General features: G+C 35.2%; 91 protein-coding genes (1 of these 91 running past the window's edge). 54 read left to right on the top strand and 37 right to left on the bottom strand.

Annotation, left to right across the window (positions count from 1 at the left end; all coding sequences use genetic code 11):
- Window positions 1-2,058, bottom strand: partial view of a M4 family metallopeptidase gene (locus ACFOWM_RS12980; RefSeq protein WP_379710841.1) — the 5' portion only. Its footprint begins 273 nt before the window's first position; 2,058 of the gene's 2,331 nt are visible here — the first part of the coding sequence; the start codon lies at window positions 2,056-2,058; its stop codon lies beyond the left edge, outside the window.
- A 288-nt stretch (window positions 2,059-2,346) separates the two neighbouring features.
- Between ACFOWM_RS12980 and ACFOWM_RS12975 the strand changes: the two genes are divergently transcribed.
- From ACFOWM_RS12975 to ACFOWM_RS12925, 11 genes are all read left to right on the top strand, one after another.
- A complete protein-coding gene (locus tag ACFOWM_RS12975; RefSeq protein ID WP_379710839.1) occupies window positions 2,347-2,982 on the top strand; it encodes a heme exporter protein CcmB in 636 nt (211 codons plus the stop codon).
- Window positions 2,983-3,052: 70 nt separating this feature from the next.
- Window positions 3,053-3,766 (top strand): OmpA family protein, encoded by a 714-nt coding sequence (locus ACFOWM_RS12970; RefSeq protein WP_379710837.1) that lies wholly within the window; start codon window positions 3,053-3,055, stop codon window positions 3,764-3,766.
- A 184-nt stretch (window positions 3,767-3,950) separates the two neighbouring features.
- The gene (gene infA / locus ACFOWM_RS12965; RefSeq protein ID WP_379710835.1) at window positions 3,951-4,169 is read left to right on the top strand and encodes a translation initiation factor IF-1; all 219 of its coding nucleotides are present in this window, start codon (window positions 3,951-3,953) and stop codon (window positions 4,167-4,169) included.
- 51 nt (window positions 4,170-4,220) lie between these two features.
- Window positions 4,221-4,337, top strand: a complete 117-nt coding sequence (gene ykgO, locus ACFOWM_RS12960) for a type B 50S ribosomal protein L36 (RefSeq protein ID WP_255154769.1) — start codon at window positions 4,221-4,223, stop codon at window positions 4,335-4,337.
- A 37-nt stretch (window positions 4,338-4,374) separates the two neighbouring features.
- Window positions 4,375-4,755, top strand: coding sequence for a 30S ribosomal protein S13 (gene rpsM, locus ACFOWM_RS12955; RefSeq protein WP_379710832.1), 381 nt, complete (start codon window positions 4,375-4,377; stop codon window positions 4,753-4,755).
- A 195-nt stretch (window positions 4,756-4,950) separates the two neighbouring features.
- On the top strand, window positions 4,951-5,361 hold the full coding sequence (gene rpsK / locus ACFOWM_RS12950; RefSeq protein WP_379710830.1) for a 30S ribosomal protein S11: 411 nt from the start codon (window positions 4,951-4,953) through the stop codon (window positions 5,359-5,361).
- Window positions 5,362-5,477: 116 nt separating this feature from the next.
- Window positions 5,478-6,083: a 30S ribosomal protein S4 gene (rpsD, locus tag ACFOWM_RS12945; RefSeq protein ID WP_379710828.1), complete on the top strand. Its 606-nt coding sequence runs from the start codon at window positions 5,478-5,480 to the stop codon at window positions 6,081-6,083.
- Between the two features lie 114 nt (window positions 6,084-6,197).
- Window positions 6,198-7,193, top strand: a complete 996-nt coding sequence (locus ACFOWM_RS12940) for a DNA-directed RNA polymerase subunit alpha (RefSeq protein ID WP_379710826.1) — start codon at window positions 6,198-6,200, stop codon at window positions 7,191-7,193.
- Between the two features lie 99 nt (window positions 7,194-7,292).
- Window positions 7,293-7,817, top strand: a complete 525-nt coding sequence (gene rplQ, locus ACFOWM_RS12935) for a 50S ribosomal protein L17 (protein ID WP_379710824.1) — start codon at window positions 7,293-7,295, stop codon at window positions 7,815-7,817.
- Between the two features lie 90 nt (window positions 7,818-7,907).
- Window positions 7,908-9,005: a glutamine-hydrolyzing carbamoyl-phosphate synthase small subunit gene (gene carA, locus ACFOWM_RS12930; protein WP_379710822.1), complete on the top strand. Its 1,098-nt coding sequence runs from the start codon at window positions 7,908-7,910 to the stop codon at window positions 9,003-9,005.
- A gap of 68 nt (window positions 9,006-9,073) precedes the next feature.
- Window positions 9,074-9,505: a type II 3-dehydroquinate dehydratase gene (locus ACFOWM_RS12925; RefSeq protein WP_379710820.1), complete on the top strand. Its 432-nt coding sequence runs from the start codon at window positions 9,074-9,076 to the stop codon at window positions 9,503-9,505.
- Here the strand turns inward: ACFOWM_RS12925 and ACFOWM_RS12920 are convergent.
- The 3 genes from ACFOWM_RS12920 to mgtE all read right to left on the bottom strand — a co-directional run bounded on the left by ACFOWM_RS12920 (window position 9,502) and on the right by mgtE (window position 15,115).
- A complete protein-coding gene (locus ACFOWM_RS12920) occupies window positions 9,502-11,610 on the bottom strand; it encodes a DUF4954 family protein (RefSeq protein ID WP_379710818.1) in 2,109 nt (702 codons plus the stop codon). The two genes, ACFOWM_RS12925 and ACFOWM_RS12920, sit on opposite strands and share 4 nt — an antisense overlap.
- A gap of 124 nt (window positions 11,611-11,734) precedes the next feature.
- Window positions 11,735-13,576, bottom strand: a complete 1,842-nt coding sequence (gene glmS / locus ACFOWM_RS12915) for a glutamine--fructose-6-phosphate transaminase (isomerizing) (RefSeq protein WP_379710816.1) — start codon at window positions 13,574-13,576, stop codon at window positions 11,735-11,737.
- 147 nt (window positions 13,577-13,723) lie between these two features.
- Window positions 13,724-15,115 carry a magnesium transporter gene (gene mgtE, locus ACFOWM_RS12910; RefSeq protein ID WP_379710814.1) on the bottom strand — a complete coding sequence of 464 codons (1,392 nt, stop codon included), beginning with the start codon at window positions 15,113-15,115 and terminating at the stop codon, window positions 13,724-13,726.
- Window positions 15,116-15,205: 90 nt separating this feature from the next.
- On the opposite strand from mgtE, the gene ACFOWM_RS12905 reads away from it, so the two are divergent.
- Window positions 15,206-15,568, top strand: coding sequence for an SET domain-containing protein-lysine N-methyltransferase (locus tag ACFOWM_RS12905; protein WP_379710812.1), 363 nt, complete (start codon window positions 15,206-15,208; stop codon window positions 15,566-15,568).
- Window positions 15,569-15,570: 2 nt separating this feature from the next.
- Here the strand turns inward: ACFOWM_RS12905 and ACFOWM_RS12900 are convergent, their stop codons facing one another.
- Together ACFOWM_RS12900 and ACFOWM_RS12895 are read right to left on the bottom strand one after the other, a co-directional pair.
- The gene (locus ACFOWM_RS12900; protein ID WP_379710810.1) at window positions 15,571-17,445 is read right to left on the bottom strand and encodes a tetratricopeptide repeat-containing sensor histidine kinase; all 1,875 of its coding nucleotides are present in this window, start codon (window positions 17,443-17,445) and stop codon (window positions 15,571-15,573) included.
- 12 nt (window positions 17,446-17,457) lie between these two features.
- Window positions 17,458-18,189, bottom strand: coding sequence for a LytR/AlgR family response regulator transcription factor (locus tag ACFOWM_RS12895; protein WP_379710808.1), 732 nt, complete (start codon window positions 18,187-18,189; stop codon window positions 17,458-17,460).
- Between the two features lie 355 nt (window positions 18,190-18,544).
- Here ACFOWM_RS12895 and ACFOWM_RS12890 point away from each other — a divergent pair, with 355 nt between their 5' ends.
- From ACFOWM_RS12890 to ACFOWM_RS12860, 7 genes are all read left to right on the top strand, one after another.
- Entirely contained in the window at window positions 18,545-19,243 is a 699-nt protein-coding gene (locus tag ACFOWM_RS12890) for an ABC transporter permease (protein WP_379710805.1), read from the top strand.
- Window positions 19,236-19,469 carry a CcmD family protein gene (locus tag ACFOWM_RS12885; RefSeq protein ID WP_379710803.1) on the top strand — a complete coding sequence of 78 codons (234 nt, stop codon included), beginning with the start codon at window positions 19,236-19,238 and terminating at the stop codon, window positions 19,467-19,469. Before ACFOWM_RS12890 ends, ACFOWM_RS12885 begins: the two co-directional genes overlap by 8 nt.
- A 113-nt stretch (window positions 19,470-19,582) precedes the next feature.
- Complete coding sequence (locus ACFOWM_RS12880) at window positions 19,583-21,004, top strand: Glu/Leu/Phe/Val family dehydrogenase (protein WP_379710801.1); 1,422 nt, start codon at window positions 19,583-19,585, stop codon at window positions 21,002-21,004.
- Window positions 21,005-21,344: 340 nt separating this feature from the next.
- Entirely contained in the window at window positions 21,345-22,808 is a 1,464-nt protein-coding gene (locus ACFOWM_RS12875; protein WP_379710799.1) for a hypothetical protein, read from the top strand.
- Between the two features lie 111 nt (window positions 22,809-22,919).
- Window positions 22,920-24,236 (top strand): T9SS type B sorting domain-containing protein, encoded by a 1,317-nt coding sequence (locus ACFOWM_RS12870; RefSeq protein ID WP_379710797.1) that lies wholly within the window; start codon window positions 22,920-22,922, stop codon window positions 24,234-24,236.
- A gap of 312 nt (window positions 24,237-24,548) precedes the next feature.
- Window positions 24,549-25,853: a T9SS type B sorting domain-containing protein gene (locus tag ACFOWM_RS12865; protein WP_379710795.1), complete on the top strand. Its 1,305-nt coding sequence runs from the start codon at window positions 24,549-24,551 to the stop codon at window positions 25,851-25,853.
- A gap of 124 nt (window positions 25,854-25,977) precedes the next feature.
- Window positions 25,978-26,835 carry a methylated-DNA--[protein]-cysteine S-methyltransferase gene (locus ACFOWM_RS12860; protein WP_379710793.1) on the top strand — a complete coding sequence of 286 codons (858 nt, stop codon included), beginning with the start codon at window positions 25,978-25,980 and terminating at the stop codon, window positions 26,833-26,835.
- Here ACFOWM_RS12860 and ACFOWM_RS12855 read toward each other — a convergent pair.
- Window positions 26,825-27,265 (bottom strand): type I restriction enzyme HsdR N-terminal domain-containing protein, encoded by a 441-nt coding sequence (locus tag ACFOWM_RS12855; RefSeq protein WP_379710791.1) that lies wholly within the window; start codon window positions 27,263-27,265, stop codon window positions 26,825-26,827. The genes ACFOWM_RS12860 and ACFOWM_RS12855 overlap by 11 nt on opposite strands.
- Window positions 27,266-27,597: 332 nt before the next feature.
- Between ACFOWM_RS12855 and ACFOWM_RS12850 the strand changes: the two genes are divergently transcribed.
- The 4 genes from ACFOWM_RS12850 to ACFOWM_RS12835 all read left to right on the top strand — a co-directional run bounded on the left by ACFOWM_RS12850 (window position 27,598) and on the right by ACFOWM_RS12835 (window position 31,937).
- The gene (locus ACFOWM_RS12850) at window positions 27,598-28,368 is read left to right on the top strand and encodes an AMP nucleosidase (RefSeq protein ID WP_379710789.1); all 771 of its coding nucleotides are present in this window, start codon (window positions 27,598-27,600) and stop codon (window positions 28,366-28,368) included.
- Window positions 28,369-28,378: 10 nt separating this feature from the next.
- Window positions 28,379-30,067: a dipeptide ABC transporter ATP-binding protein gene (locus tag ACFOWM_RS12845; protein ID WP_379710787.1), complete on the top strand. Its 1,689-nt coding sequence runs from the start codon at window positions 28,379-28,381 to the stop codon at window positions 30,065-30,067.
- 138 nt (window positions 30,068-30,205) lie between these two features.
- Window positions 30,206-31,255 carry a tRNA preQ1(34) S-adenosylmethionine ribosyltransferase-isomerase QueA gene (queA, locus tag ACFOWM_RS12840; protein ID WP_379710785.1) on the top strand — a complete coding sequence of 350 codons (1,050 nt, stop codon included), beginning with the start codon at window positions 30,206-30,208 and terminating at the stop codon, window positions 31,253-31,255.
- 208 nt (window positions 31,256-31,463) lie between these two features.
- On the top strand, window positions 31,464-31,937 hold the full coding sequence (locus ACFOWM_RS12835; protein ID WP_379710783.1) for an Mpo1 family 2-hydroxy fatty acid dioxygenase: 474 nt from the start codon (window positions 31,464-31,466) through the stop codon (window positions 31,935-31,937).
- 170 nt (window positions 31,938-32,107) lie between these two features.
- Here ACFOWM_RS12835 and ACFOWM_RS12830 read toward each other — a convergent pair whose 3' ends face one another.
- Entirely contained in the window at window positions 32,108-33,184 is a 1,077-nt protein-coding gene (locus ACFOWM_RS12830; protein ID WP_379710781.1) for an Ldh family oxidoreductase, read from the bottom strand.
- Between the two features lie 117 nt (window positions 33,185-33,301).
- Here ACFOWM_RS12830 and ACFOWM_RS12825 point away from each other — a divergent pair, with 117 nt between their 5' ends.
- The 8 genes from ACFOWM_RS12825 (at window position 33,302) to ACFOWM_RS12790 (ending at window position 40,750) form a co-directional block, all read left to right on the top strand.
- The gene (locus ACFOWM_RS12825; protein ID WP_379710779.1) at window positions 33,302-34,117 is read left to right on the top strand and encodes a thymidylate synthase; all 816 of its coding nucleotides are present in this window, start codon (window positions 33,302-33,304) and stop codon (window positions 34,115-34,117) included.
- A gap of 30 nt (window positions 34,118-34,147) precedes the next feature.
- Window positions 34,148-34,651 (top strand): dihydrofolate reductase, encoded by a 504-nt coding sequence (locus tag ACFOWM_RS12820; protein ID WP_379710777.1) that lies wholly within the window; start codon window positions 34,148-34,150, stop codon window positions 34,649-34,651.
- Window positions 34,652-34,656: 5 nt separating this feature from the next.
- Complete coding sequence (locus ACFOWM_RS12815) at window positions 34,657-35,454, top strand: O-methyltransferase (RefSeq protein WP_379710775.1); 798 nt, start codon at window positions 34,657-34,659, stop codon at window positions 35,452-35,454.
- Between the two features lie 33 nt (window positions 35,455-35,487).
- Entirely contained in the window at window positions 35,488-36,612 is a 1,125-nt protein-coding gene (locus ACFOWM_RS12810; protein ID WP_379710773.1) for a Re/Si-specific NAD(P)(+) transhydrogenase subunit alpha, read from the top strand.
- A 24-nt stretch (window positions 36,613-36,636) separates the two neighbouring features.
- Entirely contained in the window at window positions 36,637-36,948 is a 312-nt protein-coding gene (locus ACFOWM_RS12805) for an NAD(P) transhydrogenase subunit alpha (protein ID WP_379710771.1), read from the top strand.
- Between the two features lie 37 nt (window positions 36,949-36,985).
- Window positions 36,986-38,383 (top strand): NAD(P)(+) transhydrogenase (Re/Si-specific) subunit beta, encoded by a 1,398-nt coding sequence (locus ACFOWM_RS12800; protein ID WP_379710769.1) that lies wholly within the window; start codon window positions 36,986-36,988, stop codon window positions 38,381-38,383.
- A gap of 58 nt (window positions 38,384-38,441) precedes the next feature.
- On the top strand, window positions 38,442-39,566 hold the full coding sequence (locus ACFOWM_RS12795; protein WP_379710767.1) for an OmpA family protein: 1,125 nt from the start codon (window positions 38,442-38,444) through the stop codon (window positions 39,564-39,566).
- 212 nt (window positions 39,567-39,778) lie between these two features.
- Complete coding sequence (locus tag ACFOWM_RS12790) at window positions 39,779-40,750, top strand: LysM peptidoglycan-binding domain-containing protein (protein ID WP_379710765.1); 972 nt, start codon at window positions 39,779-39,781, stop codon at window positions 40,748-40,750.
- 53 nt (window positions 40,751-40,803) lie between these two features.
- On the opposite strand, the gene fmt is transcribed toward ACFOWM_RS12790, so the two are convergent.
- Window positions 40,804-41,742: a methionyl-tRNA formyltransferase gene (fmt, locus tag ACFOWM_RS12785; protein WP_379710763.1), complete on the bottom strand. Its 939-nt coding sequence runs from the start codon at window positions 41,740-41,742 to the stop codon at window positions 40,804-40,806.
- Between the two features lie 14 nt (window positions 41,743-41,756).
- Complete coding sequence (locus ACFOWM_RS12780) at window positions 41,757-42,986, bottom strand: exo-beta-N-acetylmuramidase NamZ family protein (RefSeq protein ID WP_379710761.1); 1,230 nt, start codon at window positions 42,984-42,986, stop codon at window positions 41,757-41,759.
- A 174-nt stretch (window positions 42,987-43,160) separates the two neighbouring features.
- On the opposite strand from ACFOWM_RS12780, the gene ACFOWM_RS12775 reads away from it, so the two are divergent.
- The 5 genes from ACFOWM_RS12775 to ACFOWM_RS12755 all read left to right on the top strand — a co-directional run bounded on the left by ACFOWM_RS12775 (window position 43,161) and on the right by ACFOWM_RS12755 (window position 47,408).
- Window positions 43,161-43,592: an FKBP-type peptidyl-prolyl cis-trans isomerase gene (locus tag ACFOWM_RS12775; RefSeq protein WP_379710759.1), complete on the top strand. Its 432-nt coding sequence runs from the start codon at window positions 43,161-43,163 to the stop codon at window positions 43,590-43,592.
- Window positions 43,593-43,849: 257 nt separating this feature from the next.
- A complete protein-coding gene (gene pepT / locus ACFOWM_RS12770) occupies window positions 43,850-45,100 on the top strand; it encodes a peptidase T (protein ID WP_379710757.1) in 1,251 nt (416 codons plus the stop codon).
- An 84-nt stretch (window positions 45,101-45,184) separates the two neighbouring features.
- Window positions 45,185-46,114 (top strand): SPFH domain-containing protein, encoded by a 930-nt coding sequence (locus ACFOWM_RS12765; protein ID WP_379710755.1) that lies wholly within the window; start codon window positions 45,185-45,187, stop codon window positions 46,112-46,114.
- 154 nt (window positions 46,115-46,268) lie between these two features.
- The gene (locus ACFOWM_RS12760) at window positions 46,269-46,946 is read left to right on the top strand and encodes a MotA/TolQ/ExbB proton channel family protein (protein ID WP_379710753.1); all 678 of its coding nucleotides are present in this window, start codon (window positions 46,269-46,271) and stop codon (window positions 46,944-46,946) included.
- Window positions 46,947-47,000: 54 nt separating this feature from the next.
- The gene (locus tag ACFOWM_RS12755) at window positions 47,001-47,408 is read left to right on the top strand and encodes an ExbD/TolR family protein (protein WP_379710751.1); all 408 of its coding nucleotides are present in this window, start codon (window positions 47,001-47,003) and stop codon (window positions 47,406-47,408) included.
- Here the strand turns inward: ACFOWM_RS12755 and prmC are convergent.
- Window positions 47,392-48,243 carry a peptide chain release factor N(5)-glutamine methyltransferase gene (prmC, locus tag ACFOWM_RS12750; RefSeq protein WP_379710749.1) on the bottom strand — a complete coding sequence of 284 codons (852 nt, stop codon included), beginning with the start codon at window positions 48,241-48,243 and terminating at the stop codon, window positions 47,392-47,394. The two genes, ACFOWM_RS12755 and prmC, sit on opposite strands and share 17 nt — an antisense overlap.
- A 63-nt stretch (window positions 48,244-48,306) precedes the next feature.
- Between prmC and ribD the strand changes: the two genes are divergently transcribed.
- From ribD to ACFOWM_RS12720, 6 genes are all read left to right on the top strand, one after another.
- Window positions 48,307-49,341 carry a bifunctional diaminohydroxyphosphoribosylaminopyrimidine deaminase/5-amino-6-(5-phosphoribosylamino)uracil reductase RibD gene (gene ribD / locus ACFOWM_RS12745; RefSeq protein WP_379710747.1) on the top strand — a complete coding sequence of 345 codons (1,035 nt, stop codon included), beginning with the start codon at window positions 48,307-48,309 and terminating at the stop codon, window positions 49,339-49,341.
- On the top strand, window positions 49,328-49,921 hold the full coding sequence (locus tag ACFOWM_RS12740) for an IMPACT family protein (RefSeq protein ID WP_379710745.1): 594 nt from the start codon (window positions 49,328-49,330) through the stop codon (window positions 49,919-49,921). The genes ribD and ACFOWM_RS12740 overlap by 14 nt, the downstream gene beginning before the upstream one ends.
- A 330-nt stretch (window positions 49,922-50,251) precedes the next feature.
- Entirely contained in the window at window positions 50,252-51,151 is a 900-nt protein-coding gene (locus ACFOWM_RS12735) for a PorP/SprF family type IX secretion system membrane protein (RefSeq protein ID WP_379710743.1), read from the top strand.
- A 2-nt stretch (window positions 51,152-51,153) separates the two neighbouring features.
- On the top strand, window positions 51,154-51,504 hold the full coding sequence (locus tag ACFOWM_RS12730; RefSeq protein WP_379710741.1) for an Mpo1-like protein: 351 nt from the start codon (window positions 51,154-51,156) through the stop codon (window positions 51,502-51,504).
- 31 nt (window positions 51,505-51,535) lie between these two features.
- Window positions 51,536-57,283, top strand: a complete 5,748-nt coding sequence (locus ACFOWM_RS12725) for an Ig-like domain-containing protein (RefSeq protein WP_379710739.1) — start codon at window positions 51,536-51,538, stop codon at window positions 57,281-57,283.
- An 84-nt stretch (window positions 57,284-57,367) separates the two neighbouring features.
- On the top strand, window positions 57,368-57,709 hold the full coding sequence (locus tag ACFOWM_RS12720; RefSeq protein WP_379710737.1) for an MmcQ/YjbR family DNA-binding protein: 342 nt from the start codon (window positions 57,368-57,370) through the stop codon (window positions 57,707-57,709).
- 130 nt (window positions 57,710-57,839) lie between these two features.
- Here the strand turns inward: ACFOWM_RS12720 and ACFOWM_RS12715 are convergent, their stop codons facing one another.
- The 8 genes from ACFOWM_RS12715 to ACFOWM_RS12680 all read right to left on the bottom strand — a co-directional run bounded on the left by ACFOWM_RS12715 (window position 57,840) and on the right by ACFOWM_RS12680 (window position 66,773).
- Window positions 57,840-58,571: a response regulator gene (locus ACFOWM_RS12715; RefSeq protein WP_379710735.1), complete on the bottom strand. Its 732-nt coding sequence runs from the start codon at window positions 58,569-58,571 to the stop codon at window positions 57,840-57,842.
- Window positions 58,561-60,243: a sensor histidine kinase gene (locus ACFOWM_RS12710; protein WP_379710733.1), complete on the bottom strand. Its 1,683-nt coding sequence runs from the start codon at window positions 60,241-60,243 to the stop codon at window positions 58,561-58,563. Before ACFOWM_RS12710 ends, ACFOWM_RS12715 begins: the two co-directional genes overlap by 11 nt.
- A gap of 612 nt (window positions 60,244-60,855) precedes the next feature.
- On the bottom strand, window positions 60,856-61,590 hold the full coding sequence (locus tag ACFOWM_RS12705) for a hypothetical protein (RefSeq protein ID WP_379710731.1): 735 nt from the start codon (window positions 61,588-61,590) through the stop codon (window positions 60,856-60,858).
- A gap of 690 nt (window positions 61,591-62,280) precedes the next feature.
- A complete protein-coding gene (locus ACFOWM_RS13945; RefSeq protein WP_449267379.1) occupies window positions 62,281-62,706 on the bottom strand; it encodes a DUF7226 domain-containing protein in 426 nt (141 codons plus the stop codon).
- Between the two features lie 59 nt (window positions 62,707-62,765).
- Complete coding sequence (locus ACFOWM_RS12695; protein ID WP_379710727.1) at window positions 62,766-62,945, bottom strand: hypothetical protein; 180 nt, start codon at window positions 62,943-62,945, stop codon at window positions 62,766-62,768.
- A gap of 10 nt (window positions 62,946-62,955) precedes the next feature.
- Window positions 62,956-63,690, bottom strand: coding sequence for a hypothetical protein (locus ACFOWM_RS12690; protein ID WP_379710725.1), 735 nt, complete (start codon window positions 63,688-63,690; stop codon window positions 62,956-62,958).
- A gap of 3 nt (window positions 63,691-63,693) precedes the next feature.
- The gene (locus ACFOWM_RS12685) at window positions 63,694-64,527 is read right to left on the bottom strand and encodes a DNA adenine methylase (protein WP_379710723.1); all 834 of its coding nucleotides are present in this window, start codon (window positions 64,525-64,527) and stop codon (window positions 63,694-63,696) included.
- A gap of 731 nt (window positions 64,528-65,258) precedes the next feature.
- Entirely contained in the window at window positions 65,259-66,773 is a 1,515-nt protein-coding gene (locus ACFOWM_RS12680) for a T9SS type A sorting domain-containing protein (RefSeq protein WP_379710721.1), read from the bottom strand.
- 376 nt (window positions 66,774-67,149) lie between these two features.
- Between ACFOWM_RS12680 and ACFOWM_RS12675 the strand changes: the two genes are divergently transcribed.
- The 4 genes from ACFOWM_RS12675 (at window position 67,150) to ACFOWM_RS12660 (ending at window position 74,859) form a co-directional block, all read left to right on the top strand.
- A complete protein-coding gene (locus ACFOWM_RS12675) occupies window positions 67,150-68,502 on the top strand; it encodes a hypothetical protein (protein WP_379710719.1) in 1,353 nt (450 codons plus the stop codon).
- A gap of 220 nt (window positions 68,503-68,722) precedes the next feature.
- Entirely contained in the window at window positions 68,723-70,117 is a 1,395-nt protein-coding gene (locus ACFOWM_RS12670; protein ID WP_379710717.1) for a T9SS type A sorting domain-containing protein, read from the top strand.
- 289 nt (window positions 70,118-70,406) lie between these two features.
- Entirely contained in the window at window positions 70,407-73,250 is a 2,844-nt protein-coding gene (locus tag ACFOWM_RS12665; protein WP_379710715.1) for a T9SS type A sorting domain-containing protein, read from the top strand.
- A gap of 268 nt (window positions 73,251-73,518) precedes the next feature.
- On the top strand, window positions 73,519-74,859 hold the full coding sequence (locus ACFOWM_RS12660) for a T9SS type A sorting domain-containing protein (RefSeq protein ID WP_379710713.1): 1,341 nt from the start codon (window positions 73,519-73,521) through the stop codon (window positions 74,857-74,859).
- Window positions 74,860-74,959: 100 nt separating this feature from the next.
- Here the strand turns inward: ACFOWM_RS12660 and ACFOWM_RS12655 are convergent, their stop codons facing one another.
- From ACFOWM_RS12655 to ACFOWM_RS12645, 3 genes are read right to left on the bottom strand one after another with little or no spacing between them, the layout of a single operon-like run.
- Window positions 74,960-75,526, bottom strand: a complete 567-nt coding sequence (locus ACFOWM_RS12655; protein WP_379710711.1) for a DUF1543 domain-containing protein — start codon at window positions 75,524-75,526, stop codon at window positions 74,960-74,962.
- A 51-nt stretch (window positions 75,527-75,577) separates the two neighbouring features.
- Window positions 75,578-76,501: a 3-hydroxyacyl-CoA dehydrogenase family protein gene (locus ACFOWM_RS12650; RefSeq protein WP_379710709.1), complete on the bottom strand. Its 924-nt coding sequence runs from the start codon at window positions 76,499-76,501 to the stop codon at window positions 75,578-75,580.
- 25 nt (window positions 76,502-76,526) lie between these two features.
- A complete protein-coding gene (locus tag ACFOWM_RS12645) occupies window positions 76,527-77,714 on the bottom strand; it encodes an acyl-CoA dehydrogenase family protein (protein WP_379710707.1) in 1,188 nt (395 codons plus the stop codon).
- Window positions 77,715-78,212: 498 nt separating this feature from the next.
- Between ACFOWM_RS12645 and ACFOWM_RS12640 the strand changes: the two genes are divergently transcribed.
- Window positions 78,213-79,307, top strand: a complete 1,095-nt coding sequence (locus ACFOWM_RS12640) for a serine hydrolase domain-containing protein (RefSeq protein WP_379710705.1) — start codon at window positions 78,213-78,215, stop codon at window positions 79,305-79,307.
- A gap of 19 nt (window positions 79,308-79,326) precedes the next feature.
- Here ACFOWM_RS12640 and ACFOWM_RS12635 read toward each other — a convergent pair whose 3' ends face one another.
- From ACFOWM_RS12635 to ACFOWM_RS12610, 6 genes are all read right to left on the bottom strand, one after another.
- Window positions 79,327-79,983 carry a response regulator transcription factor gene (locus ACFOWM_RS12635; protein ID WP_379710703.1) on the bottom strand — a complete coding sequence of 219 codons (657 nt, stop codon included), beginning with the start codon at window positions 79,981-79,983 and terminating at the stop codon, window positions 79,327-79,329.
- A 30-nt stretch (window positions 79,984-80,013) separates the two neighbouring features.
- On the bottom strand, window positions 80,014-81,903 hold the full coding sequence (locus ACFOWM_RS12630; RefSeq protein ID WP_379710701.1) for a tetratricopeptide repeat-containing sensor histidine kinase: 1,890 nt from the start codon (window positions 81,901-81,903) through the stop codon (window positions 80,014-80,016).
- 49 nt (window positions 81,904-81,952) lie between these two features.
- Entirely contained in the window at window positions 81,953-82,690 is a 738-nt protein-coding gene (dapB, locus tag ACFOWM_RS12625; RefSeq protein ID WP_379710699.1) for a 4-hydroxy-tetrahydrodipicolinate reductase, read from the bottom strand.
- 81 nt (window positions 82,691-82,771) lie between these two features.
- A complete protein-coding gene (locus tag ACFOWM_RS12620) occupies window positions 82,772-83,362 on the bottom strand; it encodes a DUF5683 domain-containing protein (RefSeq protein ID WP_379710697.1) in 591 nt (196 codons plus the stop codon).
- A 23-nt stretch (window positions 83,363-83,385) separates the two neighbouring features.
- A complete protein-coding gene (locus ACFOWM_RS12615) occupies window positions 83,386-84,303 on the bottom strand; it encodes a ParB/RepB/Spo0J family partition protein (RefSeq protein WP_379710695.1) in 918 nt (305 codons plus the stop codon).
- Window positions 84,304-84,314: 11 nt separating this feature from the next.
- Window positions 84,315-85,115 (bottom strand): ParA family protein, encoded by an 801-nt coding sequence (locus ACFOWM_RS12610; RefSeq protein WP_379710693.1) that lies wholly within the window; start codon window positions 85,113-85,115, stop codon window positions 84,315-84,317.
- A 377-nt stretch (window positions 85,116-85,492) separates the two neighbouring features.
- Here ACFOWM_RS12610 and ACFOWM_RS12605 point away from each other — a divergent pair, with 377 nt between their 5' ends.
- Both ACFOWM_RS12605 and ACFOWM_RS12600 read left to right on the top strand, forming a co-directional pair.
- Window positions 85,493-85,993, top strand: a complete 501-nt coding sequence (locus ACFOWM_RS12605) for an NADPH-dependent FMN reductase (protein ID WP_379710691.1) — start codon at window positions 85,493-85,495, stop codon at window positions 85,991-85,993.
- Between the two features lie 13 nt (window positions 85,994-86,006).
- Window positions 86,007-87,257 carry a metallophosphoesterase gene (locus ACFOWM_RS12600; RefSeq protein ID WP_379710689.1) on the top strand — a complete coding sequence of 417 codons (1,251 nt, stop codon included), beginning with the start codon at window positions 86,007-86,009 and terminating at the stop codon, window positions 87,255-87,257.
- Window positions 87,258-87,297: 40 nt separating this feature from the next.
- On the opposite strand, the gene ACFOWM_RS12595 is transcribed toward ACFOWM_RS12600, so the two are convergent.
- The 4 genes from ACFOWM_RS12595 to ACFOWM_RS12580 all read right to left on the bottom strand — a co-directional run bounded on the left by ACFOWM_RS12595 (window position 87,298) and on the right by ACFOWM_RS12580 (window position 94,446).
- A complete protein-coding gene (locus tag ACFOWM_RS12595; RefSeq protein ID WP_379710687.1) occupies window positions 87,298-87,918 on the bottom strand; it encodes a response regulator in 621 nt (206 codons plus the stop codon).
- Complete coding sequence (locus ACFOWM_RS12590; RefSeq protein ID WP_379710685.1) at window positions 87,918-89,945, bottom strand: ATP-binding protein; 2,028 nt, start codon at window positions 89,943-89,945, stop codon at window positions 87,918-87,920. The genes ACFOWM_RS12595 and ACFOWM_RS12590 overlap by 1 nt, the downstream gene beginning before the upstream one ends.
- A gap of 160 nt (window positions 89,946-90,105) precedes the next feature.
- Window positions 90,106-91,014, bottom strand: coding sequence for a PorP/SprF family type IX secretion system membrane protein (locus ACFOWM_RS12585; protein WP_379710683.1), 909 nt, complete (start codon window positions 91,012-91,014; stop codon window positions 90,106-90,108).
- 18 nt (window positions 91,015-91,032) lie between these two features.
- Window positions 91,033-94,446 (bottom strand): YCF48-related protein, encoded by a 3,414-nt coding sequence (locus tag ACFOWM_RS12580; protein WP_379710681.1) that lies wholly within the window; start codon window positions 94,444-94,446, stop codon window positions 91,033-91,035.
- A 284-nt stretch (window positions 94,447-94,730) separates the two neighbouring features.
- Between ACFOWM_RS12580 and ACFOWM_RS12575 the strand changes: the two genes are divergently transcribed.
- Window positions 94,731-98,306 (top strand): gliding motility-associated C-terminal domain-containing protein, encoded by a 3,576-nt coding sequence (locus tag ACFOWM_RS12575; RefSeq protein WP_379710679.1) that lies wholly within the window; start codon window positions 94,731-94,733, stop codon window positions 98,304-98,306.
- Between the two features lie 69 nt (window positions 98,307-98,375).
- Here ACFOWM_RS12575 and ACFOWM_RS12570 read toward each other — a convergent pair whose 3' ends face one another.
- The 3 genes from ACFOWM_RS12570 to ACFOWM_RS12560 form a co-directional block, all read right to left on the bottom strand.
- Window positions 98,376-100,127 carry a DEAD/DEAH box helicase gene (locus tag ACFOWM_RS12570; RefSeq protein ID WP_379710677.1) on the bottom strand — a complete coding sequence of 584 codons (1,752 nt, stop codon included), beginning with the start codon at window positions 100,125-100,127 and terminating at the stop codon, window positions 98,376-98,378.
- A 330-nt stretch (window positions 100,128-100,457) separates the two neighbouring features.
- A complete protein-coding gene (locus tag ACFOWM_RS12565; RefSeq protein WP_379710675.1) occupies window positions 100,458-101,024 on the bottom strand; it encodes an L-threonylcarbamoyladenylate synthase in 567 nt (188 codons plus the stop codon).
- Window positions 101,021-102,010, bottom strand: coding sequence for a glycosyltransferase family 9 protein (locus ACFOWM_RS12560; RefSeq protein ID WP_379710673.1), 990 nt, complete (start codon window positions 102,008-102,010; stop codon window positions 101,021-101,023). Before ACFOWM_RS12560 ends, ACFOWM_RS12565 begins: the two co-directional genes overlap by 4 nt.
- Window positions 102,011-102,172: 162 nt before the next feature.
- Here ACFOWM_RS12560 and ACFOWM_RS12555 point away from each other — a divergent pair, with 162 nt between their 5' ends.
- Complete coding sequence (locus tag ACFOWM_RS12555) at window positions 102,173-102,979, top strand: 2,3,4,5-tetrahydropyridine-2,6-dicarboxylate N-succinyltransferase (RefSeq protein WP_379710671.1); 807 nt, start codon at window positions 102,173-102,175, stop codon at window positions 102,977-102,979.
- A 52-nt stretch (window positions 102,980-103,031) separates the two neighbouring features.
- Here ACFOWM_RS12555 and ACFOWM_RS12550 read toward each other — a convergent pair whose 3' ends face one another.
- On the bottom strand, window positions 103,032-105,518 hold the full coding sequence (locus ACFOWM_RS12550; protein WP_379710669.1) for a ligase-associated DNA damage response DEXH box helicase: 2,487 nt from the start codon (window positions 105,516-105,518) through the stop codon (window positions 103,032-103,034).
- 131 nt (window positions 105,519-105,649) lie between these two features.
- Between ACFOWM_RS12550 and ACFOWM_RS12545 the strand changes: the two genes are divergently transcribed.
- Window positions 105,650-109,663, top strand: a complete 4,014-nt coding sequence (locus ACFOWM_RS12545) for a reprolysin-like metallopeptidase (protein ID WP_379710667.1) — start codon at window positions 105,650-105,652, stop codon at window positions 109,661-109,663.
- Window positions 109,664-110,467: 804 nt separating this feature from the next.
- Here the strand turns inward: ACFOWM_RS12545 and ACFOWM_RS12540 are convergent.
- Window positions 110,468-112,900, bottom strand: coding sequence for a M1 family metallopeptidase (locus ACFOWM_RS12540; RefSeq protein ID WP_379710665.1), 2,433 nt, complete (start codon window positions 112,898-112,900; stop codon window positions 110,468-110,470).
- Window positions 112,901-113,010: 110 nt separating this feature from the next.
- Between ACFOWM_RS12540 and ACFOWM_RS12535 the strand changes: the two genes are divergently transcribed.
- Complete coding sequence (locus ACFOWM_RS12535; protein ID WP_379710663.1) at window positions 113,011-114,156, top strand: DUF4476 domain-containing protein; 1,146 nt, start codon at window positions 113,011-113,013, stop codon at window positions 114,154-114,156.
- A gap of 6 nt (window positions 114,157-114,162) precedes the next feature.
- Window positions 114,163-114,918, top strand: coding sequence for a tRNA pseudouridine(38-40) synthase TruA (gene truA / locus ACFOWM_RS12530; RefSeq protein ID WP_379710661.1), 756 nt, complete (start codon window positions 114,163-114,165; stop codon window positions 114,916-114,918).
- Window positions 114,919-115,343: the final 425 nt, after the last annotated feature.

The raw sequence follows: 115,343 nt of genomic DNA, 5'->3' as shown, positions 1-115,343 counted from the left end.
GAAGCCGTTATTTGTTGGATCATCAATAAAGTTAACACCACTAGTTGAAGCCCTTAAAGTATAACAACTTGTACTATTTGCTCCATTGTAACCATATACTTGAACATAGTAAGTAGCTGCAGCTGTAGATGTATTGTACTTAACAGTTTCAGCCGTAGTACCACCATTTTGAGAAATACCCAACTGTGTGCCTGCGCTATTATATAAACGTACATCATAATCAGCAGGTAAATTACTTACTGTTACTTGTACTTTAGGTGCAGCTGCTGTAGTTGTAAATGTAAACCAGTCTTTATCGGTTGTACTGCTAATTTTTGCAGTAATATCCACATTTTTAGTGATGGCTTTTGCAGCTGTTCTGGTTTCATTTGTTTCATATGCATCAGTACAAGTAGGAGGCGTTACGGTACCGCCTACACCTACGGCAGTCCATGCATTAGCAGTTTGTACAGCCTCTACGCTACCCACTCCATATAAATCTTCAGCGGCTTTTATTCCAAAAGTTCTTGCATCAGCAAATTTTGAGGTAGATATTAAATAGAAGCTGTTGAGTCTGTAAGCAATAGCACCTGCTTTATCAATACCAATTGCTGTTACATTAAAAGCAGTGCCTTTATCATTAGTGCCGCTACCGCCTACTGATAATAAATAAAACCAATAATTTAAAACACCACTATTGGTATGTACACCACCATTATCAGCAGTGCCCGTATACCAATAGGTACCTTGGTAGGTATCTGGTTGGCTAAATTGATTAGGGTTACTCATGCTTCTAAATGCTGCGCCAATATCTTCACCAATTAACCAATTGGCTCTTGTTGAACGAGCATAAAATTCAATAGCAGTTCCAAAAATATCGCTGAAACCTTCGTTCATAGCACCTGACTCAGTTGAATAGGCCAAGTTTGATGAATATTGTGTAACGGCATGGGTAATTTCATGGCCTGCAATATCCAAAGCTGTTAAAGGTTTGTAAGTTGCGTTTCCATCACCGTAGCTCATTTTGCTACCATCCCAAAATGCATTAACATTATCAGGGTAACCTTGTGCTGTTAAGCTGGTGTGTACATAACTTTTTAATATTAACCCTGCATTGTCAACACTGTTACGGTTGTAGCGGCTAAAATAATAATCATATGTTTTTTCAGCACCCCAATGAGCATCGGTTGCATATTGGTCTAAATTAGTGTTAACGTTATTCCAATTATTATCAGCATCAGTAAAATCAACGGCTGCGGCATAGTTTGCGCCAGCTGTTTTCATATTAAAAGTTTGAATACCATTACCTCTGCCAACTTCTCTTAAGCGATAGGTAGTTCCGGTATAATCGCTGGTAATAGCTTGTGAGCCACTATATGCTGTTACAGCTGTACCGGGTGCATTCGTAGTATGTATTATTTCTCTTCTTCCAAGTATTGAACCATCGTTCGCATCAACAAATACAATATTTCTGCTGGCAGGGTAAGCAGCATAAATATCAAATTTATAAGCTAGGCGTAGTTGTGAAGGAATTACTTCTTCTTCACCACTATAAAAAACCAATTCGCCTTTTGGTAAGTAAGTAGCGTTTACATCATTTTTTTCTTGTTTTATGAAGGCTTCATCTGTAGGTACTTCCCATTTATACTGTTGAGCGCCAATTTCGCCTTTAGCAGCCGCTAATGCAATTTGTTGATTTAACATAGGGACTGCTTTTAATAACGAAGGAAAATCTTTTATCCATTTACCATTTTCTGATAAAATTTGATCATTTTTTACATGTGCAACATAGGTAGCATTTTCAACAGGTATATTTAAATAGGTTTGTTGGTACCTGTAATGAAAAATGCCCAATTCATCTTTATCAGACCTTATGAGTTGCACATTTGATGTAGTGTTGGTTTTTCCATTTTCGTCTGCAATAATGATCGCTCCTTTAGTAAAACTAACGGGTGCATTTTTAAAATCTACATACGAAGGATACATACCTGGTAACCCTTTTTGAACATCTTGAGCCATTGTTGCCATTGATAATAGTAGGCTACCAGCTAGAAAATTGAATTTTAAATTTCTTTTCATAAATAGTTGTTTTGGTGATAGTTAAAATCCTCCATTAAATTTAATAATAAAATTTTGTTAAAAAATCAAGTACAAATACGCTTTCTTTACTTTAGTATTTTAAATATTACTTGTAGTATGCTTACGATTTTAAATGAATGATATCAGCTTTTGGGTTTTCATAAACAATACATTTACTTGTGACTTTTCAGCAACCTTTATTGATTATGTATAGCATTATTATATTGCAATTTGAATGCAACATAAAAGTGTTTATTTTGCAATGTGGTTAAACGCATATTTGCTTTATTGAAAAAAGATTTGCTGCTTGAGTTACGAAAGCAACATACTTTTTATGGTATACTATTATATATAGCTGCTACCATTTTTGTATTGTATTTATCGCTGCCTGATAGTCCGGATGCAGTAATTTGGAATAGTTTATTTTGGGTAATACAACTATTTGTTTGTGTAAATACGGTTGCTAAAAGTTTTTTGCAGGAGAGTAGCGGTTTAATGTTATACTACTATTCCATAGCTTCACCTACTGAGTTTATCATTGCAAAATTATTATTTAATGTAGTATTAATGTTACTGATGAGTAGCCTTAGTTTACTACTGTTTTTCATCTTCTTAAATAACCCAGTTGAACATGTAGGTGCATTTTATGCCATTGTTTTGTTGGGTGGCACAAGCATTAGCTTAACGTTTACATTAATGAGTGCTATTGCAGCGAAGGCGCAACAAAATGCAGCATTAATAGCCATTTTAGGTTTCCCAGTTATTTTACCTCAGTTATTGTTGTTAATGCGTTTAAGTAAAGCTGGTTTAGGTGAAGTATTTAGATCTGGTGCATTTTTGCAGCTGTCTGGCCTAATATTGGGGTTAGATGTATTGGTTTTTGTACTTGCAGTGATTTTGTTTCCATATTTATGGAAAGATTAATGTGTTGTAAAAGCCTTGGGCATCTTTTTTGTTTATTAGTGTATCTTTAAAATAAAAATTACTCTACAACATGAAACTTTTTTTATTCATTTTTACTTGGGCAATTTTACTTCAAACGGTTGTTTTTGGCCAAACCAATAGCCAACAACAAAACGCATCACAACCTAAAGATGCGCCTATAAACGTAACAATTACAGATTTTAAAAAAAATGTGTTGGTACATGAAATTGTAGTGTTTAGAAGCCAGCTTACGCAAAAAGAATATCAGGGAATGAGCCAAGATAACGGGCAATTTTCTTTGCGATTACCTGCAGGTGATAAATATGAAATTTTTATTCTAGGTTTTAAAGATTCTACCAGCTATAATGTGTTAGAAATACCTGCGTTACCTGCCAATGCATCTTACAAAAATCCATTTGTGGTTGATATACAATTTCAGCCTTCAAAAACTTTTGTTTTAGAAGATGTAAATTTTGAAACTGGTAAAGCTGATTTAAAGCCCGAGTCGTTTGCTGTTTTAGATGAGTTGGTGGCTTATTTAAATAGAAAAGATGATGAGCGTATAGAAATTGGTGGGCATACTGATAACGTTGGTAAACCAGCAGCTAATATTTTATTATCAATGGAAAGGGCCAAAACAGTTATGGCTTATTTAATAACAAAAGGCATAAGTGCAAATCGCTTAACTGCAAAAGGTTATGGTAGTACCGTGCCAGTAGCTTCAAATGCAACAGCAGCAGGTAAAGCTCAAAACAGGCGTACAGAGGTTAAAATTTTAGAATAACTGCCGAAAAAAACTGTACTTTTGCCACTCAAAATTGCTCAATTTATTAAAAAATAGCTCAAAATTCGATTGTTTTTTAATTGAAAATCATCATTTTAGCGAAAATTATTACTGATTTTTAGCTACAATGTATTTTTTTAGTATTTAATTAAAATAATACTCTTATCTTTGCGCTCCGAAATTTATGGCTAAACAGGCACTCATTAAACAAGACGGATCAATAGTAGAAGCGCTAAGCAATGCTATGTTCAAAGTAAAGCTGGAAAACGGCCACGAAATATTGGCTACCATTTCTGGAAAAATGAGGATGCACTACATCCGTATTTTACCAGGCGATAAAGTGGGGGTTGAAATGAGCCCTTATGATTTAACAAGGGGTAGAATCATTTTCCGCTATAAATAGTAAGGTTATACAGTTTGAATTATTATAAGTTAAAAGTAAAAACTAATCAAAATGAAGGTAAGAGCTTCAATTAAAAAACGCAGCGCTGATTGCAAAATTGTGAGAAGAAAAGGGCGTTTGTACGTTATCAACAAAAAGAATCCTCGTTTTAAGCAAAAGCAAGGATAATCAATCTTTATTTGAAAATTAAAATTTAAAATAGCATATGGCTCGTATTGCCGGTATTGATCTGCCAAAAAACAAAAGAGGTGAAATAGGGTTAACATACATTTATGGTATTGGTCCTAGCACAGCTACATACATACTTGAAAAAGCAGGTATCGACGTAAACAAGAAAGTAAATCAATGGAATGATGATGAACAAACGGCTATCCGTAATATCATCAACAATGAATTTAAAACTGAAGGTGCTTTACGTAGCGAAACACAAATGAATATTAAGCGTTTGTTAGATATCGCTTGTTACCGTGGTTTACGTCACCGTAAAGGTTTGCCAGTTCGTGGTCAACGTACTCGTACTAACAGCCGTACAAGAAAAGGTAAGCGTAAGACAGTTGCCGGCAAAAAGAAAGTTGCTAAGAAATAATCAATGATAATTTCGAATTACGAAGTATTGTTTGGTAATAGCTAATGGCTGTAACTAAAAATGCGTTCGTAATTCGTTGTTTATATATGGTCTTGTTTTTATTGATGTAACGCCAGATAGTAAGCGACCGACAGGAGGGTTACAGCAACCTCAACAATTGAGGAAATTTATTTAACGAATACCTACATTTAAAAAATGGCAAAAGCACAAGGCGGCAAGCAAGGCGGAAAAGCAGCTGCAAAAAAGAGAGTAGTAAAAGTTGAAAGTCATGGCGATGCACACATCGTAGCTAGTTTCAACAACATCATTATCAGTTTAACTAACAAGCAAGGTCAAGTAATTTCTTGGTCATCTGCAGGTAAAATGGGTTTTAGAGGTTCAAAAAAGAACACTCCATACGCTGCACAGATGGCTGCCGCTGATGCTGCAAAAACAGCATCTGATGCAGGTTTGAAAAAAGTAGATGTTTTTGTGAAAGGACCAGGTAGTGGTCGTGAAGGTGCTATCCGTTCATTATCACAAAATGGTATTGAAGTAGCTTCAATTAAGGATATTACGCCAATTCCTCACAACGGTTGTCGTCCTCCAAAAAAGAGAAGAGTATAATAATAGTATGTTGCTCATGCAGCTTACTTTTCACATATTTTATTAAAAGGGTGCATCATTCATTTTAAAAGGTCTTTATAATGATGCATCGTCACTAAAAGACCGCTACAACAATTATGGCACGTTACACTGGCCCCAAAACAAAGATTTCACGTAGATTCGGTGAATTGATTACTGGAAACGGTAAATGGTTAACTAAAAACAGCAACCCTCCGGGTATGCACGGCGGAAACAAAAAGCGTAAAACGCCGAGTGAATATGCTTTACAGTTATCTGAAAAGCAAAAAGCTAAGTACACTTACGGTTTGTTAGAAAAACAATTCCGTAAAACTTTCGAAGAAGCAGCTCGTAAAAAAGGTGTAACTGGTGAAAACTTAATTAAATTATTAGAAGCTCGTTTAGATAATACTGTTTACAGAATGGGTATTAGTGTTAGCCGTCAAGGTGCTCGCCAATTGGTAAGCCACAAGCACATTACTGTTAATGGTGAAGTTGTAAACATACCATCTTACAGTTGCCAACCTGGTGATGTAATTGGTTTGAAAAATAAAACTGCAGCTAACAAATCAATTACTGATAACTTAAGAGGTAAAAATCCTAAGTTTAACTGGGTTGAGTGGAACGAAGCTGAAATGAAAGGTACTTTTATCACTTATCCTGAAAGAGAAAGTGTTCCTGAAAATATTAAGGAACAACTTATTGTGGAATTGTACTCTAAATAATATTGATTGTGTAATACAAGTACTAGTTTGGTACTTGTATTACTACTTTCACACATTCCGGTACAGCGTTAGAAGCCGGTGCACAAATTTTTAAATTAAACTCAACAAATAAAAATGGCCATTTTTAATTTTGTTAAACCAGATAAAATTGTTTTACAAAAAGCAACAGATTTCGAAGCACAATTCGAGTTTCGTCCGCTTGAGCCAGGTTATGGCGTAACAATTGGTAACGCACTTCGCCGTGTATTGCTTAATTCATTAGAAGGTTATGCAATTACAGGTATCAACATCGCTGGCGCAGATCACGAATTTGCAACATTGAAAGGTGTTACAGAAGATGTTACAGAAATTATTTTAAACTTAAAGCAAGTTCGTTTTAAATTAATTGGCGATCAAGATATTACTTCAGATAAAGTAACCTTGTCTATCAAAAATAAAACTGAGTTTACTGCCGGAATGATTGGTGAAGTAACACCATTGTTCGAAGTAATGAACCCAGAATTATTAATTTGTACTTTAGATAACAGCGCAAAGTTTGATATCGAAATTACGATTGGTAGAGGTAGAGGTTATGTACCTGCTGAAGAGCATAAAGAAAAAAGTACACAATTTGGTTACATACCAGTTGACTCAATTTATACGCCTATTAAAAACGTAAAGTATTTAATAGAAAATACAAGGGTTGAACAACGTACTGATTTTGAAAAATTAGTAATGGATGTTGTAACTGATGGTACTATTCACCCAGAAGAAGCAGTTAAACAAGCTAGCCGTATTTTAATTCAACATTTGATGATCATTACTGATGAAAACATCACTTTTGATACCAAAGAAGATAAGAAAGAAGATATGGTTGATGAGCAAACTTTACAATTACGTAAAATGCTTAAAACACCGTTAGAAGATTTAGATCTTTCTGTACGTGCATTCAACTGTTTAAAAGCTGCAAAAATCAATTCATTAAGCGAATTAGTTCAGTACGAACAAGAAGATTTAATGAAGTTTAGAAACTTTGGTCAAAAATCATTAAGCGAAATTGATTCAGTTTTGCAAGATAGAGGTTTGAGTTTCGGAATGGATTTGAGTAAGTTAAAATTAGACGACGAATAAACTTTTAAAGTTTATTATTTCAAAATAAAATATACATTAACATCCGAAAGGATAGCCTGTAATTCCTGACCCGGTACAGGTATAAAAACAACAAACGTCATGCGTCACGGAAACAAAAACAACAATTTAAGTAGAACAGCTTCTCACAGAAAAGCATTGTTAATGAACTTAGGTTGCCAGTTAATTACTTACAAAAGAATTACTACTACTGTAGCAAAAGCAAAGGCTTTACGTACTTACATTGAGCCATTGATTACTAAAACAAAAGCTACTGAAAGTAAAGAAGCGATTATGCACAATCACCGTATTGTGTTTAGTTACTTAAACGATAAAGCAGCTGTTAAAGAATTATTTACTGTTGTTGCTCCTAAAGTAGTTGGCCGCCCAGGTGGTTATACTCGTATTATAAAATTAGGTGCAAGGGTAGGTGATAATGCTGAAATGGCGATGATTGAATTAGTAGATTTTAACGATGTGTACGGTAAAACAGTTGCAACAGCTGAAGAACCAGCTAAGAAAACTCGTCGTGCAGGTGGTGCTAAAAAGAAAGCAGCTACTACTGATGCAGTTGAAGCTACTGAAACAGCAACTGAAACATCTACTGACGAAAAACAAGATGCATAAGATGCAGTTCAATGAATTATATAAAAGCTCCGGTATTATTATCGGAGCTTTTTTATGACTTTTATTTTTATTAACCCATAATATTCAATAATGCAAGCGCAAACAAAAAAAGCTACCCTTTTATTGGCAGATGGTACCTTAGTTATTGGAAAAGCCTTTGGCAAAATAGGTACAGCTACAGGTGAAATTTGTTTTAATACTGGTATGACGGGTTACCAAGAAGTGTTTACAGACCCAAGTTATTACGGACAAGTATTAATAATGAACAGTGTACATACTGGTAATTATGGAGTGAACGAATTAGATGTTGAAAGCAATAGTGTAAAAGTAAAAGCAATTATTGGTAGAAATTTAGAAGAAAAGTTTAGTAGGTTTATGGCTACAGACTCACTTCAACAATACTTTGAGCAACAGCAAATTGTTGCTATTACAGATGTTGATACAAGAGCTTTGGTGGCACATGTACGCACTAAGGGTGCAATGAATTGCATTATATCATCAGAAACAGCCGATGTTACCATATTACAGCAACAATTAGCCGCAGTACCTTCTATGGATGGGTTGGAATTAGCATCTACCGTTAGTACGCAAGAAACGTATACATTAGGTGACGAAAACAGTGCTATAAGGGTAGCTGTACTTGATTTTGGTATCAAAAAAAATATTTTGCAATGCTTGGTTGATAGAGGTGCTTTTGTAAAAGTGTTCAACGCCAAAACAGGTTTTGAAACCTTGCATGCATTTAACCCAACAGGTTATTTTATTAGCAATGGCCCGGGTGACCCTGCTCCAATGGATTATGCAATTGCGACCGTACAACAAATAATGGCTACCAACAAACCTTTGTTTGGTATTTGCTTAGGCCATCAATTATTGGCATTAGCAAATGGTATTTCAACTTTCAAAATGCACCATGGTCACCGAGGTTTAAATCATCCTGTAAAGAATATTATAACAGGTAAAAGTGAAATCACTACACAAAATCATGGCTTTGGAATAGATGCTGATGCTGCAAAGAAAAACCCAAATATTGAGGTTACCCATGTTAATTTGAATGATAATAGTATTGAAGGCATACGTATTAAAGGTACCAAGGCATTTTCAGTGCAATACCATCCTGAAGCAACGCCAGGTCCGCATGATAGCAGGTATTTGTTTGATGATTTTATAGCATCAATGAAAAATTAAAAACATATTGAATGATAAAATGAAATAGCCATACTTATTATGGCTATTTTTATATTCAAATTTTTACAATGAAAATTGCCATTATAAATGGACCTAATTTAAATTTATTAGGCAACCGTGAAACCAATATTTATGGTACACAAAGTTTTGAAACCTATTTTGAAACCTTGCAAGCCATTTTTAAGGATGATGAATTAATTTATTTTCAAGATAATGTGGAGGGTAACTTGGTAACAGCTATTCAACAATTTGGTTTTAATGCAGATGCCATTGTGTTAAACCCTGCGGCTTATACACACACATCAGTAGCAATTGGTGATGCCGTTGCTGCAGTAACAGCAACGGTAGTGGAAGTACATATTTCAAATATTTTTGCAAGAGAATCGTTTAGACAAATCTCTCATGTATCAGCAAAATGTGCAGGCGTAATAAGTGGCCTAGGTCTTAAAGGGTACGAACTTGCTATACATTATATTAAATCGCAAGCAGTACCTGCTTAACAATAAGATTGTATTTTTTGTAAGTTGGTTGTAAATATTTCTAAGTTTTTAAATTGTGCTTGTATAAAACTATTATCATCAGGATTACCTAAAACCTTGTACATTTCAGCATTGGTTTCGTACACCATTTTTCTGTATGGGTTGGTATAATCTTTTGCTCTTGATTGTTGTATGCCTTTTACCATCCATGTTTTAGTAGCAATGGCTTGTGCTAATAAATTATTGAATAATACTGCTGTAAATTGACTACCCGTAATATCTAATATTTCCAGTAATGAACAATAGGCATGAGTGAGTTCATTACTTTGGTATGCAGCACCAACATCACGATAACGTTGGTGAACATCCGTCCAGTTATGAAACGTACCATTTACAACATCTTTTTTAAGTTGGTAAACTTCATCAACAGTCATTAATTGGCCTCCAATATTAAGCCATTCGGCTCTTTTGATAGTGGCTGATAAAGTAGCTTTGAACGATTCAAAATCTTCAAATTCATTATGTTCAAAATGTTTAGCCAAAGTACATACAGCATAAAATTGTATTAATTCGGTAAACATTTTTATTGATTGCGGTACTTTTATGATGGTAGTTTTTCTATTGGTATTTTCCCAACCGGTTGTGTGAGCAACTCCATCATTATTCACCTCTAATTGTTGCAGTTGATGTAGCGCATCAAAAATTTCGTTGATAGTATCAGGTGCTAAATAATCATATTCAATTAATTGAATTTTTTCGGTTCTACGATCCCTGTCTTTATACTTCCAAGCATTACGTTCTAGTGCATACATGTTGTACATAAACCAATAAGCAGGCATAACAACCAATTGATCGTTGGTAATATCATTACTGATTAAGCTAAACGGAATGGGTATGTTTAATTCTGCCGGAAAATCACCTTTTGCAATAATAGTAAATGAAGCAAATTTTGAATTATGTTTTAAGCTTACACATAAGCCAGGCCAAAAGCCTCGGCCAGCCTGAATTTCACCATCGGCACCCCTGCTATTGTGGTTACTACCAATTGTGGCACCTGCTGCAATATTACTTTGCCCCATTATTAAAGCAGCGCATAAAAAAGAGTTGTTGTGATGTTGCTCATGCGATGGAAAAATGAGTGAGTTTAATACTTCACAACATGAAATAGTTGAGTTGTTACCAAGGTAGGAGTTTATTAAACGTGCACCATATTTTAGCTGTGAGTGAGATGCAAGTACAAAACGAACTGCTTTTACACCATAAAAAATTCTGCAACCAAAGCCCACTATACCATTTACTAATTCGCAGCCTTCGCCAATTTGTGATTTTCGTTTTGCATCGCTATTGATGGTAACATTTTTGATTTTGTTTGCACCTTTTAAATAGGCATCACTACCAATCCATACATCTTTAATAATACCACAGTTTTTTATAACGGTACGTTCACCCACTTTACCGTAATAGCCTCTCTTGTTGTCTAACTCTTTTTGTGTAAAAATTTTAAATTGTTCCATCAGCGCATCATCTGCCCTGTATTTGCTCCACATATAAGCATCACCTGGTAACATACCGTTAAAAGGTAAAATACTGCGGCCTCCATTTTCGTTACAAACTTCTACCCAAGTTCTACTTCTTTCATCTTCACCTTCTTTGATGATGCCATTGCCAAACTTAGAATAATCAGTGGTTTCAAATTCGTTTACGTTGGCAATCATTACATCTTTTTCAATGATATAATGGCTCAAGTAACGAACATTATCTATACAAACATTATCGCCAATATCGCAGCTAATGATGGTACTATTATACAACCCTACAGGTAAGCGAAGGTTATGAAACTCACGATAGTTAGGTAACAATTCACCTATGCGTACCAAGCCATAAAAGCTACAGTTTTTAATGAGTGATGGGTTAAAGTTTTCACTTACTAAAACTTGTTCCCAATTGTCGGAGCTATTGCGATTTGCAATAAGTGCTTCAATTTGGGGTTGGGTAAGTGCTTTATATAACCTGCCATTATTTTGTATATCACGTATGTGGTATTCGTTTACACCTTCAGGTAAAAATTGAGGATCAATAAAATTATAACCTAACGTTTGTATTGGGTGTGTTTTTATTTCGTTCATGTAAGCAATAGTTTGGGTTTTTGAAATTGTTATATCTCAAAAACAATACCTCAAAAATTTGAAGCTAAAAAAAATGCATTAGATTAACTAATGCATGTAATAAAGTTATGAAAAATATGATGATTTATTCAACCGTTACACTCTTAGCTAGGTTACGGGGTTTGTCAACATCAACTCCTTTTGCAATACCTGTGTAGTATGATAATAACTGTAATGGAATTACACTAATAATGGGGGCTATTAATTCATCGGCTGTTGGTATCGCAATTACATCATCGCTCATTGTTGGCGATATTGTATCACCTTCAGTAATCACTGCAATAATTTTACCTTTACGGGCTTTAATTTCTTGCATGTTACTTACAATTTTTTCGTGGTACGAATCTTTCGTAGCAATAAATACCACTGGTAATTGATCATCAACCAGCGCAATTGGGCCATGTTTCATTTCAGCTGCAGGGTAACCTTCAGCATGTATGTATGAAATTTCTTTTAATTTTAAAGCGCCTTCTAAAGCAATGGGGAAGTTATAACCTCTACCAAGGAAAAGAAAATCTTTAGCATCTTTATACTTTAATGCAATAGCTTTTATAGCATCAGCATTTTTTAATATGGCGGCTACTTTTTCAGGCACATCAGCCAATTCGTTTAACAACTCTTGAAAACGTTCATTATTAATAGTACCTTTTTTCAACGCAATTTTGAGTGCTGCCATCATTAATACAGCTAGCTGTCCGGTAAAGGCTTTTGTAGAAGCTACACCAATTTCATGACCAGCATGTGTGTAGGCGCCAGCATGTGCAATACGTGCAATAGAAGAACCAACAGCATTTACAACGCCAAAAATAAAAGCACCATTTTCTTTAGCTTTTTCAAGGGCTACCAATGTATCAGCTGTTTCGCCACTTTGTGAAATGGCAATGATGATATCGCCTTTATTAACAATAGGGTTACGGTACCTAAACTCTGAGGCATACTCTACTTCAACTGGAATACGGCAAAGTTCTTCAATAATATACTCGGCAACCAAACCAGCATGCCAGCTTGTGCCACATGCAACAATCATTATTCTGTTGGCGTTAATGATTTGATCAATATGATCATCAATACCACTCATTGTAATGGTACCAGCACTTGCATTTAAACGACCTCTTAAACAATCTTGTATAGTACTGGGTTGTTCATAAATTTCTTTCAACATAAAATGGTCGTAACCGCCTTTTTCAATAGCAGCTAATTCCATATCAAGCTTGGTAATGTATGGCGTAATTTTTTCGTTACCCAAGTTTTTTAATATCAACTCATTAGGACGAACAATGGCTAACTCATAATCGTTTACATAAACCACCTCTTTGGTGTATTCAATAATAGGAGAGGCATCACTAGCTAAAAAATGTTCGCCTTTGCCAATACCAATTACTAGCGGACTTCCTTTACGTGCCGCAATAATGGTTTCAGGGTCTTGCTCATCTATCAACAAAATACAATACGCACCAGTTACACGTTTAAGGGCAATACGTACTGCTTCTTCAAGCGTACCATCACCATTGTTTTTTTGAATATCTTCTATAAAATTGAGCAATACTTCTGTATCAGTATCGCTGGTAAATTGGTAACCTTTTTTTACTAACTCTGCTTTTAATTGAGCGTAGTTTTCAATAATACCATTGTGTATCATTGCCAAACGACCACTAGCGGATGAGTGTGGATGGGCATTACGATCATTAGGTTCGCCATGAGTTGCCCAACGAGTATGACCAATACCTATGTTTGCATTTAGGTTGGCACCTACCAATGATTCTTCTAACTCAGCTACTTTACCTTTCTTTTTATAAACATTTAATTTATTATTATGTAAAAGTGCAACGCCACTACTATCGTAACCTCTATATTCTAATCTTTTTAATCCTTTTAATATGATGGGATATGCTTGTTTTGGTCCTGTGTATCCTACTATTCCGCACATAATTTTTGTAGTTGATTTAAGCTTTAATGTTGACTTGTAAAATTATCGAAATTAAATGTAATGTTCGGTAATTATTAAACGGTGAACGTTTAATTGGGTTGCAAAATAATGTATTAAAGCAGGTAAATTGGTTAATTGAATTTAAAATTATAATAATATACCTTTTAAAAAGAAATAAGCTACTGAAAAATATATAACAATACCCGTTACATCTACCAATGTTGCTACAAAAGGTGCAGATGATGCAGCCGGATCGAGTTTTAATTTTTTTAAGATGATGGGTAACATAGAGCCCATAAGACTGCCCCACAACACAATACCAATTAATGAGAAAAAGATGGTGGCCGCCACTAATTTCCAATAAATACCATAATCAAATATGTGTAGGTTTTGCCATAAAATGATTCTTAAAAAACCAATACTTCCTAAAATGACACCGAGTATAAAACCAGAAATAAGTTCACGTCGCATTACCCTCCACCAATCGGCTAGGGTTACTTCACCCAACGCCATTGCTTGTATAATGAGCGTACTTGCTTGCGAACCACTGTTACCACCACTACTCATTATCAAGGGAATAAATAAAGCCAATACAGTAGCCGCTTCAATTTCTTTTTGAAAATATTGCATAGCAGTAGCAGTGAGCATTTCACTTAAAAATAAAATGACCAGCCAGCCAGCTCTTTTTTTAATTAGTTTGGGTATGCTAATGTCTAAGTAAGGTTCATCAAGGGCTTCGGTACCACCAATTTTTTGAATATCTTCTGAATATTCTTCCTGTGCAACCCATAGTACATCATCAATGGTAACTATACCTAATAAAATATTTTTTTCGTCAGTTACAGGTAAAGCTGTACGGTTATTCATTTTGAATACTTCGCTGGCAATTTCCTGATCATCGTTAATTTTTAACGATATAAAACGTTCATCCATTAAATCGCTTACCTTAACATCTGGCGATGCCAAAATAAAATCACGAATCCTAATATCATCCAACAATTCGCCCCTGCCATTGATTACATATATTACATCAATGGTTTCGCTATTGGTGCCCCAGCGACGTATGGTTTCTAAAACTTCTTTTACGGTGTTGTATTCATAAACGTACACATAATCAGGCGTCATTAAACGGCCCACACTATTTTCTGGATAGCCTAATAACTCAAGGGTAATTTTTCTTTCGGCTGGTTCTAATGTTTTTATGAGTTCTCTTACGGTACTGTTGGGTAGTTCTTCAAAAAAATCAACCCTATCATCTGCTGGTAATTCATTTAATAGCTCAGCGCTTTTAAATGCTGGTAAATCTTTTATTATGCGTTTTTGAACAATACTATCAAGTATTTTAAAAACGCTGGCGGCACGGTGAATGGAGAGGTGTGAAATAATTTGCGTTTCAACATCATCATTATCATATATTAACTCAGCAACATCACTAATATTTTGATCATTCAAAAATTCTTTGATGCGTAGCTTATCTTCCGAAGCAATTACTTCGTTAAACTGTTGTTGTAATGATATGTTTTCTTGTTCAGCAAGCATCTCCTTCCAATAATTTTAAATCTTTTAAATTCGCTGCAAATTAAGTTATTTACTGGTCAAACGAACGTTATGATTTTACCATCATTATACATGAAAACGATTGCTCAAAAGGGCAGAGGCATGTTTGCAAGTGAAGCTATACCTGCGTTTACCGTAATAGAAATTGCACCAGTGATTGTGATGCCGTTATCGCAAAAAAAAGCGTTGGATAAAACGTTGTTGCACGACTATATTTTTATGTGGGGCCCCAATGAAGAACAATGTTGCATGGCTTTAGGTATGGTACCAATTTACAACCATGCTTACAGTAGCAATTGCGAATATGTAATGGATTATGAAAATAACACCATCATTATACAAACTATACTTCCAGTACAGCAAGATGATGAATTAACCATCAACTACAATGGCGCTGCCGATGATGATACACCTATTTGGTTTGATGCTCAATAAAATTATACAGTATTAAGTTGGATGGTAAATGTGCTACCTTTTTGTGTGTTGCTCTCAATAAGCAATTGTGCATCAATTTTTGCCAATAATTCTTTCGTTAAAAATAGCCCCAAGCCAGTGCCTTTTTCGCCACTAGTGCCTTTGGTAGTATCAATTTGATGGTTATTAAAATCAGCAATTTGTTGTGCGGTCATGCCTATGCCTTCATCAATAATTTGTAACCATATTTTGTTATGATGTTGTTGTGCGTTAATGATGATGATACCATTGTTATGGCTATATTTTATGGCGTTGGTTAATAAATTTCTGAATGCAATATTGATAATGTTTTCATCGCCTAATGCAGTATTAACCTGTAAATTTTGTTGAATAGTAATATTTTTTTGCATGGCTTGGGCTTGTACTAAACTTGTTACATCATCAATACAATTTTTTAAATGAATAGGAACAACATTCACTTGTGTGTTTTTTATTTGCATGTTGGCCCATGCTAATAAATTATCAAGCATATCACTAGTTTGTACCACTGCTTGCATGGTTTGTTTTTTAAATTGCTGTTTTTGATCGGCAGTTATTTGATTATTATCTGCTAGCATTAAGTAAGAGCGTAAAGTAATGAGTGGGTTACGTAAATCATGACTAATAATACTGAATAACCTATCTTTTACATTATTGAGTGTGGTGAGTTCTTCTTTTTGTTGGTTGATGATGATATTACTCTCATGCAATGTTTTATTTTTCTTTTTTATTCTGCCATAAAAAATTGATAAACCACCTAAAAATAATACTGCACTCAAAGCTATGATGATGAAAATATTTCGTTGGTTTTTTTGTTTTGTTATATCACCTTCTTTTTTTATGAGTTCAATATTTTTCTTTTCTATTTGATAATCTGCTTCTAATTCAACAAGTTTATTTTTACTATCAGTTGAGTAAATACTGTCTTTTAAACTATAATATTTTTTAAGGTAAATGGCTTGTTGTTTATAATCATTCATTGCAGCAAACAATTCAGCCATGTTTTCATAGTTGGTCATTTCAATATCTGGTGTGTTTGCTATTTTTGAGTACGACAAACTTTTTTCAAATGCTATTTTTGCTTTGGTATAGTCTTTTGCTGCTGCATACGTACCTCCATATGTATTATACAATGATGCTAAAAAATCGGGTGTAGCACCAATACGATTGTATATATTTAATACACTATCTAATGTGGCTAACGACTCCTTTAACTTACCTTGTTTTTTGTAATTGATTGCAATAGAGGATAGGCTATTAATAATGACCATATTACTTTTTAAGCCAACACCTATATCATAAGCATTTTTAAAAAATATGGTTGATGAGTCGAGGTTATTTTTTAAATCGTACAAAATACCTTTACTATAATATAAATGGCTGAGTTGAAAACTATCTTTTAATTGTAAAATAATGGCTTCTGCCTTATCAAGGTAAAGCGATGATTTTTTTAAATTTTTATTATCGCAATACACATCACCAATTGATATGAATATCTCTCCTAGTTTAGGTGCATTTTTTTCTGTTTCATAAATGGTGGCAGCCTTCAAATAATTGTCAAGCGATTTTTCAAAGTTCGCTTGGGTTCTGTAACAATAGCCTATGCGTAAATAACTATTCGCTTTATCAATAGGCCTGTTCAATTTTTCAGCTAAGGGTATTGTATTTTCAAAATAGGTTATGGCTTTTTTGCTATTATCAAACATATATAAACCACCAATAGTAAAGTTGAGTTTAAGGAGGTTACTGTCAACCGTTTCTTTACTGAGCACTTTTAACAAACTATCAATTTCTTTATTTTGTGCAGTTGCCATTAATTGAAGCATCAACAAAGCAATACTTACTACAAGTTTAATCATTAGTGTTAGTTTCTATAAATGTCTTTTAATTGTTTGATTACCCATAATGGTTTGCAAAACAGTTTCTTGGTAAGTTTTACCAATGCCTAATTTGATTTTATTCAGTTGAACATGTGTATGGTCGAGTGCAGAAATTTTATCTTTATGTACAATATGTGATCTTGATATTCTTATAAAAATATTGGCAGGTAATTGCTGCTCAACATTTTTTAAATTTACCAATGCAATTTTTTTATCGCCATTCAATAAATAAATACTAATAAAATCGCCTAACGATTCAATGTAGCATACTTCACTATAATTAATTCTTACGTAAGCATTTTTATCTTTAATAAAAAACGAATCAGCTCCTTCATTTTTAAATGCTTCAACTTGAGCAATTTGCTGTTTCATTTCGTAAAGATTACGGGCTTTATCAATAGCCCTCAACAAACGTTCAATGGGTACAGGTTTTACTAAATAATCAATGGCATCAATATCAAAAGCATCAGCAGCATAGTTGGGGTGCGATGATATAAATATTACCATTGGCAATTTTGGTAAGCTTTTAGCCAATTGTATGCCCGTTAAATCAGGCATTTCAATATCTAAAATTAAAATATCAGGTAAAGCTGTTTGCAATAACGCCCTTGCATCAACCGCATTGCCGCATTGAGCAACACAAGTTAGGTTGGGTATTAAAGCTAATTGCTGCATGGTTACAGCTAAATATATAGGATCATCATCTGCAATTAGGTAAGTCATTTTTTAGGTTAAGCTCGTTGAAATTACATAATATTCCTTATTCAGCCTATATTTCAACTGGTTTTAAATTTTATCTACTAAAAAGGCACTTTCGTCTATTTATTTACCCATTTCATCAACTAGTTTAGTAAGCAGTGCTATTGTAACACTATATTCGCTTCGGTTTTTCATAGGGATATTGGATTTTAAAGCGGGGCCGAATTTCTATTCAAGCCCCTTTTTTTATGCCTATACTTTTTTGCTTTACAAGCAGCTCATTTTATTGTACCATTTATGTAAAATTACCCGATTATTAAAAATCCAAAGCAGGCATTACCCTTATCTTTGCACTCTCAATTAATAATGATTTGTCATTATGAAGCAAAACTGGTGGAAAATATTAGCGTTACTGTTGCTTATTTATACAGTAGTGGGTGGTTTTTTAATGGATGTGCCCACTTTGCCTATTTTAAATGAAAGTATACGAAACATGTATTTTCATGTGTGCATGTGGTTTGCAATGATGATTTTGTTCACCATCAGTTTTATATACAGCATAAAATACTTAAGGGGCTTTCAATACAAGCATGATATTTATGCTCACAACTACGCAGCAATCGCATCTTTCTTGGGTATTTTAGGCTATAGTACTGGTTTTATTTGGGCCAATTATACTTGGATATCTGATCAAAACCAAAGCATAGCTGGCATTTTAAAAGAACCTAAATTAATTGGGGCCGCTATTGCACTTTTAATTTATGGAGCCTATTTTGTTTTGCGTGGCTCATTTACTGATATTGATAAAAAAGCAAGGGTAAGTGCAGTGTATAATATTTTTGCGTTTGCTATGTTATTTCCTTCTATTTGGATTATACCTCGTTTGGTAGGTAGCTTGCACCCTGGCGGACAAGGTGGTGCTGGCGGTAACCCAGCATTGAATTTTAAGGATATTGATAGTCGCATTCGTTTGGTATTTTACCCAGCCGTTATTGGTTGGACGTTATTAGCCGTATGGATTGCTACCCTCAAAATAAGATTACAACTTATAAAAGATAAAAGCTTATTAAATGAATAACACCTTCAACAAATTTTTACAAAAAATAACAGCAGTATTGTTGATGCTTTTGTTATGTGTGAGCAGTTTTGCACAAGCCAATAATGTTGAAATGGCTGATACCATGCGTAGTAACGGAAAAATTTATGTAGTAGTAACCGTTTGTGTTACAATATTATTAGGGCTTTTTCTTTACGTATTTTTAATTGATAGAAAAATTTCAAAAATAGAAAAGGAACAACATTAGCTAATTGGCTTTTTATAAATTAAAAACATTTGTAAAAAAGCCTATTCATTATTACCACTAAGCTAATTAAACCTACTTTTACAAAAACAAAAATTGACAATTAAACCAATTTTATGAGTTCAAACACCACGTACAGCTTCTTCCAAAGTGTTGAAAGAAGTTTTGACAAAGCTGCAAAATTTACCAAAGTAGATTCAGGTATTTTAGAGCAAATTAAAGCTTGTAACAGTGTATTACAAATGCGTTTTCCTATTAAGAGAGATGATGGAACCATTGAAGTAATTGAAGCATACCGTGTGCAACATAGCCATCACAAAACACCATGTAAAGGTGGTATTCGTTTTAGTGATGAAGTAAATCAAGATGAAGTAATGGCATTAGCCTCTTTAATGACCTACAAATGTGCCATTGTAAATGTGCCTTTTGGTGGCGGTAAAGGTGGTATTAAAATTAACCCACGTAATTACTCAGAATACGAATTAGAAAAAATTACCCGTCGTTACACTGCTGAGTTAGTGAAGAAGAATTTTATTGGTCCTGGTATTGATGTACCAGCACCTGATTACGGAACCGGCGCTAGAGAAATGAGTTGGATTGTTGATACCTACCAATCATTAAAACCAGGCGAAATTGATGCTGCTGGTTGTGTAACAGGCAAGCCCGTAACACAAGGTGGTGTACGTGGCCGTACAGAAGCTACTGGCTTAGGCGTATACTTTGGTATACGTGAAGTATGTAACATGCCAAAAGTGATGGAAAAGTTAGGCTTAACCGTTGGTATTAAAGATAAAAAAGTAGTTGTACAAGGTTTAGGTAACGTAGGCTACCACTCTGCAAAATTCTTTAGAGAAGGTGGTGCAAAAGTAGTAGCATTGGCTGAGTACGAAGGTGCTATTTACAACGAAGCAGGTTTAAATGAAGAAGAAGTTTTTCAACACCGCAAAAAAACAGGTTCAATTTTAAACTTCCCAGGTGCTACCAACTTAGCCAAAAATACTGATGCGTTAGAATTGGAATGCGATATTTTAATACCAGCTGCACTTGAAAATGTAATTAATGGTGAAAATGCACCAAGAGTGAAAGCTAAAATTATTGGTGAAGCAGCCAATGGCCCTTGTACACCTGAGGCTGATGAAGTGTTTCAACAAAAAGGTATTTTATGTGTACCAGATATGTATTTGAACGCAGGTGGTGTAACAGTAAGTTACTTTGAATGGTTGAAAAACTTGAGCCACGTTCGCTACGGTCGTATGGAAAAACGTTTTACAGAAAACTTAAACACACATATACTTACCCAAATGGAAACATTAAGTGGTAAAAAAGTAGATGATGCTGAAAGAGCCTTTATTTTACACGGCCCTGAAGAAGTTGATTTAGTACACAGTGGTTTAGAAGAATCAATGATTTCTGCAACAAGAGAAATTATGGAAATTTGGTTAAACAACCCTGAAATACCTGATATGCGTACTGCAGCTTATGTAAATGCTATTAATAAAGTTGCTACAAGCTATGGTGAATTAGGTATTTTCCCATAAGCAAAGAATATTATTATTAAAAAAGGCTGTTTCATTTTTTGGAACGGCCTTTTTTTTAAAATTATTTTATATTAAATTTTATTTTAATATAATAGTTATTGTTTATTAAGAATTAATAATTACTTAATAAATATTAAAGGTTTTAATTTTTTTTGTTGTGATTTATTTCATAATTTAATTTTTTAATCTAAACCGTTTATTATGTTATCAATCCTACCCCCCCCCCGCAAAAAATTGCGGCAGTCAAAAATGTAGCAATAACCAATACCTCAAACCGCCATTAAAAACGGCACTCGTATTATTGCTATTGTCTGTTACACTATGGAGCTGTAAAAAAACAATGGATGTTGAACCCAATGTTTTAAAAAATCAATCAGTATCAGCGTTTTTAGAGGCACCTCCTAATGCACCTGATGCGGTAAAAAAAGTTATAAAAAAATTGGCCGACATGGAAGCAACTCAACCTTTTTTACAAGATTACATCAATAAAAAAGGCATGGCCAATTGGCAAAAAGCATTGGTATCATCATTAAGTAGTAATAGCGCTTTTCAAAGTGCCACAAGTGGTGGTGATACTACTTATGTATTAGCACCTATTTTTTTAAGTGATTCAAATATTGTACGAAGCTTAATAAGTGCAAGGGTAACTGGCGAAGATGTGTTTATAAAGTTTCTTGAAGACTATCAATACAGAACATTGCCAACAAAAGCTACAGCACAACCTGGGCAATTATCGAAAGAAGATTATGCCTATTACTATTTTTATTTTACAAATTTGGTCTATGGTGAAAGTAGTTTCAATATTAAAGATACTTCGCTTTTTAAAGATGGTATAAGACATAACTTACAATCTAACCAAAGCATTGTAGACTCAGAACCTGTAGAAATTAATTTAAGGCAGTCTTTAAATGGTGATGCACATTGTTGGACAATACAAACAAATGCCATTATACAGTATGATTATGAGTTGTATTTCCCTGATTTAGACGAGTATTTATTATTAAATACAGTAACTTTTTTTTACTCAAATTCTACTAATGTTTGTTTCCCCACAATTGTACCATTTAATTTGCCTAATTTAACACAAATACCAAATCCTCAACCTACCCCAATGCCTCCAGGGCACACACCTGGTTGGGGTGTTAATAAAAAGTTTAATAAAAATCCCAATGCTTTAGATGAAAATGATGAAAATAATAATGGATTAGCCCCATATGACAATACAAATTATAGTCCATATTTAACAGGAAGTATACTACCGAATGTAAATAACGTTATTAGTAGTAATGACTTTATTGGTTGGTCTGCAGATGGAATTTCGACATATAGTATTGATTATGCTAAAGCACAAATAGCTGTAAATAATTACAAAATTTCAAATTATAACGACGCAACTGGTAATGCTCCTTATGGCCAAACATATCAAATTTATAATGAAAATACAGGTGTTAACACAACTGCTACCAATGCCGCTATTGGTTATATAAGTGGTGCATTACAAGCAGGTATACCTGTTGTAGTAGGTGTTGATTGTAGGCCAGGTGCTAGTGTACCAAGTAATGATGTTAGTACAGATCATTTTATTGTAATTGTTGGTATGGGATACGATGTAACTAATTTAAAAAATTATTTTCAATATTATGATTGCTCTACCTATAACAGATTTTTAGGAACGAGTAGTTTAAACAAATTATTCATTACAGCAAACGGAAAATTGGAAGGTGCTTCCGCTTCACCTTTTGCAAACACAAGTGGGTTTCATAATTATATTGTTACACAAGTACGAAGAAGTAAACCTTTATAATTAAAATTTGCAGTACCAATGGCTTGTATTAGCTATTGGTACTTTTGTATGAAATACTTAATAACCATACTAATATTTACTTGTTTCTGTTACAAATCAATTGCCCAAAATTTGGTTCCCAATCCAAGTTTTGAGTTCTACACAATTTGTCCAAATAGTACTTGTTGTAGTTTAAATAATAATGTTTTAGTAGATTGGTTCATACCATCAAATGATGTAAATACATCATTTGGTTATCTGAATGAATGCTCATATAGTTCAACAAATTCAGTTCCACAAAATCTTGCTGGTTATGAATATGCTGCTACTGGTAAAGGTTATATTTTGCTTAGTTTATATCTTGAACCTAATATTAGAACTTATTTATCAGTAAAATTGACATCAATTTTAAACCAAAATCAGTATTATTTAATTTCATTAAAATATTCATGTGCTGATAGCGCTAAAAAAGCAACCAAAAATTTCGGTATCTTATTTTCTGACACTGCAATTAGGTCTTTTACTTTTTTTTCGCCCTTACTTTTTACTCCTCAACTTCGTAATAATACAGGCTTTTTAAATAATACCAATGGGTGGGTAACCCTAAGTTTTTTGTACAAAGCCAGTGGAACCGAGCAATACCTCACCATGGGTAATTTTGATAGTGATACCAATACTGAAACACAAAATTTAAATGGAATAGGTGATGGATCTGCAGGCATTTATATCGACGATGTTTCTGTAACGCCCTACAATTGCTTTGTAAACCCAGTAAAAGATACGAGTTTGTGTACAGCCGATACTTTACGCATACAACTCAACAACCCAATGGCCAGCTATATGTGGCAAGATGGTAGTGCCGCTGCTCAATATAATATTACCCAACCTGGCACATATACCGTAACCACTACTGCACCCGGCTGCACCCGTACAGATACGATACGTGTAAGCCCTCAAACAGCCACTCCTTTTAGTTTGGGTAACAACACTACTATTTGTAATAACGAACCATTGGTTTTAAATGGCCCTGCAAATTATACCCAATACCTTTGGCAAGATGGTAGTACCAACCCACAATACACCGTAACACAACCTGGTTTGTATTGGCTGCAAGCCACTAAGGGTAATTGTGCTTTTAGAGATTCTATTAGCATTGCTGCTATAAATTGTGTTTGTACACCACTTATACCTACTGCTTTTACCCCCAATGGCGATGGTAATAACGATGGGTTTGCACCCACTATAAGGTGTGCAACTACACAATACCAACTCGTTATATTTAATCGGTATGGGCAAACCCTTTTCAGCAGCAATAACCCACTTCAAAAATGGAATGGTACTTACAAAGGTTTACCATGTAACAATGGTAGCTATGTGTACCAATTACAGTATGCCTTAGGCAATGGCATTTTACAAAAAACAACAGGGTCTATTTTGTTGGTGAGGTAAGCGTATTGTTATAATTTAGTAATTCATTAAATGATATGTTTCTATGTTTACATATCAATAAAAAATTATCAAAATATAGTACCTACTTTGGCTTTAATAATTACATATCAACCAAATTCATTTATTATCACAGCTTACTTTACAACACCTGGTTTTTACAATTATACCATTACACAAGTACGAAGAAGTAAACCTTTATAATTAAAATTTGCAGTACCAATGGCTTGTATTAGCTATTGGTACTTTTGTATGAAATACTTAATAACCATACTATTATCTACTTGTTTCTATTACAAATCAATTGCCCAAAATTTGGTTCCCAATTCAAGTTTTGAGCTGTATACAACGTGCCCTTTTGGCGGTTTATCAAATAATGTATTGCTGAATTGGTTTAATCCAAACAACGGTCTAATTGAACCCGGGAATTATTACAATGAATGTGCAATCAATTTTGGCAATTCAATACCATTAAATGCAGATGGATATGAGTATGCTGCTACCGGTAAAGGATATATTGAAATGATATTATATTCACAGCCTACTTTAAGACAGTATTACTCTGTAAAATTGAATAGTTCACTTAATATTAGCCAATTTTACCTGGTAAGTTTAAAATATTCATGTGCTGATAGTGCTAAAAAAGCAACGAAAAACTTTGGCATTTATTTTTCAGATACACCTACACTTACTTACCAGCCCTATTCTGTATTGCCATTTGCCCCACAAATCCGTAATAATACAGGCTTTTTAAATAATACCAACGGTTGGGTTACCCTTAGTTTTTTATACAAAGCCAATGGTACTGAGCAATACCTCACCATGGGTAATTTTGATAATGATGTTAATACTGAAACACAAACTATAGGCGGCTCAAAAGATTATGCTGGAATTTACATCGATGATGTTTCTGTAACGCCCTACAATTGCTTTGTAAACCCAGTAAAAGATACGAGTTTGTGTACAGCCGATACTTTACGCATACAACTCAACAACCCAATGGCCAGCTATATGTGGCAAGATGGTAGTACCGTTGCTCAATATAATATTACCCAACCTGGCACATATACCGTAACCACTACTGCACCTGGCTGCACCCGTACAGATACGATACGTGTAAGCCCTCAAACAGCCACTCCTTTTAGTTTGGGTAACAACACTACTATTTGTAATAACGAACCATTGGTTTTAAATGGCCCTGCAAATTATACCCAATACCTTTGGCAAGATGGTAGTACCAACCCACAATACACCGTAACACAACCTGGTTTGTATTGGCTGCAAGCCACTAAGGGTAATTGTGCTTTTAGAGATTCTATTAGCATTGCTGCTATAAATTGTGTTTGTACACCACTTATACCTACTGCGTTCACCCCTAATGGCGATGGTAATAACGATGGGTTTGCACCCACTATAAGGTGTGCAACTACACAATACCAACTCGTTATTTTTAACCGGTATGGGCAAACTATTTTCAATAGCAATAACCCACTTCAAAAATGGAATGGTACTTACAAAGGTTTACCATGTAACAATGGTAGCTATGTGTACCAATTACAGTATGCCTTAGGCAATGGCATTTTACAAAAAACAACAGGGTCAGTGTTATTAGTGAGGTAATGAATGTTTGGTATATTTTACATTTGTACAAACGAAAACTTGTTTTTTATTACGCCACAAAAACACCATTTTCGGGTTGCTAAAAGTGTTTACTTCGTTTACATTTGTTCACAAACAAAACATATTGAAACAGCCCTACCAATACCAACTTATTGAAAAAGCTATTGCACTATTGCAACAACAATACCTTCAGCAGCCTTCACTAAATGACATTGCTGTACAGTTGCATGTAAGCCCACAGCATTTCCAAAAAATGTTTGTGGAGTGGGCCGGTGTTACCCCTAAAAAATTTATACAATACCTCACTGTAGCGCATGCAAAAAAAATACTTGGCAATTATACTTCCAAAGCACCAAGTTTATTTGAAGTAGCCGCCGCCACTGGTTTATCGGGCACAGGTAGGTTACACGATTTATTTGTTACCATTGAGGGGATGACGCCAGGCGAATTTAAAAATACAGCTGCACCTTTATCAATATTCTACAGCTTTGCAACTTCGCCATTTGGTGATGTAATTATAGCTTCTACCCACAAAGGAATTTGTCATGTTGCATTTTTTGAAGAAGGTAAGCAAACTGCCGCCATTGCTCATTTACAACAATTGTATATTGGCGCATTATTGCAATATTTAGTACAACCAATGCATACAATTGTGGTAAGCATTTTAAACAATATTTTTACAACTACTGATAAAATTACTTTGCATGTAAAAGGTACCAGCTTTCAATTAAAAGTATGGGAGGCGTTGTTGAAAATACCTACGGCTGCCGCAACTACCTATGGTACACTTGCAAAAAATATTGCTCACCCTAAAGCATCACGGGCAGTGGGTACGGCTGTTGGTGCTAACCCAGTCGCATTTATTATTCCTTGCCATAGGGTTATACAAGCTAGTGGTATAATTGGCGAATACAGGTGGGGCACTTTACGTAAAAAAGCTATTATTGGTTGGGAAGCAGCGCAGGCAAATGCTAACGAGTAGCAGCAGTGGGTAATTCAAAAATTTCGTACATACCATTATCTGTTTTTAAAAATGCTTTACAGTAATTACCATTGGTAATAGCCAAATAAGGCGCATTAACAGTGGCATTGTAATGCAACACTTGTGTAAGGGTTTGTTCGGTTAAAGGCACATTCATTTCTTTACATTCTATAACTAAGTAGGGTACATCATTTTTGTATACCACAATATCAAATCGCCTTTTGATGGCACCAATAGTAATTTGTTTTTCAACAGCTATAAGCGATGCCGGGTATTGTAAAACATGAATGAGGTACAAAATAAAATTTTGCCGAACCCACTCCTCAGGCGTAATAACATACCAGCGTTTACGAATAGCACAAAAAATAAGTTCTTTACCTTGTAGGCTTTTTATAGCTGGTTTTTGAGTGGGGTAATTAATTTGTATCATGCCACACGAAAGTAAATAAAATCATGATGAACAAACAATACCTAAAAGTTGAAAAAAGATTCACTGCTGAAGGGCTGCAGGATATGTAGGGGCAGTAGTAGCGTAGCGTACTACCGTAGCCCGAAATAGCCTGAACCATTGCTGCTATGGTTTGTAGGTACAGCGCCCCAAAGTATAAATGATAAAAAGGTTAAGCTATTTGTTGAAAAATACATCAAAAATAAATTTCGTAATTTTAACCGCATCATAAAAAAGATGAATATTGATGGCTACTTAAAACAATCGTTGTTTTTTTGATAGCGGTTGATGCAACAAAAAATAAAAAATAATACATGAAATCAAGAGAAGAAATCGTAGACAACTGGCTCCCACGTTACACCGGACAGGCATTGGATCAATTTGGGAAATATATTTTATTAACCAACTTTAGCAATTATGTTACCATGTTTGCTGAGTGGAATGAAGTTGAAATTATAGGAAAAGATAGGCCCATGCAGTGTGCTACGGCCAATGATATTACCATTATTAATTTTGGTATGGGTAGCCCAGGTGCCGCCACCATTATGGATTTACTAACCGCAATTGAACCAAAAGCGGTATTGTTTTTAGGTAAATGTGGGGGCTTAAAAAAACGCAATAAACTAGGAGATTTAATTTTGCCTATTGCCGCTATAAGGGGTGAAGGTACTAGTAACGATTATTTTCCGCCAGAAGTGCCTGCACTACCTGCGTTTGCGTTGCAAAAAGCCATTTCAACTACTATTAGAGATTACGAAGAAGATTACTGGACGGGTGTTTGCTACACCACTAACCGCAGGGTTTGGGAGCATGATGAAGTATTTAAAGAGTACCTTCAAAAAGTAAGGGCCTACGCTATTGATATGGAAACTGCTACCATTTTTACGGTAGGTTTTTATAATAAAATACCAACAGGCGCTTTGTTGTTAGTGAGCGATAGCCCGATGGTGCCAGAAGGAGTTAAAACCGAAGCAAGTGATAAAAATGTAACGGCCAATTTTGTGGAGCGACATTTAAAAATTGGTATTGACTCATTAAAGCAATTAATTAACGATGGCTTAACGGTAAGGCATTTGAAGTTTTAATTCGTAAAAGATGAGTGTACCATTGGTTCAAGTAAACAATTTACACATTCAATTTTGTGATAATGAAGGCTTAGCAACAACCGTGGTCAACAATATATCATTTAATGTGCCTCGTGGGCAAATTACGGCACTTATAGGCGAAAGCGGTTCAGGTAAATCTGTAACCGCTTTGTCGTTTTTACAACTGCTACCTAAGCAAGCAACCATTAATGGTGAAATTTTATTAAGTGAAGATGATGTAACTACTACCAACTTATTAACGTTGCCAGCAAAGGCTATGCAACAATTAAGGGGTAATAAGGTAGCGATGATTTTTCAAGAACCCATGACGGCCCTTAACCCCGTTTATACCTGCGGTATCCAAGTGATGGAAGCGATTATACAGCATAAAAAACTGAGTAAAGCTGCCGCTAAAAAAGCAGTGATTGATTTATTTACATTGGTTGAATTACCCGAACCGGAGCAATTATTTAAAAAATACCCATACCAAATAAGTGGTGGACAAAAACAACGGGTAATGATAGCGATGGCCATGAGTTGTGGCCCTGCATTATTAATTGCTGATGAACCTACTACGGCTTTAGATGTGAGGGTACAAAAAAATATTTTGCTGCTCATAAAAAAGTTGCAGCATACTCACCAGCTTTCTGTGTTATTTATTACCCACGATTTAACGTTAGTAGCGGCTATTGCTGAAAATGTAGTGGTGCTATATAAAGGCAATGTGGTTGAGCAAGGTGCTACCAAAAATGTACTGCAACAACCACAACATGCCTATACCAAAGCATTATTGTTGTGTAAACCAAGCCCAGCTCAAAAAGGCTTTACTTTACCAACTGTAGCTCATTTAATGCACCAAACATTAGTACCAATACCTATTGCAACAGCCCCAGTTATAGAAAGTAACCCCATATTATCAATTAAAAATGTAACCATACAGTACCCTGTTAAAAAAAATATATTCGGCAAGCCCACACAGTTGTTTACAGCGGTAAATAAGGTAAGCTTTGATGTATACAAAAATGAAATTATAGGGATAGTAGGGGAAAGTGGCTGCGGTAAAACAACCTTGGGCAATGCTATATTAGGTTTACAGCCTCTAACTGAAGGTAGCATTACATTAAACCAACAAGTAATATCAAACGCTACGGCTGCACAAATGAAGCAAGTTCGTAGCCAAATGCAAATGGTTTTTCAAGATCCCTATGGATCATTAAACCCTCGTATTAGCATTGGCGATGCCATTATGGAGCCCATGGTGGTACATCAAAAATTTGGCAGTAAAAAGCAACAACAACAAGCTACTTTACAATTATTAGCACAGGTAAATATGCCTGCTAGTACCATCCATAAATTTCCACACCAATTAAGTGGTGGCCAACGCCAACGAATTTGTATTGCTCGTGCCTTAGCGGTGGAGCCTTCGTTTTTGGTGTTTGATGAAAGTGTGGCAGCTTTAGATGTTAGTGTACAAGCTCAAGTACTCAACTTAATTAATGAACTAAAAGCTTCCCACTCATTTACCGCTATTTTTATATCGCATGATTTGGCAGTGGTGCAATACCTCTGTAACCGAGTTATGGTAATGCAACAGGGCGTTATTGTTGAAACCGGAAAGGTGAATGATGTATTTTTTAACCCCCAACATGCTTACACAAAAGAACTGCTAGCTGCCTTACCTAACCATGAAAAATGGTGATAATATCCAAAAAATCACTATCTTTGCACACTTTTAAAATCATGCCGTAACATGATAAGTGCCTACACAATAAAAAAGGCTTTTTTCAGTAGTAATGTACTACACGGTATGTAATAAATCATAAAACAAGTTTATTGCATGAAATTATCTCAATTTACATTCGACTTACCCCTAAACCTCATTGCACAAAATCCTACCAAAAAAAGGGAAGATAGCCGCCTGATGGTCGTAAACCGTAAAACCGGTAACATTGAAAACAGGCTTTTCAACGATATTCAAGAGTATTTTGATGACAAAGACGTATTTGTAGTGAATAACACCAAAGTGTTTCCTGCTCGTATGTACGGTCGTAAAGAAAAAACAGGCGCAAAAATTGAAGTGTTCTTGTTAAGGGAATTAAATAAAGCCAACAAATTGTGGGATGTTATTGTTGACCCAGCACGTAAAATTAGGGTAGGTAATAAACTATATTTTGGTGAAAACGATGAATTGGTTGCTGAAGTTATTGATAACACAACCAGCCGTGGTAGAACCATTCGTTTTCTATGGGATGGTACTGAAGATGAATTTAGAGCCATGCTCGAATTTATGGGTGAAACGCCATTGCCAAAATACATTAAACGCAAGCCAGAAGAAGAAGATAAAGAAAGATACCAAACTGTATATGCAAAGCATGAAGGTGCAGTAGCTGCCCCAACTGCAGGTTTACACTTTAGTAGAGAGTTGATTAAAAAACTCGAAATTAAAGGTGTTCGTTTTGCAGAAGTTACTTTACACACCGGTTTAGGTACTTTCCGCCCTATTGAGGTAGAAGATTTGAGCAAACATAAAATGGATGCCGAATATTATAAAATTGATGAAACCGCTTGTAGTATTGTAAACAAAGCAAAAGCAGGCGGACATAGAATTTGCTCTATCGGCACCACTACCATGAGGGCTATGGAAACATCATACACTGCACAACAATTATTAAAACCATCTGAAGGTTGGACGAACAATTTTATTCACCCACCATACACTTTTAATATTGCTGATGCTTTGGTAACCAACTTCCACCTTCCTAAAACAAGTTTGTTAATTATGGGCTGTGCCTTTGCTGGGTACGATTTAATTATGGAAGCGTATAAAAAAGCAATAAAAGATAAATACCGTTTCTTTAGTTATGGTGATGCTATGTTAATCATCTAACATCTACCATTTATAAGTTTTAAAAACGCTCCATTTTGGGGCGTTTTTTCATTTAGGGATAAAAAAAGGGGCCGTGATAGAAATCTCAGCCCGTATTAATCCAATATCCTATGAAAAACCATATGTAAAACGACCACTTATGTCATTTTATTGTATAGATTTTAAAAATGTTTTAATTTTTATTAATTTGTTGTACAAAATTTGATTTATGCGTACAATCACTGATTGGCTAACTGAGTATGGTGAAAGCCATACTAACCAAACTAATAAATTAATTCATTGGGTATGTGTACCAGCCATCTTTTTTTCTGTAACAGCACTGTTATATAGTATTAAATTGCCGTTTGCAATTGGAGGTGTGGGAGGTGTGCCAGTAAACGTAGCATTTATAACCATTGCATTGGTAATAGCCTATTATGCTACCCTTTCTTTAACCTTAGCAATAGGTATGTTGTTATTTAGTAGTGCCTGTTTATTTTTATGTTATACCTTGGAGCAGGCTGCTTTTATGCCTTTATGGTTGGTAGGTGTTATTATTTTTGTAACAGCATGGGTAGGTCAGTTTTATGGCCATAAAATTGAAGGCAAAAAGCCTTCATTTTTAAAAGATATTCAATTTTTAATGATTGGTCCAGCTTGGCTCATGAGTTTTATTTACAAAAAAATAGGCATACAATTATAACGGTTTTTGGCGTGCCCCCGCCGCTAATATGCAGTATAATTTTTTCAAATAGGTTCAAGCGTCGGGGTCGGGCTTTTCATTGCAAGTCCTCGGCAATACCGTCGTACCTCCGCCATTGCCTGTGGGCTTTCCATTACAATCCCTCACGTACAAACGCAAGTAGCTACACTTTAAAAAATCACCCCTAAATTTTCACCCAATTGTTGTAAATCGGTTACTACGGCTGGTAATAAAGGTATACCGTTAATCATTCTATCATTTTCAAAAATAACTTCTGGTTCACCAGGTATAATTACAGGTTCATTAACATCAATCGGCGTAGCATTTTTAAAAGCCGCTATCCATTGGTCCATATCTTTTTTAAATGCATCAGCAGTTCTAAAAGCATCTATACGCATGGCCCCAAAAAAATGTCCAATGCCTTGTCCGGGCATATTTTCAGGCATTGGTATATAAGCCGGAAAAGGCGGTACCCATGGCCCAAAATTAGCACCACTTAAAACCCCTGAAAAAATATCAACAATACTGCCCAGCATATAACCTTTATGGCTGCTGCCCTCTCTATTACCACCTAATGGTAATAAAGCACCTCCTTCTTTTAATGCATGTGCATTATTACTAGCTGCACCGTCTTTATTTTGCACCCAACCTTGTGGTACAGGCTTATTTTTACGTTGCAAAATTTCTAATTTACCATTAGCAGCAGTGGTAGTAGCAAAATCAGCCACAAAAGGGGCTTGTTTGCCAGCTGGTATTGCAACAGCAATTGGGTTAGTGCCCAGCATTTTTTGTTTGGCAAAAGTAGGTGCTACCAATGCGGAAGCGTTGGTCATAGCAATCCCAATCATATCATGGGGTAGGGCCATCATGGCATGTTTACCTGCAATACCAAAATGGTTACTATGTTGCACACTTACCCAACCGGTACCTACATTTTTGGCTTTGTCAATTGCCACTTGCATGGCAAAAGGCGCTACTACCAAACCTAAACCAGCATCACCATCAACCACTGCGGTAGAAGGTGTTTCATGTATAATTTTTAAAGTTGGGTTAGCGTTTACTCGTTTGGCTTCCCATAAACGAACATAACCACTCAAACGAGCAACACCATGGCTATCAACCCCTCTTAAATCGGCACTGAGCAAGCTTTCTGCTGCAATTGTAGCATCATGTGCCGTGCAACCAATGGCTAAAAAAATACGTTCTGTAAAATTAAAAAGTTGTTGGTATGTAAAGCGTTGTTCCATATGGCAAAGTTAACACGAATGTTGATAAGGGTTGGTTTTTGTACAGTGTTTAAAACACCTTTATAAGTAAGTAACAGTTTAGTTGAGGTTAAATTGATAATTGATTAATTTGCAAGCATGCAACAATACCATCATTTATTACAACATATTTTAGATAACGGTACTGATAAAAGTGACCGAACAGGCACGGGTACACGTAGTATTTTTGGTTATCAAATGCGCTTTAATTTGGCCGAAGGCTTTCCATTGGTAACAACCAAAAAAGTGCATTTAAAAAGTATTATACATGAGCTATTATGGTTTTTAAAAGGCGATACCAATATTGGTTATTTAAAAGAGCATCAAGTAAAAATATGGGATGAGTGGGCTGATGAAAACGGCGATTTAGGTCCGGTGTACGGTAAACAATGGCGTAGTTGGGAAGGGGCTGATGGTCAGTTGTACGATCAAGTAAAAGATGTTATTCATCAACTACAACACAACCCCGATAGTCGTAGAATCATCATCAGTGCTTGGAACGTAGCTGATTTGCCAAAAATGAAATTAATGCCTTGCCATTGTTTGTTTCAATTTTACACCAGTGCGCCAGATGCAGTTACAGGAAAACGAAAATTGAGTTGTCAGCTCTACCAACGAAGTGCTGATGTGTTTTTGGGAGTACCTTTCAATATTGCTTCGTATGCATTACTAACCATGATGATTGCACAAGTGGTTGATATGGAGTTAGGCGATTTTGTGCATAGCTTTGGCGATGTACATTTGTATAGTAATCATTTTGAACAAGCTAAATTGCAGTTAACGAGAAGCCCTTTCCCTTTACCACAAATGCATATCAATAAAAATGTAAAAGATATTTTTAGTTTTACTTATGCTGATTTTGAGTTGGTAAATTATCAATCACATGAAGCCATTAAAGCACCTGTAGCTGTATAATTTTTTAAAAACATTACTAAAAATATTTCATTGAAAATATCCATCATTGTAGCAGCATCATCAAACAATGCTATTGGCCATCAAAATAAATTGTTGTGGCATTTGCCAGTTGATTTAAAGTTTTTTAAAAACACCACTTGGGGTATGCCCGTTATTATGGGTAGAAAAACATTTGAATCAGTAGGTAAGCCTTTGCCAGGTAGGCTTAATATTGTAGTTACAAGTAATGCTGAGTGGCAATCGCCTAATACCCTTACTGCTACTACATTACAAAGTGCTATTGATAAAGCTGCAACAAGTAATTGTAACGAAATTTTTATAACAGGTGGCGGCGAAATTTATCGACAATCAATGGCTATTGCTGATATTATTTATTTAACTAGGGTACATACGCAAATTGATGGCGATACTTTTTTCCCTGAAATAGATACCAATTTATGGGAACTTACAAAAAGTTATACTGTTACTAAAGATGAAAAAAATGCCTTTGATATGACATTTGAAACTTGGCAAAAAATTACTCCAACCAAATAAGTTTTGTGTATACTCGTTTTCAATTAGCTAAAAAATATATTCAATATTACCTTACTTCGGCAAACGGTAAGGGGCATGGTGTGCACTCTCCCTTTGTTTTTAATTTTATCAAGTTTGTATTAAACGATCGTAAAAAATATGCCGCTTATAACACTATTGAAAATAGCCGTAAGGAGTTATTACAAAATACACAAACTATTGAAGTGGCTGATTTTGGGGCAGGTTCAACCGTCATCAAAACAAAGCAACGTCGTATAAAAGATATAGCAGCATCATCACTAAAACCCAAAAAATATAGCGCCTTGCTCATGCGTATGATACAATATTATCAATACCAGCAAGTGGTTGAGTTAGGTACTTCATTAGGTGTTACAACTTGTTATATAGCGGCTGCACAAAACAAACCAAGTGTGGTTACAATGGAAGGAGCGCCACAAGTAGCAAAAATAGCACAGCATTATTTTAAACAACATCAATATACCAACATTAAATTAATTGAAGGTAATTTTGATATTACCCTTTCACAATACTTACAATTAAACCCTAAAATAGATTTAGTTTTTATTGATGGTAACCACCGTAAACAACCCACCATCAACTATTTTCATCAGTTATTAGCTGCAATGAATGAGGAAGGTTGTATGGTTTTTGATGATATACATTGGAGTGCAGAAATGGAAGCTGCATGGGCGTATATTAAAGCACATGAAAGTGTAACATTGAGTATTGATTTATTTTTTATTGGTATTGTATTTTTTAAAAAGGATTTTAAAGTAAAGCAACATTTCACCATTCGATTTTAATTTTTCTTATCTTACGTAGTATATAATTATATTATGACGATAGGTGTTTTAAAAGAACCCAATGGAGAAACAAGGGTTTCATTGTTACCCGAGCATATTGCAACTTTTACAAAGTGGCAAGTACATATTCAAGTTGAAAGTGGAGCAGGCGATAAAGCCTTTGCATCTGATGCTCATTATGAGGCTGCTGGTGCAAAAGTGGTGAATCGTTCCAGTATACTAGCTACTAGCGATGTAGTACTTTCAATTACAGCTTTGCAAGAGGCTGAAATAGCCCAATGCAAAGCCAAAGTTTTGTTTGGCTTTTACCAACCATTGTTTCAACCACAACAAATACAATCTTACGCTCAAAAAGGTTTTACCATTTTTAGTATTGATATGTTGCCTCGTACAACAAGGGCACAGAGTATGGATGTGTTGAGTAGTCAGGCCAACATTGCTGGGTACAAAGCGGTATTATTAGCCGCTACTACCTACCCAAAATACTTCCCCATGTTTATGACGGCAGCTGGTAGCATACCTCCAGCAAAAATGCTCATTTTAGGGGCAGGTGTGGCAGGTTTACAAGCAATTGCTACTGCCAAACGTTTAGGTGCTGTGGTAGAAGTTTTTGATACAAGACCAGCAGTAAAAGAAGAAGTAATGAGCCTCGGTGCAAAATTTGTAGAGGTAGAAGGTGCAGCAAGTGCAGCTAATGCTGGCGGTTATGCAGTAGAACAATCTGCTGAATTTATGGCAAAGCAACAGGCACGAATTGCCGAAAGTGTAGCTAAAAGTGATATCATTATTACCACCGCAGCCATACCTGGTAAAAAAGCACCAGTATTGGTTACAGAACAAATGGTACATAGTATGCGTAGTGGCTCTGTAATCATCGATTTAGCTGCATCTACCGGAGGTAATACTGCTTTCACAAAAAATAATGAAACGGTAATAGTAAATGGCGTAACCATTATCGGACAAAGCAACTTACCTGCTTCAATGCCAAGTGATGCTAGTAAATTATACGGAAAAAATATTTTAAACTTTTTGCAACTCATCATTAATAAAGAAGGACAGTTACACCTCAATTTTGAAGATGACCTGGTAAAAGGTACTTGCATTGCACATGATGGGCATATTACCAATGAGCGTATTGCTGCATTATTAACAGCATAAAATCAAACTTAATTTTTAAATAAAATGGAAACAATATTTAATTTTTTTGAAGCCAATCAAGAAATCATTTACATGGTTATTTTGATGATTTTTTTAGGTATAGAAGTAATTGGTCGTGTACCAAGCGTACTACACACGCCTTTAATGAGTGGTGCTAATGCCATACATGGGGTTGTAATTATTGGTGCTTTAATTGTTATGGGAGAGGCTGATCCTACTAACTACGTAGCATTAATACTTGGTTTTTTAGCCGTATTGTTGGGCACTTTAAATGTAGTAGGCGGTTTTGTAGTAACCGATAGAATGCTCGAAATGTTTAAGAAAAAACGTTCGTAAACAATACCCCTTCATTTTTAATTTTTTAACTGATTATATGTTCGCATCATTACTAACCATCATCTACCTTATTGCATCTGTAACATTTATTGTAGGGCTTAAAATGTTATCGCACCCTGAAACTGCTCGTCGTGGTAATTTAATTGCTGCAGGTGGTATGGGGATCGCTATTTTTGGTACTATTTTTTTATACAAAACAAGCACAGGTGAGCACTTGGGTAATTTGGTTTGGATGTTTGCTGCATTAATTATTGGGGCAGTGCTCGGTACTATTAGTTCTAAAAAAGTGAAAATGACTGCCATGCCAGAAATGGTGAGTTTGTTTAATGGTATGGGTGGTGCTTGTGCTATGTTAATTTCTTTGATTGAATTTAATCATGCAAAAAATACTACTATTGAATTAGGACATTTTTTAGCGATAGTGTTGGGCTTAATAATCGGTAGTATTTCTTTTGCTGGTAGCATTATTGCTTATTTAAAATTAAGCGGCAAACAAAAAGATATCAGCTTTAAAGGGCAACATATTTTTAATGCATTGTTGTTTTTAATTATTCTTGTAGGTGCTGTAATTACTTATAATGCTGATGTTACAATGGCGCCTACTTATTTTTATATCACATTTGCATTGGCTGTTATATATGGAGTATTTTTTGTATTGCCTATAGGTGGTGCAGATATGCCTGTGGTGATATCTTTACTAAATTCACTTACAGGGGTTGCTGCAGCCTGTGGTGGTTTTTTATACAACAACAAGGCAATGCTAACGGGTGGTATTTTAGTAGGTGCAGCTGGTACATTACTGACAGTGTTAATGTGCAAAGCTATGAACAGAAGTTTGCTCAATGTAATTATTGGTAATTGGGGAGGTAGTGTAGCTGCAAGCAGTAATACATCAGCTGGTGGCGATTTTAAAGAAGTTACTTTAAGCGATGCCGCTATGGTGATGAGTTATGCAAATAAAGTGGTAATTGTGCCTGGCTATGGTTTAGCAGTGGCACAGGCGCAACATACTTGTCATGAGTTAGAAAAAATACTCACCGACAAAGGCGTTGAAGTTACATATGCTATTCACCCTGTTGCTGGGCGTATGCCAGGTCATATGAACGTTTTATTAGCTGAGGCGGATGTTGCTTATGAAAAATTAGAAGAAATGGAAGAGGCCAATAATAATTTTAAAAATACCGATGTTGTACTTATTTTGGGTGCTAATGATGTGGTAAATCCGGCTGCAAAAAATGACCCTAGCTCACCTATTTATGGTATGCCTATTTTAGAAGTAGAGCAAGCAAAAACAGTTATTGTAAACAAACGTAGTATGAAGCCAGGCTATGCAGGTATTGAAAATGCATTGTTTTTTCAACCAAAAACATCAATGCTTTTTGGCGATGCTAAAAAAGTATTGCAAGATTTGTGTGCAGAAATAAAAGCTTCATAAAACCTATTTTAAGATTTTACTAACGCTACCCATTCGTACATTGAGTGTTTCAAATTGTATGAACAACAACTACTTTAATATAAAAAGTAAATTCATTTATTTATGGTTGCTCTATTGTTGTAGCTTTTTGAGCAACAATGTGCAATCGCAAAACTTATTTGCCAATGCTGATTTTGAAGCAATAAATAATTGTACTGAATATCATCAAGATTGTTCATCAGAAGCTTGGTTTTATTTAAAGCCTTCGCTTACGCCATTGATTGATGCAAGGGCTGTACCCAAACCATTTAGCGGAAAAGATTTACTGATTGTACCTGTTGAAAATGTTTTTAAACCTGTAAAAGCAAGAAGCTATGTGTATACCATGTTTTGCTGTCCATTGCAAAAAGGTAAAAACTATAAGTTATCGTTTTATATAAATACAGGCGGTAAATCATTTTATGGAATTGACTTTTATATGCGTAGCAAAGAATTTACTTCTGATAACTTTAGTGTTGATACCATAAAACCTAGTATTCATATTGATAAAGATGATATAATCAATGAATTTAATGGTTGGAATTATGTTGAAACAGTTTACAAAGCAACAGGCACAGAAAAATTTTGTTTAGTAGGAAATTTACAACCAACTGCATTTGAATTTTCAAGTTTCCAGCGAATGAATAAAGGCGGCGATGTTTTTTATTTTATAGATGATATTGCTTTTACAGCATTTATAAAAGAGCCACTTTGTAAAAACTTTCAACAAAACGTACAACTATTATTTGCTCAAAATTTACGACATACTGAAAAGGTGTTAGTAGAACCTTTACCCACTATTTTAAAAGATACCATTACTATATCAGCTGTTTTTTTTGAAATAGATAAAGCTATTTTAAAACCTTCTTTTAAATTAAAATTAGATAGTTTAGCAAAGCAATTAGAAGGTAGAAATATTCAGTTTATTGAAGTAGAAGGCCACACTGATGCTACGGGTAGTTTACAACGAAATACAATTTTATCGCAACAACGAGCAACGAGTGTACAACAATATTTGGTTGCAAAATTACCTTCATTTGTAAATAAAATATCGGCGCAAGGCTTTGCTGATACTGTGCCTGTGGCAGATAATACTTCTACTATTGGAAAAGCAAAAAACAGACGGGTACAAATTATAATAAGTTACCTATTGCCTTATAATTGATAAAATGATCTTATTGATTTGCTATATTGGATGCTAAAAAAATAATATTCTTAACAAGTTAAATAGTATTTTAATGGCTGTAATGATGCATCTTTGCGGCACTAATTTTTACTAAATTGGTAGCATTTTTAAATAAATAACCAATAAGTATTATTACAATAAAACTTTAGTAAAATTGTTTTAGGTAAATAATGCTTTTCAAAATAATAGTGATGAAAAAATTATTATGGCTTTTATGTGTATTGCCTATTGTTACAAAAGCACAAAAAAGTATGTTGATGATTGCTGGTAAAACGGGTGATTTTTATGTGGTACATACAGCTGCACCAAAAGAAAATTATTATAGTATAGGGCGTATGTATAACATTAGTCCAAAAGAAATTGCACCCTACAATGGTTTGGTTTTAGAAAAAGGTTTGAGCCTTAACCAAACAATAAAAGTGCCTTTAAAAGAAGTGAATTTTACCCAAGCAACCGCTGTTGCTGCTGATGAAGCTATGGTGCCATTATACCATACAGTTTCAGCCAAAGAATCACTGTATCAAATAAGTACAACCTTTAATAAAGTAGCATTAGCTAATTTAAGAGCATGGAATGGTTTGAAAGATGATAAAATAACACCAGGCAAAAATATAGTGGTTGGTTTTTTAAAAGTAAAACAAGCTAATTTGGTTTTTGATACAAAACTGGATAATGATGTAGCTGTTGTTGAAAAGCCAAATGCAATTGAAAAGCCTGTAAAAAAGCCGAAAGCAGAAGTGCCAGATGAAGAAGTACCAAAACCATCAACGCCAGTAGTTGTTACAAAACCAATTGAAAAACCAGTTGAAGTAAAAGCACCAGTACAAAATAATGCACAAGCAATATCTGGGGGCGATTTTAAAGGTGGTATATTTAAAGCAAATTATGCACCCAATGGTAATGAAGAAACTGGTTTAGTGGGTGTGTTTAAAAGCACCAGTGGTTGGGATGATGGCAAGTATTATTGTTTACATAATAATGCACCACAAGGTACTATTGTAAAAATTACTAATAAAGCTACAAATAAAGTAGTGTATGCAAAAGTGTTAGATGTAATGCCAGATTTAAAACAAAATAAAGATTATATCATTCGTTTAAGCAATGCTGCCGCAGAAGCTTTGGGTGCTAATAATAGTAGTTTTGAGTGTGTAGTTAATTATTAAAAAATATTATTTATAATAAAAAAAAGTCCACTGTATTTACAGTGGACTTTTTTTTATTTATTAAATCGATAGCCTCTTAAAAACTCTTTTACGTCCATCCGTTTTTTACCTTCCAATTGTAATTGTGTTACACTAATATAGCCTGTGGCTGTAGCAAAATATAAATAATTTTTTTCGTCGGTTTTATAATCGCCAATTGCAATTGTTGGCTTTTCATCTACTTTAATAGCTTCATTTATTTTTAATGTTTTACCATTTAAATGGGTAAACGCAGTGGGGTAGGGCGCTAATCCTCTTATTAAATTATAAACTTCATCATTGGTTTTGTTCCAATCAATTTGGCAGGTGCTGGTAAATATTTTGGGTGCATGTTGTAATGGCCCTTCAATACTACTTTGCGGTACTTCCACAATAGAATTGCTAGCTAAACCTTGCAATGTTTTTACTAATAATTGAGCTCCTATATGCATTAATTGATCATGAATGTTACCGGCTGTATCGTTTTCTTTGATGCTAATTTTTTCTGATAATAAAATATCGCCAGTATCAATTTCGTGTTGCAACTTAAAAGTGGTTACGCCTGTAAATGCTTCACCATTAATAACAGCCCAATTAATAGGGGCTGCACCCCTATATTGTGGTAATAGAGAGCCGTGTACATTAATGGTGCCCATTGGTGGCATGTTCCAAACAACTTCTGGTAACATTCTAAATGCCACTACAGCTTGCACATCTGCATTTAAATTTTTTAAGCTTTCAATAAATGCTTCATTTTTTAATTTCTCTGGTTGTAACACCAACAAATTATGAGCAACGGCATATTTTTTTACTGCACTTTGTTGCAATTGCATTCCCCTGCCTGCAGGTTTATCTGGGGCTGTTACAACGCCTACAATGTTACCACCAGCTTGTACCAAAGCATCTAATGATGCTACAGCAAAATCAGGTGTACCCATAAATACAATGCGTAGGTCTTTAAAATCTTTCAACATGTTTTGTTTTATCGTTATTCAAAATCTTGGTATAGTAAATATTTCTTTCTAATGGCTTTAAATTTCGCTAAATCTTTTTGCCATGTTTTTCTGATGGCGGCTTCAGGCATTCCTTTTTTTATTTGTTGCATAAGTACATCATTACCTGCTAATTTATTGAAGAAGTTATTGGGTAAAAAGAAACTGTCTTTTGCAGGAAATTGTTTGTATAAACTTATTAAATATTTTAATTGAATTTGATGATTAACCTGTTGTAATACCTCATTGGTTGTTCCTGTTATATTTACACCATAACACACTTGGTTGAAGCATTTACTATTTTTTGCACCTTCATTTGGCATAGGTGTAAATGCAAATAAATTTTTAGGTAAACTTGGGTGACCAATATATTGAAATGGGTGATCAGTTCCCCTACCTTCGCTCAACACAGTGCCTTCAAAAAAGCAAGTGCTAGGGTACCAATATATAGCCTGCATCTCTTTTAAATTAGGTGATGGATTTATTGGTAGCGTATACAATGTTTTGTGTGTGTAGTTTACACATTTTATAACTTGCATATGAAAGGGTGTATCGTTGGTGGGTCTTGTTTTGATGTTGTAACTGTTGATTTCATTGGCTTTTGCTGATAACCATTTTTCGCCAGTAAGCATTAAGGCATATTCACCTATCGTCATACCATATACAATTGGTACTTGCTGCATCCCTACAAAACTTTTAAATGCAGGTTTTAAAACGGGGCCATCTACATAAAAGCCATTGGGGTTAGGTCTATCTAAAATAAGGAGTGGTTTGTGATTTTCAATACAAGCTTCTACAACATACTCAAGCGATGAAATAAAGGTATAAAAACGCACACCTACATCCTGAATATCAAAAATTACAATGTCAACATCTTTCAAATCACTGGGTGTTGGTTTTTTATGATCGCCATACAAACTAATAACAGGTAGCCCCGTTTTAGTATCAATACCATCTTGTACATGTTCACCAGCATCAGCCTTGCCCCTAAAACCATGTTCTGGACCAAATATTTTTACAATTTTTACACCTCTTTTAATGAGTGAATCAACCAAATGCGTTTTACCAATTACACTGGTTTGGTTAGCAAAAACGGCTACTGCTTTGCCTTTTAAGTAGGGTAGCCATATGTCAATTCTATCAGCACCTGTGGCTATTTGTTGTTGAGCATTGGCCCTACAATGAAATATGACTGCTATGCAAGTAAATAGAAGTATTTTTTTCATATGATAATTTGTGGTGCATTAAAACACATTAAAAATTTGATTTCATTACAAAATAGCGGTATTTATGTGTTAAGGCAATATTAAACCTCAAATTTGAGCTATATTTTTAAAGGTGGCAAGTTCATATTAATTATATTGCAAGCCAATAAAAATTTAAAAATAAAAATTACAATTATGGCAGAGGTAAAAAGCGGTGATGTGGTTAAAGTACATTACACAGGTAAGCTTACAAATGGTGAGCAATTTGATTCATCAATTGGTCGTGAACCATTGGAGTTTACAGTAGGTGCTGGGCAAATGATTGCTGGCTTTGATGCCGCATTGCCGGGTATGAATGTTGGTGATAAAAAAACGATCAACATTGCAGCAAAAGATGCTTATGGCGAAACAGATGAAACAGCCATCATTGAATTTCCGAAAGAACATGTACCTGCTGAAATGAAATTAGAAGTAGGTCAACAATTAACGTTAAGTAACGAACAAGGTCAACCTTTCCCGGTTGTGGTAAAAGAGTTGAGAGAAGATGTAGTTATTTTAGATGCGAATCATTTTTTAGCCGGTAAAGAGTTAGTGTTTGATATTGAGTTGGTTTCTATTGGAGCTTAATCATATAATATAATAGAAAAAAAGCCTATCGTAACATACGGTAGGCTTTTTTATTGCACTTTGCACCATCCGTGAGGGATAGCAGCGGCTACCCCGGTGAAGCTATGTGGCAGGGCATTGTGCCGGAGTAATAGCGAATAGCCCGGCCCGCCAGTTACAACTATTAATAATTGATAAATGCTTGGTGGCGGGCACGGCATAACAATTATTTTTTTGCGATAGATATACGTAATTTCACTTTTCAAAATTTTGAATACATGATTGTAATTGATAAAGAGGCTTTGGTAGCACGTTTTATGCGGTATGTACAAGTTGATACGCAAAGCGACCCTGAAAGCAGCACCTTTCCCACAACTGAAAAGCAAAAAGATTTAAGTAAAATATTGGCTGAAGAGCTAAAAGCTATGGGCGCCCAGCAAGTGGAGCTTGATGCATTTGGTTATGTATACGCTACCATACCTGCAAACACCACAAAAAGTAATGTGCCAGCAATATGTTTTTGTAGCCATGTTGATACCGCACCAGATTGTAGCGGTACCAACGTACAACCAATATTGCATAAAAATTATGATGGCAACGATATCGTATTGCCGAAAGATACTACTCAGGTATTATCTATAAAAAAATCACCTTATTTACAGCAACATATTGGTGGCGATATTATTACAGCCAGTGGCGATACATTGTTAGGTGCTGATGATAAAAGTGGTGTTGCAATTATTATGCAAGCAGCCCAATATTTAATTAGTAACCCAACAATTTTACATGGAGATATAAAAATTGTGTTTACTCCAGATGAAGAAGTGGGTAAAGGAGTAGCCAAAATTGATATGGAAAAAGTAGGGGCACAGTTTGGTTATACGCTTGATGGTGGCGAAGCTGGCAGCTTGGAAGATGAATCGTTTAGTGCTGATGGGGCAAGCATCATTATCAATGGCGTTATTGCTCACCCAGGTTATGCAAAAGGTAAATTGGTAAATGCTTTAAAAATTGCTGGAGAAATTTTGGCGGCTTTGCCTACCGATGAATGGAGCCCAGAAACAACTGAAAAACGACAAGGTTTTGTGCACCCCGTTTCATTAAATGGTATTGCTGAAAAAACGACTATTGGCTTTATTGTAAGAGACTATACAAGAGAAGGTTTAGTAGCACACCATAACCGACTTAAAGCCATTGCCGAAGTGGTGGTAGGCAAATATAAAGGTGCAACAATGGAGTATGTGCAAACAGAGCAGTACCGTAATATGAAAGAAGTATTGGACCAATACCCAGCTGTTGTGGCCAATGCCGCAAAAGCTATTGAACGCAGTGGTTTACAAGTAATACAAGAAAACATAAGAGGCGGTACAGATGGTAGTAGGTTAAGTTACATGGGGCTGCCTTGTCCCAATATTTTTACTGGTATGCAAAACATACATGGTAAACAAGAGTGGATAGGTGTTAATGATATGTTGAAAGCAGCAGAAACCATTGTGCACTTATGTATGATTTGGGAAGAGAATGCCTAACATCAATTTTAAATTACCATTTGTAATATTACCAATACTAATATGTTTTTATTCACTAAATTGCTTTAAATAAACTATACTGCTATGGATTTTTTAATTTCTTATTGGTGGCTCATTTTATTGGCACTAGCCTTATTTGGGTGTTTTGTAACCATTAACCAAGGTACCATTGGTGTTATTACTATGTTTGGTAAATACCAACGAATTATGCGCCCGGGTTTAAACTTTAAAATACCTTTTTTAGAACAAATTTATAAAAGGGTAAGTATTCAAAACCGTTCGGTTGAATTAGAATTTCAAGCCGTAACAATCGATCAGGCAAATGTGTACTTTAAATCAATGTTGTTATATTCAGTTATAAATGTTGATGAAGAAACTATTAAAAATGTAGCATTCAAATTCATTAGCGATAAAGATTTAATGCAGGCAATGATACGTACAGTAGAAGGAAGTATTCGTGCCTTTGTATCACAAAAAAAACAAGCTGAAGTACTCAACGTTCGTAGAGATATTGTTGAAAATGTAAAAGAACAAGTTGATATTACTTTAGAAAGTTGGGGCTATCATTTGCAAGATTTACAAATTAACGATATTACGTTTGATGAAGCTATTATACAAAGCATGAGCAAAGTAGTAGCAAGTAATAACTTAAAAGCAGCTGCTGAAAATGAGGGTCAGGCTTTATTAATTACAAAAACAAAAGCTGCTGAGGCTGAAGGTAACTCTATAAAAATTGCTGCAGAAGCCGAGCGTCAGGCAGCACAGCTACGTGGCCAAGGTGTTGCATTGTTTAGAGAAGAAGTTGCAAAGGGTATGAGCTCAGCTGCTGCTGAAATGAAACAGGCTAATTTAGATACCAATGTTATTTTATTTAGTATGTGGACAGAAGCCATTAAAAACTTTGCAGAATATGGAAAAGGCAACGTTATTTTCTTAGATGGTAGTAGTGAAGGTATGGAAAAAACCATGCGACAAATTATGGCGATGCAACAAATGGAGCAACCCAAAAAATAATAAAAATTATGTGTAAAAATGCCTCGATTAAATCGGGGCATTTTTTGTTATTTTTACAATTAACAAAATGTTTGGTGCTAGTATATAAAACTTTCGTTTTATTGCAGTTGAATTAAATTATTATTACTTACTTCCATTGAAATTTTAACCTCATATGTTTGATATTTTTTTACAGGTAGATAGTGCAGCAGCTGTAGCAGCCACCACAGCAAAAACTGAAACGGTATTTGGTATGTTAAGCAAGGGTGGTCCCATTATGATACCATTGGGTATTTTATTTGCGCTAGCTGTATATGTATTTATTGAACGTTGGCTGGTTATAAAAAAGGCAAGTACAGCTGATGATAATTTTATGAGCATTATAAGAGATCAAATTACTACAGGTAATATTGCAGGTGCTAGAAGTCTTGCAAAAAATAAGGACATACCCGTTAGTAGAATGATTGATAAGGGTATACAGCGTATTGGCAAACCAATTGATGCCATTGAAAAGAGTATGGAGAATGTTGGAAAATTGGAGTTGTATAAAATGGAAAAAAACATCAATATACTTGCAGTTATTGCTCGTATTGCTCCATTGTTTGGCTTTGTGGGTACCATTGTTGGTTTAGTAATATTATTAAAAGATTTTGCAACCATTAGCAACCCTTCTATTAGTCAAATTGCAGATGCGATGTACATAAAATTGATTACCTCTGCAAGTGGATTAATTATTGGGATGTTAGCTTATTTAGGCTATAGTTTTTTAGATACCCAAATTAATAGGGTAGCCAATAAAATGGAAGCTGCAAGTAGTGAGTTTATTGATATTTTGCAGGAGCCAACTAGGTAATTACATAAAGCATCAATCAAAAAAAATCTCCATTCATCATTCCAATAACACCAAATGGGTTTACGTAAAAATAAATTAAGAGATGAACATTCAGAAGTAGATACTGGTCCGCTGAACGACATTTTATTTATATTATTGATGTTCTTTTTAATGATATCAACATTGGCTAACCCTAATGTTATAAAAATGAGTGTGCCCAAAGCCAAAAGTGATACCAAGCAAAAACAAAGTGTAGTGGTGAGTGTTGATAAGGATAAAAATATTTTTGTAGGCTCAAAAAAAATTATGCCTGATTCTTTAGAATCGGTTTTACGAAAATATATTAATGAAGGTGATAGCATTAAACCAGCCGTGGTAATAAATGCTGATTCGGTATCGCAATGGGGCGAAATTGTGAGGGTAATGAAAGTGGCTCGTAAGTTAGGGGCAAGTACCTCAGCAACCGTTACGGGTACTGAGTAATCACTAACATTCTATTTTTTTCTTGCATATCTTTCACAATTTGAACGTTGTATTGTGGTGCAAATACAGCAGCTGTTTCCGTCGCTAAATCTTCATGAATTTCAACGATAATTTGTCCACCAGTGTTCAAATGCGTTTGCGAAAATAATGCAAGTTGCTCATAAAAAATGAGCGGTCTTTCTTGTGGAACAAATAAAGCAATATTTGGTTCATACGCTGTTACATTGGTAGTCATCGTTGCTTTTTCGTTGATGGGTATATAAGGTGGGTTACTAATTATAATATCAACTTTTGGGAGTTGCTGAAGTTGTTCTGTTTGCAGAAAGTCAATTTGTTTAAAATTGATAATTACTTCATTTGTTACAGCATTTTTTTTGGCTAATGTTAAGGCAGCTTCACTTACATCAATGGCTGAAACGGTAATTTCGGTACAGTTTTTTTTGATGCTGATGGGTATGCAGCCACTACCAGTACCTACATCAATCATTGATTTAAAATTATTTTTTTTGATAATGTCAATCGCCAATGCTACCAATTCTTCGGTTTCTGGTCGTGGTATTAAAACAGCTTCATTTACTTCAAAAAGTAAGTGATAAAAATGGGCTTCGCCCAACACATATTGTAAAGGCTTGTGTTGTAAAAGTGCTTGTAATGCATAGTTTAAAAGGTTTTTTAATTCACCGCCAATCATTTCTTCGGCTTTTAAAACAATATCAGTACTACTAAGTTTTCCTATTTTTTTGAATACTGCCTGCGTTATAATATGTGCTTCATTGCTGGAGTAAATGGTATGTAACTGCTCCCTAAAATATTGCTGAAATGCTTTAATTGTCATTGCAGCAAACTTACTTTATTTTTTGATGCGTATTTTTGATAGATGATAGGGCATCAAAAATATATGCAACGCTGTATACAATTGGCATTAAAGGGTGCTGGTTATGTAGCACCCAACCCAATGGTAGGTGCGGTGTTGGTGTATAATGATACTATTATTGGCGAAGGTTACCATCAGCAATTTGGACAAGCCCATGCAGAAGTGAATTGTATTAATGCGGTACCGGAGCAGCTGCAACATTTAATTTCATCATCTATATTGTACGTTTCCTTAGAGCCTTGTGCACACTATGGAAAAACACCACCATGTGTTGATTTGATTTTGCAACGTCAAATTAAAAAAGTGGTCGTAGGTTGTACGGATTCTTTTGAAAAAGTAAATGGTGCAGGCATACAAAAGTTACAAGCGGCTGGGGTAGCTGTTGTTGTAGGTGTTTTAGAAAGCGCATGTGTTACACTTAATAAACGTTTCTTTACATTTCATCAAAAAAAACGACCCTTCGTTTTACTCAAATGGGCACAATCCAACGATGGATTTATTGCAGGAGATGGTGGTATACCTATACATATTTCAAATGAATATAGTAACCGATTGGTACATCAATTACGGGCAACAGAGGCTGCTATTTTGGTAGGAAGTACTACCGTAATAAATGATAACCCTCAACTTAATACCCGTAAATGGATAGGGAAGCATCCTACACGGCTCATCATTGATCCACAACTGAAGATTGGTAACGATGCACATATTTACGATGGCACTACACCGACAATCATTTTTAATAAAATAAAAAATGATTATCAACTAAATGTGCAGTGGGTAAAAGTAGATGCTGATCAAAATTATATGGATAGTGTTTTTACATTTTGTTACCAGCAACAACTTAACAGTATCATTATTGAAGGTGGTTCCAAAACATTACAAAGTTTTATTGATGCAGGTATGTGGGATGAAGCCATTGTAATCACCAATACACATTTACAAATACATAGGGGTATTACTAGTCCTATTTTAAAAAATCACCAATTAGTCAATATCCAAACTATACAAACAGATAACATTTGTTATTATTCAAATTTAAATAATGAGCTATTATAATACTATTGAGCAAGAAGCTGTGGCTGAGTTTAAAGATAAAGGGAGTAAGTTTATAGCATATGCTTTTCCATTTGCCGATGTAGGTTTATTAAAAAGTATTTTAAGTCAACTCAAAAAGGAACATCCAAAAGCAGTGCACTTTTGTTTTGCTTATCGTATTGGTAACGATGGTAATACTTTTAGGAGCAGTGATGATGGAGAGCCTAGTGGTAGTGCTGGTAAGCCAATTTTGGGACAAATTGATAGTAAAGAAGTAACAGATGTATTGGTTGTAGTGGTACGTTATTTTGGTGGTACATTATTAGGTGTATCGGGGCTTATAAATGCCTATAAATCAACCGCAGCTATGGCTTTGCAAGTAGTACCCATTGTACGTAAACCAGTGTTGTATTATTGCCATATTCAGTTTGATTATACTCAGCAAAATGATATTTTAATAATTTTAAAAGCAAACAGTTGCGTAATTGTATCGCAAGAAAATCAACTGTTTTCAACCATAAAAGTAGGTGTACCCGAAGAACGTAAGGAAGAAGTGTTGTATCGTTTAAAAAATTTAAGAAATGTGGAAGTGATGGTCTAAAGGCTGTTATTTTGAAATAAAACGCTACATATTTTCATTGAAACAACTTTATTTTTTATCAATTTTCCAACAGTGCATTTTAAGTCATCTACCAAAAAGGGTATATGAATAGCTATTTACTATGCTAGTATGAAGTTTGAGTGTATCAAAGTTATTCATAAACCCATAATATATTCGCAAATTTCGCTTTTTGGGGGTTAAAAATCTCCTATTTTTTGTGGACAACGTATAATCTTCCAGTTTATTTTAATGTGTAAAAGATTTTTTCCAAAAAAGAAAGCCGTTTAACATTTTTTTATAACTTTAAAGCGAAATTCTAATTTAAAAAACATGAAAAAAATTTTACTCCCTTTGTTATTATTGGCGGTTTTTTCATTAAATGTTCGTGCCCAACAGCTACATTTCATGAGTCAATATCTACAACACAACTCCTTTTTAAACCCTGGTGCAGCTGGTATTTCTAATGCTAACATGGTGGGAGTATCATATAGAAGTCAATGGGCTTCTTTTCCTGGTAATCCTCGTACTTATATGGTGTATGGCGATGCTAATTTGGAAAAGTTAAAAGCTGGTATTGGTGGATATGTTTACAGAGATGAAACGGGGCCAACCAGTAGAACCGGTGTACAATTAGCTTATTCAAAGCACATTATCTCAAGAGATGAAAAACATAAATTAGGTTTAGGTATTGAGTTACGTGGCTTACAGTATGCTATTGATAAGGGTAAAATTTTAAGTGCATTAGGTAACGATCCTGCATTAGGGGGTGCTTCTTCAAAATTTGGTTTTGATGCTGGTGCTGGTGTTTATTATACTAATGGTAAATTGAGCGCTGGGGCAGCAGTTAGCCAGTTAATACAATCTAAATTGCAATTAGCAGATGTGCCAAATTCAAAATTGAATGGTAGATTGTACCGTCACTATAACTTGCAAGCAAATTATAAAATACAAACTGGCGATGATATATATTTAATTCCTAATGCATTGGTGAGGTTTATCCAAAATTCACCAACAGAGTTTGAAGCTGGTGTTAAGTTAGATTATCAAGATAAGCTTTGGGTGGCTGTAATTTACAAAGTGAATCAATTGTACAGTTTGCAAACAGGGGTTAAAATTGCTGATAAATTAAGTTTGTCTTATAGTTATGATGCATACAATACACCAATTAGCATTTATGATGGCGGATCAGGTGCACATGAAATTGGTTTGAGGTTCGATTTGAAAAAATAAATATGGCATCTAACAAAGCATATAAAAGTTTTAGCCAGTTTTATCCGTACTATCTTACGGAACATGCTAATAAGAAGAATAGGTTATTGCATTTTTGTGGAACAACTTTATTGATTTTGATACTATTGATTTCAATTTTGTTACAAAAATGGTGGGCCTTATTATTTATACCTTTGGTAGGTTATGGATTTGCTTGGATTGGTCATTTTTTTATAGAAAAAAATAAGCCTGCAACATTCACTTACCCATTATATAGTTTAGCAGGTGATTTTGTAATGTTTTGGCATATGCTAACAGGCAAAATTGACGAACAGCTACAAAATTCAAATAAATTAAAAGAAAAGCGTTTTTAGAAATAGAATAAAAAAGAATAAATACTTACTTATGTACATTTATACCAAACTAAAAAAACAGTTGGTTAACTTAGAAGTGGGAGCAAAACAGGTTATGTTACTTGCTTTCATTTTATTGGGTATTTCGCAAGCTTTTGCGCAAGTGCCCACTAATGATGAACCATGTAATGCAACCACAATAAGTGCAATTGCACTTACACCCAATGCTGCTTGTACTTACCAAACTTTCACAAACGTAGATGCTAGTAATTCTACCACAACTGGTATACCTAACCCTACTTGTGCCAATTTTACAGATGCTGATGTTTGGTTTACTGTTACTGTACCAACAAGCGCAACTGCAATTACTGTAGATACTAGAAATATTGGTATGTCAGATGGTGGTATGTCCTTATATACTGCAACAGGTAACTGCCCTAACTTAACTATGACAGAAATTGGTTGTTCTGACGATGGTAGTACTAATCCAGGTATGCCAAGGTTAACAGTTAACCAACCTGCAGGTACTGTAATATATATACGAATGTGGGGTTTTGGTGGTGAAACTGGTACTTTTGGTATATGTGTTACTGCGAATATTCCTCCATCTAACGATGAATGTACTGCTGCAACTAATTTAACCGTAAATAGTAATCTTACATGTACTACAGTAACTGGGGGTACAACATTAAACGCTACACAATCTGCCAATACTCCGATTCCTACATGTGCGGTAGCAGGCGCCCAAAATGATGATGTTTGGTACACCTTTACAGCAACAGGAGCTACCCATAGAGTTTCTTTATTGAATATTACTGGTGGCTCAACTGCCATGGTGATAGCAGCTTATAGCGGTAATTGTACTAGCTTAACACAAATAGGTTGTGTTGCTGGTAATACATTAGATTTAGGAGGCTTAACTGCCGGTACTGTTTACTACATACGAGTGTATACAAATGTTACATCAAACGCTACAGCAAACTTTAATATATGCGTTGGTACTCCACCGCCGCCGCCAGCCAATGATAACTGTACTGGAGCAATAAATGCCCCAGTGAATGCTGGCTACAGCTGTACAAATACAATTTCCGGTACATTAACAAGTGCTACTGGTTCAACAGGTGTACCTGCGCCTGGCTGTAACGCTACAGGTGCAAATGATGATGTTTGGTATTCATTTGTAGCTACCAATGTTGAACATAGAATAAGTTTTTTAAATGTTACTGGCACTACAACTGGTATCACTAGTTTAGTATATAGCGGAACTTGTAATGCTCTAGTTCAATTAGCATGTAATGGTACAAATCAATATAATGTAACAGGTTTAACACCGGGTACTACTTATTATGTAAGAGTGTATTCAACTGTTGCTACTGTGGGTACTACAACAGATTTTACTTTGTGTATAGGAACTCCACCTCCACCACCTGCTAATGATGATTGTATAAACGCTATTTCAGCACCTGTTAATCCAAATTATTTATGTGGTAGTGTAACACCTGGTATATTAACTAGTGCAACGCCTTCACCTGCAACTGTACCAGCCCCAGGCTGTAATGCAGGTGGTGCAAATGATGATGTATGGTTTAAATTTATAGCAACTAATACGGAACACCGTATTAGCTTTCTAAACATTGCAGGCTCTGCAACCACTATTACAAGCTTAGTTTACAGTGGTACTTGTGGTAGCTTGGTTCAATTAGCATGTAATGGTACAAATCAATATAATGTAACAGGTTTAACTGTAGGTGATACTTACTATGTAAGGGTATTTTCGACTGATCCGACTATTGGCACGGAAACTACTTTTAATTTATGTATTGGTACACCGCCACCGCCACCATCTAACGATAACTGCACTGGTGCAATTAGTTTAACAGTTAATCCTAATTATTTATGTGGTACAACCACATTAGCCACATTAACAAGTGCTACTTTAACAACAGGTGTTCCTGTTCCATCATGTAACGCAACTGGTGCTAACGATGATGTTTGGTTCTCTTTTGTAGCAACAAACACTTCTCATAGAATTAGTTTCTTAAACGTTACTGGTACTACAACTGCTATTACAAGTTTAGTTTACAGTGGTACTTGTGGGGCTTTAACAGAACTTATATGTAACGGTACTAATTTATATAATGTAACAGGCTTAATACCAGGTAACACCTACTATGTAAGGGTTTTTTCAACTTCTACAACAGTTGGCACAGAAACCGTATTTAATATTTGCATTGGTACACCACCACCACCACCAGCAAATGATAATTGTACAGGTGCAATATCGTTACCTGTAAATGCTAATCAATTGTGTGGTAATACGGTGTTAGGTTCAACAGCTGGAGCAACTTTATCAAATACAACTCCTTTTCCAACATGTGGTGTCACCAATTCATGGGATGATGATGTGTGGTACTCGTTTGTTGCTACAAGCAATAATCATACAGTAAGTTTATTAAATGTTACTGGTACAACTACTAACATGGCTACAGCTGTATATTCTGGTACTTGTGGAAATTTAATTCAAATTGCTTGTACTGCGGCAGATCCTAACGTAATAAATTTAAGTACTTTAACACCAGGTAATACTTATTATGTGAGGGTATTTACAGAAACAACTGATGGTACAGAAGCTACATTTAATATTTGTATTGGTACCCCTGGCCCAGGTGCTGTTTGTAGCTCTGGTAATCCATTCTGTAGTACATCAGGTGTGGTTTATCCAAGCGTTACAAATCAACCAAGTTTAGGTGGCGGAGGTGTGTATGGTTGTTTAGGTAGTACACCAAACCCAACTTGGTTCGCTTTCCAAGTATCTTCACCTGGTAACCTAGTATTTCAAGTAAGCCAAACAAATACTGCTGGTGCTGGTATTGATGTGGATTATGCAGCATGGGGGCCATTTACCAGCCAAGCTGATGGTTGTACACAAATTGCAGCAGCAGGTATTACTCCAATTAGTTGTAGCTACTCAACAGCAGCAGTTGAAACCATTACAATACCAAATTCAATTGTTGGACAGTGGTACGTTGTATTAATAACTAACTTTAATGGCGGTGCTGGTACTATAAGTTTTAATACCACTACAGGTAATGTAGGCGCAACTAACTGTAATATTGTTTGTAATACCAATGCATTTAACAATGGTCCTATTTGTGCAGGTGGTGGTACATTTAATTTGTCTGCTACCGCATTGCCTGGTTCAACTTTTAGTTGGACAGGGCCAAACGGATTTACTTCAACACAACAAAATCCTACTGGTATAGTAGCTCCTACTGCACCAGGTAACTATACTTATACTGTTACTAGTACAGCTGGAAGTGTGGTATGTTCTGGTGCAACAACTTTAATTGTAACCAACCCGCCTGCTGCTCCAACAGTAACAAGCCCTGTTAATTATTGTCAAAATTCAACAGCTACTCCACTAACAGCTACCGCAACTGGTACAAATACATTGTTATGGTATACAGCTGCAACAGGTGGTACTGGAAGTACAACTGCACCGACACCAACAACAGCGACTATTGGTACTACTACTTATTATGTTAGTCAAGTTGCAGGGCAATGTGAAAGTCCACGATCGGCAATTGTTGTAAATGTTACACCATCTACAACTCCAGCTCCTACTGTAGTTTCACCTATTTCATATTGTCAAGGTGCTACTGCTACAGCTTTAACTGCAACGGGTACTAATTTGTTGTGGTACACTGGAGCAACTGGTGGAGTAGGAAGCACTACTGCACCGACACCATCAACTGCTAACGTAGGCTCAACTACTTACTATGTAAGTCAAACGATAGGAACATGTGAAAGTCCTAGAGCTTCTATTATTGTTACAATTAATGCTGCATCACCAAACCCAACAGTTGTTTCGCCTGTAGCTTACTGTACTGGTGCAACAGCAGTTCCACTTAGTGCCACAGGTACTAACTTATTGTGGTATACTACTGCAACTGGTGGTACAGGTAGTACAACTGCACCTACACCTTCAACGGCTACTGCTGGTACGTTTGTATTTTATGTAACACAACAAACGGGTGCTTGCCCAAGTGCAAGAGTACCAATTACTGTTAATGTTACAGCAACCCCTGTAGCTCCAACAGTTACGAGTCCTGTAGTATATTGTCAAGGTGCTACGGCTGTTCCATTAACTGCAACAGGCACCAACTTGTTATGGTATACAGTAGCAACAGGTGGTACAGGTAGCGCAACAGCGCCAACCCCTTCAACTACTACTGTTGGTAACACTAATTTTTATGTAAGCGCTACAAATGGTACTTGTGAAGGACCAAGAGCGTTAATAACAGTAACTGTTAATGCAACACCTGCGGCTCCAACCGTAACGACACCTGTGGTATATTGTCAAGGTGCTACCGCAGTTCCATTAACTGCAACAGGTACAAACTTGTTGTGGTATACAACACCAACAGGTGGTACAGGTAGTGCAACAGCGCCAACACCAAGTACAACAACTGTAGGAAGCACTAATTATTATGTAACACAAACCAATGCAAGTAACTGTCAAAGTACTAGGGCATTAATAGTGGTAACAGTAAATGCTACACCTAATGCACCTACGGTTACTTCTCCAATTGCATATTGCCAAAATGCAACTGCAGTTCCTTTAACAGCAACAGGTACAAACTTGTTATGGTATACAACTGCGACTGGCGGAACTGGTAGTGCAACAGCACCTACGCCATCAACGACAGCGGGTGGAAGTACTACTTTTTATGTGAGCTCAACAATAGGTACTTGTGAAGGACCAAGAGCTGCAATTGTTGTTAATGTTACTGCATTACCAACTGCACCAAGCGTAACCACACCAGTGGTGTATTGCCAAGGTGCTACTGCAGTGCCAGTAACTGCAACTGGTAATGGTGTGTTATGGTACACAACCGCTACTGGTGGTACTGGTAGCACAACAGCACCAACACCATCAACAGCTACACCAGGTACTATTACATATTATGCAAGCCAATTTAATGGCTCATGCGAAGGACCAAGAGCAGCTGTTGTTGTTACTGTTAACCCTACACCGGGTGCACCAACAGTAGTTACACCAGTAAACATTTGCCAAGGTACAACTGCCACTGCTTTAACAGCAACAGGTACTAATTTGTTATGGTATACCACTGCAACTGGTAGTACAGGTAGTGCAACTGCACCAATACCATCAACAAGTACAGTGGGTAGTACTACTTATTATGTGAGCCAAAGTACAGGTACCTGTGAAGGACCACGTGCAGCAATTGCTGTAAATATTACGCCTGCTTTAACGGTAGATGCTGGTCCGGATGTAAACATTGGTTATGGTTTAAGTACCACTTTAGCTGGTACTGCAACTACTGGTGCTAACTATTTATGGACGGCTAATGGACCATTAGCATTAACAAGTGCTACGATACTTAACCCAATTGCTAATCCTTTACAAACTACTATTTACACATTAACAGTGTCAGATCCGACGAACTTATGTCCTTCAAAATCTGATAACATGACGGTTACTGTAATTATAAACTGTATAAATGTTCGTAATGCATTTACACCAAATGGTGATGGTATTAACGATACTTGGAAAGTTTACGACCAAGCAGTTTGTTTAAAACCAAATAGTGTATTGGTGAATGTATTTAACAGGTATGGTAGCAAGGTATTTGAATCAAAAAATTATACAAATACTTGGGATGGTACCTATAAAGGTAAACCTGTACCAGATGGTACTTATTATGCAGTAATTGAGTTCACTTTATTTGATGGTACTAAACGTTTTGTAAAAACTGATGTTACCGTTTTAAGATAAATCTTATAACTGACCAAAATGACAGCCTCTTTGTAATGAAGGGGCTGTTTTCTTATAATTTAGATTGTAAATTGTAATAATGTTATGAATGTAGAAGCACTTCGTTTATATGCATTGGGGAAAGAAGGGGTTATAGAAGAATGCCCATTTGGACCACAAACTTTGGTATTTAAATTACACAATAAAATGTTTTTATTGTTGGCTTTGGATGCTATACCCTTAACGATGAATGTAAAGTGCGACCCTGATGAAGCTATTGCATTACGAGAGCAATACCCTGATGTTGTAATACCTGGTTATCATATGAATAAGCAACATTGGAATACCGTGTTACCGCAACAACTTAATAGTACGTTGGTTAAAAAAATGATTGATGATAGCTATGCATTGGTTAATAAAAAGACTGGTAAAAGCAATAAAAAATAGCTGAAATTAGGTTGATTGTTGATGGGCTGCCGGATAGTAGCGGCACCGTAACCGCTGCGGCGGTGGAGGTAAAGCGAATAGCCGGAACAAATGTTGATGGCGGCTTAAATGGCAACAGCCCCCATATTTTTTATAAGGCGTTTATACCAAACTCTGCACTAATTTTAAATTCGCCATAAATGGTTTCAATAGAATCTTTGTCAATGCTTTTGATGATTTTTTTATCAATTGCTTCAGACCTATTGATGCGTACAAATTGATTTTTATGTGATGGCGGTACCATTTGTGATAAAAAATGTTGTAATGAACCCCTCATTAATATGCTGCCAGTTTGTGATTTAGCACTAATTTTTACGTAGTTTTTTACTGCTTCTAAGTGGTACACATCATCCCACCAAATTTTAAACATTTTACCGCCTTGTTTTACAAAAAAGTAGGCTGGTGTTGCAGGTTCGTTAGCTTGTGGTACTTTGTTGTTATTAAAATTATCAACCGCAATTTGAATGGCTGCAAATAAACTAGCTTCATTAATTGGTTTTACTAAGTAAGCTGATGGTTTTACTGCTGCAGCTTTTTTAATAGTATCAACATCGCTAAAAGCGGTTAAAAAAATGATTGGTTTATCGCCATTTGCTCTTAATGCTTGTGCTACTTGTATACCGCTTTTTGTATCGATACCGTTGCCTAAGTTAATATCAGTAATCAATACATCGAAAGTGGTGTTATTAATACTTTGAATAGCGGTGTTGTAAGTATAGCAAACATTGGCTATGTTATAACCAAGGTCTTCTAACTGCATTTTTATGTTTTGGGCAATGAGGGCTTCATCTTCCACAATTAGTATATGTATATTATTCTCCATCACTTAAAGGAATTTGTAAAGTGTAATCGAAAATATTTTGTGGATTGGTAGTGAGTTGTGCATTGAGTTGGCTGCAAAGGAGTTGCACAATATCTAACCCGAGTGATTTTGTAATAGGTTTTTGTGTTTGTGCTATACCGTTATCATGATACTGCACTGTAATTTGATTGTTACCGTTGTAAATGTTGATAAAAAGCTCAAGGTAATCGTTAGTTGGCTTAGCGTATTTTACTGAGTTGGTGATCCATTCATTAATGATAAGCCCTAAAGGGAAACTAATTTTTTGCGATACTTGAATGGATTGTATTTGTAAGTGATTGATGATTTTTTTTTCATCGCCCAAAAGGTTAGATACATTGGTGACTAATAGTTGCACATACTTATTTAAATCGATGTTATCTGTTTGCTCCATTAACTGTTGGTGCAGGTTAGATATGCTTTCGATACGAAGGCGAATACTTTGCATATTATTTTTTACCTCATCAGTATCGGTATTACGCTCTTGCATGTACACCAAACTTAAAATAATTTGAAGGTTATTTTTAATACGGTGGTGAATTTCTTTATTGAGTAATTCGTTTTGTAAATTTTTTGAGGCTAAATCTTTATTTGAGTTATAAAGTTGGTTTCGGCTTTTTTTAATTTCTTTACCACGTTGGTATAAAAAAATGGTAAGGGCAGAAATGATGAGCAGAAATAATAATAATACAGCACCATAGGTATTTCTGGTTTTTACTTGCTCTTTGCGTAATTCAATTTCACGTTGTATGGCGCTATTTTCAATTTGGTTGATGGTTTTTTGCATGCTCAAAATACCTGTTGGGGCATTGAGTTTGTAAAATGTTTGGCGATTAAGATCGCTGTATAATTGCCATTTATTGGTATTGTTGGTGGCTCTAAATAATTCTCTTAAGTTTTCGATGTAGTAATTACTGTCGCTTATATTTTTGGTATTTTGTAATACTTTTTCAAGCGAATCAATATAAGGGGAGTGGGTTAATTTATCATTGTATACGGCTAACCTAGCTTTTGTAAGGTAATAATGGTTTAGGTAATCGTAGGTTTCGGGGTCGTTTTTGATATCGATTTTGCTACTAATATCTGTTAAAATGTGTGTTGCTAAATCATAGTTTTTTACTTCGGTACAAATGAGGGCCATTTCAGTAGTAAAATCGAGTGTTTTTAAAATACTATCTGGCAGTACTTTAATTTGATTATACAACTGATTAATGGTATTTACCGTGTTAGCACTATCATGCACTTTATCATACGCATGTGCTACCAAATGTTTTAAATATAAAGCCCTGTACAACCTATCGGGTAATTTTTCGTAATACTTTGCAGCTAAGCTGTAATAGGCAATGGTTTTTTGAGGATCTTTATTCCATGCATCGTATGCTCTGCCTAAGGCAAAATAACTGGCGCCAATAAGTAAAGTATCATTACTTTTTTGGGCTATTTGGTAGGCCGAATCGTAAAACAACATGCTTTTTGCAAAAGCTTCGTAGCCTGATTTTTCAGCATATACTTTGTTGCCTTTTACAATATAATTTACTACTTGGGTACAATCTTTTGTGTAGGCGGTAGGATTGCTCAGTTTGAGCGGTTTTTGTTTGCAGTTACTCAATAGCACTACTAACAACAATGGTATGTAATATTTTATGGGGGTCAAAAACTTAAAATTTATACAAAGATACCACCTCTATAGGCATACAAAAACTTGTTCGACCTCAAAAAACGGGCATTCGCACTCATTTATTTGCAATAGGTTTTTGTAGCTATTATTTTCGCTTTGGTTTTTCATAGGGATATTGAATTTTAAAACGAGGGAGCATTTCTATGCACCCTTTTTTTTTATAATGATGAATGATGAATGATGAATGATGAATGAAGGTTTGCAGGGGGTAGTTCACTTTTTGCAGAAGGTAGTTCACTTTTTGCAGGGGGTAGTTCACTGTTTGCAGGGGGTAGTTCACTTTTTGCAGGGGGTAGTTCACTGTTTGCAGGGGGTAGTTCACTTTTTGCAGGGGCTAGTTCACTTTTTGCAGTGGGTAGTTCACTGCTTGCAGGGGGTAGTTTACTTTTTGAAGGAGGTAATTCACTGTTTGCAGGGGGTAGTTCACTGTTTGCAGGGGGTAGTTCATTGTTTGCAGGAGGTAGTTCACTGTTTGCAGGGGGTAGTTCACTTTTTGCAGGAGGTAGTTATTCGTTTTTATTGTGTGGTTTATATATTAAAGCGGTAGTTAGTGTAACTACCGCTTTTTTAATTTTAAAACTTTGCTCATTACATGGGTGCGGCCCTAAAAGTTATACCTTTTACTTGGTTATACTGTTGGCTAGTGTTACCAAATAATGCTTTTATGTACAACTTAATATCATTAGCAACAGCTACTATACCGGTAGTAGGGTGGTACAATACCTCGTTACGAGTAACCCTAGCATTACTGCTGTTGGCTTGCATTTGTACCACTTCATTGTTTTTTGCTACTAACTCAGCAATTTTACTTTCAAAAGTGGTGCTGCTGAGTATGGCTTCATTTGGGCTGTAGCTGGTTTCTTTATTTACAATTTGTAAAAGGTTATTGTAATGCTCAATCATATTATCGAACGATAATCGGCTGGTGCTGTTAACCTTGGGTGTTGGTAAATTAGGGTCGGTAGGTGCTGTGGGTTTACTACTTGCCCTTTTGCCTCTTAGTTTTCGCATAATGCTAGCAGCATCGGCCAGGGTTTCTTTTGATGCTTCTGATGCTTTGAGGTTGTTAAGCACTCGTAAAGCATACGCTTTCATTTCATTAAATAAAGCTACCCTTTCGTTTATGCTTTTGTTTAAAGTACTTACCGTGGTGCTTACGGCATTAATGCTGTTGGTGCCCTCTAACAATTTTTGCTGAAGCTGCGGCAGCTTCATAACTGTTTTTGAGGGGTTGTAATTGGTGCCAAAACCATTTACATAAGTGATGAGTGTACTAAAGGCTGCTACGTTTTTTGCATGCCCTGTCTCTGATGTACTTGCCATAGTTTACATGTTTTTATGGGTGATTAAATAATTACGAATGAGTGTGTGTGGTACGCTTTAAACAGTTTTTTTGGGTGATTGAATGTGGTATAAATATAAATTATGAGTTATGAATTATCATTGAGGAATGCACAATGATGAATTTTGATTTATGAATGTTGATTTATGCATGTTAAATGTTGAATGAGGAATGATGAATGCAGAATGATGAATGCAGAATGATGAATGCAGAATGATGAATGCAGAATGATGAATGCAGAATTATGAATGATGAATGTTGAATGATGAATGAGGAATGATGAATGAGGAATGTTGAATGATAAATGAGGAATGATGAATGTTGAATGATGAATGATGAATGATGAATGTTGAATGATGAATGTTGAATGATGAATATTATGGTTTCATTTATGGGGAACTGATGGTGAAGTTTAGTGGGTATTATAAAGCTACCTGCGGCAAAAAAATTGGAGTTGTAAATAATGTTAGCCGCATTTCTTTTTGAAAAAAGCGGTGTATACCAATGACCCGATACCCTCTATGGAATAGTACTACTGCTTTACAGCTATATATTTTTTTTTGGCTGCTATTGTTGTAATGGCTGTTGTGCATAGGTGGAAAATTTTATTTAACCATATGCTTATACATAGGTAGGTTTGTGAGTAGATGAACCAAAGCTGAGTGATGGAATTATTCTTCTATTTGGTTTAATATCCAATTTATCCAACCTGTTATTGTAGAAGCTCTTCTGTAAAAGGTAGAGTCTGATCCAACTTTATGTAATTTCGAATGTTTCATAATTTCTACAATCTCATCTTTAGTTGGCATTTCACCATTATCAAGACAAATTTTTAAAGTTTGCTTGAATGCTGAATGTGATACTATCAGTTTAACAAATTCACTCTGTCTGTCAATTATAGATAAATTAAAAACTCGTTTGCCTCTATCAGTCAAAAAGCAAACAATTTGTCCGTTTTCTCTTCCAATTTCTAAAATACCTAAATACTTACCTGCGTTAGAATAATAGTCAGTTTGCCTTGAATCAAAGTCATAGTTTTGAGTAATTTCTTCTTTTGTTATTGTTCCTTTTTGTTTTATAAGTTCACAAAGATTAATTACTCTTTCAAAACTATCAGCTTGTGGAATTATGGATATTTGGTTGCACTATACAAACTTTAGACTATGTATGAAATTTCTTTTGCAATCCAATCCTTAATATTTTTTTTCCAAAAATCATTTGAGTTGGAATAATTGGTTTTTTCAATCTCAATACTATCAATGCCATCACAAAAGCCAACTTCGTATGCATTTTTTACCAATTTTTCCACTTCTTCTAGTGTAAATATATTTTCCATTTGTTTTTAATTAAAGATTACCTATAGTATTTAATTCATACATCTTAGTGTGTAAGTCTGAAACAAATTGATAGTCAATAAATTTAATTCTATTTTTTATTTCTTTGAATGATGAGTAGTTGATTTTTTTTATAAACTCCTCATTTCTGAGTTTAGAACCTACTATGTAAAATTGAGAGTAAAAATCCTGTAAGTCGTTAAATTTTAAAAGTGAGTTCTGTATATCAGTAGAATGCTCTACTTCAAAAACGGATGAAAGTAATTTTCTTTCATTAAACCAAATAACATCAATTGTTTTCGCTCTATTAACCAATTCATCATATGAGAAAGCTAACATTTTATCTAATGATGAAATTTCACCTAAAGTCTTTGTAAGAAACAACTTATTTTTATCTTGAGCAGGAACGTAAGTAGACATACCTTTCATGTTTCCAATTTCTAAAAGAAGTCCTTGATAATATGAATGATTGAATTCTACGAACTTTTCCGGTAAATTTGAATTTGTTTCTTCTGCTATAATACCCTGCTTTTCGAATTTGCCTTTGTATTTTACGAGAGCATATAACCCGGGCTTAATCTTGTAAATATTTTTATCTAGCTGTACTATCCTTCTTATACTTGCATATGGTGTTTTTGTTTTCCATTCGCATTCCTTTACTTTAAAAATTTCTTGATTTATTTGTCCCAGTGTAGCAATCCCACCAAGGCTTTCAATTGTATTAATAACTGCTTCGTATTGTTTCATATTTTAAGAAGCTAATTTATATTTGATTTCACCACGATTTGCTGCGTCTGAATTTATAGCACGGCTAGCTTTTACAATACTAATTCTATAGTCTTTATATTGGTCTTTTATGAAGTCAGCTGATGAATTAGAAAGTAGAAATTTTACACCACGAGCAGTTAAATCATCACAAGCTTTTCTAAGTTCAATTTGATCGTACATATTCCAACCACCTTGTACATAGCCTGTAAAGTTTGAACTTTCTGAAATTGGATGATAGGGGGGGTCTAAATAAACAAAAGATTTTTCATCTGTTTGTTTTAGTACATCTGAATAATCGCCACTATTTATTATAATGTTATTGGAATTTAAAAATTTATTTACCGCTTTTAATGTTGGTTCATTAATAATATTAGGTTTTTTATATCTTCCAAAAGGTGCGTTAAATTCACCTGCATTATTTACTCTATAAAGCCCGTTAAAACAAGTTTTGTTAAGATAAATTATTCGTGAAGCTTTTTGAATGGGTGTTAATTGGTTAAAATCTATTGTTCTGTCTAAACCACGAATTTTATAAAAATATTCAGGGGTATTATGGTGCTGTTTTAAATCAGTAATGAGTTCGTTTAAGTTATTTTTTATAACATTATAAACATTAATTAGTTCTGCATTGTAATCATTGATTATAGCATTTTTTGGCTGCAAGTGGAAAAGGACTGCACCACCACCAATGAATGGCTCTACGTAATTATAGGTGCCAATATTTTTAGGCATTAATTTAATTATTGAAGGCATAATTTGTCTTTTGCCACCAACCCACTTTAAAAAAGGAGTAACTAATTTATTTTTATTCGCCATTTTTAAATATTTCCGTGCTAAACATTTTAGTATGCAATATAATAGTTTTGTATTTAGGTAATCAAATTTATAATAACTTTTTATTGTAATGTATGTTTTAAAACACAGGTTAACGCAACTTACTAATTTGATATTGGGTTACCTCCCAAATAACCTAGGTATTTAATAATTTGAAATTTTCAATTTCTAATGGTAAACTGCCTGCTTTATAAAAAAATAAATTGCAACAAATAATAGAATTAAAAAACTATTTGGACTCAAAAAAGAAAAACCACCATTTGGAATGCTAAAAACCAAATATGCTATTTTAAGTGTGGTTAGTACAGCACAATATTAGTTTACAATTTTTGGTTAGATTATAAATGTTGTAATTATTTTACTTTAATAGGTAACTTTTTAAAATAGCGTTTATATTTGCTTTTAGGCTATTAAAAATACTGCGTTAGATTGCAAATCTGATGGCGAGGGTTTTAATAGCCTTTTTTATTTTGTTTAACTGAATTAGGAATGCAGAATTATGAATGCAGAATGATGAATGATGAATGTTGAATGTTGAATGATTTAATTACGAATGAAAAATTACGGATTACGTTTGAAGTATGTTAATTATGAATAATGAATTAAGAATGTATTTTTAAGTTGTGTGACTGTAATTTTTTTATTGAAACTCCAGCAAAGCAAAAGGGCTGTTTGCAACTTGCAAACAGCCCTTTTGCTTTGTAACAATGTTGTTATTTTATAAACTGTGTAGTTTCATTAATGGTATTGCCTTTAATGCTGAGGGTGTATATACCTGTGCTGAATGGTTGTACTGGTATGGCTATATTATTATTACCTATGGTGATGCGTTTGTTTTGTTGGTAGCAAACTTTGCCGGCGGTATTAATAATGGTAATGTTTACATTTTCAGCAACGCTGCTACTGATTTGTACTTGTGCTTGGGTGGTAACAGGGTTAGGGCTTACCACTACATTTATTTTTTTATTGCTGAGGGGTAATGCTTGTGTGCTGCTGTATTGTACGGCACCATCAACATCAACCAATTGAATACGGTAAAATACTTTGGTGCCGGTGAGTGTACTAAAAGCAGCATCAGTAAATTGGTATTGGTGGTTACCGCTGGTGTTTTGTGTAGGTAGTGTACCTATACTGGTAAAATTGCTACCATTGGTGCTGCGTTGTACCTCAAAACGTTGGGTATTTATTTCGTTGGTGGTGCTCCAAGTAAGTAAGGCGTTGTTTTGGTTGTTTTGTACGGTAAAGTTGGTAAACTTTAAAGGTAGTACACCGAAGGTGCCTGAGGTCATAACAATAGCACCAGTTGTTGAATTTGCAACCGCTACAAATAAAAAATTATTATAAGTAACATCAAACCAAACCCCGTTTACGGGAACCCTTAACGTCCAATTAATACCGTCAGGGCTTGTCATAATATTGTTGGTGGTTAGTGAGTTTGCCACAGCTACAAATAAGCCATTGCCAAAAGTTACACTCCGCCAATTATTACTTTCAGCTGCGGTACGGGCTGTCCAAGTAATACCATCGGGGCTTGTCATTACTTGGTTGGTACCATCACCTGAAACTGCTACAAATAGACCGTTACCAAAAGTTACATCACTCCATACATTATTTTCGGCTGCTGTACGAGCTGTCCATGTAATACCATCAGGGCTCGTCATTACCCTATTGGTACCATTAACTGAAACGGCAACAAATGTGTTGTTGCCAAAAGTTATACCAAACCAAATATTGGCAGCAGCAGGAGTACGGGCTGTCCAGTTAATACCATTGGGGCTTGTCATTACTTGTCCGTCTTGCGATACTGCTACAAATAGACTGTTGCCAAAAGTAACATTGCACCAAAGAGCGTTGCTTGCAGCGGTACGGGCTGTCCATGTAATACCATCGGGGCTTGTCATTACTTGGTTGGTGCCGTTTGTTGCAACGGCTACAAAAATACCGTTACCGAAAGTTACAGATAGCCAACCATTATTTTCGGCAGCGTTACGGGCCGTCCATGTAATACCATCGGGGCTGGTAAATACTTGGTTGGCTGCGGCAGTATTGCTAGAAATAGCTACAAAAACGCCGTTGCCAAAAGTTACACTTGTTAACCTAGTAGAAACTGGTATGTTACGCACTACCCAATTGGTGCCGGGTGGTTGTGCTTGTAAGGTGTTAAGGCAAAATGTGGTTACAATAAATGCAATGAAGAGGGTTGTTTTTTTTAGTAAAGGTGTAGGCATGTTTTAAGGAGTTTAATGCTTGAGGGGCAAAAATAAGAAGGAATGAGGAATTTTGAATGAGGAATGAGGAATGATGAATGAGGAATGTAGAATGATGAATTATGAATGATGAATTTTGAATGTTTAATTACGAATTAGAAATTACGGATTATAGGGGAGGAGTTAGGAATGATGAATGATGAATGTAGAATGATTAATTATGAATTTTGGATAAGTAATTAGGCAAAGGGTTTGGGGAAGTGTGCTGTTCATCAAACCAAAAAAAGGTGTTTTATGTATTTGACATGAAACTAAAATTATATATAAAGGGTTTCGACCTCAAAAAACGGGCATTCGCACTCAAAGTGGTTGGGTGGTATGTTAAAAACAAAGAATTTTGAACAATATTATAAACAAGAAAAAAAATATTATGCGCTCTTTTTTTAAAAAATTATTATTTGCTATTAGTGTAGTGATGGTGGTACAAGCTAATGCACAGCAAACGCTTGACCAATCAAACACCACATTTAGCACCAACACAGGGCTTAGTCCTAACAGTGCTGCAGGCCAAATTTTTAGGGCCGGTATTACTGGTAACTTAACACAGGTTGATTTTCGCTTATTTAGCACTTCATCAGCCGCAACTAATAATTTTAATGTAGTAATTTACAATGCTACTGCAACTAGTGTAAATACTGCATCAATAGTATCAACCACAACATTTAGTAGCACTGCAATTAGTACTTCGCCGGGTTGGTATAGCATGCCTATTACTACAGCTACGCCACTTATTGCTGGTAACTATTATGCTGTTGTTATTAATAACGCAAGCACTAGTAATACGCTCATATATGAATATGAGACTACGGGTAGTTATGCTAATGGTACGTATGTTTTTAATGTTAGTGGATTTACGCCTTTAAGTATTAGTGCATCATCAGATATTGCTTTTAGAACTTATGTAACACCACCAGCACCATTATCAAATGTGGGTATTGGTACACCTACCCCCAATGCAAGTGCTAAGCTTGATGTAAGTAGTACTACCCAAGGTATGTTGGTACCACGTATGACGGCAGCGCAACGAACCGCCATTGCTTCACCAGCCACCGGTTTAATGGTATACCAAACTGATGCACCTGCTGGTTTTTATTTTTATAATGGTGCTGCTTGGGTACCATCGCAAACGGTGCCAGCTGGTGGTACAACAGGGCAGGTACTCACAAAGGTAGATGCAACTGACTTTAATACACAATGGGCTACGCCTCTGAGTGGCGGTGCAAGGTTAGAACTTAGGGCTACCAAAAATACTACTCAAACTTTGGTTCTTTCAACATCTGCATCGCCAGATCTTGTAACCTATGAAAGCGTTGTTACAACACCTACTTTAGGAACTTATGCCAACAATGCATATACCGTTGGAACGAACGGTGCTGGATTGTACTTGATACAGACAAGAAATTCTATGGTTGATAATGCTACACCTAATAATACATTAGGAGCTTATAACTATTTAGAAGTTAATGGTTCGGCATATGGTTCTTTCAATAATATATATCCTTCCTTCGTAAGTAACGTGAGCATTAGAAGTGCTACCAATAGTGCAATTCGCAGTGGTACACAATATATGTTTTTGGTATTTTTGAATGCAGGTGATGTAATTAGAATTAGAGCAACTGGTACAAACAGCAGCACTCCACAGGCTTTGAGTAATGATGGAGGAACGCAGCTAATGATTGTGAAGCTGTAGGAATTATGAATTATAAATTAGGGATGATGAATTAGGAATTATGAATGATGAATTAGCAATGTTGAATTAGCAATGTTGATGTTTTTTATTCACACTAATCAATAAATAGAAAATTTTGGTGAGGCGATAAAATTAGGCTTTTGTACAAAAACGCTTTCAAATTTGGCTCAACACAAAACAGCTTTTTTATAACATAGTTTAAAAGCACAAAACAAATAATATGAGAAAAATATTTTGCACCATTGTAAGCTTCGTAATCGCTTTAACGGCAGCGGCTCAAAATGAGTTGGTGAATAATGGTAGTGTGCTACAAATTAGTAATGGTGCAGTAGTACAAGTAAATGGTAGTTTTATCAATAATGCTACCAGTAGTTTGGTAAATGATGGTACGCTTACTGTAACAGGTAATATTACCAATAACCAAGTAATGGCAACGCCTAACGCAGGTACATTGCAATTTAATGGTACTATGGCACAAGCATTAAACGGTGCTGCTACTTACTTTGCCGAAAATGTAACCATTAATAATGCAGTAGGTGTAACCTTAAATACCGCATTAAGGGTTGATGGTATGTTGAATTTTACTAATGGTAAAATTGCAGCAGCAACGGCAACTACCCCAGTAATATTTACAAGCAACGCAAGCCACACAGGTGCAAGCAACAATAGTTATGTAAATGGTTTTGTTGTAAAAGAAGGTACAGGTGTATTTAGTTTTCCTATAGGTAATGCACTGAATTACCAAAAGGTAGATGTAAACCTTACTGCCAATAATACTGGTATGCAAGCAAGGTATAATGCAGCGGATGCTGGTACGGGTACATTTACAAATACAGGCACTGAAACCACTCCATTGGTAAGTTATAATACCAATGAGTTTTGGGATATTACGCCATTGAGTACAGCAACTGGTACGGTTACCGTATTTTGGGATGGTGTAAACGATGTTTTCCCTAATGCAGTAGCGCAACGCAAGGTAGCACATAAGGTAGGCACTAATTGGTTAAATGAAGGTACGGTTGGTACTGGTACTGCAACAGCAGGTAGTGTTACAAGTAATAGCATTAGTACTTGGAGTCCTTTTGCATTGGGTAGCACAGTTGCCGTATTGCCCGTACGTTGGTTAAACGTAACGGCTAGTTTAAACGCCACTAAACAAGCGGTGGTTGGCTTTAGTGTAAATGAAAACAATGTGATACAATACAGCATTGAAAAAAGTAACGATGCTCAAAACTTTACGGCTATTGGTACGTTGAGCAGTAGGGGTAATGGTGTACATAGTTATCAGTTTACTGAAAATAATGCTTTACAAAATACTAGCTTTTATAGAGTAAAACAAACGAGTGTAAATGGTAGCATTAGCTACTCAGCTATTGTAAAACTATCAGCAACTAATAACAACAATATGAGTGTATTCCCTAACCCTGTTAGTACTATGGCAACAGTAAGTGGTGCAACAGTTGGCGCTACATTACAATTGGTAGATGTTACTGGTAAGTTGTTACAGAACATAAAGGTAACCAACCCAACTTTTACGGTCGATATGAGTGGTTATAGTAAAGGTTTGTATTTGTTACAAAGTAATAACCAAGTTATTAAAATAATGAAAGAGTAAGCAGTTAGTCAATTATATAACAAGCAATTGTTGTAAAAAACGCCTTGTGTAAGCAAGGCGTTTTTGTTTAATTGGCAGTTAGCACCAACATATATATGATATTGGCCGTTACGATATCAAAAAAGGGTATTTGTATGCAACAGTAAAATACAACTTTTAAAAAAACTATTATAAATACTGTTTAAATTACATTTTTATAATATCTTAATAAGTGGTTTTAAAAAAATGAACGAATTCAAAACAATAAAAAAACAATTACAATAATATGTTTACCAATAATAAACTAACTATGTCACATTTTTTTTGTAAGCAATTTTTTTTTCTTTTAAGTACATTAATATCATCAACATTTATTTGCAATGCACAAGTAAGTGTAAACCCGGGTGCAGGAAGTTACCCTACACTAACAGCAGCTTTTGCAGCTATTAATGCAGGTACCCATACAGGGGCAGTTACTGTTGATATTGTTGGAAATACTGTTGAAGGCGCAACTACGGCTGTTTTAAATGCAAGCGGTTCGGGAGCTGCATCATATACATCAATTGTTATTAGCCCAAGTGGTGGTGCAAGATTAATTACAGGAACCACAACAGCCGGAAGTCCATTAATTGATTTGAACGGAGCAGATAATGTAACAATTAATGGCTTAAATGCAGGCGGAAATTCATTAACCATACAAAATGAAACTGTAAGTGCTACATCAGGTACTTGTACAATAAGGTTTATTGGTGGTGCCACAAATAATGTAATTACAAATTGTACTATTAATGGTGCCTTTACTGGTAGTGTTGTAACAAATGGAGGAACCATATTTTTTTCAACTGATGGTGTAACCACAAATGGGAATGATAACAACACTATATCAAATAATAATATTGGTCCTGTAGGTACATCATTGCCAACTAAAGCTATACTAGGTAACGGTTCTACTACAACTACAGCAATTGGTAATAGTGGTATTTTAATTGATAATAATAACATTTTTGATTATTTTGGAGTAACAGTAACTAGTTCTGGTATAGCTACAAATGGAGGTTGTAATACTTGGAGCATTACAAATAATCGTTTTTATCAAACGGGTACAAGAACGTGGACAACAGGTTCAACCCACAGAGCTATTGACATAAATAATACAACAGCAACAAGTGGTGCTACTGGTTTCACAATTACCGGTAATACCATTGGTTATGCTAGTAATACACAAACAGGTACTTATACATTAACAGGTTCAACCGGTAAATTTCAAGCTATTAACTTTAATGGTATAAATGGAGGATCTGCTACAAACATCAATAATAATACTATTGCCTCTATTAGTTTAACTGGGGTAACTTCAAGTGGAACAGGCAGTAGTAGTCCATTTTTAGGAATATTGGTAAGTAATGGTGTTGCAAATACGAATAATAATACTATTGGTAGTCAATCAACTAATTCATCTCTTGTTTTTAGTACTAACACAACTGCAGCTACTGATGTTATTGGCATTTATAATTTTAGTGTAGATATTGCAAATATGGTAAGTAACAATATTGGTGCTATTTCTGTTACTAACGCAGCAGCAAGTGGTACTTTTATTATATATGGTATAAGGATAAATACAAGTACTAGCGTAACAGCAACCTTAACTTCAAATACAATTGGTGGTTCTTTGCCAAATTCAATCCAATTAAACGCAACGGGGGCATCTTCACAAATTATTGGTATAGTTACTCCTAACGCACCTGCAATATTTACATCTAACACTATACGTAACCTAACTAGTAACATTGGCACTGGTACTACTACAGCAGCCTCTGTTATTGGTATATTGGTAAATAGTACAACACCAAATCATACACTTTCTCAAAATGTCATTTTTAATCTCACTAACACCAATGCAACCGCTGCTACGGTAGTAACAGGTATTCAATTCACAGGAGGTACAGCCAATATAGTGGAGAGAAATTCAATTTACGATTTAACATCTGCAACAAACAGTACTACTGCTGAAATTAATGGTATTAGGGTTGCAGGTGGTACCACAGTTTATAGAAATAACATGATAAGGTTAGGGCAAGGTGTAATTAACGCAATAGGCGGCGCAGCAACTAATTCATCAACTGCTGGTATCAATGGCTTTAATGGTGCATTAGGTACTGATCAATTTATACATAATAGCGTTTATATAGGTGGTAGTCCAACTGCGGGGGTTGGTTCATCATTTGCATTTAATGGAACGCAAACTACAAATACTAGAACTTTTAGAAATAATGTATTTTTTAATGCAAGGTCAAACAATGGCGCTACAGGTAAAAATTATGCAATCAAAATAAATGGAACTACAGCAAACCCAGCAGGATTAACACTAAATAATAATAACTATTTTGCCAATGAAACTGGTGGTATTTTTGGTTTCTTTAATGGTGCTGATGTAGCAAATTTAGCCGCATGGCAAGCTGCTGTTGGTCAAGATGCCAATAGTTTGAGTGTAGATCCACTATTTGTATCAACCACAGATTTGCATTTAACAGCTACCTCAACAATGATAGATGCTGGTGTAAATTTAAGTGTAGCTAATGATTTTGATGGCGATACAAGAGGAACAACGTTGCCTGATATTGGCGCTGATGAAAATAATTTTTCTGTATTACCCTTACGATGGCTAGAGATACAAGGAGCTTTCAATTATAACAAACAAGCAGTAATAATATTTAAAGTAAATGAAAACAATGTTGCCTACTATACTATTGAAAAAAGTACTAACGGTCATATTTTTATCCCACTCACTACCATTAATAGTAAAGGCAACGGAGAAAATAGTTACAGCGTAACAGATATTACAGCAAGTAAAGGTGTTTGTTTTTATAGGGTAAAGCAAACTGATTTTAATGGAGCGTTTACTTATTCAGCTATTGTAAAACTATCAGCAACTAATAACAACAACATGAGTGTATTCCCTAACCCTGTTAGTACTATGGCAACAGTAAGTGGTGCAACAATTGGCGCTACATTGCAATTAGTAGATGTTACTGGTAAGTTGTTACAGAACATAAAAGTAACCAACCCAACTTTTAGGGTTGATATGAGTGGTTATAGTAAAGGTTTGTATTTGTTACAAGGCAATAACCAAGTGATTAAAGTAATGAAAGAGTAAGCAGTTAGTCAATCATTCAACTTATGTTGATTATAACAAAAACGCCTTGTTTTTACAGGGCGTTTTTTTGTGGCAGAAAGTATTTATAAATGCTATAAATAAATTATATGTTTTTTAAATGGTATAAATACAAATTTATATATGAAGCATTTCGACCTCAAAAAATGGCCATTCGCACTCAAAGTGTTGTAAAAATTTGTTCTAATAAGTAAAATTTTAGTACTTGCTAAAAATTCAAATGCTCTTTTTAACAATGGAAAAATTTTACATGAAACTAACAACATTAAAGGCAAAGCATATGCTATTTGCTTTGGTATTTGTTTTTGCAAATAATATTTGCGCTGCACAAACTTTATCTGCCGGTGATATTGCTATTATTGGTGTAAATACGGATGGCCCAAATGCAAGTACAGATGAATTTTCAATTGTTACTTTGGCGCCAATTTCATCTGGTACAACCATTTATTTTTCTGATTATTATTGGGATAATACCAATATGCGTTGGGGTAATGATGGTTTAAATGGTACTACCTCCAATCTAACGGAAGGAATTATTAAATGGACAACAGGCACTGCAATTGCAGCAGGTACGGTTTTTAGAATTTCATGGACAATGGGTACAGGTATACCAACTGTTAGTGGGCTCCCTGGTACAGTTACACTATTTGGACAATCAGGAGGTACTACAGCCGGGCCACTGGGGACAAACGGCGACAATATTTTTATTTATCAAAGCAGTAATGATGGAATTACTCCTAGCAATTGGGTGTTTGGTTGGTGTAATGGATTGTCAACTACTGTAAGTGCTAATAATGCTTGGCAAAGTAACAATTCACCCATTTCTGGTGTTTATTCTATGTTGCCATCATCACTTACAAATGGAGTTAGTGCCATATCATTTGCCCAAGTTGGTAGTGGTACAGCTTTTAATCCTTCTTTTGATAACAATGTATATAATGTAGGAGCTATTAGAACAGGTACTAAAGCACAAATTTTAGCTGGTATCTGTACACCAAGCAATTGGATAGGCGATGAAACCAATGCTTATGATATTTCAACAACATCATCTTTTTTTACGGGTGTAAATGCATTCAGTCTTGCTGTGTTGCCTGTAAAGTGGTTGAATGTTAATTGTAACATGAATGCTCAAAAGCAAGCCATCATCAACTTTAAAGTAAATGAAAACAATGTGGCTCAGTATGTTATTGAAAAAAGTAATGATGGTAGATCTTTTACAGCAATAGGTACTTTAAGCAGTGTAGGTAATGGTGAAAATACCTACCGTTTTACTGACGTACAAACAGTTAGTGAAATTAACTATTACAGGGTAAAACAAATGGATGTTGATGGCAGGTTTAGCTTTTCACCGATTGTAAAAATAGCTGTAAATGCTTCTGTTGTGAGTGTGTTCCCTAACCCTGTTAGCAGCACTGCAACCATAAGCGGCGCTACTGTTGGCGCTACATTACAATTGGTAGATGTTAGTGGTAAGTTATTACAGAACATAAAAGTAACCAACCCAACTTTTACGGTTGATATGAGTAGTTACAGTAAAGGTTTGTATTTGTTACAAGGTAATAACCAAGTGATTAAAATAGTGAAAGATTAAGCAGTAGTCAATTACACAACAATTTTTGTTGTTATTAAAAACGCCTTGTGTTAGCAAGGCGTTTTTTGATTTTGTAACACATTTTTAGTGCAAGAAATTATTACCAATTATTGATGGGGAAATAGCCCAGTGTAATGTCATCTTCTGGCAATGCACTTTGAGGTTGATGGGTAATTTTAATAGTGTAAGCTGTTTTAAATTGCTCATCAAGTATTTCTTTTATGTCGTGAATATCATCCACATCAACCCCGTATTTATCATCAACATGGGCTTTAGCATCTTTCCCAAAACCAGTGTGTAAGTAAAAGGCAGATTGTTTGGCTTGCGCTATAGCTTCATTTTTGTTGGCAGCCGCCACCAACATTTTATAATGCGCTTCATCAAACACACCAGGTTTATAGCCTCCTAAATTGATGAAAAATAATTGATGCTGTTGCGTAGTTGTATTTTCAGTTCGTTCTACAATTTCGATGTGAAAATCATTCACCTTGGTAACCATACGCCATGCATCTACATGAATAGGGCTGGCATTTTTCCAACTACTTTTTATAGCAGGCGCTAGCTCATGCAAGTGTTCTGCAATGCCAAAAAAGATGTCGTGTTGTTCTGTTAAACGGCCTTTTGGTCTGCAACCCAACAATAACATAAATAACTTTTTTTTGCTCATATAACTCAAATTAAAAAGTTGAACTTTTGAGGTTCAACTTTTATACATTTTTTATTTAAAATTGGGGCTTACGACCAACTCTTTACTACCTGCTGTGTAAGTGTAAAAACCTTCACTTGTTTTAACGCCTAATTTACCTGCCGTTACCATGTTTACTAATAGCGGACAAGGTGCATATTTAGGGTTACCAAACCCATCGTGTAATACTTTTAAAATAGATAAGCAAGTATCTAATCCAATAAAATCGGCCAATTGTAAAGGGCCCATTGGGTGAGCCATACCTAACTTCATTACCGTATCAATTTCATGAACACCTGCTACACCTTCAAACAAGCTTGTAATAGCTTCGTTGATCATGGGCATTAAAATACGGTTGGCTATAAAGCCTGGGTAATCGTTAACGGTAGAAGGTACTTTACCTAATTTTTTACTGATGTTTACAATAGCTTCACTCACGGTTGCATCTGTAGCATAGCCATTTATAATTTCAACCAGTTTCATTACGGGTACCGGGTTCATAAAATGCATTCCAATAACCAATGATGGCCTAGTTGTAGCCGCAGCAATTTTAGTGATGGAGATAGAAGATGTATTGGTTGCTAAAATACAATCAGCTGGTGCTGCTTCATCTATCTGTTTAAAAATAGAAAGTTTTAATGCAACATTTTCGGTAGCAGCTTCAATAACGAGTGCGGCTTGCTGTACACCTTCTTTTAAATCAGTAAATGTGGTAATGTTATTGAGGGCATTGCTCTTATCTGTTTCGGTTAAACTGCCTTTGGCAATTTGTCTATCAAAATTTTTAGCAATGGTACTTACTGCTTTTTCTAGTTGTGCAGCACTAACATCAATTAAGTGAACGGTGTAACCTGTTTGTGCAAAAACGTGGGCAATACCGTTACCCATTTGTCCGGCACCAATTACGGCTACTATACCTTTACCTTCTGTGAGTGCTTGTAATATTTGAGGGTTCATATTATGTGGTAATACTATTTTGGGTTTATTTAAAAGCGTTGAAGCCGGTAACATCCATACCTGTTATTAATAAATGAATGTCGTGTGTACCTTCATAGGTAATTACACTTTCTAAATTCATCATGTGTCGCATTACAGGGTATTCGCCTGTAATGCCCATGCCACCCAGCATTTGACGAGCATCTCTACAAATATTGGTAGCAACTTCACAAGCGTTGCGTTTAGCCATACTTACTTGTGCAGGGGTTACTTTACCTGCGTTCATTAAGGTACCCAAGCGCCAATTCAATAATTGGGCTTTGGTAATTTCTGTAACCATTTCGGCTAACTTTTTTTGTTGTAACTGAAAGCCGCCAATTGGCTTACCAAATTGTACACGTTCTTTGCTGTATTCTAAAGCAGTATGGTAACAATCCATAGCAGCACCAATAGCACCCCAAGCAATACCGTAACGGGCTTTGGTAAGGCAACTTAATGGGCCTTTTAAGCCTTTTATATTTGGTAAAATATTTTCTTTAGGCACTTTTACATTATCAAATACCAATTCGCCAGTAGCACTAGCCCTTAAGCTCCATTTGCCATGAGTGGTTGGCGTAGTAAAACCTTGCATACCACGTTCAACAATAATACCTCTTATTTCGCCAGCATCATCTTTTGCCCATACTACGGCCACTTGGCTAAAAGGAGCATTACTGATCCACATTTTTGCACCATTAAGGGTAACAGTATCATCGCCATTATCTTTAAAATTAGTAAGCATACCAGCTGGGTCGCTACCATGGTTAGGCTCAGTTAAGCCAAAGCAACCTAACCATTCGCCGCTTGCTAATTTTGGTAAGTATTTGTTGCGTTGCTCCTCACTACCATATTGGTAAATAGGAAACATTACCAAACTGCCTTGTACACTTGCGGTAGAGCGAACGCCACTATCGCCTCTTTCAAGCTCTTGCATCATTAAACCGTACGAAATATAATCTAAACCGCCACCGCCGTATTGCGTAGGAACGGTAGGACCGAAGCAACCTAAATCGCCCAACTGCTTTATGATTTGTTGTGGAAATTCAGCTTTTTGTGCATATTCCTCAATAATCGGACTGATATCTTTTTTCACATAGTTGCGAACCGATTCACGAATAAGTAAATGTTCTTCGGTTAACAATTCATCTACATTAAAATAATCTGGAGATTGAAAGTTATCTGTTTTAACGGCCATTGTATTGGTTTTTATAATTGATGGCAGCCATTATAGGACTACCATGTAAGTTTAGTTGTTTAAGTAGTGGTAATAAGTACATTGTTTTTAACACAAATGCGCTGCAAAGATATAGTGGAAACTACTAATTAAAGGCATATTTAAGAGCGTATTTTACAGTATTTACCGAACTAGAAAAGCAGGCTAAATTGAACTATAATGGTACTTATACCACTGTATTATTAAGGTGAAATTGTATTGAAAAAATATAAAATTGAAAGGTAGCGATGCTCATTATCGTACCCACAACAGCTGCATAATGATCAACTGCCGATGGGCTGCCTGATGCGAAGGCGCAGTGGCGGCCCAAGCCGCTACCGTAGCCCGTAGCAGCAGGAACCAATGTTGAAAAGTGGTATGTAGCACAGCGCCCCAAAATAAAATAAAAAATAGGGCGTTAAACGATGGTAGTTTTGGTAGGTCATAATTGCCTGCCAATACTTATTTTAATATTTTATTATGAAAAAATTACTGCTTGCTTTTTTGGGAATGGTTTTATTATGGGGTTGTAAAAAATCGAATGATACAGCCACTAGTACAACGCCACCACAAAACCCAACACCTGCGGAACCCTACTATTATCCACCTTTAACGGGTGATGTTTGGGAAACCAAAACATCCGCATCCATAGGGTGGGATGATGCACTGTTAAACCAAGCGTTGGATTATGCTGGTACTAAAAACTCATATGGCATTGTGATTTTACACCACGGAAAAATTGTGAAAGAGCGTTATTGGAATAACTGGACTATGAATACGCCCTACTTCATAGCATCGGCCGGTAAAAGTGTGGCAGCATTTATTGCAGGTATTGCACAGCAAGAAGGTACCATTAACATCAACAATAAAGTATCGCAATATTTAGGTACAGGGTGGACGAGCCTGCCACTAGCAAAAGAAAACTTGATTACCGTAAAAAACCAATTAACAATGACGACTGGTTTGGATGATGGTGTGCCCGACCAAGATTGCACCACACCCAGTTGCTTAATATACAAGGCTGATGCTGGTACCCGTTGGGCCTACCACAATGCACCTTACCATTTATTGCAAAATGTGATTGCTAATGCCAGCGGACAAACTTTTCAACAATACAGTAAAGCAAAGTTGTTTACCAAAATAGGAATGAACAATGCATTTTGGTTTAATTATGTAATGTATTGTACCACTAGAGAAGCCAGTAGGTTTGGCTCATTAATACTAACCAAAGGAAAATGGAACGGTACAGCCTTGCTGAATGATGATGCATATTTTAACAGCATGGTCAATACATCGCAACCATATAATTTAAGTTATGGCTATTTATGGTGGTTAAATGGTAAAGCTAGTAGTATGGTACCTGGGTCGCAATTTGTTTTTCAAACTTCGCTTACACCTAGTGCCCCAACTGATATGATTATGGCTTTAGGTAAAGATGATAAAAAGATATACGTTGTACCGAGTTTAGATGTGGTGGTAGTAAGGTTGGGTGATAGTGCTGGTACTACAACTTTAGGCCCCAGTAGTTTTGATAATGAATTTTGGACAAGGTTAAAACCTGCCATGCGTTTTTGATGGAATAATATTGAAACAACTATTTTTTTACAATGATTTTATTTTCGTAAGCGTATTTTATTAATCCAATAAGACTACTGGTTTTGGTTTTACGAAATATATTTTTGCGGTGGGTTTCCACTGTACGTTCACTAATAAATAAGCTATCGGCAATTTGTTTGTTATTTTTTTCTTCTTCTATTAGGCGAATAATTTCAATTTCTCTGGTGGTGAGGTGCGTTTCAGCGTTACGAATTTTTCGTTCACTGTATTGCAACATTTCATCGAGCACCACATCACTAAAATAAACGCCTCCGGTAGCAATTTTTTCAATTGCACCAATAAGTTCTTGCTTGCCAATGTTTTTTAATACATAGCCTGCAATATCACTTTCATCAATCATTTTGCTAACAAGTTCGCCTTGTCCGCTCATTGATAAAGCCAATATTTTAATATGCGGAAATTGTTCTTTCACCAATTTAGCTAATTGAGCACCATCCATAATAGGCATCATAATATCTGTTAATAAAATATCAACAGGTTGCGTTGCTAATATAAGCTCCATTTGCTCAGGATGGTTACACTCCACCACAACTTCAAATTGTGGATGCCCACGTAATAAAGCTTTTAAACCATCAATTACTATTTGATGATCATCAACAATGGCTAACTTAATTTGTGGTGAAAGGGGTGACATCAAATTAAAGATGATTAAATATTACATTATTTATAGTGGTATATGTATAGCTACTAAAGTGCCCTTGTTAGGTTCACTAGCAAAATCGATGGTTCCCTTTAAATAATTTACCCTACTCAGCATGTTTTTAATACCGATGCCTTCAGCATTACTGATTTGTTGTACGTTAAAACCTTTGCCATCATCTTCAATTAATACAGAAATTTCGTCGCTTGTTTTAATAATACTAATATCTAACCTGTTAGCTGCTGCATGTTTGAGGGTATTGTTTACACTTTCTTGAATAACTCGGTATAAAACAGTTTCAATATTGGTAGGTAGCCGTTCATTAAGTCCTTCGGCATGTATACTCACTTTTATGATGCTATCATCAAGCCGATTAATAAACTCTTTAATAGCTTTTGTTAAACCAAATTTTAGTAAGGCATTTGGCATCATTTGATGGCTTACTTTTCTAATTTCTGCACAGCTATCATCAACCAAACTGATGATATTATTAAAAGTATGTTGTGTGGTTGTATTTTTAAAGTTGATTTCGTTTTCAAGAACTGATAAGTTCATTTTTGCTGCACTCATCATTTGTCCGATACCATCGTGCAACTCTGCAGCAATACGTTTGCGTTCATTTTCTTCGGCCTCAATAATAGCTTTTGTAGCGATGGCTTGTTGTGCTACTATTTGTTGTTGCAAGGCAAGTTTATTTTGTAATCGCCTACGCCTGTACCAAAAAATACCTGTTGAAATAATCAATAAACAAGCAATGGAAAGGGTTGTAATGAGGTAATTCTTTTTACTCAGTTCACTTTTTTGTAATTTAAGTTGTTGTTCTTTTTTTTCGAATTGGTATAATTTATCTAACTCAATAATTTTATTTTCTGAACTTTCGTTGATGATTTTGTCTTTGATGCTGTACCCTTTTTGCATCGCATCTAAAGCACTATCTGTTTTATTGAGTTGTTTGTAGATGTTACTTAAGGAGAGATAAGCAGCGTATTCACCTTGTTTGTAGCCCGATTCATTTGCATATGCGATGGATGTTTTGAGGTACTGAATGGCAATGGTTGGCTGTTTGTTCATTTCATACAAACTACCGAGGTTTAAGTAGGTATCAGACATTTGTTTTTTGTTACCAAAGCTTGAATCGATGGTAATACATTTTTGAAAGTATATTTTCGCTTTAGCGGCATCGCCACTGTACATGTAGCAGTTCGCCATATTATCGTAAACACTACTTTTAAAAAATATGATATTAAAGCTGTCGCATATAGCAAGGGCTTTATCATCAATAGCCAAAGCTTTTGCATAGTTGCCTTGCATACCATACATATTGGCAAGTGTATGCAAACTAGATACCTCAATATTTTTATCAATTTTTGGGGTAGATAGAATTTCATTCAAAATTTTTTCAGCATTTTTTAAATCATTTTTTTGCTGATAAATTTGCGCCATTACCAGTTTAGCTTTATTAATACCATCTTGATTTTTTATTGTTTCATACTTTTTTATGGCAGCGTATAATTTATTAAAGGCGCTATCAAATGCGCCATAATTTTCATCAATAGTGGCAAAATTTAAAAGCGATGCAGCCATCAATGAATCGTTTTGTAATTGTTGTGCAATGGCCATTGCTTTTTTACAGTAATCTTCTGATAATTTATAGTTTGCTTTTTTATTATGGGCTAATGCCAAGCATAAGTTAGCCAATGATTCGCCGTATAAATAATTTATTTGGTGGGCTTTTAATACATTAGGTTCTCCTAATTTAATAGCGCTATCAGGGTTTGATATTCTGAGTTCGTAAACAATTTTATTTGTTATGCTAACAGTTGCTTTAGGTTGCGATGTTTTACTTAGTGCTATTTTTAGCGCATCTAATTTATTAGGCTGAGCAATGGCTGTACCACTGTATATTAATATCACCCATAAGCATATATTTTTTGGGATCATAGCACCGTCTGTATAAATAAAATTAAATCAGGTCTTTCAACACATCAGCCATCGTAAATATACCTTTTTTATTATATACAAATTCTGCCGCTGTAAGTGCACCTGTTGCAAACCCTTGTCTGCTATGGGCTGTATGAATAATTTCAATATCATCAATACTTGATTGGTATTTTACAAAGTGCGTACCTGGGGCAGGGTCAATACGTTTTGCTACCATGGCAATTTCATTTGGTTGAGGCGTTTCATTCAGTGTCCAACTGTGTTTGTCAGTTCTGTTGGCTATAATTTGCTGGGCTAAACTTATGGCTGTACCGCTTGGTGCATCTTTTTTATGGGTATGATGCACTTCTTCAATACTTACTTGGTATTGATGTTGCTTCGCCATAAGTGCAGCTAATTTTTTATTGATTTCAAAAAATATATTCACCCCAATACTAAAGTTGCTGGCATATAAAAGTGAGCCTTGTTTATTGGTACAATATGCTTTTACAGCCTCTTCACTAGCTACCCAACCTGTACTACCACATACTACCGGCAAACCAGCATCAATGCAGGTTTTGATGTTTGCAACAGCACTCTCGGGGTTGGTAAATTCTATGGCTACGTCGCATTGCTGTAAGTTAGTGGCTGTAAGGTCAGCAGCATTATCAATTGTAATTTTTAACACAATTTCATGACCTTTGGCAATGGCTAATGTTTCAATGGCTTGCCCCATTTTACCATAACCTATTAAAGCGATTTTTAATTTTTGTTGCGACATGTAGCTCTTTTTTTCAAAGATAATACTAACGCATTAATGCAAATGAATGTTGAGAGGGGTAGTACGGGTTATTTGCTAATTTTATTTTCTTTTACCAATGTGCATTACTAAACTTAAGCCATTTGTTTGGGCTAAGGGGCTGTAGCCGGGCTTAATTTGTAAGCTAATATCGTCACTCACGTCAAAAGTTTTTAGGTTGGCATCTACTGCGGCATCAGCAACATTGAGCCCCCAAAAAATAATAAAAAATAATACGGAGTAATCAACATTTTGGCGAACTTGGTTACGGAAAACCCTTATTCTATCAGGCTGGTTAAGAACAGTATAATAAGGTTCTTTAATTTGATTATCGTTTGTAGGGTCACCATCAGTCGCTAAAATAAAAGCCTGCTTGGCTTCTCTATATTGTTTGAGGTTACGGGTAAATAAATAACCAGTTGTACCTAAGGCACCGTATACTAAAGGTATTTTCCAATATTTTTTATTGGTGAATTGGCCCCAGCCTGGTAATATAGCCGAACGACGTATGGCTATAGCAGGGTTGTATTTTTTTTGTGTACTATCTTTTTTTGTAACGAGTTTATAGGTTTTAAACGCCAGTGAATCATCAGCTACCGCATTAATTGTTTGAGCGTTGAGCCCTTGGCCAAACACTATAAAAAGTAATACCATCAAAAACCATTTTGTACAATGCATTAACTCACTTTAATATTCAACTTATCCAGTAGGCCATTGAGTTCTTCTAATGAATAATATTCAAACGAAATACTGCCATACCCTTTTTTGTTATGTACCAACGATACTTTGGTAGCATAGGTTGATGCTAAATTATCTTCAATTTTTTTAAATGCTGGTGGTAAACCCGTTTTTACAGTATTTTTAACAGCTGCAGTACTGTTGCTGTATATTTTACGTACTAAATCTTCTGTTTGTCTAACGGATAATTGTTTACTTTTAATTTCATTGAAAATGAATAATTGTTTATCAACAACATCAACATTAATAAGTGCCCTTGCATGGCCCATGCTAATTACGCCATTACGAACGGCCACTTGAATATCTGGTGGTAGTTTTAATAAACGAATATAGTTGGTAACGGTACTACGCTCTTTACCCATACGCTCTGCCACTTTTTCTTGCGTATAATCTAAATCATCCATCAATCGCTTATATGAAAGTGCAACTTCAATAGCATTTAAGTTTTCTCTTTGTAAGTTTTCGAGCAATGCTAACTCTAATAATTGGCTGCTCGTTACTTCTCTCACATATACAGGAACATCTTTTAAGCCAGCTATTTTTGAGGCTCTGTAACGACGTTCACCTGCTACCAAACGAAATTTACCACCAGCAATGGGTGATACTGTAAGCGGTTGTATTATGTTATGAATTTTAATAGAAGCGGCTAATTCATTTAAAGCAGTTTCATCAAAATCTTTACGAGGTTGATCAGGGTTAACTTCAATTAAATCAAGTGATACACGTTGGCTAGCCACTGTTTTTTCAGCTACCTCTTGTTTTAAATTACCGGCTGTATTTTTTAAATCAGTATCAATATTTTGCAATAGGCTTCTGATACCTTTGCCCAATGCATCGTTCTTTTTTGATAAACTCATGGTGTATGTAATTAGCTAAGTTGCTTTTCTTCTTGTTTAATTTTAGTGAGGTTGTTTTTTTGCAAAATTTCTTTAGCTAGGTTTAGGTAGTTTACTGAACCTTTGCTATCAGCATCGTACAAAATAGCTGGTTTACCAAAGCTTGGCGCCTCACTTAATTTGGTGTTACGGTGAATAATGCTTTCAAAAACCATTTCATCAAAATGGCGCCTTACTTCGCTAACTACTTGGTTGCAGAGGCGTAAACGTCCATCGTACATGGTCATTAAAATACCTTCAATTTGTAATTCGGTATTTAAACGGTTTTGAACAATTTTTACCGTATTTAATAACTTGCCTAAACCTTCTAATGCAAAAAATTCTGTTTGTACGGGTACCACAACACTGTCAGATGCTACCAATGCATTCACCGTTATTAAACCTAGTGATGGTGAGCAGTCAATAATTATAAAATCGTACTGATCTCTCACCGCATCTAAAATATTTTTTAAAATACCCTCTCTGTTGGGGTAATTAATCATTTCAATTTCGGCTCCTACCAAATCAATGTGTGATGGTATTACATCAAGCGTTGCTAGCTCTGTTTTTAAAATAACATCAGTAGCAGTAGCTTCGTTCACCATACAATCGTATAGGCTTTTGGTGATATTCTGTAAATCAAAACCAACACCAGTGGTACTATTGGCTTGAGGATCGGCATCAACCAATAAAGTTTTGTACTCTAATATGGCAAAACTTGCCGCTAAATTAATAGCAGTAGTGGTTTTACCTACGCCGCCTTTTTGATTTGCTATTCCTATGATTCTTGCCATTGCGTTGTACGCTGTTTATTTATGATTTGCAGAAAATTATCGTCAAATGTAAACTTATGAGGATAATTTTGCAAACTTCGTTAATTATTGGCTATTTGTTGCTAAAAGATGTTGAATTATTATTAAAAACGGTACCTAGTTAACAAGTTGATACAAGGGTTGATTTTAATAGTTAATTATAGCGATAACTGTTTGGATGTTATGCATATTTGGCAGCTGAACAATGAAATATTGCTCAATGGCTGCCGGATAGCAGCGAAAAGCCCGGTGAAGCCATGTGTTTAGCCCTGTGCCGAACTTGTAGCGAATAGCCGGAACTAATGCTGAAGAACGATTAATTGCTGAAAGCCCCAAACAATAAAAAATTGAATAAATATATGATTACGATTATTGTAGGTACGAATAGGAAGGGAAGTAATTCCAAAAAAATTGCATTGATTTACCATCAATTACTAACCGAGGTTGGAGTTGAAAGCAAGGTATTATCGCTTGATGAGCACTTGGTTTATGAAAAAAATGACGCTTTTACCTCTATGGAAGCCACTTTTTTAAAACCAGCAGAACGGTTTATTTTTATAGTGCCAGAGTACAATGGCTCGTACCCAGGTATTTTAAAATTAATGATTGATAATAGTGATGTATACAATGTTTGGAGCAGCAAAAAAGCTTTGCTTACAGGTGTGAGCACAGGCAGGGCAGGTAATTTACGTGGGTTAGAGCATTTTACGGGTGCTTTGTTGCATTTAAAAATGAATGTACATTACAACCGTTTACCATTAAGTGTAGTGCATACTATGCTTGATGAAAATGGTGCACTTACACACGAGCCCACATTAAACACTATTAAAGCTCAAATAAATGAGTTTTTAGCTTATTAAAAGGTACAATTTTATGCGTTCACCACTAGGTATTTTTATTTTTTTGGGTTTGATGTTGTTGTTAGATACGTATGTTTTTCAGGCAGTAAAAACAGTATCACAACAAGCATCGCCCAAAACTAAATTAATTATTTACAGTATTTACTGGGGTATTACAGCGTTAGCTGTAATTGGGTACTTATTATTTATGTATACTGACCAACAGTTTTTAGGCAAAAAAGTACGTACTTATTTATTTGCTACAATATTGGGTTTGTTTATTGCTAAACTTACAGGGTTGGTATTTTTTTTAGTAGATGATTTGCGCCGAGGGATACAATTTGTGGTAGGTAAATTGTTTTTTAATAAAACAGATATTGATGGCATGAGCGGCGATGGTATTACCCGTTCAGCCTTTTTGAGTTGGCTAGGCATTGCTGTAGGTGGTACTTTATTTGGTAGCTTGTTATATGGTTTTAGCAACCAATACCGTTATCAAATTAAAAAAGTGCAATTGGCATTTGATAACCTGCCCAAAGCGTTTAAGGGGCTCAAAATTGTACACATTAGTGATATTCATAGTGGCAGCTTTATGGACAAAAAAGCCGTAATGCATGGGGTTGATTTGATTAATGAACAAGGGGCAGATTTGATTTTGTTTACAGGTGATTTGGTGAACGATAAGGCTACTGAAATGGCTAACTACATCGATGTTTTTAATCAACTAAAAGCACCCATGGGCGTATACTCCACTTTAGGCAACCACGATTATGGAGACTATGTAGCTTGGCCTATTGAAGGTATAAGTAAAGAACAAAATTTGGATAACCTTAAAAAAGTACATGCTCAACTTGGTTGGACATTGCTCATGAACGAACATGTAGTTTTTGAAAAAGAAGGTGAAAAAATAGCGTTGTTGGGTATTGAAAACTGGAGCGCCAAAGCTAGGTTTCCTAAACATGGTCGCATGGATTTAGCTCATGGTGGTACAGAAAAATATCCATTTAAAATATTAATGAGCCACGACCCAAGCCATTGGGATGCTCAAGTAAAGCCCGAATACCCTGATGTTGATTTGATGTTGAGCGGCCATACACATGGTATGCAGTTTGGCGTAGAGTTACCGTTTTTTAAATGGAGCCCTGTACAATATATGTACCCACAGTGGGCAGGTTTGTATGAAGCTGGTAAACAAAAATTATATGTAAACCGTGGTTTTGGTTTTATTGGTTACCCGGGCAGGGTAGGTGAATTACCAGAAATTACGGTAATAGAATTAGTATAAAAAAGCGCTCCATTTGGGGCGCTTTTTTGTACATAATAATTTATATAAAACCTTCTTTAATGGCTATTTTTACCAAGCCAGCTGTATTTTTTACGTTTAACTTTTGTAGTAAATTATTTCGATGGTTTTCTACCGTACGCAGGCTTAAAAATAATTTACCTGCAATTTCACTATTGGTATGTTCTTCAGTAATTAATTTTAAAATTTCTTTTTCTCTACGGGTAATAAGTTGTTTGCTATTCATACCAGATAGGCTGTTAAGCAGTTGAATTTTAAATTCTTCTTGTAAGTATTGTTCACCTTTGCTTACAGTTTCAATAGCTTTTATTAATACTTCCGGACTCACATCTTTTAATAAATAACCCAAGCAGCCTTTTTGCAGCATTTGTTTCATTTGCGCTAGTACATCAACATTGGTTAATGCAATCATTTTTACCTGTGGGTATTTTTTAGAGATGATACCGGCAAGTTCAATGCCTGATTTGTTGGGCATATGTATATCAAGCAACAGCACATGTGGCTGCGACTTTTCAAGTGATTCTAACAATACATCACCATTGGTAAACACATCAACTATGTCAATATGTGGCGCATCAGCCAATATTTTTTGTAATCCGTTTAAAATGATTACTTGGTCGTCAATAATTGTTACTTTAATCATTATCTATCAATTTTTTCTTGTAAAGCTTCAAACTCTAGGTAAATACTAGTACCAGTTTCGTTAGAGCTTTGTATGTCAATTTTTCCTCCCAAATCAGATACCCTTTCTTTGGTATTTTTTAAACCCATACTTAGGGTTTTTTCAAAAGCATCTGGTGGTAAGCCAATGCCATCATCTTCAACGGTTATGTTAATTGTTCCATCGTTTTCAAAATTTAGTTGCACCAATGCATTTTTTGCTTGCGCATGTTTTATAATATTATGTACCAACTCTTGAATAATTCTATAAATAGGTAAATCAAAAGCACTTGAAATATTACTACGATCACCAATTGATTGAAAGGTAATATTGGTGGCACTTTTGCTCATCATTTTTTCGCAAAACGCTTGAACAGCACTAGCCAAACCTTGTGTTAACAATACTTCTGGCATTAGGTTGTAAGCAGCTTTTCGTAATTCAACAGTGGCCTCTTCTAATAATTTTACACCATCATTAAAGTCTGCATTTTCATCAACTACACTTTGTTTTTTTGCTAATTCAAAATTCATTCTTGCAACAGATAGTAATCCACCAATGCCATCATGCAGTTCTCTTCCAATTCTGGTTCTTTCTTTTTCTTCGCCTGTTATACTTGCTTTTAAGCGTTCTATTTTTATTTTTTGTTGTAAGTTTTCAATTCTTTCATCTTGTAACTTCTGTTTACTAATATTTTTTTTACGCCAAAGGGCAAAAATGATAAAACCGCTTAATGCAAATACCGATATACCAATTATTAGCGAATTTTTATAGCGTACTTTACTGTTGATTTCTGATAAAGCTAATTTTTGTAATACCAATTCTTTATCTTTTTCAGCCATTCTGTTTTTTATTTCTAAACGACTGATAATATCTACTTTATCTTTTTTAGTAATACTGTCGTATAATTTTGAATAAATATTTTTATACTCTAAGGCTTTGCTGAAGTTACCCATGGCTTGGTAGCTTGATGCATAAATATCGTACGATTCAACCACTTCGTTTCTAAAATGTAACCCTGTTGATTTGAGGTCAATAAGGGCTTTGTCAAGTAAAGCAATGGTTGCAGGATATTCCTTTTTTTGATAGTATGCTTTGGCAGTGAGCAAATCAATTAAGCTAATATAAAAAGCTAGGTATTGTGTATTTTGTGGGTTGCTTCCAATGGCTTTAATTTGGTTGATAAATTTGAGTGCCTCGTTTGGTTTTGTTTCTTGTAAATAAGTATCGGCAATGTTAAAAAGGGTTGATACTTTTCTTGTAATACTTAATTTTTTGAGGGCTGTTCTTCTTATTAAATATTCATTATAAAATAAACGGGCACTGTCGTATTGCTTTAGTCCATGATGGTAAGCACCTTGTAAAAACAAAAAGCTACTTTTAGCATCAGCAGTATCTTTTAATTTATTGGCATACATTTTTGCTTTATCTAAAAAGCGGTTGACTGTTTTTTTGTACTCTTCATTTATAACATTTCCATAATCAAGGTTTACCCAAAAAATAGTGAGTTTGGTAAACATTCTTACAGCAAATTCAGCGTTCGGAAAAGTACCAGCATCCATTTCGGCATCAAGCAAATAATAGTAGTATGCTGATGAATCTTTTATACCTTGTTCATCATATGCTTCGGCTAATAATAAATGCGTATCAGCAATGGCTTCAACATTGTTATTACTATTATCAAAATTTTGCAAAGCTTCGTAAGCGTATGCAATTGATTTACCAATATTGTTTCCAAAATACCATCTACCTAAGCTTAACGATGCTAATGCAATGCCATTTTTATATTGGGCTGTTTTACTTTGGTTGTAAGCACTTTGTAAATAGGGTAATGCTTTCTCTGGTAGTTGCTCAGCTAATTGTATACCCTTGTTTAAAGTGGTTTTAATGTTATTGGTATCATTTGAAAAATTGTTTTGTGCCTTTACTACAATTTGAAAGTTTAATAACAACACACAACATAATAACTGGTATTTAAAATAGATGATAATTTTAATAGATTGCTTTAGCATTGTTAAACAAATTAAATAGTGTAATATAAATGTACAACATGCTGCGAATTTGGGATTCAAAGAACTTTGCTATTACTTTTACAAGCTTTTAAAAAAGCAGCACTATTAAAACATAGGCTGCTTTTTTTTGGGGATTTTCAAAGTGAAACTAAAACTAAAACTAGAAAATATTATAACTCAGCAATACTTCATGGGCACCACTGCCACCATCAAAATTGCTAATGGGTGTTCTGTATATGTCATATGAATAACCAACAGATAATTTCTTTTTTATGTTAAGCCCTGCAGATAACATAAAACTTTGGCGAAGCTTATAGCCAACACCCCACCATAATAAATTATTAAACGTTACCCTTGCGCCACCTTGAAGTTCAATAGGTGCATTGGGTAAATAGGTAAGTAAAATATTGGGGGTGATGGTGGTGTTACCATCAACAGCCCAAGTATATCGGCTATGTAAATAATAATGACGGTATAAACGGGCTTCTTCACTACGTGTAATATTACCTTTATAATAATCAAGTTTTGATTGTACCAATTGTGTTACAGCAGCACCTATTTGAAAATTATTACGGCTATAAGCCATACCAAAACCAGCATCATATTTAAAACGATTATCTGATGTGCCAATGGCAGGGTCAGTACCAATTGCATCCGTTAAACTTGCTCTATCTAAACTGTATTGTAACAAACGAGTTTCAATACCTAATGAAAATATGCCACCATCATTAAATTGAATATGTTTTGCTAATGATATATCTAAACCTGTTCTTGATGTTGGTCCGGTTTTATCATTATACACATACCCCGTAATACCAATTTTTTGTTTATCTAATTTAAAACTTCCAAAAGCGGTGATGGTTTGGGGGCTGCCACTTATACCACTCCATTGCGAACGATAGGTTGCACCAATTGTTGCTTTAGTTGAAGCATTTTCAAAAATGCCCGCTGCTGCAGGATTGTGTATAATACTTTGAACTTCGTATAGTGAAGAAGATTGTAATTGTTGTGCTTTTACAGCAGCATTACTCATGAGTAATGCTGCTGTGATATAAATGTATTTTTTCATTTGTTTATGGTTAAAAGTTTATCTTAAAATGGTAACATCACCTTTTGCAAATTGTGTTCTACCATCAATGAGTTTATATTCAATTACATAATAGTAAGTACCATCGGCCACCGGTTTACTTTGGTAAGTACCGTTCCAATCGTTTTGATAATTTTGGTTACTGTAAACGCTGCTACCATAACGGTTAAATACATTAACGATCACTTGTTTAGTACATGTATTACCCGTTGTAACAATCCACTTATCATTAATACCATCACCATTTGGTGTAAAAGCTTTCATTACCTTTATACAGTTCGGCAATACGGTAACAGTTACATCATCAGCGCCAACACAACCATCAACACCATTTACGGTAAGTGTGTAAACTGTTGTAGTTTTTGGCGAAGCAATAGGTGATAATGTATTAACATCTGACAGTCCATTTGAAGGTGACCATACATAATTTGCAATAGGTGATAAGTTACTTGGAATAACATTACCCAATAATTGTACACTACCTCCTTCAACAATTGTTTGATCGTTACCTGCTAAGGCAATTGGTTTTGGTTTGATGCTAATAGCAACGGTTTGTGTTTTTACACATCCATTTAAAGTAGCAGTAACAGCATAGTTTTGGCTATTACTTATGGTTGCCGTTGGGTTGCTAATATTGGCATTAGATAATCCAATAGCTGGGCTCCAGCTGTAAGTTGTAGCGGCACTTGTTGCAGTTAATTGTACAGGAATATTAGCACAAACAGCAGTACTGGTTGGTGCCACACTTAATGTTAAATTGTCAGTAAAACCAACGGTAATTTGTTTGGTTTGAATTCCACAGAAAGCATCCTTTATGGTAATTGTTTTTACACCTTGTGTTAAACCATTAAATGTGTTCGATGTTTGAAAGTTTACACCATCAATGCTATAAGTGTATGGAGCTAAGCCACCTGTTGTATTTAATGTAATACTACCACCATTAGGGTTAGTACAAGTAGCATTGGTAACAGTTTCTGTTGCATTCACATTAATGTTGGCAGGGTTACCATATTCCATTATAGAGCCATTAGCAGTAGGGGCAGCAAAGCCACTTACAAATAATTTTCTATTTGCAAATGGTATAGCAGCAGGTACTCGTTTTGGTGCAAAGGCCATTGTTTCAAATAAACTATTGGTTGGTGCAATATCCATTTCCCAGGTTGCACCACCATTGGTAGTTTTGAATAACGAACTACCACAAGTTACATAACCATTGTTAGCATCATGCATGCGTAAACCTATAACATTACCCACAGGGAAAATGGTTGATATGTTCCCACTAATATCTGTCCAAGTAGTACCTGCGTCTGTTGATTTATATATTCTTTTAATTCCAACATTTGTAAACATATTACCTACTACAAAAACAGTATTCGCATCTAAAGCCTCTACTTCTGTATAGTTAATAAAAGCATTAGGAAAACCTGTTGGGCCTTCATTTAAAGCAGGGAAAGGGTTTACGCTTGTCCAGGTTACGCCGCCATCTAAAGTTCTGTATACTGCATTACGGCTACCTACAGCAAAGCCTACTAGTCTGCTTCCAAATGAAATTTTTGACAAACGAGGTGCTGTACTGCCAACAGGAAAACCAGCATATACTTGCCAAGTAGCGCCGCCATTAATAGATCTAAATACATTTGATGTAGTTGATGTAGTTGGTACGGTAAACTGCGTATTGGCTACAACCCAAACACTATCATTACCTACGGCATCAACATCAAACATTTGAAAATTGAAATTACTATATGCAGGATCAAGTGTGGTGCCTTTATCTGTAGAAACATATACTACACCGTTGCTCACTGCAAAGTATGATTTGTTGATGTTAGGATATGCAACACCACCAATTGAATAATTGGATGCTGCAAAATCAGGTCGTGATTTATCAAGCCAGTTTTTACCGCCATCTTCTGTAACACTTATACTTGCACCACCTGTTAACATACCATTGTTACAATCAGCAAATTCTGCATCAGTATGTGTTGCCACAAGTGGAATAGCTTTATATAATGTACTGTAACTGCCGCCGGGTAATGAGTCAGCAATTACACCATTAATGCCTGCACCTAAAAACCTACCATTTGGAGCAAAATCAATAGCGTAAACAGTGCCTTGGCTAAAACTAAAACCTGTAGGTAAATTTCTTTCTTCTATCCAATTTCTTCCAGTATCTATTGAAGTCCACATACGATTTGTTGGTGCAAAAGCACTTGAACCTGAAGTAGCAAATAATTTTCCGTTAGCAGCTCTTTTTATCATGTAAGGGTTAGATGCTAACAAAACTTGTGTGGCAGGTATTGGAGTACCTGCATTTGGCCCAGCGGTTGGTGGAAAAGGAAAATTTAAAAGTTCATATTTACCTCTTTCAAATGTACCAGGATAATTTGCAATAGCTGTACTATCGTTTTTGCCTGCTCTTATTTTTACAACAATATTATTATTGGCTGACATAATAACAATGGTGCTATCATTAATAATATTCATTGCTCTGTAAGATTGCGTTTGCGGCGTAATATTTCCATACAAGGTTGTACAAGTAACCGTATTGGTATTTATACCTGTATAACCAAGGCGCTCTTTACTTAAAGAGTAATCAGTAAGCTGGCCACTACTGAATTTCCATACAAGTGATGCATTTTGCGACCCTGTAGAAGTGGTTGTTGTGTTGGGTAAACAAGTAGTAGCATTTGCAGAAGTTAAACGAGGAAATAAACTTGTGCCAGTACCAACAATATAACCAGTACTATCATTTGCAAATTCAATACGTAAAATTTCTTTGTCTTTTGCAGTTACCGTTTCATTTATACGTGGTAAGTTCGGATTATTTATATAGCCAATTGCAGTTTTACCACCTGTTGGTGCATTGATTGAATCCCATGTGGCACCACCATTTAAAGTAAAATATAATTTTGGTAACGAGTCAGGTGTGTTATGCTGGCCGCCAATATAACCTTTGTTTTCGTTTAAAAACCATGTAGTATTAATGTTTCTACCTCTATCATACAAAGGCGTTTTTACTAAGTTCCATGTTGCACCACCATCTACTGTTTTAGCCATACAACCACCGGTACCTACAACATAAGCAATATTAGCACTTACATAGTGAACATCAAATAAAGTTGCTTTTGTTACTAACCCAGCAGGTGTAGTATATGTAAATACACCGTAGGTCCAGTTTCTTCCACCATCGGTACTTTTAGCAATGCCACCATCAGCACCTACTGCTAATACATTGTTGTTGTCTAAATAGTCAATGTCAAAAACAGTAAACCCAAACTGTTTCGGGTTACTAAATTTCCAAGTAGTATTGTTGTATTGGCCTTGTGCAGTTGCTTTATTAAAACAGCCCAATACAATGAACAACAAACCAAATACAAGCTTTGTAAAATGTTGTTTTGTAAAACTTTTTTTCATTTTTAAAATTGTTTAAAGTAAAATATGCTTTGGGGTGAAACCAATTTTAAATCGACTTAATCGGCTTAAAATATACACAATGAAGGTAAATTTTTGCTTGATTTTTAATGTCAGTATAAACGCTCATTTTTAAAAATGGGTGTTTATACTCAATTTTAAATTTGTGCTTAAAATACAGTGTGGTATTGGGTTTTAGGATAATAATATGTGCTATTTTGTGTAAATATTGTAATGGTTTTGTAGTGGATGACGCTTACAATTTTCGACTCAATTAATTCACATATATGCGTAGTATTTTATTTAGTATTTTTTTGTTATTTGTTGGTGTTGTTAGTACAGCCCAAAACAAATCAAACAGGGGCAAAGAGTTTTGGTTGGGGTATGGTAACAATTATAAGTTTATGTATGAAACGCCCATTAATGACCAAGAGTTAGCACTGTATATTAGTACTGAATTAGCAGCTACCGTAACTGTAACTATTAATGGCACTGCATATGCTCAAACATTAACTATTCCTGCTAATACTGTTAATGCAACTATTTTGATTCCCAAAACAGGCCCAAACGACGCTAGGGTATTAACCGATGGTTTCTCTAATAAAGGCATTCATATTGTAAGTGATGTGCCAGTGGCAGTATATGCACATGTGTACGGCCCATTGGTTTCTGGAGCAACAATGTTAATGCCGGTTGATACTTATGGCTACACATATTATTCTATTAACTATTACCAAACAACTTCTCAGAGTAGTCCCGATGGCTGGTATTCGTGGGCTTATGTTATTGCATCAGAAGATAATACAAGAGTGGAAATAACCCCATCAGATACTACAAAAAATGGCTGGCTACCCGGCCAAACTTATACCGTTAATTTAAACAAGGGTGAGATGTACCATATTTTTGGTAAAGCTATTTTTGATGGTAATGCAGCAAATGCAAGTAAAGATATGACTGGTTCAAAATTTGTTTCTGTTATAGGGGCAGATGGTAATTGCCACCCTATGGCTGTATTCTCTGGCTCAAGTGGCATAAGACTTTGCAGGGGCGATGGTGGTGAGTATATGCACCAACAAGTATTTCCTTCACAAGCTTGGGGTACTCGTTATTTAACCTATCACACCATCAACAATACCAATACCGATATATTGGAAACCAATAGAAATTATTACAGAGTTTGTGTGCTAGACCCTACTACTGTGGTTAAAAAAAATGGAGTTACCATGACAGGGCTCATTCGTAATTTTTATTACGAGTATTTAGATTCAACTGGCGGTGATTATATAACTGCCGATAAACCCATTATGGTAGCACAGTACATGCCTAACAAAAACCAATGTTGGAACTTCCCTACAACCAACCCATCGCCGCCTTCTTATGGCGATCCTGAAATGTTTTACTTGAGCCCAATTGAGCAAGGACAAAAATCTGTATTATTTTATGTGAGTAGAAAATCAACGATTGATTATGTGTATGCTAACATCCATTTTCCTACCAACGCACAAAGTTCTTTATTGGTTGATGGTGCTGCTGTACCTGCATCACAAATAATTCCTCATCCTAATTTACCCAGCTATTCAGTGGCATTGGTGAGGTTTATAGGGCCTGCTGCACAACACCGTATTACTTGCGATTCAACATTTAATGCTACCGTGTATGGCTTAGGTAATTATGAAAGTTACGGCTACAATGTGGGTACGCTCATCAATAATCTAAATAATTACAGCGCCATTGCTAATACTAATAATACCAACGGATTGGTTGATACATTCACTTGCAGAAATACGCCCTTAAAACCAATCGTAAAATTGGCTTTTCCTGCAACAACTATAACTTGGAAATTGAGTCAAGTAACAGGTATTACGCCTAATACAGATGTTACTATTACTAACCCTGTTGCCATTGGTACAGAACTTATTAATGGTAGAACTTACTATGTATACGCTTTAGCACAAGATGTTTCCCTGGCAAATATTGGTATATTTAATGTACCTGTAACTTATACTGCAACTGTAATTCAAAATTGTAGCCAAACAGAATTTGCATCAGTAAAAATTGATGTTAGGCAAGGCCCAGTAGCTAATTTTACTTATCCGGCTACGCCATGTTTGCAAGATGCTATTACATTTACAGGAACCACCAATGCAGGTATTTTTAATATTACAGGGTATAATTGGTTGTTTGATGATAATACTACCACTAACACCGTAAATGCTGTAAAGCAATTTACAACAGATGGTAACCACCCTGTTCGTTACAGGGTTATAGCTGATAATGGATGTTTTGCTGATACAATAAAAACGGTTACTATTTTACCACAACCTATTGCAAAATTAGGCGTACAAGCTTTGTCATTTTGTAGTAGTGATTCTGCATATATTTCTGATACAAGTATTGTGGCAATGGGTAATATCACCAATTGGTACTACGACTTTAGTGATGGTACAACCTTAAACAGAAATAATGCTACACCTTTTTATCACCAATTTAATGCGCCAGGCACATACGAAATTAAATTAGTGGTAACAAGTACTTTAGGTTGTAAAAGTGATACAGCTCGAAAAACAATTAATGTATTATCATCTCCTAAATCAAAATTTGGATTTAGTGGAAATGTATGTGTTGGACAAGGGATTGTTTTTAGTGATAGCTCCTATACATTATCAAATAATATTACACAATGGGAGTGGAATTATGGTAATACAGTCGCTGAAGTGAAAACAAATTTTTTACCTTTTACATATAATTATACAAATGTTGGTAGTTATAATGTTTCGCTTGTAACTGTGGCAGCTAATGGTTGTAAAAGCGATACTTTTAAATTGCCAGTTGTGGTTACCAGTAAACCATCGGCTGCATTTACATTTACAGGTATTAAGTGTGCAGATAGTACAATCACCTTTACATCAAACCCACCATTTAACAGTAACACACCTACCAATTGGTATTGGAACTTTGGCGATAACCAAATCGCCAATATTACAACTACTAACCTTGCTACCCATAGTTATGCACCAAGTAACAATATTTTGGTTAAACATGTGGTAACCACCGGTGGGTGTGTAAGTGATACGGTCTCTAATACAATTTCAATTATAAATGCGAATCCTACAGCTAATTTTAGTATTAATAGCGATACCCTTTGTGAAAATAAACCTGTTTTATTTATAGGTACTGCAAGTGCTGATGTTAATTCATGGCAATGGAATTTTGGTAATGGAATAGGAAACAATATTCCGCCATTTACGAGGGTTTATAATACTGCAAATGATTATGCTGTTACATTAACTGTGAAAAATGCCGCTGGTTGCAGTATAACTTTACCTGCACAACAGCTTCGTATTGCTGTAGTTCCGAGAATAGATGCTGGTCCGGATATTTATTTGCCATTAGGAGCAAGTAAAGTAATTAATGCTACTATTAATAATGCCAATAATTACATTTATAGTTGGTCGCCAAATACATTTTTAAATGCGCCTAATATTTTGCAACCAACCACCAATGCAACCAACGAAATTTTGTATACTGTTAAAGCAATTGATGTGTCTAATAATTGTATTGGTATTGATTCTGTAAGGGTTAAACCTATTACCAATATTTATGTACCTAATGCATTTACACCCAATGCAGATGGTAAAAATGATACATGGAAAATTCCAGCGCTAGAAGGTTATCCTAATTGTTCAGTAATAATTTTTAACCGCTACGGACAAAAAATTTTCCAAGCCACAAAAGGGTATGCAAAGCCATGGGATGGCACTTTTAAAGGATTACAACAACCAATGGGTGCTTATGTTTATTTTATTGATCCTGGTGATAACACTACAAAGCCAATAAAAGGTACGGTAACCTTAATTCGTTAATATTTATTTTCCTTGAAAAACAAACAAAAAAGCCCCGTTTTAAAACAGGGCTTTTTATTTCAACTTTAATTATCTTCTTTCTCTTGGCGGACCGTATGTTCTTTTACGATCTCTATTACCACCTACGGGGTTGTTACCTCTGCCTTCATCTGTAGGGCGTTTAAAACCACCATCAGCCTCATTCATACGAATAGTACGGTTGTTATAACGCTTACCATCCAATGATTTTATCATTGTTGAAGCATTGGCATTATCAATTTCAACCCAAGTATTCATATCTCTCATATCTATTTTACCAAGCACTTCTTTTTTAAGATTGCTTTCGTCTAAAATAAATTGTAAAAAGCTGGCTTTATAAAAACCATCTTTAGTACCAAGGTTTACAAATAAACGTGTGTAGCCATTGTCTCTTCGGTTAAAACTGCTACGTTCTTTACGGCTGCTATCATCTTTTCTAATACCACCATCAAAACGTTCTCTGTTTCTACCACTATCTTTTGCATTTAAGTCCTCAGCATTTTCATAATATTTTAAGAAATGATCAAACTCAAGCGCTGCAACCCTTTGCAATACTTCTTCTTTTGAAACATCTGCAAATTTTTCCATTAAATCTGGTAAGTATGTTTCGTAATCGCCATGAGAAATATCTGTTTGAATTAATTTATCCATAAAATGGAAAAATTGTTTTCTACAAACATCTTTACCACTCGGTATATCCAACTTGTGGAATTGAGCGTTGGTCATTTTTTCTAAACTTCTAATTTTAAAAGTTTCACGGCTATGGCAAATTGATAAGCAAATACCTGTTTTACCAGCCCTACCTGTTCTACCACTTCTATGGGTGTACACTTCCATATCATCTGGTAACTCGTAATTAATTACGTGGGTAATACCATCTACATCAATACCTCTTGCAGCAACATCAGTAGCAATTAACAACTGTAAAGCTTTGGTACGAAAACGTGCCATAACTCTATCTCTTTGTTGTTGCGATAAATCGCCATGTAAGGCTTCAATTTCGTAACCTGATTTTGCTAAGCGTTCACATACATCTTGTGCATCTGCTTTAGTACGTGTGAAAATAATACCGTACATGCCAGGATTAAAATCAATTAAACGCTTTAAAGTTTCGTAACGAGAGTGTGCTGGTGCTACAAAAAATTGGTGATCAATATTAACGTTACCGCTGTTCTTTTTACCAACTGTAATTTCTTTAGGGCTCGTCATAAAGTTTTTAGAAATAGCCCTTACTTCAGCTGGCATTGTGGCTGAGAACAACCAAATACTTTCTCTATTAACGGTGTTTTTTAGCACAAAGTCAATGTCTTCTCTAAAGCCCATGTTTAACATTTCATCGGCCTCATCTAACACTACGTATTTTACTTTTTGTAAATCAATGGCTTTTCTTTCAATTAAATCAATTAAACGGCCTGGTGTTGCAACAACCACCTGCACACCTTTTTTTAGGTTGCGAATTTGCATTACAATAGAGGCGCCACCATATACCGCTTCAACAGCCATGCCTTTTGTATGCTTTCTAAAATCAGTTAAATCATTGGTTATTTGCAAACACAATTCTCTAGTAGGGCATACAATTAATGCTTGCGGATATTTTTCTGCTGGGTCAATTAAGTGTAACAACGGCAAACCGAAGGCGGCAGTTTTACCTGTACCTGTTTGTGCAAGGCCAACAAAATCTTGTGTACCTGAAATAAGCACAGGTATTGCTTGTTCTTGAATAGGAGTGGGTGCTGTAAAACCCAAATCAGTTACAGCCTTTACGATGTTTTCGTTTAAGCCTAATGCTTCAAATGCATTCATGTTTATTATTTGTTTAAATGAAGACCCTATACTTAGTGCTTCTTATACGTACTTATTCAGTATTTAATACTTGTAATAGCCAGCAATACCTATATGGTCAAAAAAAATTTTGATGATCACATATTATGCTTCTGGCCGTTGTGTGTGGAGAAAATGTTTGTCCTTATAGGTATTCATTAAATGTTACCTGCTTTCAACAGCATCTGAGCATGTCATGTAATTCTCAGAAATTATAAAATCGCCGCAAATGTAAGGGTTTTATTTTACACCAACGCAATTATTTATAAAATGAGGTATACTGTATGGAGTAAACTATCTTCTAAAATGTAATTATCTAATTTTTGTGAAACTATTATCTGTATTCCATTTCACAATACTACTGGGTGTTGCAGGCGTATTATCGTGTTGCCTGTGTTGCACAATATAATCAACACCTAATTTAATTTCATTACTTATCATATTAAAAAAGGGTGCTGTTGCTTCACCAGAAATATTGGCAGATGTTGAAACTATTGGGCCACCAAAAGCATTAATCATGGCAATACAAAAGGGATCTTTTACAATTCTTATTGCTATGGTACCATCTTCATTTATTAAGTTAGGCGCTAGGTTTTTTGCATTAGGGTAGATGATGGTAAGTGGGTTATTTGTTTGTGCCATTAATTGTAACACAGCATCGTTGGGCTTTTGGGCATATGAAGCAATTTCAGTATGATGTGCTAGCAAAATAATCATACTCTTTTTTTCATCTCTTTTTTTAAGTGCATAAATATTAGCAACAGCCTCACTATTTTTTGCATCGCACCCAATGCCCCAAATGGTATCAGTTGGGTAAAGTATGGTTTGGCCTTGTTGTAAGGCTGCTACACATAATGGTATATCGTTGGTAAAATTCATATTAATGCGTTTTGAACAGCAGTGCCTATGGTAACTTCATTTAGCATAGTAAGGCACTTTGGTTCGGTATAAAATTTACAAATGTTTTTAGTGCATGGCTCACATAGTAATTGGTTCAACCTAATTACAAAAGTATGTTCGTTGTTAAATGGAGCAGTATTTTGTTCGTTACCTGCACCAAATAATACCACAGTGTTTTTACCCAAGGCATTGCTGATGTGTGCTGGTCCACTATCGGTACTTAATACTGCTTTACTTTGAGCAAATAATTGAATCAATTCAGGTAAAGATGTTGCGCCTGCTACATTTTTAACGTTGGTAGTATTGTGTAATTGTTGAAATACAGTATCAACAAACGGCTTTTCTTTTGGGCTACCAATTAAAACAATAGGGTTGCTAATATTTTTACTGATATAATTAATAATGCTCACTGCTTTTGAAACGGGCAACCTCCGAGAGCTGGCTTCACTATTAATATTGATGATGAGGGTGTTATTTGATGTTGCAACATCAGCCTTTAATGATACTTTTACTGCATCGAAACTGGTTTGTGTAAATTGTTCTAGCAAATGAACATATTCTAATACCCTGTGTACTTGTTTTTTTTTGAGATAGGTGTGGTTAAAGAAAATGCTATGTAAACTTTTTTTAAAACCAATACTTTTTTTTGCCCCAATGAAATAAGCCATAATAGCTGCTGAAAGTGAATCAGGTAAACAAAACAACAAATCATACTGTTGTTGTTTTGTTATTTGCCTTGCAAAACGGATAACGCCTAATGTGCCTTTGTAATCCTCTTTACTAAAAATATAACGTTGTCCATTTGTAGGAAAATAATCTAACAAAAAATCAATACCTTTTTTGGCAATACAATCAATTTGTGCTTGTGGATATTGTTGTTGCACAGCATTTACAAATGCAGTGGCCATTACCATATCGCCGAGCCAGTTGGGTAAGCGTATTAATATTTTCTTTATTTCACTCATTCATTTTCTTTTTGCGCCGCTTCAATAAAAGTTGATTTATGTAATGCCGATGCAATGTGCGACGCCACTGAAGTTGCTCGAAGCGGTTATGCTGGGTTCCAAAAAATTATGGCAAAAGTCCACCTTTTTATTTAGTAATTTTACAAAAAAATAAAACATTTCATGCAAAATTTAATTGCAGCCGCTTGGGCTGATAGAGCGTTGTTAGCTGATGAAACTTATAAAGATGCCGTAAGAGCCGTAATTGAACAAGTTGATAAAGGGCAATTGCGTACGGCCGAACCTGTGGCCGATGGTTGGCAAGTTAATGAGTGGGTAAAGCAAGCTATTTTAATGTACTTCGGTATTCAACAAATGGAAACGTATACGTTACCTCCTTTTGAGTTTTATGATAAAATGAAATTAAAAAGTGATTATAAAAGTTTAGGGGTACGTGCTGTACCACATGCAGTGGCACGTTATGGAGCTTACTTGGCTAAAAATGTTGTATTGATGCCATCGTACGTAAATATTGGTGCTTATGTTGATGAAGGTACTATGGTTGATACTTGGGCAACAGTTGGTAGTTGTGCACAAATTGGTAAAAATGTACACTTGAGTGGCGGTGTTGGTATTGGCGGTGTATTGGAGCCTTTGCAAGCTAGCCCAGTAATTATTGAAGATGGTTGTTTTATAGGCAGCCGTTGTATAGTTGTAGAAGGAGTGAGGGTACAAAAAGAAGCCGTATTGGGTGCTAATGTTGTGCTTACACAATCAACCAAAATAATTGATGTAACGGGTGTTGAGCCAATTGAAACCAAAGGTTTGGTGCCAGAACGTAGTGTTGTAATACCGGGTAGTTATACCAAAAGTTTTGCCGCCGGCGATTACCAAGTGCCTTGTGCATTAATTATTGGTAAACGTAAACCTAGTACAGATTTAAAAACAAGTTTAAACGATGCGTTGAGAGATTTTAACGTAGCTGTATAGTTTTTTTATTTTTATGGAGAAGCCATCGGTAATAATGATGCCGATGGCTTTTTTATAATTTATTGAGTTGTGCTTGCATACGCTTTACCCTGTCTTCTAATTTTTCTGATGTCATGGTTTCTCTAATGCTATCTACTTTTAAAGGAAAACAAAAAGGTGTTAAAGCTGTGGGATAAGTAATAACGATATCGCCTTGCTGAATACGTTGCAGCATATTGCGTAAACGAGGTTCATCCATTTGTTGGCTCATTACTTCGTTATAGGCTTGTCTTAACAATAAGCTGTTAGGTTCATATTCACTTAGTACATTAAAAATTAAGCTGGCAGATGATTGTAAGTGTTTTTGTTTTACAAATTCGCCAGGCATGCCTTGAAAAATAAGTCCACCAATTACGGCAATATCTCTAAATTTTCGCCGAGCCATTTCACTAGCGTTTACACTTTTTTGAATATCAGCGTAAAGATTTACATCACTAAACAATTCGTATACATTACTATCGTCAATAGGTATAGGTTGGTCGCTGAGTAGTTCAAAGCCATAATCATTCATGGCGAAAGAAAATGTAATGGGCGTTATTTTACTTAACCGGTAAGCTAATAAAGCAGCCATTGCTTCATGTACCAAGCGGCCTTCAAAAGGGTAAACAAATAAATGAAATCCATCTTTGGTTTCAATATGTTCAATGAGTAATTGATTTTGATGGGGTATGGCTGAAAGTTGTTGTTGTAAATCAAACAATGGTTTTAGTGCGGTAAGTTCAATTGATTGTTGTGCTTTAGCATTTTGAGCAGTTGCATCATCTAACTTTTTACGTAGCATAAAACCAAGTGATGAGCTCAAAGGTAATCGGCCGCCATTCCAACTAGGTACAATTGATTTTTTGGCGTTGCTTCTTCTTACTTGAACGGTCATATCTTTAATCATCACCAATTCGAGGTTACTGCCAGCCAACGTGAACACATCACCAGGTTGTAGTTTTGAAATAAAGTACTCTTCAATTACCCCTAAATAGCCCCCGTGTAAAAGTTTTACTTTCAGCATAGCATCACTCACAATAGTGCCAATGTGCATGCGATGGCGCATGGCTATTTTTCGGCTAGTAATAACATACTTACCATCAATAATATTTACTTTTTTAAAATCATCATACTGCTGTAAGGCAATACCACCTACTGTTATGAATTGTAAAATTTGTTGCCATTCTTCAACGCTTAATTCATGGTAGCAAAAAGTACTTTTTACAATTTCATACATTTTTTCAGCATCAAAACCATCACCAATAGCTATGGTACATAAAAATTGAATTAGTACATCAAAACAAAGGGTAAGGGGTAGTTTACTTTCAATAATGTTATCATCAATGGCTTCTTTTAAAGCGGCTGCCTCTACTAATTCCAACGAGTGCGTTGGTAAAAAATATATAATACTAGTAGCATTGGGTTGGTGGCCGCTACGCCCTGCTCTTTGCAAAAACCTAGCTACGCCTTTTGGCGATCCTACTTGTACAACCGCTTCAACAGGCCTAAAATCAACACCTAAATCTAAGCTTGATGTTGATACCACTGCTTTTAATATGCCTTTATGCAAAGCATCTTCCACCCAATTTCTTAATTCTTTTTCAATACTGCCGTGGTGAAGTGCTATAATGCCAGCAAGTTCAGGTGCAATGTTGAGTAAGGTTTGGTACCACATCTCACTCATACCTCTAGTATTAATGAACAATAGTGTAGTAAGGTGTTCATTTAAAACGGGTAAAATTTTATCAGCCAGTTTTATGCCTAAATGCCCAGCCCATGGGTATTTTTCAATTTCATCTGGTATTATTGACACAATATCAAACTGCTTGCGAATGTTTGCTTTTATAATACACCCTTCTTGTTGTGTTGGTTGTAACAATACTTGTTTGGCTTCTTCTAAATTGCCTATGGTGGCTGATATTCCCCAAACGGTAATATTATTGTTGCGTTGTAAATGAATTATATGAGCCACAGCTAATTCAACCAAAATGCCTCGTTTACTTCCCAGTAATTCATGCCACTCATCAACAGCAATAATTTTTAAATGTTCAAAAATAGAAGAGGTATTTTTTTGAGCTAAAAACAAGTGTAAACTTTCAGGTGTAATAATCAATACCTCTGGTAATGATTTTTTCTGTTTTGCACGTTCACTTGTGGTAGTATCGCCATTACGTACGGCAATTTGCCATGGAATTTGCAATTCATTTACAACCGCATTCATGGCTTTTTCAATATCTGTAGCCAATGCTCTTAATGGGGTTACCCACAAAAGCTGTAAACCATTATTTTTTTTGGAGGTGTAATTGGTAGGGTGTGCATCAATAAATTGTATGATAGCACCTAAAAAAACAGCAAATGTTTTACCACAGCCGGTTGGCGCATTCACCAACCCTGATTGGTTGCGCTGTATTTGTTGCCAAGTTTTTGTTTGAAAATCAAAAGGTTGGATTTCTTTATCGTGAAACCATTTTTTTATTACATCAAAACCTTTAGAATTTATATCATCAATCTTAATTTCCACTTAAAGCTAAGATATAAACTAAATTCATTAGTAACAACATTATAACTGTTAATATGTTGCTTTTTATAGATTTCGCCACTTTTGAGTTTAATTAATCAAAATGTAATAATTTAGCTAAAAAATAATACAAAATGAGAAAAATTTACCAGTTGTTTCTAACTGTTTTGTTTTTGACACTTTTGCAATTTACTGTTAGCGCTCAAAAATCATTTTTTGTAGACGCTAAAGAAACCAATACAATGGTAAATAGTAAATCAAGAGTAATAAAACCTTCACAGTACAGAGTGCTTAATTTAGATAATGAAGGAATAAAATCTTTCTTATCAAGTTTACCACAAGAAAAAGATATAATCTACACAAGAAATCAAACGCCTGTTTTGGCAATACCAATGCCAGATGGTACTACAGCTACGTTCCATGTTTGGGAAAGTAGTATTCAAGAGCCAGCATTACAAGCTAAGTTCAGTGACATTAGAACATACGCAGGACAAGGTATTAGCGATCCGTATGCTACAATTAGGTTTGATTATACTCCTAGAGGGTTTCATGCACAAGTTTTAACTGTGAATGGAAAAGGAACGTATTACGTTGATCCGTACGCTATCGGTAATATCAATAATTACATTAGTTACTTCAGAACGGATCTAATTAAACCAAGAAACATGCAATGTGGTGTTTCAGATAATGAAGTGTTAGATATTGCACGTCCTTTTGACGGTAACAATGTTAATGCATTATGCCGTGGTACACAATTATATGCTTACAGGTTAGCAGTTGCATGTACTGGTGAATATGCTCAAGCGCCTGGTGTTGCGGCTGGTACAAACCCAGCCCTATTACATGCTGCAATTGTTACAACGGTTAATAGGGTAAATGGAGTGTACGAAAGTGATTTATCAATCAGATTAATTTTGATCGCAAACAACGCAACTGTAGAATTTTTAGATGCAGCAACAGATCCTTTCAATGGTAATAATAATGCTAACACCCTTATAAATGAAAGTCAAACAGTAATTGATGGCAATATTGGCCCATCAAATTATGATATTGGACACACATTTAGCACAGGTGGTGGCGGTTTAGCTCAATTAGGTTGTGTATGTGGTACAACTAAAGCAAGAGGTATCACAGGAAGTCCATCACCAACAGGAGATGCTTATGATATTGATTATGTAGCACACGAAGTTGGCCACCAATTTGGTGGTTCTCATACTTTTAACAGTACAGCTCTTAATTGCGCTGCTCCTAATAGAACAGCATCAAGTGCCTATGAAGTAGGTAGTGGTACCACTATTCAAGCTTATGCAGGTATATGTGGTTCAGATAATATCCAAAATAATAGTGATCCTTTCTTTCACCCCAGAAGTTTTGATCAAATAAGTGATTTTTTAGAAGCAGGTGGAGCCAGCTGTAGAACTATTATAGCAACAGGAAATACTTTACCAGTTGCAACTATCACCACTCCTGCAGGTTTAAGCATTCCACCTTCAACGCCTTTTACACTTGTAGGGACTGCAACTGATGCTAATGGAGATGCTTTAACTTATTGTTGGGAACAGTGGGATTTAGGTCCTACAACAACATGGAATGGTGGAAACGCAAACACAACTAGCCCATTATTCAAATCACGAGTACCAAAAATTACAGGTTCAAGAACTTTCCCAGATAACGCTGTAATATTGGCAAATTATCCTACAAATCCGGCAGCTACACTTGGAGGATTAAAAGGTGAAACATTGCCAACAGCAGCAAGAACAATGAATTTCAGATTAACTGTTAGAGATAATAGAGCTGGTGGTGGTGGTGTTACTTCAGTTGGTAGTGGTGGTTGTCAATCATCAACTCCATTTACCTTATCTGTTTCAGGTACAACCCCATTTGTGGTTACAGCACCTAATGGTGGAGAAAGTTATGTTGGCGGTTCTACACAAACTATCACTTGGGATGTAGCATCAACGAACGTAGCTCCTATTAGTACTGCGAATGTAAAAATTTCTTTATCTACTGATGGTGGATTAACCTATCCAACAGTATTATTGGCAAGCACAGCAAACGATGGTACAGAGGCTGTAGTTATACCAAATACAGCCTCAACAACTGCAAGGGTTAAAGTTGAAGCAATCAACAATGTTTTCTTTGATGTGTCAAATGCCAACTTTACCATTACAGTACCACCAAATGGTTTTAGCTTTGGTACAACTACACCAACTACATCTGCTTGCCCTGCAGCTGCAACGTTAAATGTTACCATACCTACTACAGTTACAGGAACTTTTACTACACCTATTAACTTAACAGCTAGTGGCGTTCCAACTGGAACTACGGTTACTTTTGCACCAAACCCAGTTACACCTGGAATCAGTACAGTAGCAACCTTAAATAATGCTAATACATTACCAGCTGGTACTTATAACATTACCGTTACAGGTACTGCAGGTGCTATTACAAATACAACCACAATTAGTTTTGTAATTAACCAAAGTGCTCCTCCTGTCATTACAGCACAACCTCAAAATGTAACAGTTTGTGCTCCAGCTACAGCTAATTTTAGTGTAACTACTAGTACATCAGGTGTAACCTATCAATGGCAAACAGCTCCAACAGCTACAGGCACTTTCACTAATATTGCTGGTGCTACAGCAGCTAGTTATACCACAGGTCCATCTACAGGTTTAAATGGTAGAGCTTATAGAGTTATTGTTTCAACTCAATGTAGTACTGTAACCTCAAACATTGCCGTGTTAACTGAAAATAGTGTGGCTTCAATTACTACTCAACCAACTGATGTAACGGTATGTAATAATGCTGCAGCAACCTTCACAGTTCAAGGTGCTGGTACGGGTGTAAGTTATCAATGGCAACAATCGGCAGCTGTTGGTGGCCCATTTGTGAATGTTTCTACAGGTACTGGTGGTACATCAAACACATATACTACAGCCATTACAACACCTGCAAATAATAATACTTTCTACAGGGTGCAATTAACTACTGCTTGTGGTGGTGCAGTTACTTCAAACGTAGTACGTTTAACAGTAAATACAGTAGCAACAATTACTACACAACCAACAGCTCAATCAGCTTGTGTTCCAAATACTGCTACATTTAGTGTGGCTGCATCTGGTACAGGGTTAACTTACCAATGGCAAGTAAGTACCAATGGTGGTACTACATTTACTGACATTGCTGGTGCAGTAAATGCAACTTATACAACCCCTGCTACCACTTTGGCGTTTAATAACAACCAATACAGAGTGAATATTCTAAGTACTTGTTCACCTACAGTTCCAGTTACATCAAACGCTGTTGTATTAACAGTTAATAACCCTGTTACAGTTACAGCAAACCCAACGGTTCAAAGAGGTTGCGCCGGCGATACTTACACTTTTAGTGTGGCAGCAACAGGTGGTACTTTATCGTACCAATGGCAAGTGAGTACTAATGGAGGCACTACTTTTACAAACGTTGTACCTGGTATTCCTGCAAATCCTGCAACAAGTGGTACTGCAGCAACATATACAATTAATAATGCTCCATTAACTTTAAATGGTAATTTATATAGAGTAATTGTTTCTGGTATACCATGTGGTGTAGTTACAACACCAGCAGCAGCTTTAATTTTGACAAACAGACCAACTGTTGTATTAACTGCTGCAAATGCAACTTCATTAAACCCATCAATTAACTCAGGTTTATTTACCACAGTTAGTCCTGTAGGCAACTATAATTATGTTTGGTTAAAAAATGGATCGGTAATTTCAAATACTAACCCTAGTTTACCTATCAATGTTGATGGTTTTGGTTCTTACCAAGTTTCTATAACTGATCCAGTTTCAAACTGTGTGAGTTTATCAAATATTGTAAGAATTGATTCTTTAGTGAGCAGCCAACTATTCATCTATCCAAATCCTGTTAGTACTACAATGCAAGTGCGTTTCTATAGTGCAACTACCACTTCAAGAAATGCAACTTTAAATGTGTATGATGCTAAAGGTGCAAGAGTATTCAGTAAAGGCTTTACGGTTACTGGTACTTATGGTAGAATGGACGTTGATATGTCAAGAATGCAACAAGGTACCTACCTAGTTGAATTACGTGACGCAAGCGGTAAACAACTGGCTAGCGGTAAAGTAGTAAAAGGATTGTAATGAATACCTAATACTTCAATTTAATATGTATAAACGAATCCGATTGCTATAGCAATCGGATTCGTTGTTTTAGATAGTATGTAAAATGAATGTTTGAAAAATATAATTGATTATTAATAACTATTTTTTGCAAATCATTTTAAGAAAATCGATTTATGATAAAGCTTTTTAATGTGACCTAATTCAGAGTAAAAAGAAATGATTTTTATTTTTAAAATGAACAAAAATTAAAGAACAACATTAAACGGAGGCTAATTCGAAGTTTTCATTTTTTATGTTGAATATTTATATGAATTCTATAAAAGTCATTGAGTTGATAATACAAATTTTAAAATGAAATATTTCTTTATAGGATATTTAATTCTTATAGTAGTAATAACTTACTTTAAATTGGTAAATTCAATGTCATTTTCAATAAAAAGTATTTTGAAAAAAGTAAAGAGATGTAAAATTGGTATACAATTTTTAGCATATTTTTTTTGAATTATTCATTTAAGGTACTTTATGAAAATACCGATACTCTTACTATTTTGAATGAATAGTGCAGCATCAATTAATTTAAAATATACATTGAAATACTAATAATCTCAACTAACTTAAAGTATAATTATTCAATATTTTTTAGAGATGATAAATATGATGGTTTGTTGTTCAGTTTCCATCACTAATAAACAGTATAAATAGTATTTTCAGGTATTTTAATATAAATCTTCATATTTTAAGTATAACCTATTTCTATACATACTAACTTTAAAAAAGCCGCTTCATAAAATGAAGCGGCTTTTTTATATCTTTCATTTTTTATTATTTAAAAGCAGCATTAATATAAGCTTCTATTTCAGCGCCTTTAGCTTTTGAAATTTTAGCTAGTGCAGCTTTAAAACTACCATCAACATTTCCCCTAAATTGTTCAGGAATACCGTTTCTAAAATTAATAATTGCATCAATACCTTTTTTAACTTTAGTAAGGTCATTTAATTTGGCTAAATAATCTGCATACTTGTTAGTTAACTGTATTTTTTCAAATGATAATGGGGCATCTTCAAATTTTGTATTTAAATAATCAAAATCTGCCTCTGTACCATTGTTAATTAAAACATCATTTACTGCTGCACCTAAAGCGCCTTTAGCATCACTACTAAACTTCTTTGCTAATGTGTATGCGTTGTTGGCATCAAGTGCTACCAATCCTTTTAAAGCTGCTCCTGCAACCGAATATGATGAATCGTTTACTCCACTTTGATAAATACTTAAATATTTTGCATCACCATTTTTAACTAAATAATTAATAGCTGCAGCTTTTACTTTTTTATCAATACTTTTTGTAGCCAATGATGCAATTTCTTCTAACACTACAGCATCATTTTTATAAGATGATGCGCCCAATTTTTGTATAGTTAAAATTTTGATTCCACTGTATTTGTCATATAAACCTTTGGCCAATTCTGGCATCGATTTTTTGGCAAAGAAATCAATAGCTTCTTTTCTATCTAAATAGTTTTTTGCATTTTTAATTTGGTAAATAAAATTTTCTTCTGTTTTATTATCTGTTTTTTCAGCTAATAATATCTTATCGCCATCAACGTTAATCAAATCAGGTCTTTTACTATAATTAAAGTAAAGTGTATCTATTTTATTCTCTAATACAACATTGTAGCGTTTTTTATCAGTACCACTATAAACATCAACAGCAATAGGTAATTTAAATATTTTATCACCTTTTTGCGTTTGTGCTACGGTAACCATTGCTTTACCTGCTGCATCATCATAACTATAATCAATTTTTAATTTTGGGTGACCACTACCATAATACCATTGGTTCCAAAACCAATTCATGTCTTTCCCAGTTACTTCTTCAAAAGCTAATCTTAGTTGTGCAGCTTCTCCAGCTTTAAATTTATTGGTAGTTAAGTAATTATTAAGCGATTTAAAAAAGGCATCATCACCTACATAATTTCTCAACATATGTAAAATACGACCGCCCTTGTTGTAACTAACAGCATCAAACATATCTTCTTTGTCTGCATAGCGGTATCTTACTAAATCTTTGCTTTCACTACCACTTGAAATGTAACCTTGCATATCATCAAAATTATGGTCATCAGCAAAGTCTTTCCCATATTTATATTCATCCCACAAATATTCACTGTAATTAGCAAAACTTTCATTAACTGTTAAGTTACTCCAACTTTCAGCAGTTACATAATCGCCAAACCATTGGTGAAATAATTCATGAGCAATAGTTTCTTCCCAAGCATTACCATCTGCTAATTGTCTGTTATTCTGGTACGCACTCTCTTGGTGTAAAGTTGCAGTGGTATTTTCCATTGCACCACTTACATAATCCCTACCAACTATTTGAGCATATTTTTGCCAAGGAAATTCTACTCCTAATTTCTCAGAAAAAAACTTCATCATTTCTGGTGTATTACCAAATACTTTTCTTGCAAATGGTTCTTGCGATTTTTCTGTGTAATAGCTTACTTCTTTTCCTTTATAAGTATCTTTAGTTATAGCAAAATCACCTACTCCCATAAAAAATAAATAAGGTGCATGTGGCAAGTCCATTTTCCAATAATCACTTCTAGTGCCATCAGTATTTACCTTTTTGCTTATGAGTAAACCATTGCTCAAGGTTACATATTTTGCAGGTACCGTCATGGTAATTTCTTCTGTTGATTTTTGGTTGGGCTTATCAATAGTTACCATCCAAACACTGTTAGCTTCCGTTTCGCCTTGGGTCCAAATTTGTGTAGGTTTATTCTTTTCTTCCCCTTTTGGATTAATGAAGTATAAACCTTTGGCATCAGTAATAGCGGCACTCCCGGCAACCTCTATTTCATTTGGTTTGCTTACATAATCAAAGTATAAAGTGTACTTTTCGTTTGCTTTGTAAGTTTTATCAAGCTTAATGTTAATTTGCATACCATCATAACTGTATTTCAAAGGAGTTTTTGTTGCCCCTTTCATTATAGCAACTTCTTTTATCTCCATTCCTTTTGCATCTAACAATACACTGTCTGTAGCATAAAAATGTGGTTGTAATGTAAGCCACTCCTTACCATATAAATATGATTTGTCATAATCAAATCGTACATCTAACTTGGTATGTACTAAATCGTTGGTTCTTGGATAGCTTTCACGAAAAATTCGCTTCCAATCATTGTTTTCAGCCTTTTGAGCAATCACACAAAATGGTAATGCTGCAATACTAAAAAGCATTAAAATTCTTTTCATCTTTTTGTTTTTTTGTAAATGTATATTGATAAGCATAAAAATTATCACAATTTTTTATAAATGGTAAACCATTCATAATCTTTAGTTTTGCATATTAAATGCTCATTTACATGAAATCATATTTATATATCGCTTTACTTATCCTAATACCTACAATTGCTAAAGCACAACAACATTATTTTGTTTACATACAAACAGATAATAAACAACCTTTTTATATAAAAATGAATGATAAACTATTGAGTTCATCATCGTCTGGCTATATCGTGATACCAAAATTGTCTAATGGTAATTATTCATTAAATATTGGTTTCCCGAAAGATCAGTGGCCACAACAAAACATCGCATTAACAATTAATGGTGCTGATGCAGGATATTTATTAAAAAATTTTGCTGAAAAGGGTTGGGGTTTATACAATATTCAAACTATGCAAATTACCATGAGTGGGCAACCTTCGCTAACTCCTGTTAAAACTACACTTGATAATGATGATATGTTTGCTAATTCATTATCAGGTGCAACCAATAGTAACCTCTCTATTAAAAAAGATGTTACCCAAGTTACAACTACCACACAAGTAACAAATAAACCAACTCAAAAATCTTTTATCAATACCATTAAAAAATTAGAAACTGTGAATGATGTTGATGGTAAAACTTTCATTTATACAGACGAAAATACCGATACAATCAAAATCTTTTTTCCGGTAGATGTTTTACAGTCAACAACAAACACAACAAAACCACAATATACTGAACCAATAATTACATCAACAGTTGCCGAAACCCCAAAAGCAGATAAGCGATTTCTTGATATTGATTTACAAAATCCAAATGCAAAAGCAAATGAATCAGTTCAAACACCTAGTGCCTCGTTAAATAAGGCAACATCAACGCAACCAACGCAAGAGCCAATAATTAACGTAGATGTAAAAAGTACACCAGTTGTAAACATCAATTCAGATTGTAAAGCAAATGCTAATGACGATGATTTTTTTAAACTACGCAAAAAAATGGCGGCATCTTCCAATGACGATGACTTAATCAACGCAGCCAATAAATATTTTAAATCTAAATGCTTTTCCGTAGCACAAATTAAAAATTTAAGCACACTCTTCTTGACAGACAATGGAAAGTATAAATTTTTTGTTGCATCATACAGCCACGTATACGATACCCAAAATTTTGAATCTCTAAAAGCAGAATTAACAGATTCTTATTTCATCAAACGCTTCAGCGATATGCTGGGTAAATAAATTGTAATGAAAAGGTATTTTATAGAGGTAGCTTATAATGGGGCTGCATATGCAGGTTTTCAAATACAACAAAACGCTAATACCATTCAGGCAGAGGTAGAAAAAGCTTTACTTATTTATTTTCGAACAAGCGTTCCTTTAACAGGCTCTTCCCGAACTGATGCTGGCGTTCATGCACTTCAAAACTTTTTTCATTTCGATGCATCATTTCAAATAGATATCAATCTTATTCCAAAAGCTATATACCATCTCAATGCAATCCTACCTAACGATATTGTTGTAAAGTCCATAAAGCAAACCAACTCAAATGCCCATGCAAGGTTCGATGCTTTGTACCGTTCATATCAATACAATATACATCTAACAAAAAATCCATTTAAAGATCAAACTTCCTTTTACTATCCATTTAAGTTAGATATTGCTTTACTAAATCAAGCTGCTGAAGTTTTAAAAGATTATTCAGACTTTCAAAGTTTTTCAAAAAAAAATACACAAGTCTTTACCTACAATTGTACCCTAACAAAAAGTGTGTGGGCTACACAGCTTCATGATTTAGTCTATAATGTTCAAGGTAATCGTTTCTTACGAGGGATGGTACGTGGTTTAGTAGGCACCATGTTAAAAGTTGGTCGTGGTAAATATTCATTGAATGAATTTAAAAACATTATTGAAAGTAAGTCCCCTACAAAAACAGACTTCTCTACGCCATCACATGGTTTATTTTTAAAAGAAGTAGGTTACAATGATGATATATTCTTGTAAAGTATAACTACAATGTTTCATTTTCTACGTTGATTCTCCTGTAAACCGCCTTTTGTATAAATTTTTTTTTAGTTGTAAGAGTGAGTATGGGCTTGTGTTTTGGGGGAGAGGTTGTAGAAGTTATAAAAATAAGTTTGTTGGTAAGGATAGAGGTTGTATATTTGCAACCCGATTGAGAAAAAGGGTATAGATCTTAAGTTGTTGTAAGGGAGTGATAATGAGCCGATTAGTTTTAAAAAAGATTAAAATAAATTTGGTGATTAGGAAAAGAGGGATTACTTTTGCAACCCGGTTCAAAAAAGGGTTTTAAGCTTAGAGAAGTTTAAAAAAATAAATAAGAAATTTTTGGTTAAATAAAATAAAGTTTTTACTTTTGCAACCCGATTGAAAAAGAGGGTAGCTGAGAGGCTAAAAATAAAGATCTT

Source organism: Ferruginibacter yonginensis (genome assembly GCF_042651465.1).
In the GTDB taxonomy this organism is placed as follows: domain Bacteria; phylum Bacteroidota; class Bacteroidia; order Chitinophagales; family Chitinophagaceae; genus Ferruginibacter; species Ferruginibacter yonginensis.
This window is presented reverse-complemented; position numbering and strand designations above follow the sequence as displayed.

What these genes read in the sequence shown, in the direction of transcription:
- ACFOWM_RS12970 (WP_379710837.1), top strand. Translation starts at nt 3,053, where the DNA reads ATGAAACTTTTTTTATTCATTTTTACTTGGGCAATTTTACTTCAAACG.
- infA (WP_379710835.1), top strand. Translation starts at nt 3,951, where the DNA reads ATGGCTAAACAGGCACTCATTAAACAAGACGGATCAATAGTAGAAGCG.
- ykgO (WP_255154769.1), top strand. Translation starts at nt 4,221, where the DNA reads ATGAAGGTAAGAGCTTCAATTAAAAAACGCAGCGCTGATTGCAAAATT.
- rpsM (WP_379710832.1), top strand. Translation starts at nt 4,375, where the DNA reads ATGGCTCGTATTGCCGGTATTGATCTGCCAAAAAACAAAAGAGGTGAA.
- rpsK (WP_379710830.1), top strand. Translation starts at nt 4,951, where the DNA reads ATGGCAAAAGCACAAGGCGGCAAGCAAGGCGGAAAAGCAGCTGCAAAA.
- rpsD (WP_379710828.1), top strand. Translation starts at nt 5,478, where the DNA reads ATGGCACGTTACACTGGCCCCAAAACAAAGATTTCACGTAGATTCGGT.
- ACFOWM_RS12940 (WP_379710826.1), top strand. Translation starts at nt 6,198, where the DNA reads ATGGCCATTTTTAATTTTGTTAAACCAGATAAAATTGTTTTACAAAAA.
- rplQ (WP_379710824.1), top strand. Translation starts at nt 7,293, where the DNA reads ATGCGTCACGGAAACAAAAACAACAATTTAAGTAGAACAGCTTCTCAC.
- carA (WP_379710822.1), top strand. Translation starts at nt 7,908, where the DNA reads ATGCAAGCGCAAACAAAAAAAGCTACCCTTTTATTGGCAGATGGTACC.
- ACFOWM_RS12925 (WP_379710820.1), top strand. Translation starts at nt 9,074, where the DNA reads ATGAAAATTGCCATTATAAATGGACCTAATTTAAATTTATTAGGCAAC.
- ACFOWM_RS12920 (WP_379710818.1), bottom strand. Translation starts at nt 11,610, where the DNA reads ATGAACGAAATAAAAACACACCCAATACAAACGTTAGGTTATAATTTT.
- glmS (WP_379710816.1), bottom strand. Translation starts at nt 13,576, where the DNA reads ATGTGCGGAATAGTAGGATACACAGGACCAAAACAAGCATATCCCATC.
- mgtE (WP_379710814.1), bottom strand. Translation starts at nt 15,115, where the DNA reads ATGCTTGCTGAACAAGAAAACATATCATTACAACAACAGTTTAACGAA.
- ACFOWM_RS12905 (WP_379710812.1), top strand. Translation starts at nt 15,206, where the DNA reads ATGAAAACGATTGCTCAAAAGGGCAGAGGCATGTTTGCAAGTGAAGCT.
- ACFOWM_RS12900 (WP_379710810.1), bottom strand. Translation starts at nt 17,445, where the DNA reads ATGATTAAACTTGTAGTAAGTATTGCTTTGTTGATGCTTCAATTAATG.
- ACFOWM_RS12895 (WP_379710808.1), bottom strand. Translation starts at nt 18,189, where the DNA reads ATGACTTACCTAATTGCAGATGATGATCCTATATATTTAGCTGTAACC.
- ACFOWM_RS12890 (WP_379710805.1), top strand. Translation starts at nt 18,545, where the DNA reads ATGAAGCAAAACTGGTGGAAAATATTAGCGTTACTGTTGCTTATTTAT.
- ACFOWM_RS12885 (WP_379710803.1), top strand. Translation starts at nt 19,236, where the DNA reads ATGAATAACACCTTCAACAAATTTTTACAAAAAATAACAGCAGTATTG.
- ACFOWM_RS12880 (WP_379710801.1), top strand. Translation starts at nt 19,583, where the DNA reads ATGAGTTCAAACACCACGTACAGCTTCTTCCAAAGTGTTGAAAGAAGT.
- ACFOWM_RS12875 (WP_379710799.1), top strand. Translation starts at nt 21,345, where the DNA reads ATGGATGTTGAACCCAATGTTTTAAAAAATCAATCAGTATCAGCGTTT.
- ACFOWM_RS12855 (WP_379710791.1), bottom strand. Translation starts at nt 27,265, where the DNA reads ATGATACAAATTAATTACCCCACTCAAAAACCAGCTATAAAAAGCCTA.
- ACFOWM_RS12850 (WP_379710789.1), top strand. Translation starts at nt 27,598, where the DNA reads ATGAAATCAAGAGAAGAAATCGTAGACAACTGGCTCCCACGTTACACC.
- ACFOWM_RS12845 (WP_379710787.1), top strand. Translation starts at nt 28,379, where the DNA reads ATGAGTGTACCATTGGTTCAAGTAAACAATTTACACATTCAATTTTGT.
- queA (WP_379710785.1), top strand. Translation starts at nt 30,206, where the DNA reads ATGAAATTATCTCAATTTACATTCGACTTACCCCTAAACCTCATTGCA.
- ACFOWM_RS12835 (WP_379710783.1), top strand. Translation starts at nt 31,464, where the DNA reads ATGCGTACAATCACTGATTGGCTAACTGAGTATGGTGAAAGCCATACT.
- ACFOWM_RS12830 (WP_379710781.1), bottom strand. Translation starts at nt 33,184, where the DNA reads ATGGAACAACGCTTTACATACCAACAACTTTTTAATTTTACAGAACGT.
- ACFOWM_RS12825 (WP_379710779.1), top strand. Translation starts at nt 33,302, where the DNA reads ATGCAACAATACCATCATTTATTACAACATATTTTAGATAACGGTACT.
- ACFOWM_RS12810 (WP_379710773.1), top strand. Translation starts at nt 35,488, where the DNA reads ATGACGATAGGTGTTTTAAAAGAACCCAATGGAGAAACAAGGGTTTCA.
- ACFOWM_RS12805 (WP_379710771.1), top strand. Translation starts at nt 36,637, where the DNA reads ATGGAAACAATATTTAATTTTTTTGAAGCCAATCAAGAAATCATTTAC.
- ACFOWM_RS12800 (WP_379710769.1), top strand. Translation starts at nt 36,986, where the DNA reads ATGTTCGCATCATTACTAACCATCATCTACCTTATTGCATCTGTAACA.
- ACFOWM_RS12795 (WP_379710767.1), top strand. Translation starts at nt 38,442, where the DNA reads ATGAACAACAACTACTTTAATATAAAAAGTAAATTCATTTATTTATGG.
- ACFOWM_RS12790 (WP_379710765.1), top strand. Translation starts at nt 39,779, where the DNA reads ATGAAAAAATTATTATGGCTTTTATGTGTATTGCCTATTGTTACAAAA.
- fmt (WP_379710763.1), bottom strand. Translation starts at nt 41,742, where the DNA reads ATGTTGAAAGATTTTAAAGACCTACGCATTGTATTTATGGGTACACCT.
- ACFOWM_RS12780 (WP_379710761.1), bottom strand. Translation starts at nt 42,986, where the DNA reads ATGAAAAAAATACTTCTATTTACTTGCATAGCAGTCATATTTCATTGT.
- ACFOWM_RS12775 (WP_379710759.1), top strand. Translation starts at nt 43,161, where the DNA reads ATGGCAGAGGTAAAAAGCGGTGATGTGGTTAAAGTACATTACACAGGT.
- pepT (WP_379710757.1), top strand. Translation starts at nt 43,850, where the DNA reads ATGATTGTAATTGATAAAGAGGCTTTGGTAGCACGTTTTATGCGGTAT.
- ACFOWM_RS12765 (WP_379710755.1), top strand. Translation starts at nt 45,185, where the DNA reads ATGGATTTTTTAATTTCTTATTGGTGGCTCATTTTATTGGCACTAGCC.
- ACFOWM_RS12760 (WP_379710753.1), top strand. Translation starts at nt 46,269, where the DNA reads ATGTTTGATATTTTTTTACAGGTAGATAGTGCAGCAGCTGTAGCAGCC.
- ACFOWM_RS12755 (WP_379710751.1), top strand. Translation starts at nt 47,001, where the DNA reads ATGGGTTTACGTAAAAATAAATTAAGAGATGAACATTCAGAAGTAGAT.
- prmC (WP_379710749.1), bottom strand. Translation starts at nt 48,243, where the DNA reads ATGACAATTAAAGCATTTCAGCAATATTTTAGGGAGCAGTTACATACC.
- ribD (WP_379710747.1), top strand. Translation starts at nt 48,307, where the DNA reads ATGCAACGCTGTATACAATTGGCATTAAAGGGTGCTGGTTATGTAGCA.
- ACFOWM_RS12740 (WP_379710745.1), top strand. Translation starts at nt 49,328, where the DNA reads ATGAGCTATTATAATACTATTGAGCAAGAAGCTGTGGCTGAGTTTAAA.
- ACFOWM_RS12735 (WP_379710743.1), top strand. Translation starts at nt 50,252, where the DNA reads ATGAAAAAAATTTTACTCCCTTTGTTATTATTGGCGGTTTTTTCATTA.
- ACFOWM_RS12730 (WP_379710741.1), top strand. Translation starts at nt 51,154, where the DNA reads ATGGCATCTAACAAAGCATATAAAAGTTTTAGCCAGTTTTATCCGTAC.
- ACFOWM_RS12725 (WP_379710739.1), top strand. Translation starts at nt 51,536, where the DNA reads ATGTACATTTATACCAAACTAAAAAAACAGTTGGTTAACTTAGAAGTG.
- ACFOWM_RS12720 (WP_379710737.1), top strand. Translation starts at nt 57,368, where the DNA reads ATGAATGTAGAAGCACTTCGTTTATATGCATTGGGGAAAGAAGGGGTT.
- ACFOWM_RS12715 (WP_379710735.1), bottom strand. Translation starts at nt 58,571, where the DNA reads ATGGAGAATAATATACATATACTAATTGTGGAAGATGAAGCCCTCATT.
- ACFOWM_RS12705 (WP_379710731.1), bottom strand. Translation starts at nt 61,590, where the DNA reads ATGGCAAGTACATCAGAGACAGGGCATGCAAAAAACGTAGCAGCCTTT.
- ACFOWM_RS12695 (WP_379710727.1), bottom strand. Translation starts at nt 62,945, where the DNA reads ATGGAAAATATATTTACACTAGAAGAAGTGGAAAAATTGGTAAAAAAT.
- ACFOWM_RS12690 (WP_379710725.1), bottom strand. Translation starts at nt 63,690, where the DNA reads ATGAAACAATACGAAGCAGTTATTAATACAATTGAAAGCCTTGGTGGG.
- ACFOWM_RS12685 (WP_379710723.1), bottom strand. Translation starts at nt 64,527, where the DNA reads ATGGCGAATAAAAATAAATTAGTTACTCCTTTTTTAAAGTGGGTTGGT.
- ACFOWM_RS12680 (WP_379710721.1), bottom strand. Translation starts at nt 66,773, where the DNA reads ATGCCTACACCTTTACTAAAAAAAACAACCCTCTTCATTGCATTTATT.
- ACFOWM_RS12670 (WP_379710717.1), top strand. Translation starts at nt 68,723, where the DNA reads ATGAGAAAAATATTTTGCACCATTGTAAGCTTCGTAATCGCTTTAACG.
- ACFOWM_RS12665 (WP_379710715.1), top strand. Translation starts at nt 70,407, where the DNA reads ATGTCACATTTTTTTTGTAAGCAATTTTTTTTTCTTTTAAGTACATTA.
- ACFOWM_RS12660 (WP_379710713.1), top strand. Translation starts at nt 73,519, where the DNA reads ATGAAACTAACAACATTAAAGGCAAAGCATATGCTATTTGCTTTGGTA.
- ACFOWM_RS12655 (WP_379710711.1), bottom strand. Translation starts at nt 75,526, where the DNA reads ATGAGCAAAAAAAAGTTATTTATGTTATTGTTGGGTTGCAGACCAAAA.
- ACFOWM_RS12650 (WP_379710709.1), bottom strand. Translation starts at nt 76,501, where the DNA reads ATGAACCCTCAAATATTACAAGCACTCACAGAAGGTAAAGGTATAGTA.
- ACFOWM_RS12645 (WP_379710707.1), bottom strand. Translation starts at nt 77,714, where the DNA reads ATGGCCGTTAAAACAGATAACTTTCAATCTCCAGATTATTTTAATGTA.
- ACFOWM_RS12640 (WP_379710705.1), top strand. Translation starts at nt 78,213, where the DNA reads ATGAAAAAATTACTGCTTGCTTTTTTGGGAATGGTTTTATTATGGGGT.
- ACFOWM_RS12635 (WP_379710703.1), bottom strand. Translation starts at nt 79,983, where the DNA reads ATGTCACCCCTTTCACCACAAATTAAGTTAGCCATTGTTGATGATCAT.
- dapB (WP_379710699.1), bottom strand. Translation starts at nt 82,690, where the DNA reads ATGTCGCAACAAAAATTAAAAATCGCTTTAATAGGTTATGGTAAAATG.
- ACFOWM_RS12620 (WP_379710697.1), bottom strand. Translation starts at nt 83,362, where the DNA reads ATGGTATTACTTTTTATAGTGTTTGGCCAAGGGCTCAACGCTCAAACA.
- ACFOWM_RS12615 (WP_379710695.1), bottom strand. Translation starts at nt 84,303, where the DNA reads ATGAGTTTATCAAAAAAGAACGATGCATTGGGCAAAGGTATCAGAAGC.
- ACFOWM_RS12610 (WP_379710693.1), bottom strand. Translation starts at nt 85,115, where the DNA reads ATGGCAAGAATCATAGGAATAGCAAATCAAAAAGGCGGCGTAGGTAAA.
- ACFOWM_RS12605 (WP_379710691.1), top strand. Translation starts at nt 85,493, where the DNA reads ATGATTACGATTATTGTAGGTACGAATAGGAAGGGAAGTAATTCCAAA.
- ACFOWM_RS12600 (WP_379710689.1), top strand. Translation starts at nt 86,007, where the DNA reads ATGCGTTCACCACTAGGTATTTTTATTTTTTTGGGTTTGATGTTGTTG.
- ACFOWM_RS12595 (WP_379710687.1), bottom strand. Translation starts at nt 87,918, where the DNA reads ATGATTAAAGTAACAATTATTGACGACCAAGTAATCATTTTAAACGGA.
- ACFOWM_RS12590 (WP_379710685.1), bottom strand. Translation starts at nt 89,945, where the DNA reads ATGCTAAAGCAATCTATTAAAATTATCATCTATTTTAAATACCAGTTA.
- ACFOWM_RS12585 (WP_379710683.1), bottom strand. Translation starts at nt 91,014, where the DNA reads ATGAAAAAATACATTTATATCACAGCAGCATTACTCATGAGTAATGCT.
- ACFOWM_RS12580 (WP_379710681.1), bottom strand. Translation starts at nt 94,446, where the DNA reads ATGAAAAAAAGTTTTACAAAACAACATTTTACAAAGCTTGTATTTGGT.
- ACFOWM_RS12575 (WP_379710679.1), top strand. Translation starts at nt 94,731, where the DNA reads ATGCGTAGTATTTTATTTAGTATTTTTTTGTTATTTGTTGGTGTTGTT.
- ACFOWM_RS12570 (WP_379710677.1), bottom strand. Translation starts at nt 100,127, where the DNA reads ATGAATGCATTTGAAGCATTAGGCTTAAACGAAAACATCGTAAAGGCT.
- ACFOWM_RS12565 (WP_379710675.1), bottom strand. Translation starts at nt 101,024, where the DNA reads ATGAATTTTACCAACGATATACCATTATGTGTAGCAGCCTTACAACAA.
- ACFOWM_RS12560 (WP_379710673.1), bottom strand. Translation starts at nt 102,010, where the DNA reads ATGAGTGAAATAAAGAAAATATTAATACGCTTACCCAACTGGCTCGGC.
- ACFOWM_RS12555 (WP_379710671.1), top strand. Translation starts at nt 102,173, where the DNA reads ATGCAAAATTTAATTGCAGCCGCTTGGGCTGATAGAGCGTTGTTAGCT.
- ACFOWM_RS12545 (WP_379710667.1), top strand. Translation starts at nt 105,650, where the DNA reads ATGAGAAAAATTTACCAGTTGTTTCTAACTGTTTTGTTTTTGACACTT.
- ACFOWM_RS12540 (WP_379710665.1), bottom strand. Translation starts at nt 112,900, where the DNA reads ATGAAAAGAATTTTAATGCTTTTTAGTATTGCAGCATTACCATTTTGT.
- ACFOWM_RS12535 (WP_379710663.1), top strand. Translation starts at nt 113,011, where the DNA reads ATGAAATCATATTTATATATCGCTTTACTTATCCTAATACCTACAATT.
- truA (WP_379710661.1), top strand. Translation starts at nt 114,163, where the DNA reads ATGAAAAGGTATTTTATAGAGGTAGCTTATAATGGGGCTGCATATGCA.